This is a genomic window from Providencia sp. JUb39, from assembly GCF_012272845.1.
GTDB classification, from domain to species: domain Bacteria; phylum Pseudomonadota; class Gammaproteobacteria; order Enterobacterales; family Enterobacteriaceae; genus Providencia; species Providencia lanzhouensis.
Genome location: NZ_JAAWXD020000001.1, coordinates 1 through 115,343 on the forward strand (window position 1 = coordinate 1; position 115,343 = coordinate 115,343).

The 115,343-nt window shown below is 41.7% G+C and carries 98 protein-coding genes, 1 tRNA gene and 3 rRNA genes (1 of these 102 running past the window's edge); 57 read left to right on the forward strand and 45 right to left on the reverse strand.

The annotated features are described in order from the left end of the window. Positions 1-8: 8 nt before the first annotated feature. The 6 genes from rrf to btuB all read right to left on the reverse strand — a co-directional run bounded on the left by rrf (position 9) and on the right by btuB (position 8,333). Positions 9-124, reverse strand: a 5S ribosomal RNA gene (rrf, locus tag HFU86_RS00005). Positions 125-266: 142 nt separating this feature from the next. Continuing rightward, positions 267-3,172 (reverse strand): 23S ribosomal RNA (locus tag HFU86_RS00010). A 226-nt stretch (positions 3,173-3,398) separates the two neighbouring features. Further along, a tRNA-Glu gene (locus HFU86_RS00015) sits at positions 3,399-3,474 on the reverse strand. A gap of 85 nt (positions 3,475-3,559) precedes the next feature. Next, positions 3,560-5,099, reverse strand: a 16S ribosomal RNA gene (locus tag HFU86_RS00020). The 16S, 23S and 5S rRNA genes sit together here with 1 tRNA gene alongside, the layout of an rRNA operon. 566 nt (positions 5,100-5,665) lie before the next feature. Beyond that, a complete protein-coding gene (gene murI, locus HFU86_RS00025) occupies positions 5,666-6,529 on the reverse strand; it encodes a glutamate racemase (protein WP_187129796.1) in 864 nt (287 codons plus the stop codon). Further along, on the reverse strand, positions 6,474-8,333 hold the full coding sequence (gene btuB, locus HFU86_RS00030; protein ID WP_132497069.1) for a TonB-dependent vitamin B12 receptor BtuB: 1,860 nt from the start codon (positions 8,331-8,333) through the stop codon (positions 6,474-6,476). The genes murI and btuB overlap by 56 nt, the downstream gene beginning before the upstream one ends. Before the next feature lie 478 nt (positions 8,334-8,811). Here btuB and trmA point away from each other — a divergent pair, with 478 nt between their 5' ends. Beyond that, complete coding sequence (gene trmA / locus HFU86_RS00035) at positions 8,812-9,909, forward strand: tRNA (uridine(54)-C5)-methyltransferase TrmA (RefSeq protein WP_187129797.1); 1,098 nt, start codon at positions 8,812-8,814, stop codon at positions 9,907-9,909. A gap of 61 nt (positions 9,910-9,970) precedes the next feature. Here trmA and HFU86_RS00040 read toward each other — a convergent pair whose 3' ends face one another. Together HFU86_RS00040 and fabR are read right to left on the reverse strand one after the other, a co-directional pair. Continuing rightward, positions 9,971-10,360 carry a YijD family membrane protein gene (locus HFU86_RS00040; RefSeq protein ID WP_036950904.1) on the reverse strand — a complete coding sequence of 130 codons (390 nt, stop codon included), beginning with the start codon at positions 10,358-10,360 and terminating at the stop codon, positions 9,971-9,973. A 10-nt stretch (positions 10,361-10,370) separates the two neighbouring features. After that, positions 10,371-11,030 (reverse strand): HTH-type transcriptional repressor FabR, encoded by a 660-nt coding sequence (fabR, locus tag HFU86_RS00045; protein ID WP_036950902.1) that lies wholly within the window; start codon positions 11,028-11,030, stop codon positions 10,371-10,373. A 337-nt stretch (positions 11,031-11,367) separates the two neighbouring features. Between fabR and sthA the strand changes: the two genes are divergently transcribed. After that, complete coding sequence (sthA, locus tag HFU86_RS00050) at positions 11,368-12,768, forward strand: Si-specific NAD(P)(+) transhydrogenase (protein WP_036950900.1); 1,401 nt, start codon at positions 11,368-11,370, stop codon at positions 12,766-12,768. Positions 12,769-12,855: 87 nt separating this feature from the next. On the opposite strand, the gene oxyR is transcribed toward sthA, so the two are convergent. Next, complete coding sequence (gene oxyR, locus HFU86_RS00055; RefSeq protein ID WP_036950898.1) at positions 12,856-13,761, reverse strand: DNA-binding transcriptional regulator OxyR; 906 nt, start codon at positions 13,759-13,761, stop codon at positions 12,856-12,858. A gap of 1,395 nt (positions 13,762-15,156) precedes the next feature. Here oxyR and HFU86_RS00060 point away from each other — a divergent pair. Beyond that, the gene (locus tag HFU86_RS00060; protein ID WP_132497068.1) at positions 15,157-15,510 is read left to right on the forward strand and encodes a hypothetical protein; all 354 of its coding nucleotides are present in this window, start codon (positions 15,157-15,159) and stop codon (positions 15,508-15,510) included. A gap of 64 nt (positions 15,511-15,574) precedes the next feature. Here HFU86_RS00060 and argH read toward each other — a convergent pair whose 3' ends face one another. The 4 genes from argH to argC form a co-directional block, all read right to left on the reverse strand. Then, positions 15,575-16,951, reverse strand: a complete 1,377-nt coding sequence (gene argH / locus HFU86_RS00065; RefSeq protein ID WP_132497067.1) for an argininosuccinate lyase — start codon at positions 16,949-16,951, stop codon at positions 15,575-15,577. 76 nt (positions 16,952-17,027) lie between these two features. After that, complete coding sequence (locus HFU86_RS00070) at positions 17,028-18,248, reverse strand: argininosuccinate synthase (RefSeq protein WP_132497066.1); 1,221 nt, start codon at positions 18,246-18,248, stop codon at positions 17,028-17,030. Positions 18,249-18,315: 67 nt separating this feature from the next. Next, a complete protein-coding gene (gene argB, locus HFU86_RS00075; protein ID WP_036950890.1) occupies positions 18,316-19,092 on the reverse strand; it encodes an acetylglutamate kinase in 777 nt (258 codons plus the stop codon). Between the two features lie 34 nt (positions 19,093-19,126). Further along, positions 19,127-20,131, reverse strand: a complete 1,005-nt coding sequence (gene argC, locus HFU86_RS00080; RefSeq protein ID WP_187128466.1) for an N-acetyl-gamma-glutamyl-phosphate reductase — start codon at positions 20,129-20,131, stop codon at positions 19,127-19,129. Between the two features lie 102 nt (positions 20,132-20,233). On the opposite strand from argC, the gene argE reads away from it, so the two are divergent. The 4 genes from argE to gadC all read left to right on the forward strand — a co-directional run bounded on the left by argE (position 20,234) and on the right by gadC (position 26,204). Beyond that, positions 20,234-21,388 (forward strand): acetylornithine deacetylase, encoded by a 1,155-nt coding sequence (gene argE / locus HFU86_RS00085; protein ID WP_187128467.1) that lies wholly within the window; start codon positions 20,234-20,236, stop codon positions 21,386-21,388. A gap of 246 nt (positions 21,389-21,634) precedes the next feature. Continuing rightward, positions 21,635-22,522: a methylenetetrahydrofolate reductase gene (gene metF / locus HFU86_RS00090; protein WP_036950884.1), complete on the forward strand. Its 888-nt coding sequence runs from the start codon at positions 21,635-21,637 to the stop codon at positions 22,520-22,522. A gap of 665 nt (positions 22,523-23,187) precedes the next feature. Continuing rightward, positions 23,188-24,588: a glutamate decarboxylase gene (locus tag HFU86_RS00095; RefSeq protein WP_132497062.1), complete on the forward strand. Its 1,401-nt coding sequence runs from the start codon at positions 23,188-23,190 to the stop codon at positions 24,586-24,588. A gap of 77 nt (positions 24,589-24,665) precedes the next feature. Beyond that, a complete protein-coding gene (gadC, locus tag HFU86_RS00100) occupies positions 24,666-26,204 on the forward strand; it encodes a glutamate:gamma-aminobutyrate antiporter (RefSeq protein WP_132497061.1) in 1,539 nt (512 codons plus the stop codon). Positions 26,205-26,282: 78 nt separating this feature from the next. Here the strand turns inward: gadC and ppc are convergent, their stop codons facing one another. The 3 genes from ppc to metB all read right to left on the reverse strand — a co-directional run bounded on the left by ppc (position 26,283) and on the right by metB (position 32,899). Beyond that, positions 26,283-28,922, reverse strand: a complete 2,640-nt coding sequence (gene ppc, locus HFU86_RS00105) for a phosphoenolpyruvate carboxylase (protein ID WP_187128468.1) — start codon at positions 28,920-28,922, stop codon at positions 26,283-26,285. Between the two features lie 363 nt (positions 28,923-29,285). Beyond that, complete coding sequence (locus HFU86_RS00110; protein WP_132497059.1) at positions 29,286-31,727, reverse strand: bifunctional aspartate kinase/homoserine dehydrogenase II; 2,442 nt, start codon at positions 31,725-31,727, stop codon at positions 29,286-29,288. Between the two features lie 17 nt (positions 31,728-31,744). Continuing rightward, positions 31,745-32,899, reverse strand: a complete 1,155-nt coding sequence (metB, locus tag HFU86_RS00115; protein WP_132497058.1) for a cystathionine gamma-synthase — start codon at positions 32,897-32,899, stop codon at positions 31,745-31,747. A 326-nt stretch (positions 32,900-33,225) separates the two neighbouring features. On the opposite strand from metB, the gene metJ reads away from it, so the two are divergent. The 4 genes from metJ to HFU86_RS00135 all read left to right on the forward strand — a co-directional run bounded on the left by metJ (position 33,226) and on the right by HFU86_RS00135 (position 36,559). After that, a complete protein-coding gene (gene metJ, locus HFU86_RS00120; RefSeq protein ID WP_036950870.1) occupies positions 33,226-33,543 on the forward strand; it encodes a met regulon transcriptional regulator MetJ in 318 nt (105 codons plus the stop codon). A 389-nt stretch (positions 33,544-33,932) separates the two neighbouring features. Further along, complete coding sequence (locus HFU86_RS00125) at positions 33,933-34,658, forward strand: outer membrane protein (protein WP_132497057.1); 726 nt, start codon at positions 33,933-33,935, stop codon at positions 34,656-34,658. A gap of 259 nt (positions 34,659-34,917) precedes the next feature. Continuing rightward, positions 34,918-35,658, forward strand: coding sequence for an outer membrane protein (locus tag HFU86_RS00130; RefSeq protein WP_132497056.1), 741 nt, complete (start codon positions 34,918-34,920; stop codon positions 35,656-35,658). Between the two features lie 160 nt (positions 35,659-35,818). Beyond that, entirely contained in the window at positions 35,819-36,559 is a 741-nt protein-coding gene (locus HFU86_RS00135) for an outer membrane protein (protein ID WP_187128469.1), read from the forward strand. Positions 36,560-36,658: 99 nt separating this feature from the next. Here the strand turns inward: HFU86_RS00135 and rpmE are convergent, their stop codons facing one another. After that, positions 36,659-36,874 (reverse strand): 50S ribosomal protein L31, encoded by a 216-nt coding sequence (rpmE, locus tag HFU86_RS00140; RefSeq protein WP_036950864.1) that lies wholly within the window; start codon positions 36,872-36,874, stop codon positions 36,659-36,661. Between the two features lie 225 nt (positions 36,875-37,099). On the opposite strand from rpmE, the gene priA reads away from it, so the two are divergent. The 7 genes from priA to rraA all read left to right on the forward strand — a co-directional run bounded on the left by priA (position 37,100) and on the right by rraA (position 45,314). Further along, positions 37,100-39,298: a primosomal protein N' gene (gene priA / locus HFU86_RS00145; protein ID WP_187128470.1), complete on the forward strand. Its 2,199-nt coding sequence runs from the start codon at positions 37,100-37,102 to the stop codon at positions 39,296-39,298. Between the two features lie 290 nt (positions 39,299-39,588). Then, positions 39,589-40,617, forward strand: a complete 1,029-nt coding sequence (gene cytR / locus HFU86_RS00150) for a DNA-binding transcriptional regulator CytR (RefSeq protein ID WP_036950860.1) — start codon at positions 39,589-39,591, stop codon at positions 40,615-40,617. A gap of 72 nt (positions 40,618-40,689) precedes the next feature. After that, positions 40,690-41,529 (forward strand): cell division protein FtsN, encoded by an 840-nt coding sequence (gene ftsN, locus HFU86_RS00155; RefSeq protein ID WP_187128471.1) that lies wholly within the window; start codon positions 40,690-40,692, stop codon positions 41,527-41,529. A 167-nt stretch (positions 41,530-41,696) separates the two neighbouring features. After that, a complete protein-coding gene (gene hslV / locus HFU86_RS00160) occupies positions 41,697-42,227 on the forward strand; it encodes an ATP-dependent protease subunit HslV (RefSeq protein WP_006660514.1) in 531 nt (176 codons plus the stop codon). An 11-nt stretch (positions 42,228-42,238) separates the two neighbouring features. Beyond that, positions 42,239-43,573: an HslU--HslV peptidase ATPase subunit gene (gene hslU, locus HFU86_RS00165; protein ID WP_108479178.1), complete on the forward strand. Its 1,335-nt coding sequence runs from the start codon at positions 42,239-42,241 to the stop codon at positions 43,571-43,573. Positions 43,574-43,758: 185 nt separating this feature from the next. After that, positions 43,759-44,676, forward strand: a complete 918-nt coding sequence (locus tag HFU86_RS00170; protein WP_036950853.1) for a 1,4-dihydroxy-2-naphthoate polyprenyltransferase — start codon at positions 43,759-43,761, stop codon at positions 44,674-44,676. A gap of 119 nt (positions 44,677-44,795) precedes the next feature. Continuing rightward, on the forward strand, positions 44,796-45,314 hold the full coding sequence (gene rraA, locus HFU86_RS00175; protein WP_154599550.1) for a ribonuclease E activity regulator RraA: 519 nt from the start codon (positions 44,796-44,798) through the stop codon (positions 45,312-45,314). A gap of 234 nt (positions 45,315-45,548) precedes the next feature. Here the strand turns inward: rraA and zapB are convergent, their stop codons facing one another. Beyond that, on the reverse strand, positions 45,549-45,788 hold the full coding sequence (gene zapB, locus HFU86_RS00180; RefSeq protein WP_132497052.1) for a cell division protein ZapB: 240 nt from the start codon (positions 45,786-45,788) through the stop codon (positions 45,549-45,551). Between the two features lie 305 nt (positions 45,789-46,093). Between zapB and HFU86_RS00185 the strand changes: the two genes are divergently transcribed. The 3 genes from HFU86_RS00185 to HFU86_RS00195 all read left to right on the forward strand — a co-directional run bounded on the left by HFU86_RS00185 (position 46,094) and on the right by HFU86_RS00195 (position 52,819). Then, on the forward strand, positions 46,094-46,924 hold the full coding sequence (locus HFU86_RS00185; RefSeq protein ID WP_036950846.1) for an MIP/aquaporin family protein: 831 nt from the start codon (positions 46,094-46,096) through the stop codon (positions 46,922-46,924). Between the two features lie 70 nt (positions 46,925-46,994). After that, positions 46,995-48,521, forward strand: a complete 1,527-nt coding sequence (glpK, locus tag HFU86_RS00190; RefSeq protein ID WP_132497051.1) for a glycerol kinase GlpK — start codon at positions 46,995-46,997, stop codon at positions 48,519-48,521. A gap of 248 nt (positions 48,522-48,769) precedes the next feature. After that, complete coding sequence (locus tag HFU86_RS00195) at positions 48,770-52,819, forward strand: hypothetical protein (protein WP_187128472.1); 4,050 nt, start codon at positions 48,770-48,772, stop codon at positions 52,817-52,819. Positions 52,820-52,873: 54 nt separating this feature from the next. On the opposite strand, the gene emrD is transcribed toward HFU86_RS00195, so the two are convergent. Beyond that, the gene (gene emrD / locus HFU86_RS00200) at positions 52,874-54,058 is read right to left on the reverse strand and encodes a multidrug efflux MFS transporter EmrD (RefSeq protein WP_036950922.1); all 1,185 of its coding nucleotides are present in this window, start codon (positions 54,056-54,058) and stop codon (positions 52,874-52,876) included. A gap of 442 nt (positions 54,059-54,500) precedes the next feature. Between emrD and fpr the strand changes: the two genes are divergently transcribed. Beyond that, positions 54,501-55,247: a ferredoxin--NADP(+) reductase gene (gene fpr, locus HFU86_RS00205; protein WP_154609494.1), complete on the forward strand. Its 747-nt coding sequence runs from the start codon at positions 54,501-54,503 to the stop codon at positions 55,245-55,247. Between the two features lie 11 nt (positions 55,248-55,258). On the opposite strand, the gene HFU86_RS00210 is transcribed toward fpr, so the two are convergent. Next, positions 55,259-55,681: a DUF805 domain-containing protein gene (locus tag HFU86_RS00210; protein WP_187128473.1), complete on the reverse strand. Its 423-nt coding sequence runs from the start codon at positions 55,679-55,681 to the stop codon at positions 55,259-55,261. Between the two features lie 52 nt (positions 55,682-55,733). On the opposite strand from HFU86_RS00210, the gene HFU86_RS00215 reads away from it, so the two are divergent. From HFU86_RS00215 to HFU86_RS00225, 3 genes are all read left to right on the forward strand, one after another. Further along, a complete protein-coding gene (locus HFU86_RS00215; RefSeq protein ID WP_132497047.1) occupies positions 55,734-56,360 on the forward strand; it encodes a DUF1454 family protein in 627 nt (208 codons plus the stop codon). A gap of 196 nt (positions 56,361-56,556) precedes the next feature. Then, positions 56,557-57,327, forward strand: coding sequence for a triose-phosphate isomerase (gene tpiA, locus HFU86_RS00220; protein WP_036950832.1), 771 nt, complete (start codon positions 56,557-56,559; stop codon positions 57,325-57,327). Positions 57,328-57,862: 535 nt separating this feature from the next. After that, a complete protein-coding gene (locus tag HFU86_RS00225; protein WP_187128474.1) occupies positions 57,863-58,843 on the forward strand; it encodes an OmpG family monomeric porin in 981 nt (326 codons plus the stop codon). A gap of 90 nt (positions 58,844-58,933) precedes the next feature. On the opposite strand, the gene HFU86_RS00230 is transcribed toward HFU86_RS00225, so the two are convergent. The 7 genes from HFU86_RS00230 to HFU86_RS00260 all read right to left on the reverse strand — a co-directional run bounded on the left by HFU86_RS00230 (position 58,934) and on the right by HFU86_RS00260 (position 65,787). Next, on the reverse strand, positions 58,934-59,947 hold the full coding sequence (locus tag HFU86_RS00230; RefSeq protein WP_187129798.1) for a sulfate ABC transporter substrate-binding protein: 1,014 nt from the start codon (positions 59,945-59,947) through the stop codon (positions 58,934-58,936). 183 nt (positions 59,948-60,130) lie between these two features. Continuing rightward, positions 60,131-61,108 (reverse strand): 6-phosphofructokinase, encoded by a 978-nt coding sequence (gene pfkA / locus HFU86_RS00235; protein WP_132497045.1) that lies wholly within the window; start codon positions 61,106-61,108, stop codon positions 60,131-60,133. A gap of 411 nt (positions 61,109-61,519) precedes the next feature. Further along, positions 61,520-62,464, reverse strand: a complete 945-nt coding sequence (locus HFU86_RS00240; RefSeq protein ID WP_036950825.1) for a phosphatidate cytidylyltransferase — start codon at positions 62,462-62,464, stop codon at positions 61,520-61,522. Beyond that, positions 62,461-63,102, reverse strand: coding sequence for a lysophospholipid acyltransferase family protein (locus tag HFU86_RS00245; RefSeq protein ID WP_187128475.1), 642 nt, complete (start codon positions 63,100-63,102; stop codon positions 62,461-62,463). Before HFU86_RS00245 ends, HFU86_RS00240 begins: the two co-directional genes overlap by 4 nt. Before the next feature lie 237 nt (positions 63,103-63,339). Then, positions 63,340-64,095 (reverse strand): M48 family metallopeptidase, encoded by a 756-nt coding sequence (locus HFU86_RS00250; protein WP_036950820.1) that lies wholly within the window; start codon positions 64,093-64,095, stop codon positions 63,340-63,342. A gap of 254 nt (positions 64,096-64,349) precedes the next feature. Continuing rightward, the gene (locus tag HFU86_RS00255) at positions 64,350-64,931 is read right to left on the reverse strand and encodes a HutD/Ves family protein (RefSeq protein ID WP_187128476.1); all 582 of its coding nucleotides are present in this window, start codon (positions 64,929-64,931) and stop codon (positions 64,350-64,352) included. Positions 64,932-65,226: 295 nt separating this feature from the next. Beyond that, entirely contained in the window at positions 65,227-65,787 is a 561-nt protein-coding gene (locus HFU86_RS00260) for a Spy/CpxP family protein refolding chaperone (protein ID WP_036950811.1), read from the reverse strand. 151 nt (positions 65,788-65,938) lie between these two features. Here HFU86_RS00260 and cpxR point away from each other — a divergent pair, with 151 nt between their 5' ends. From cpxR to HFU86_RS00350, 18 genes are all read left to right on the forward strand, one after another. Further along, positions 65,939-66,637, forward strand: a complete 699-nt coding sequence (gene cpxR, locus HFU86_RS00265; protein ID WP_006660535.1) for an envelope stress response regulator transcription factor CpxR — start codon at positions 65,939-65,941, stop codon at positions 66,635-66,637. Next, complete coding sequence (gene cpxA / locus HFU86_RS00270; RefSeq protein ID WP_036950809.1) at positions 66,634-68,004, forward strand: envelope stress sensor histidine kinase CpxA; 1,371 nt, start codon at positions 66,634-66,636, stop codon at positions 68,002-68,004. The genes cpxR and cpxA overlap by 4 nt, the downstream gene beginning before the upstream one ends. 980 nt (positions 68,005-68,984) lie before the next feature. Next, entirely contained in the window at positions 68,985-69,872 is an 888-nt protein-coding gene (gene rfbD, locus HFU86_RS00275; protein WP_187128477.1) for a dTDP-4-dehydrorhamnose reductase, read from the forward strand. 23 nt (positions 69,873-69,895) lie between these two features. Further along, entirely contained in the window at positions 69,896-70,777 is an 882-nt protein-coding gene (gene rfbA / locus HFU86_RS00280) for a glucose-1-phosphate thymidylyltransferase RfbA (RefSeq protein ID WP_187128478.1), read from the forward strand. Next, positions 70,774-71,322 (forward strand): dTDP-4-dehydrorhamnose 3,5-epimerase, encoded by a 549-nt coding sequence (rfbC, locus tag HFU86_RS00285; RefSeq protein ID WP_187128479.1) that lies wholly within the window; start codon positions 70,774-70,776, stop codon positions 71,320-71,322. The genes rfbA and rfbC overlap by 4 nt, the downstream gene beginning before the upstream one ends. Then, complete coding sequence (locus HFU86_RS00290; protein ID WP_187128480.1) at positions 71,319-72,383, forward strand: polysaccharide pyruvyl transferase family protein; 1,065 nt, start codon at positions 71,319-71,321, stop codon at positions 72,381-72,383. The genes rfbC and HFU86_RS00290 overlap by 4 nt, the downstream gene beginning before the upstream one ends. Beyond that, positions 72,383-73,468, forward strand: coding sequence for a UDP-N-acetylmuramate dehydrogenase (locus HFU86_RS00295; protein ID WP_187128481.1), 1,086 nt, complete (start codon positions 72,383-72,385; stop codon positions 73,466-73,468). Before HFU86_RS00290 ends, HFU86_RS00295 begins: the two co-directional genes overlap by 1 nt. 16 nt (positions 73,469-73,484) lie before the next feature. Beyond that, complete coding sequence (locus tag HFU86_RS00300) at positions 73,485-74,549, forward strand: hypothetical protein (protein ID WP_187128482.1); 1,065 nt, start codon at positions 73,485-73,487, stop codon at positions 74,547-74,549. After that, entirely contained in the window at positions 74,533-75,723 is a 1,191-nt protein-coding gene (locus HFU86_RS00305) for a hypothetical protein (RefSeq protein WP_187128483.1), read from the forward strand. Before HFU86_RS00300 ends, HFU86_RS00305 begins: the two co-directional genes overlap by 17 nt. After that, a complete protein-coding gene (locus HFU86_RS00310) occupies positions 75,720-76,823 on the forward strand; it encodes a glycosyltransferase family 4 protein (protein ID WP_187128484.1) in 1,104 nt (367 codons plus the stop codon). The genes HFU86_RS00305 and HFU86_RS00310 overlap by 4 nt, the downstream gene beginning before the upstream one ends. A 16-nt stretch (positions 76,824-76,839) precedes the next feature. Next, the gene (locus tag HFU86_RS00315) at positions 76,840-77,925 is read left to right on the forward strand and encodes a DUF1972 domain-containing protein (RefSeq protein WP_187128485.1); all 1,086 of its coding nucleotides are present in this window, start codon (positions 76,840-76,842) and stop codon (positions 77,923-77,925) included. Between the two features lie 154 nt (positions 77,926-78,079). After that, positions 78,080-79,105: a UDP-glucose 4-epimerase GalE gene (galE, locus tag HFU86_RS00320; RefSeq protein WP_187129799.1), complete on the forward strand. Its 1,026-nt coding sequence runs from the start codon at positions 78,080-78,082 to the stop codon at positions 79,103-79,105. Between the two features lie 353 nt (positions 79,106-79,458). Then, the gene (locus tag HFU86_RS00325) at positions 79,459-80,577 is read left to right on the forward strand and encodes a polysaccharide export protein (RefSeq protein WP_442959151.1); all 1,119 of its coding nucleotides are present in this window, start codon (positions 79,459-79,461) and stop codon (positions 80,575-80,577) included. Between the two features lie 22 nt (positions 80,578-80,599). Then, a complete protein-coding gene (locus tag HFU86_RS00330) occupies positions 80,600-81,028 on the forward strand; it encodes a low molecular weight protein-tyrosine-phosphatase (protein WP_187129801.1) in 429 nt (142 codons plus the stop codon). Between the two features lie 49 nt (positions 81,029-81,077). Beyond that, entirely contained in the window at positions 81,078-83,159 is a 2,082-nt protein-coding gene (locus HFU86_RS00335; RefSeq protein WP_187128486.1) for a polysaccharide biosynthesis tyrosine autokinase, read from the forward strand. Between the two features lie 121 nt (positions 83,160-83,280). Then, entirely contained in the window at positions 83,281-83,784 is a 504-nt protein-coding gene (gene trmL / locus HFU86_RS00340; RefSeq protein WP_187128487.1) for a tRNA (uridine(34)/cytosine(34)/5-carboxymethylaminomethyluridine(34)-2'-O)-methyltransferase TrmL, read from the forward strand. 103 nt (positions 83,785-83,887) lie between these two features. Continuing rightward, the gene (locus HFU86_RS00345) at positions 83,888-84,142 is read left to right on the forward strand and encodes a type II toxin-antitoxin system Phd/YefM family antitoxin (protein WP_187128488.1); all 255 of its coding nucleotides are present in this window, start codon (positions 83,888-83,890) and stop codon (positions 84,140-84,142) included. Continuing rightward, positions 84,135-84,395 (forward strand): Txe/YoeB family addiction module toxin, encoded by a 261-nt coding sequence (locus tag HFU86_RS00350; protein WP_187128489.1) that lies wholly within the window; start codon positions 84,135-84,137, stop codon positions 84,393-84,395. Before HFU86_RS00345 ends, HFU86_RS00350 begins: the two co-directional genes overlap by 8 nt. A gap of 6 nt (positions 84,396-84,401) precedes the next feature. Here the strand turns inward: HFU86_RS00350 and cysE are convergent, their stop codons facing one another. The 4 genes from cysE to HFU86_RS00370 form a co-directional block, all read right to left on the reverse strand. Further along, positions 84,402-85,223 carry a serine O-acetyltransferase gene (gene cysE, locus HFU86_RS00355; RefSeq protein WP_036950776.1) on the reverse strand — a complete coding sequence of 274 codons (822 nt, stop codon included), beginning with the start codon at positions 85,221-85,223 and terminating at the stop codon, positions 84,402-84,404. Between the two features lie 23 nt (positions 85,224-85,246). Further along, positions 85,247-86,275, reverse strand: a complete 1,029-nt coding sequence (gene gpsA / locus HFU86_RS00360; protein WP_187128490.1) for an NAD(P)H-dependent glycerol-3-phosphate dehydrogenase — start codon at positions 86,273-86,275, stop codon at positions 85,247-85,249. Positions 86,276-86,284: 9 nt separating this feature from the next. Beyond that, the gene (gene secB / locus HFU86_RS00365) at positions 86,285-86,752 is read right to left on the reverse strand and encodes a protein-export chaperone SecB (protein ID WP_006660561.1); all 468 of its coding nucleotides are present in this window, start codon (positions 86,750-86,752) and stop codon (positions 86,285-86,287) included. A gap of 73 nt (positions 86,753-86,825) precedes the next feature. Then, a complete protein-coding gene (locus HFU86_RS00370; protein WP_230085095.1) occupies positions 86,826-87,260 on the reverse strand; it encodes a rhodanese-like domain-containing protein in 435 nt (144 codons plus the stop codon). Positions 87,261-87,678: 418 nt separating this feature from the next. On the opposite strand from HFU86_RS00370, the gene envC reads away from it, so the two are divergent. Further along, entirely contained in the window at positions 87,679-88,971 is a 1,293-nt protein-coding gene (envC, locus tag HFU86_RS00375) for a murein hydrolase activator EnvC (protein ID WP_036950769.1), read from the forward strand. Positions 88,972-89,031: 60 nt separating this feature from the next. Next, a complete protein-coding gene (locus HFU86_RS00380; protein WP_187128491.1) occupies positions 89,032-90,114 on the forward strand; it encodes a divergent polysaccharide deacetylase family protein in 1,083 nt (360 codons plus the stop codon). Between the two features lie 76 nt (positions 90,115-90,190). Here HFU86_RS00380 and tdh read toward each other — a convergent pair whose 3' ends face one another. Continuing rightward, a complete protein-coding gene (gene tdh / locus HFU86_RS00385; RefSeq protein WP_154599578.1) occupies positions 90,191-91,216 on the reverse strand; it encodes an L-threonine 3-dehydrogenase in 1,026 nt (341 codons plus the stop codon). A gap of 88 nt (positions 91,217-91,304) precedes the next feature. Further along, the gene (locus HFU86_RS00390; RefSeq protein WP_036950763.1) at positions 91,305-92,498 is read right to left on the reverse strand and encodes a glycine C-acetyltransferase; all 1,194 of its coding nucleotides are present in this window, start codon (positions 92,496-92,498) and stop codon (positions 91,305-91,307) included. Between the two features lie 232 nt (positions 92,499-92,730). On the opposite strand from HFU86_RS00390, the gene rfaD reads away from it, so the two are divergent. Genes rfaD through rfaC form a run of 3 tightly spaced genes read left to right on the forward strand, consistent with a single transcriptional unit; the run spans position 92,731 to position 95,732 of the window. Beyond that, positions 92,731-93,669 (forward strand): ADP-glyceromanno-heptose 6-epimerase, encoded by a 939-nt coding sequence (rfaD, locus tag HFU86_RS00395; RefSeq protein ID WP_036950761.1) that lies wholly within the window; start codon positions 92,731-92,733, stop codon positions 93,667-93,669. 54 nt (positions 93,670-93,723) lie between these two features. Then, complete coding sequence (rfaF, locus tag HFU86_RS00400) at positions 93,724-94,770, forward strand: ADP-heptose--LPS heptosyltransferase RfaF (RefSeq protein ID WP_187129802.1); 1,047 nt, start codon at positions 93,724-93,726, stop codon at positions 94,768-94,770. After that, on the forward strand, positions 94,770-95,732 hold the full coding sequence (gene rfaC, locus HFU86_RS00405) for a lipopolysaccharide heptosyltransferase RfaC (RefSeq protein ID WP_187128492.1): 963 nt from the start codon (positions 94,770-94,772) through the stop codon (positions 95,730-95,732). The genes rfaF and rfaC overlap by 1 nt, the downstream gene beginning before the upstream one ends. A gap of 89 nt (positions 95,733-95,821) precedes the next feature. Here rfaC and HFU86_RS00410 read toward each other — a convergent pair whose 3' ends face one another. Then, positions 95,822-97,285, reverse strand: coding sequence for an ArnT family glycosyltransferase (locus HFU86_RS00410; RefSeq protein ID WP_187128493.1), 1,464 nt, complete (start codon positions 97,283-97,285; stop codon positions 95,822-95,824). 206 nt (positions 97,286-97,491) lie between these two features. Beyond that, positions 97,492-98,769: a lipid IV(A) 3-deoxy-D-manno-octulosonic acid transferase gene (gene waaA / locus HFU86_RS00415; RefSeq protein ID WP_132497017.1), complete on the reverse strand. Its 1,278-nt coding sequence runs from the start codon at positions 98,767-98,769 to the stop codon at positions 97,492-97,494. A 214-nt stretch (positions 98,770-98,983) separates the two neighbouring features. Here waaA and coaD point away from each other — a divergent pair, with 214 nt between their 5' ends. After that, on the forward strand, positions 98,984-99,469 hold the full coding sequence (coaD, locus tag HFU86_RS00420) for a pantetheine-phosphate adenylyltransferase (RefSeq protein ID WP_187128494.1): 486 nt from the start codon (positions 98,984-98,986) through the stop codon (positions 99,467-99,469). Positions 99,470-99,472: 3 nt separating this feature from the next. On the opposite strand, the gene mutM is transcribed toward coaD, so the two are convergent. After that, complete coding sequence (gene mutM / locus HFU86_RS00425) at positions 99,473-100,282, reverse strand: bifunctional DNA-formamidopyrimidine glycosylase/DNA-(apurinic or apyrimidinic site) lyase (protein WP_187128495.1); 810 nt, start codon at positions 100,280-100,282, stop codon at positions 99,473-99,475. Positions 100,283-100,505: 223 nt separating this feature from the next. Here mutM and HFU86_RS00430 point away from each other — a divergent pair, with 223 nt between their 5' ends. Next, complete coding sequence (locus HFU86_RS00430; protein ID WP_187128496.1) at positions 100,506-101,465, forward strand: glycosyltransferase family 2 protein; 960 nt, start codon at positions 100,506-100,508, stop codon at positions 101,463-101,465. Beyond that, entirely contained in the window at positions 101,444-102,757 is a 1,314-nt protein-coding gene (locus HFU86_RS00435) for an O-antigen ligase family protein (RefSeq protein WP_187128497.1), read from the forward strand. The genes HFU86_RS00430 and HFU86_RS00435 overlap by 22 nt, the downstream gene beginning before the upstream one ends. Before the next feature lie 43 nt (positions 102,758-102,800). Here HFU86_RS00435 and HFU86_RS00440 read toward each other — a convergent pair whose 3' ends face one another. The 7 genes from HFU86_RS00440 to radC all read right to left on the reverse strand — a co-directional run bounded on the left by HFU86_RS00440 (position 102,801) and on the right by radC (position 108,371). Continuing rightward, positions 102,801-103,775 carry a glycosyltransferase gene (locus tag HFU86_RS00440; RefSeq protein ID WP_187128498.1) on the reverse strand — a complete coding sequence of 325 codons (975 nt, stop codon included), beginning with the start codon at positions 103,773-103,775 and terminating at the stop codon, positions 102,801-102,803. 69 nt (positions 103,776-103,844) lie between these two features. Then, on the reverse strand, positions 103,845-104,642 hold the full coding sequence (gene rfaP, locus HFU86_RS00445) for a lipopolysaccharide core heptose(I) kinase RfaP (protein WP_187128499.1): 798 nt from the start codon (positions 104,640-104,642) through the stop codon (positions 103,845-103,847). Next, positions 104,635-105,759, reverse strand: a complete 1,125-nt coding sequence (locus HFU86_RS00450) for a glycosyltransferase family 4 protein (protein WP_187128500.1) — start codon at positions 105,757-105,759, stop codon at positions 104,635-104,637. The genes rfaP and HFU86_RS00450 overlap by 8 nt, the downstream gene beginning before the upstream one ends. 1 nt (position 105,760) lies before the next feature. Beyond that, a complete protein-coding gene (gene rfaQ, locus HFU86_RS00455; protein ID WP_132497010.1) occupies positions 105,761-106,825 on the reverse strand; it encodes a lipopolysaccharide core heptosyltransferase RfaQ in 1,065 nt (354 codons plus the stop codon). A 211-nt stretch (positions 106,826-107,036) separates the two neighbouring features. Beyond that, positions 107,037-107,204 (reverse strand): 50S ribosomal protein L33, encoded by a 168-nt coding sequence (gene rpmG, locus HFU86_RS00460; RefSeq protein ID WP_004265124.1) that lies wholly within the window; start codon positions 107,202-107,204, stop codon positions 107,037-107,039. Positions 107,205-107,215: 11 nt separating this feature from the next. Then, positions 107,216-107,452 carry a 50S ribosomal protein L28 gene (gene rpmB / locus HFU86_RS00465; RefSeq protein ID WP_004265123.1) on the reverse strand — a complete coding sequence of 79 codons (237 nt, stop codon included), beginning with the start codon at positions 107,450-107,452 and terminating at the stop codon, positions 107,216-107,218. 253 nt (positions 107,453-107,705) lie between these two features. Further along, entirely contained in the window at positions 107,706-108,371 is a 666-nt protein-coding gene (gene radC, locus HFU86_RS00470; protein WP_187129803.1) for a RadC family protein, read from the reverse strand. A 182-nt stretch (positions 108,372-108,553) separates the two neighbouring features. Between radC and coaBC the strand changes: the two genes are divergently transcribed. The 3 genes from coaBC (at position 108,554) to slmA (ending at position 111,067) form a co-directional block, all read left to right on the forward strand. Beyond that, entirely contained in the window at positions 108,554-109,810 is a 1,257-nt protein-coding gene (coaBC, locus tag HFU86_RS00475; RefSeq protein ID WP_132497009.1) for a bifunctional phosphopantothenoylcysteine decarboxylase/phosphopantothenate--cysteine ligase CoaBC, read from the forward strand. Continuing rightward, complete coding sequence (dut, locus tag HFU86_RS00480; RefSeq protein ID WP_132497008.1) at positions 109,782-110,237, forward strand: dUTP diphosphatase; 456 nt, start codon at positions 109,782-109,784, stop codon at positions 110,235-110,237. The genes coaBC and dut overlap by 29 nt, the downstream gene beginning before the upstream one ends. A 233-nt stretch (positions 110,238-110,470) precedes the next feature. Beyond that, positions 110,471-111,067, forward strand: coding sequence for a nucleoid occlusion factor SlmA (slmA, locus tag HFU86_RS00485; RefSeq protein ID WP_036950718.1), 597 nt, complete (start codon positions 110,471-110,473; stop codon positions 111,065-111,067). Positions 111,068-111,121: 54 nt separating this feature from the next. On the opposite strand, the gene pyrE is transcribed toward slmA, so the two are convergent. Both pyrE and rph read right to left on the reverse strand, forming a co-directional pair. After that, on the reverse strand, positions 111,122-111,763 hold the full coding sequence (gene pyrE, locus HFU86_RS00490; RefSeq protein ID WP_187128501.1) for an orotate phosphoribosyltransferase: 642 nt from the start codon (positions 111,761-111,763) through the stop codon (positions 111,122-111,124). A 130-nt stretch (positions 111,764-111,893) separates the two neighbouring features. Further along, entirely contained in the window at positions 111,894-112,607 is a 714-nt protein-coding gene (gene rph, locus HFU86_RS00495; protein ID WP_036950714.1) for a ribonuclease PH, read from the reverse strand. A gap of 123 nt (positions 112,608-112,730) precedes the next feature. Between rph and HFU86_RS00500 the strand changes: the two genes are divergently transcribed. The 3 genes from HFU86_RS00500 to HFU86_RS00510 form a co-directional block, all read left to right on the forward strand. After that, positions 112,731-113,594: a YicC/YloC family endoribonuclease gene (locus HFU86_RS00500; RefSeq protein WP_132497006.1), complete on the forward strand. Its 864-nt coding sequence runs from the start codon at positions 112,731-112,733 to the stop codon at positions 113,592-113,594. 196 nt (positions 113,595-113,790) lie between these two features. After that, the gene (locus HFU86_RS00505; RefSeq protein ID WP_187128502.1) at positions 113,791-115,050 is read left to right on the forward strand and encodes a tyrosine-type recombinase/integrase; all 1,260 of its coding nucleotides are present in this window, start codon (positions 113,791-113,793) and stop codon (positions 115,048-115,050) included. Between the two features lie 47 nt (positions 115,051-115,097). Then, on the forward strand, positions 115,098-115,343 hold the 5' end (the start) of the coding sequence (locus HFU86_RS00510) for a hypothetical protein (RefSeq protein ID WP_187128503.1). It continues 282 nt past the right edge of the window; only the first 246 of its 528 coding nucleotides appear in the window; its start codon is at positions 115,098-115,100; its stop codon lies off the right edge, out of view.

Sequence of the window (115,343 nt, forward strand, 5' to 3'; positions counted from 1 at the left end):
AATTTAATGTCTGGCAGTTCCCTACTCTCACATGGGGAGACCCCACACTACCATCGGCGCTACGGCGTTTCACTTCTGAGTTCGGCATGGGGTCAGGTGGGACCACCGCGCTATTGCCGCCAAACAAATTCTGTTCGTTCCCGTCTAAGTTTTCTCTTAAACCAGAACTTCAATCCTGAACAAGCTGTGTGTCCTTCACCTTTCGGCTTCTCACTTGCTTTGAAAATCAACTCAATCTCTCTTCTCGAAAACACCTTCGGTGTTGTCAGGTTAAGCCTCACGGTTCATTAGTATTGGTTAGCTCAACGTATCGCTACGCTTACACACCCAACCTATCAACGTCTTAGTCTTAAACGTTCCTTTAGGACCCTTAAAGAGTCAGGGAAGACTCATCTCAAGGCAAGTTTCCCGCTTAGATGCTTTCAGCGGTTATCTCTTCCGCACTTAGCTACCGGGCAATGCCATTGGCATGACAACCCGAACACCAGTGGTGCGTCCACTCCGGTCCTCTCGTACTAGGAGCAGCCCCTTTCAATCTTCCAACGCCCACGGCAGATAGGGACCGAACTGTCTCACGACGTTCTAAACCCAGCTCGCGTACCACTTTAAACGGCGAACAGCCGTACCCTTGGGACCTACTTCAGCCCCAGGATGTGATGAGCCGACATCGAGGTGCCAAACACCGCCGTCGATATGAACTCTTGGGCGGTATCAGCCTGTTATCCCCGGAGTACCTTTTATCCGTTGAGCGATGGCCCTTCCATACAGAACCACCGGATCACTAAGACCTACTTTCGTACCTGCTCGAGCCGTCACTCTCGCAGTCAAGCTGGCTTATGCCTTTGCACTAACCGCATGATGTCCGACCATGCTTAGCCAACCTTCGTGCTCCTCCGTTACTCTTTGGGAGGAGACCGCCCCAGTCAAACTACCCACCAGACACTGTCCGCACCCCGGATTACGGGGCTACGTTAGAACATCAAACATTAAAGGGTGGTATTTCAAGGTTGGCTCCACGCAGACTGGCGTCCACGCTTCAAAGCCTCCCACCTATCCTACACATCAAGGCTCAATGTTCAGTGTCAAGCTATAGTAAAGGTTCACGGGGTCTTTCCGTCTTGCCGCGGGTACACTGCATCTTCACAGCGAGTTCAATTTCACTGAGTCTCGGGTGGAGACAGCCTGGCCATCATTACGCCATTCGTGCAGGTCGGAACTTACCCGACAAGGAATTTCGCTACCTTAGGACCGTTATAGTTACGGCCGCCGTTTACTGGGGCTTCGATCAAGAGCTTCTCCTTACGGATAACCCCATCAATTAACCTTCCAGCACCGGGCAGGCGTCACACCGTATACGTCCACTTTCGTGTTTGCACAGTGCTGTGTTTTTAATAAACAGTTGCAGCCAGCTGGTATCTGCGACTGGCTTCAGCTCCATGGGTAAACCACTTCACCTAATGCCAGCGTGCCTTCTCCCGAAGTTACGGCACCATTTTGCCTAGTTCCTTCACCCGAGTTCTCTCAAGCGCCTGAGTATTCTCTACCTGACCACCTGTGTCGGTTTGGGGTACGATTAATGATAATCTAGAGCTTAGAGGCTTTTCCTGGAAGCGGGGTATAAGCTACTTCGCCACCGTAGTGACTCGTCATCAGACCTCAGCATATAGTGAACCGGATTTGCCTAATTCACCTGCCTACATCCTTAAACCGGGACAACCGTCGCCCGGCCAGCCTAACCTTCTCCGTCCCCCCATCGCAATTATCACCAGTACGGGAATATTAACCCGTTTCCCATCGACTACGCATTTCTGCCTCGCCTTAGGGGTCGACTCACCCTGCCCCGATTAACGTTGGACAGGAACCCTTGGTCTTCCGGCGTGCGGGTTTTTCACCCGCATTATCGTTACTTATGTCAGCATTCGCACTTCTGATACCTCCAGCATGCCTCACAGCACACCTTCACAGGCTTACAGAACGCTCCCCTACCCAACAATATTTACATATCGCTGCCGCAGCTTCGGTGCATAGTTTAGCCCCGTTACATCTTCCGCGCAGGCCGACTCGACCAGTGAGCTATTACGCTTTCTTTAAATGATGGCTGCTTCTAAGCCAACATCCTGGCTGTCTGAGCCTTCCCACTTCGTTTCCCACTTAACTATGACTTTGGGACCTTAGCTGGCGGTCTGGGTTGTTTCCCTCTTCACGACGAACGTTAGCACCCGCCGTGTGTCTCCCGTGATAACATTCTTCGGTATTCGTAGTTTGCATCGAGTTGGTAAGTCGGGATGACCCCCTAGTCGAAACAGTGCTCTACCCCCGAAGATGAGTTCACGAGGCGCTACCTAAATAGCTTTCGGGGAGAACCAGCTATCTCCCGGTTTGATTGGCCTTTCACCCCCAGCCACAAGTCATCCGCTAATTTTTCAACATTAGTCGGTTCGGTCCTCCAGTTAGTGTTACCCAACCTTCAACCTGCCCATGGCTAGATCACCGGGTTTCGGGTCTATACCCTGCAACTCATTCGCCCAGTTAAGACTCGGTTTCCCTACGGCTCCCCTATACGGTTAACCTTGCTACAGAATATAAGTCGCTGACCCATTATACAAAAGGTACGCAGTCACACCATAAAGGTGCTCCCACTGCTTGTACGTACACGGTTTCAGGTTCTATTTCACTCCCCTCGCCGGGGTTCTTTTCGCCTTTCCCTCACGGTACTGGTTCACTATCGGTCAATCAGGAGTATTTAGCCTTGGAGGATGGTCCCCCCATATTCAGACAGGATAACACGTGTCCCGCCCTACTCGTCGAGTTCACAACACTAACACCTTCGGATACGGGGCTATCACCCTTTACTGCCGGCCTTTCCAGACCGTTCTCCTGATGCTAATGCTGATTAAGACTCTGGGCTGCTCCCCGTTCGCTCGCCGCTACTAGGGGAATCTCGGTTGATTTCTTTTCCTCGAGGTACTGAGATGTTTCAGTTCCCTCGGTTCGCTTCGTTTGACTATGTATTCATCAAACAATAGTGCAACGAATTGCACTGGGTTTCCCCATTCGGAAATCGTCGGTTGTAACGGTTCATATCACCTTACCGACGCTTATCGCAGATTAGCACGTCCTTCATCGCCTCTGATTGCCTAGGCATCCACCGTGTACGCTTAGTCGCTTAACCTCACAACCCGAAGGTGTCTTTACCAACTGACCCGACGGTCAATTGAACACATTCACGTTGAGATTTTTGAGAGACTCTCACATTGTTTAAGCGATAAACAATGTGCGTTGTTTTCAATTTTCAGCTTGTTCCAGATTGTTAAAGAGCATAATTGTTAAACCAACTACAACGTAATTGGCTTAATCATTATTTGTGGGGAACGTCTTTCACTCATTCTCCGCGCAATTGGCGTCCCCTAGGGGATTCGAACCCCTGTTACCGCCGTGAAAGGGCGGTGTCCTAGGCCTCTAGACGAAGGGGACACTACAGTCAGCTTCGCAGACGCGCTTTTTGCTCTACTTTCTATCAGACAATCTGTGTGAGCACTTCACAAGTACACTTCAATGGTAAGGAGGTGATCCAACCGCAGGTTCCCCTACGGTTACCTTGTTACGACTTCACCCCAGTCATGAATCACAAAGTGGTAAGCGCCCTCCCGAAGGTTAAGCTACCTACTTCTTTTGCAACCCACTCCCATGGTGTGACGGGCGGTGTGTACAAGGCCCGGGAACGTATTCACCGTAGCATTCTGATCTACGATTACTAGCGATTCCGACTTCATGGAGTCGAGTTGCAGACTCCAATCCGGACTACGACGTACTTTATGAGTTCCGCTTGCTCTCGCGAGGTCGCTTCTCTTTGTATACGCCATTGTAGCACGTGTGTAGCCCTACTCGTAAGGGCCATGATGACTTGACGTCATCCCCACCTTCCTCCGGTTTATCACCGGCAGTCTCCTTTGAGTTCCCGACCGAATCGCTGGCAACAAAGGATAAGGGTTGCGCTCGTTGCGGGACTTAACCCAACATTTCACAACACGAGCTGACGACAGCCATGCAGCACCTGTCTCAGAGTTCCCGAAGGCACCAAAGCATCTCTGCTAAGTTCTCTGGATGTCAAGAGTAGGTAAGGTTCTTCGCGTTGCATCGAATTAAACCACATGCTCCACCGCTTGTGCGGGCCCCCGTCAATTCATTTGAGTTTTAACCTTGCGGCCGTACTCCCCAGGCGGTCGATTTAACGCGTTAGCTCCGGAAGCCACTCCTCAAGGGAACAACCTCCAAATCGACATCGTTTACAGCGTGGACTACCAGGGTATCTAATCCTGTTTGCTCCCCACGCTTTCGCACCTGAGCGTCAGTCTTTGTCCAGGGGGCCGCCTTCGCCACCGGTATTCCTCCACATCTCTACGCATTTCACCGCTACACATGGAATTCTACCCCCCTCTACAAGACTCTAGCTGACCAGTCTTAGATGCCATTCCCAGGTTAAGCCCGGGGATTTCACATCTAACTTAATCAACCGCCTGCGTGCGCTTTACGCCCAGTAATTCCGATTAACGCTTGCACCCTCCGTATTACCGCGGCTGCTGGCACGGAGTTAGCCGGTGCTTCTTCTGTTGGTAACGTCAATCGTTGATGATATTAGCATCAACGCCTTCCTCCCAACTGAAAGTACTTTACAACCCTAAGGCCTTCTTCATACACGCGGCATGGCTGCATCAGGCTTGCGCCCATTGTGCAATATTCCCCACTGCTGCCTCCCGTAGGAGTCTGGGCCGTGTCTCAGTCCCAGTGTGGCTGATCATCCTCTCAGACCAGCTAGGGATCGTCGCCTTGGTGAGCCATTACCTCACCAACTAGCTAATCCCATATGGGTTCATCCGATAGCGCAAGGACCGAAGTTCCCCTGCTTTGCTCCTAAGAGATTATGCGGTATTAGCTACCGTTTCCAGTAGTTATCCCCCTCTATCGGGCAGATCCCCATACATTACTCACCCGTCCGCCGCTCGTCAGCGAGAAGCAAGCTTCCCCTGTTACCGCTCGACTTGCATGTGTTAGGCCTGCCGCCAGCGTTCAATCTGAGCCATGATCAAACTCTTCAATTAAAAAGCTTGATGCTCAAAGAATGTTACTGTCGTTTGATTTCCGAAGAAACCAAATTACCTATTAATTCATATATATGAATTAACGTGTTAGTCACTCTTCAAGACTTAAAATCAAATATTTTTTTGATAGTGTCCTGTGAGTGCCCACACAGATTGTCTGATAAATTGTTAAAGAGCGGTGCGACTTAATCTTTTGATTATCGACTTTAGGTCGTTGTCGCGAGGTGTCGTATACTACGTTTTTTATTTAGAAAGTCAAGCGATTATTTTCAACTATTTTCTTTCTTCACCTCTGTTATCACGGGGCTTCGAGGTTTTCTTCGAGCCGGTTTGTCGTGATAACGGATGCGCATTATAGGGAGGGCGTATATTACGCTTTCCTCATTGAGAGTCAAGTATTTTTTTACTTAATCTTTTCAGATTCTCTCGCTGCCGGTTCAGTGTCCATCGCGCTTTGCGTTGGCTTGTTCCCGGTCAGTGGTGGCGCATTATAGGGAGTCAGAAAAATCTGGCAACCCTTTTTTTGATATTTTTTTTCGTTCGCTCAGCTTTTCAGCGAATTTGGCTTAAATTGCCAGTTTTTGCACCGATTTGAAGCCTTCTGCCTCAAGAACAGGGCGTAATTCTTGTAAACTGTCATTCATTAATAAGCAGTAAGCGAAGTCTTCTTCATTTGAATCCGTAACTTCAGCCTGATTATTGATGAGCCAAACGGTTCTTCTGGCAATCGCGGCGCCAGAATCAATGAATCGAGTTCCGCTTGGAAGCACTTTTTCTAACTCTTCTACTATAAGAGGGAAATGAGTGCAGCCAAGAATCACCGTATCTGGGGCTTCTTTCATTTTGATCCACGGTTTGACGGCTTGAGCCACTTCATCTAGCGGCAGTATTTCACCATGCAATTTTCTCTCTGCCAGTTGTACGAGTTCCGCTGAACCTAAAGAGATGACTTTGCAGTCTGTCGCAAAACGTTCAATCAGCTCTTTTGTGTATTCACGATTCACCGTACCTCGAGTTGCCAACAAACCAACTACACCATTACGCGTCAGTTTGGTTGCGGGCTTAATCGCCGGAACGACACCGACAATTGGGAAAGCAAAATTTGCTCTTAAGTTAGGTAAGCTCACCGTGCTTGCAGTATTACACGCAATGACGGCAATGGTGAGAGGATGCTTTTTCGCGATGGCATTAACGATTTGGTAAACCCTATCAATAATGAACTCTTCACTTTTCTCCCCGTAAGGGAAGGCTTCATTATCGAATGCATATATATAGTGCGCATTCGGGATCAGTTTTTTGACTTCACGATAGACAGATAACCCGCCCACTCCGGAGTCAAATACCAGAATGGTCGGGCGAACAGATAGGTTGTTATCAGAAGTTGTAGCTTCCTGTGAGGAAATATTCTCTTCCAGCGGTGCGATAACCATACGCGGTCTCATAGTCTTTATCGAACATATTAGCTATTTTACCACGAATTGTGAGATGTGAAGTGATTGGATATGCAGCTGTGATATCCCAAAGGCTAACGCCGCCAACTTTTGTACGTTGATAACTTTCATTGATATCGTAACGCTGCCCTATATATTGATAAGTTAGCCCCATTTCTACAGCCGCCATATTCCAATCTAATTGATACTTAACTTGCTGTTTGGCACGGCGATTCAGGATCTGATTGGTTTCTTTATTCCTAGGATCAATATACTGCAAGGTAAGCTGATGATGGAAAATCCATGTATCCATGTCTCCCACCCACTCAACACCTTTGATTCTTGCTTTCTTTATATTGCTATATTGCCCTTTAGGGCTAAAGTCGATCATATTATCGATATCATTTCTATAGGCTGTCAAACTCCAATCAAGTGGTCCACTAAGGCCTTCAATACCCCCTTCCCACTGTGCACTTTCTTCTGGGTTTAAATTTTCATTTGGCCCCCAACGACCGTACAGCTGATCTAATGTTGGTGCTTTATATGCAGTTGCATATGAACCAATCAGTCTATAACCTTCAATGAACTCCCATCCAGCACCTGTTTGCCATGTAGAATGCCAGCCATATTTAGAGTGATAATCACTGCGAACAGCGCCTTCGACAGTGACTTGGTTAAATTGGTTTTGTCCTGTTATATACAATCCTGTGTCATCAACACTACGTTTTTTAGCGATAAAATTATGATTTGGTTGAATCGATTGTCGATTCCAATCAATACCTGTACTAATCCCACCGTTATCTAACTTAAAGGTATTTCCCCATTGTAAGTTATATTGTTCAGAGTCCTTTAGTAATGAGGATTTATCATAGCGCCCTTTTCTTGGGTCAAAATCATAATCTTTTAAATGGCTATAACTGGAAATTAGTTGGGAAGAATAAATACCTTTCGTAAATTTAACGCCTACATCATAATTTCTGCTTGATAATTCGCGTGTATCTGTAATGACACCAGCATAATCCCAACTTGGTTCTGCATCATATTTTGTTCTGTTATCATAGCCATAAGCTCTGGCAAACCCACTGAACTCATCGCTAAATTGATGTTCAAGCCCCAACCATAATGTTTTATTCATAAATCCATCACGATCTGGTTGAGATATACCGCCTGTATTTCCACGAGCCTCAACATCGAATCCCCATGTATAGTTATATGAGGCTGATGCGGTTACTTTTGTTTTTTTCCCAATCTGCTGTTGAGTGGAGCCTGTGTAATTTTGATATCCATAACTACCAAGCGTTGCTTCTAATGTCGTTCCGGACTTAGATCTACCCGTGATAATATTGATGACGCCACCAATAGCATCAGAACCATAAACAGCGGAACGTGCACCTCGAATGTACTCAATACGTTGAACCATAGATAATGGAATTTGGCTCATATCCGATGAGCCACTGACACCTGCTTGATTCAGTCTAATTCCGTCAACAAGTACAAGAACATGTCCTGAATTTGTGCCTCTGACAAAAAGTGAACTTAGTTGACCTCGTCCACCACTCTGAGCAACATCCACACCCGGCAGGCGTCTCAATACATCAATCACGGTATTTGACTGCCAATGATCAATATCTTCACGGGTCACCACAGTCACTGGCGCTAATATAGAAGAGATAGGTTGCTCGAAACGGTTAGCAGACACCACCATTTCATCTGACGAATTAGAGCTTGCACTTGCCAAAGATGAAATACCGCACAACACTGCCATAGCTGCCACCGAAAGCGATAGCGACTTGTTATTATTCATTATGTTTACACTCGGAAAATCAATTAAATTAACATTCCGCGACGCCGAAAATCAGATCCGCGCTGAGATTCAACAAAGCGATAAGAAGTGTGGTAGGTATCGGACTTATAAAGTGACAAGTTGGGTTTCTATATATGAAGCGATATATAAAATAAAAATTCGACCTGTTATATCCCCTAAATAATTCAAGCTGCATGTAGGCGGCAAGCGAAGATATTCCTAGGAGCATACTGAAGTATGTGACTAGGATAGCTGAGCGATGCCAACACCCATGTAGTTTGAAGAATGACGGGGATACCTTAATTACCGTTGCGCGTCAGCTTTGGACTCTCACCAAATTCCCTAAAACCACGAACTATTATCCTAAGTTGAATAGTTGTCAGTGTCCATGAATCGATAATGAAAACTGGACATCTTCGCTGCTTGCCCTACAATTTCGCCCCTGATGTGAATTTTGACTGTTTTATGGGGCCATATGATGCAAAACACCTTGCACACCGAAGATTACGAACTGCAACTTGCAGAGAAAGTTGACCGTCTGAAGAGTTTGATGGCCCCTTATGCTGCGCCTGAACCTGAAATTTATTCATCTCCAACCTCCCATTATCGGATGCGTGCAGAATTTAGAATTTGGCACGAAGGCGATGACCTATTTCATATTATGTTTGATAAAGAGACCAAAGAACGCATTCGAATTGAGTCATTTCCAGTTGCTAGCCAGCTAATCAACGACATGATGACTGAACTTCTGCCTTTATTAAAACGTACTGAATTACTGCGCCATAAATTATTCCAAATAGATTACTTATCGACGCTGAGCAATAAGCTGATTGTTTCTCTGCTTTATCATAAAAAATTAGGGGAAGAATGGACGGAACAAGCCAAACAATTGAAAGCCGATTTAACGTCGAAAGGCTTTGATGTTCAAATTATTGGCCGCGCCTCTAAAACTAAAATTATGCTCGACCACGATTATGTTGATGAAGTTTTACCTGTAAAAGGGAAAAACATGATTTATCGCCAGGTGGAAAATAGCTTCACACAGCCAAACGCACAGGTGAATATTAAAATGTTAGAGTGGGCGATTGATGCGACTCAACATTCAACTGGCGATTTATTAGAGCTATATTGTGGTAATGGCAACTTTTCACTGGCGCTGGCTCAAAACTTCAATCGTGTTTTAGCAACTGAAATTGCCAAGCCTTCCGTGCATGCGGCGCAATACAATATAGAAGCTAACAAAATAGATAATGTGCAGATTATCCGAATGTCTGCGGAGGATTTTACTCAAGCCATGAATGGCGTTCGTGAGTTTAATCGTTTAGAAGGGATTAATTTAGCGGATTACCAGTGCAATACTATTTTTGTCGACCCACCACGCAGCGGCCTTGATGACAAAACTGTTCAGCTGGTTCAAGAATATGACCATATTCTGTATATCTCCTGTAACCCTGAAACGCTGTGCGATAATTTAGCGGAACTCACCAAAACCCATAAAGTCGAAAAACTGGCTTTATTTGACCAATTCCCATATACCCATCATATGGAAAGTGGTGTGTTACTCACTCGACGCTAATTATTCATAAAAAAACGCCGCACTATCATGTTGCGGCGTTTCTTTTTATTCAAAACTGATATTAATGTTCAGTTTCGCTTTCGAGAGCTTGTTCGTGTAGCTCTTTTTTACGTGCTTTCCAACTGGTATACATCCACAATGCAATAATGACAATCACCGTGGCCGGGATAAAGTTAGAACCGACATCAGGATGTTGGACGCGTAAAATCGCTGCGTAGCCAAACATGCCTAAGAAAAAGCTGCCGGCGACAAATTTTGGTAATCCCATTGGCATGGCTTGATTTAAATAACGCTGGTGTAAGCAGTAAACAGCCAAAATTAATGTGACGATTGGGAAGATAGAAAATTCCACAAGGGAATTAAACAGGGTAGAGAACGTTCCGTGAGTCGATAAGCCAATTACTAAAGATAACAGTAATGTGCTCCTCTCATAATTCTTGTGTTCCGTCATTGTCTCTCCTTTACTCTTTGGTTAAGTCAGGGTCTGTATCATTTTGTTTTTCTTGCTCGCGGCGGTACCAGTAATAAGCGCCTTTGGCTATCATACGTAGCTGCAACACTAACCGCTCTTCGAGGCGTCGACGTTTTTCTTCATCAATATCAAGCGCTTCAGCACCCGCACTAAATACGATAGTGACCATGGCTTCGGCTTGCATTTCCGTGAAATAACGCGGCGTGCGATTTTCTAATTCAAGATAATCCGCTAATTCTGCAATAAAATGTTGGATTTCTCGTGCGACCGCAGCACGAAATTCAGCAGAAGTTCCTGAGCGCTCACGCAATAGTAACCTAAACGCGTTAGGGTTATTACCAATAAACTCCATAAAAGTGGAGACTGATGTGCGGATCACACTCCCGCCTTTTGCGATACGTTGACGCGCTTGTCTCATGAGTTGGCGTAGCATCAAACCGCTTTCATCAACCATGGTTAACCCAAGCTCATCAACATCTTTGAAGTGACGGTAAAACGAAGTTGGTGCGATGCCCGCTTCACGAGCTACTTCCCGTAAGCTGAGGCTAGTAAAACTACGTTCTGCACTTAATTGGCTAAATGCCGCTTCCACGAGCGAACGACGTGTCTTTTCTTTTTGTTTTGCTCTAACGCCAATAGTGTTGCTCACGATTTTCCTAGTTTTCTACAATTAAAACGCCGCGAATAGATCAAAATATCACTTTTGAATACGCCCATCCGTTAAGCATACCTGAAAATTATTAATCTAGTTTAATGAAAAGATGACTCTCCCATCAATTTCGCCATTTTCAGAATTTCACCCAGCTTCATTTTTTTCTAGGCTGTGTCTTTTATCGACTTTTTTCCTATAAACTTTTTATATACTTTGCACCTCTTTATTTTTATCTACTTCCTATACTTATTTGTCTTTAGGATTTCGAATTGAGACAAGATGGCAAACGAATGTTACTATCACAACGTCCCTAGAATTAAAACAGGCTTACCTCATGCAACAACATACCCATTTTGATGCAATTGTCATTGGTTCCGGTCCTGGTGGTGAAGGTGCCGCTATGGGGCTGGTTAAACAAGGAAAAAACGTTGCTGTTATAGAACGTTATAATAGTGTCGGCGGCGGCTGTACCCACTGGGGTACGATTCCCTCTAAAGCCCTTCGTCATGCTGTTAGTCGCATTATCGAATTTAATCAAAACCCTCTATATAGTGATAATTCCCGCAGTTTACGCTCCTCTTTTTCTGAAATTCTTACTCATGCCGAAACCGTGATAAGTCAACAAACTCGCATGCGTGAAGGGTTTTATGAACGCAATGGTTGCCAAATGTTTTCTGGTGAAGCAACTTTTGTTGATGATCAGCATGTTAGCGTGCGCTATGCAGATGGAAGTTGTGATGTCCTAAGTGCAGATAAAATTATCATTGCGACTGGATCACGACCTTATTGCCCGCCTGATGTTGATTTTACCCACTCCCGAATTTATAACAGCGATACCATTCTCAGCCTTTCCCACGAACCTCGCCATGTGATTATTTATGGTGCGGGTGTGATTGGTTGTGAGTACGCATCCATATTTCGTGGGTTAGGGGTCAAAGTCGATTTGATCAACACTCGCGACCACTTATTGGCATTCCTTGATCAAGAGATGTCTGATGCGTTGTCTTATCATTTCTGGAACAGTGGCGTGGTTATTCGTCACAACGAAGAATATGAAAAGATTGAAGGTTTAGATGATGGCGTTATTGTTCATCTTAAATCGGGCAAAAAAGTGAAAGCGGATTGCTTACTTTTCGCGAACGGCCGTACTGGTAATACTGATAATATCGGTCTGGCGAATGTGGGAATCGAAGCGGATGGTCGCGGCTTAGTTAAAGTTGACCATGCTTATCGCACAAGTAATGAGCACATCTATGCTGTTGGTGATGTGATTGGCTATCCAAGCCTAGCTTCTGCGGCTTATGATCAAGGACGAATTGCGGCTCGCGCAATTACCTCTGGTTTAGGTAATGCCCATTTAGTTGAAGATATTCCGACGGGTATTTATACCATTCCAGAAATTAGTTCTGTGGGTAAAACAGAACAAGAATTGACGGCAATGAAAGTCCCTTATGAAGTCGGTCGTGCCCAGTTTAAACATTTAGCACGAGCACAGATTGCGGGTATGAATGTAGGTAGTTTGAAAATTCTCTTCCATAGAGAAACACTTCAAATTTTAGGTATTCACTGTTTCGGTGAGAGAGCGGCAGAGATTATTCATATCGGCCAAGCGATTATGGAACAAAAAGGTGAAGGGAATACCATCGAATACTTCATTAATACCACATTTAACTATCCAACCATGGCAGAAGCGTTCCGAGTTGCGGCATTGAATGGTCTAAATCGACTGTTTTAGCAAATCTCTACGCTTTACACTGAATGATTGGTTTTAGAATAAGTGATTGCAGGTTTATTCCCGCAATCACTTTTTTGTTTTTATCGCTTACTTTTTATTTCTGTAATACTTATCCATCGAGCTATAAATGGTTTCAGCAAGCTGCTCATAGCGTCCACGCAACGGAGAGCCCGGACGGTAAACTAATACAATTCGGCGTTTTGGCTCAGGTTCGATACAGTTCAAGTAACAAACTCCATCACGACAAGCCTCATGAGGTACCGCCAAATCTGGCAGTAATGTAATTCCGCTACCCGCTGCGACCATGTTTCTCAGCGTTTCTAAGCTCGTTGCTCTAAAATGAGTGTCTTCTTTTGCCCCGGCTTGGAAACAGAATCCCATCGCTTGATCACGTAAACAGTGACCATCTTCCAACATCAATAATTTCTCACCCGCTAATTCGCCCATTTCAACCGTGTCACGGTCATGCCATGGGTGATTTTCATAAATCGCGAGTTTCATTGGCTCTTCAAATAATGGCACCACAATAAATGGTTCCGTTTCTTTGACTTCTGCCAAGATGGCGCAATCCAACTTACCACTATCTAACTGAGCTAATAATTGCTGAGTCTGTGCTTCGTGTAAGTAAATTTCTAATTTAGGGTGCACACGATGTAATTCAGGAATAATGTGCGGAAGTAAGTAAGGTGCAACTGTTGGGATCAGCCCTATATGTAGAGGCCCTGACATGCTTTCACCTTGCAAAGCTGCCATTTCTTGTAGAACTTTTATCTCTCTTAAGATCGTTCTTGCCTGCTCAACGAGCAATAAACCTTGTTGAGTAAAAAGCACTTTTCGGCTGGTTCTTTCTAATAGCATCACGCCGAGCTCTTCTTCAAGCTTACGAATTTGACCGCTCAGCGTAGGCTGACTTACATGGCAAGAATCCGCAGCACGTCTAAAGTGCTTGTGCTCAGCAAGTGCAACTAGGTACTCCAGATCACGAATATTCATCCGCCTTTTTCCTCTCGTTATGCCTGACTATATAGATAATACCAATCATTATAAAGAATAGATAATATTTCATCTATCAATAAAATTAAAAAACACCCTTGCATTTTTAAGATTTATCTCATGTGAAAATGAAACAAATTGTAAGAATAAGAAAGTAAATATATTTCTATAATTTAATTGAGAAAAATAGTACCGAACAGAAGTATCAAACAACATTACTCTTATTTCGAGTAATATTATCCAAGTTAAATCACTAAATATTACTATTTTAAAATAAATAATTACCTAACCTAAATTTAACAATGACATAAAACTAGTACAATAATGCAAATTGATACAGAAAATAGCACTTCGTTCCAATAAATTGAACGGCCATTAATATTCATAAAGGTAAATTACACTATTGCTCTTAGATATGATAACAATTGTTATTAAGCTATTGTTTTTTCAGTAATATTTACTAATATTTCGAACATTGAATTTCGAATCATTTAGACAAATAATTACTGTAATCAAACGCAAAACAAATAACGCCAACGTAAAAATTGGCAGCTTAACTCGTAGTCAGACACCTTTTAGACGTTTAGATAAGTTAATTAAGGTAAGAAGAAAAAACGTGATAAGCATTGTGAGCATTGGATTCCGCTACAAAAGACATTAAGTCACTTTAAAACTAAGGAATGTTCAATACAGATGATATCAAATGTAAAACGCATATTGTTTATCATGAAAGTACGGAATATTGATACTTAGCCATCTAGATAATTTCTCTTATATTTCTATATAGAATGATTATCAAAAACCTTCTAAAAAATGACAATAACGAATGGCTCAAAACACACTAATGGAACTTAATACCCGAAAATAAGGTAATAACAATTATAAAGAACATAGCTTTATTAAGTATTACCCCATAGTAATGAAACATTTTGTTATATTCTCTTTCATATTTAATTAAAGTTTGTAAATACATATAAAAAAATATATTAAAGTGATCTGCATAGATTTTGATATACATTATCAATCACTCAATGAATGAGTGCATACAAATCTCATGAATTGAATTTTTCATTCGAAAATATCGAATAAAAAGGTTTTTTACACCATAATTATAAACTAAATGGTGATTAGATAGTTTTTTATGGGTGGGTGCTTTTACTTATACTATATTTAACTTATCCCATATTGTTTAATTTAATTTTAAAATTTCCATACATTTGATTTTCAATATTTACACCTTAATCGAGTTATTTGAATTATTATATGCTCCATCAAATAGCACGAGGTAATTGAAAAAATAAAAGTAGCCAATATATACCTTACGCAATGCCGAATTTATTAAATTAAGCCACTTAAACAAATTGATTAAACACAAATCAGTTAGGGGATACTATTATGAAAAATTTAACATCAATCGCTAAAAAAACCTTCTCTCGCGCAGTCATGGCATTATTACTCATTCCTGCTTTTAGTGCCGTTAATGCCTATGCAGAAAACAGCGAGCATAACGGTACCATCCAATTTACCGGCTCAATTGTCTATGCATCTTGCTTGAATGAAGTAAATAATAATAGTGTCACTGTAAATTGTTTAAACGACAATGACGATATGGTTGCCAATAGCATTGACCTGAAAAAATTAGTAAAAACTCAAGGTTGGAAAGTCCTGAATGGCGGTCGAAGTGTTTATTCTTATGATTGGGTGAATGAAGACAAACAGATGGGTATGTTAACAATTAAATATAGTTAAGATTAAACGTTATGGAAATTGGGGTAGCCATGCTACCCCCCATTTTTTGCTACATTTTCTTTATTTACATCTTCAAGCGAGTTCTCGCATCTACAATGGCTTTTGCCACCTGCTTTTGAGATACCCCACCTTTTGCTAATCGCTTATCAAGACAAGACTGTAGAGATAAAATCTCATACACATCCAGTTGGATAGTTGCACTGAATTTTTGTAAATCACTTAATGCCATCTCTTCTAATGCTTTGCCCTGCGCTATCGCAGCCACAACAGCTTCACCCACAATATGGTGAGCTTCACGGAATGGAACGCCTTTTGCGACTAAATAATCAGCCAGCTCGGTCGCATTTGCATATCCTTGTTTTGCTGCATCTTCACAACGAGGACGACGAATTTGGATGCCATCCAGAACAAGTACCGCCATATGCATACAATCTAACCACGTATCAAGGGCATCGAATAACCCTTCTTTGTCTTCTTGCATATCTTTGTTGTAGGCAAGCGGCAATCCTTTCAGTGTCATCATCATGCCGGTTAATGCCCCTTGAACACGGCCACATTTACCACGAATTAGCTCCAATGCATCAGGATTTTTCTTTTGCGGCATCAGCGACGAACCTGAAGTCACTTTATCAGATAGCTCCACAAACCCGGCTTCGCCACTGTTGAAGAAAATCAGATCTTCAGCAAAGCGTGATAAATGTACCATACCGATGCTTGCGTCGGATAACAGCTCTAACACATGGTCTCTATCAGACACCGTATCTAAACTGTTACGCGTTGCGGAGGAAAAACCTAACCATGATGCCAATTGCTCACGGTCAATATCATAGGCAGTACCCGCCAATGCCCCACACCCTAATGGGCTGACATCTAAACGTTTTAAAGTATCTTGCAAACGACTTTCATCACGAGACAACATTTCGCAATACGCTAAACACCAATGAGCGAATGTCACTGGCTGGGCACGTTGTAAGTGGGTATAGCCTGGCATCACGGCATCTTGGTTATGTTCAGCAGTGATGACCAACGCTTTTTGTAACTCAGTCACAGCTTCTAATAACAGCGCCACTTGGTCTTTACACCACAGTTTTAAATCTGTCGCGACTTGGTCATTACGGCTACGACCTGTGTGCAGTTTTTTCCCTAAATCACCGACTTTATCAATCAGTTTACCTTCGACCCAGCTATGGATATCTTCGGCGTCGCTTTGCAAGATAATCTCAGGATCGGCTTGCACTTCCGCCAATAGCGCATTGAGTGCTTGCTCAAGAGATTTTTGCTCGCTATCAGACAGCACGCCAACTGTGACCAACGCTTTTGACCATGCCACAGAACCAATAATATCCTGCTCAGCTAAGCGATAATCAAAACGCAGTGAATCATTGAATTGTTTAAACCGTTGATCTGCCTGCTGACTAAAACGTCCACCCCAAAGTGCCATAACGAGTCCCTACCTGATTGATAAAATAAGTGTCTGCCCGACAGCCCTATCTGGCTGTCGGGTCATACTGATAAAACTATTTTGCTTTGTTCTGTTCTTTCAGCGCACGAATACGTGAAGAGAGTGAATAGAGACGGATAAACCCACCAGCATGGCTGTGATCGTAAACTTCATCTTCACCAAATGTTGCAAACTCTTCAGAGTACAGGCTCTTATCCGCTTTTTTCTGGATAGCAGTCACTTGCCCTTTATACAGTTTCAGAACCACTTCACCCGTCACATCCTGAGCCAGAGATTCTGCCGCCGCTTGCAGAGAATGACGAAGTGGCGCAAACCAGCGACCATCATACACTACGTAAGACATTTCTAGACCTAACTGCTCACGCCATTTGTAGCTATCGCGGTCTAATACTAATTGCTCAACACCACGTAGCGCGGCCATCATGATGGTGCCCCCTGGGGTTTCATAGCAACCACGGGATTTCATACCCACTAAACGGTTTTCTACGATATCGATACGACCCACGCCATGTTTTGCACCCAGCGTATTTAATGTTTCTAAACAACCCAATGGAGACAGTGTCTTACCATTCACAGAAACCACTTCACCGTGTTTCACACCCACTGTCACCAGCTCGGCTTCATCCGGTGCGTCTTTCGGATCAACCGTCCATACCCAGCAATCTTGGTTGGCTGCATTCCATGTGCTTTCTAATACGCCGCCTTCGGTAGAAATGTGCCATGCGTTTTCATCACGGCTGTAGATTTTCTCTAAGCTAGCGGTAGTTGGAATATTACGTTCTTTCAGGTAATCCAGCAGGGCTTCGCGGGAACGTAAGTCCCACTCACGCCATGGCGCAACCACTTTCAGTTGTGGTGCTAAAGCGGTGTAAGTGCTTTCGAAACGCACTTGGTCATTACCTTTACCGGTTGCGCCGTGCGCGACTGCGTCTGCGCCAACTTTCAATGCGATTTCAACTTGCGCTTTAGCGATAATTGGACGCGCCATTGACGTACCCAGTAAATAGCTACCTTCATACAATGCACCCGTTTTCAGTACTGGGTAGATATATTCCTTGATAAACTCTTCACGCAGATCAACCACATAGCATTCAGAAGCACCTGATTGCAGGGCTTTTTTCTCAACACCGACTAAGTCTTCTCTGTCTTGACCCACATCAGCAACGAATGCCACGACCTCACAGTCATCGTAGTTCTCTTTTAACCATGGAATGATAGCCGACGTGTCTAATCCACCGGAGTAGGCTAATACAATCTTCTTAATACCCTTTTTCATAAATTACCTGTCCCAATTCTTTTAAAATAAATGTTTGATTTGTCTGTTTGCTTGCTCAGCTCTTCATTCAAGAAGCAAGAATTCGTGTGCCAATCGCGGTGCCATTAAATAATGATGGCAATTGCTCCGCATGGCGCCAGCTTGCAATATCCACTGGACGTTGCAATGTGGACGCAGCTTCTAACGCCGCATTCACTTTGACTATCATTCCATCAGTGATGATGCCTTGATCGATAAGTTTCTGGGCTTTGGCGGTAGTCATTTCATCAATCTTTTGACCTTTACCATCTAAAATACCGCTCACATCAGAAAGCAGGACTAAATCTGCATTCAGTGCTTGGGCAATCGCTGTCGCGGCTTGGTCTGCATTGACGTTCATCAGTTGCCCCTCTTCGGTGATCCCGATAGAGCTAATGATGGGTAAATATCCCGCAGACAGTAATAATTTCAGTAACTTCGCATCACCCGCTTTCGCGCTACCCACATGGCCTAACTCATCATTAATTTGCGTAACCACTGCGCTGTGTCCATCCCCAAGGGATAAACCCACCGCTTGCAATTGATGTTTAATCGCCCATGCCAACAAGGTTTTATTCGCCGTTCCGGCTAACGCACCAGTAATAATGTCGATTTGGTCTGCTGGCGTAACGCGCAATCCTTGCTTTTTCACGACGGGTAATTGCAGTTTTTGCATTAATTCATCAACTAAACACCCACCACCGTGAACAATTACTAGCTCACGTTGATGAGCCTGACGGTAGGTTTGGATCGCCGTAAATAATCTTTCTAGGGCTTCTTCGCTATCGAGTAACACACCACCCAATTTAATGACTAAAGGTTGCATGGGGATTTATCCTTAATAAATTGCCATAAGAGCATTAAAGTAATGACTGCGTTTCGTTGAAACCAAACCGAATATTCATGCACTGAACAGCTTGCGCTGCGGCACCTTTTAATAGGTTATCTTCTGTACCCACTAAAATCAGGTGCTCACCTTTCAATACAAAGCCGATATCACAAAATGGCGTGCCAACCACCGATTTCAGTGCAGGAACCCCTTTGTCATATAAACGAACTAACGGTTTGTTGTGATACGCATCTTTAAATGTTTGGCTAATTTGCTCCGCTGTAACGCCGGCTTTCACTTTACAAGTGATGGTCGCCAGTATGCCCCGTGCAAAATTGCCTAAATGTGGCGTGAAAATCACGTCTCTACCTAGATGCGTTGCGATTTCAGGTTGATGACGGTGAGTGAAAATACCGTAAGGCTGTAAGCTCACTTCGCAAAAGCTGTTCGTCATGGAAGCTTTACGCCCTGCCCCTGAAACTCCACTGGTCGCATTAATCACTGGCCACATGTTTTCATCGAGTAAATCTGCTTCAATCAGCGGCTTTAATGAAAGTTGAGAAACCGTTGGATAACACCCTGGTACCGCAATCAGCTGAGCTTTACGGATTTTATCTGCCTGCCATTCCGCTAAACCGTAAACTGCTTGCATTAACCACTGGGTATTTGTATGTTCGAAACCGTAGTATTGCGGATAAAACGCCGCATCTTGAACACGATAAGCACCCGAAAGGTCAAACACCACGCAACCCGCTTCAAGAAACTGGGGCGCGATGTCATGGCTCACTTCATGGGCGGTCGCGAGGAAAACAACATCGACCCCTTTTGCTGCCTCAGCCACATCGGTAAGTGGCTGAACCGGAAGGTCGATAATGCCTTTATACTGGGGATGTAAATCAGAAAAGCATTTACCTGCATCCGCACTTTGTGCGGAAACCATCAGCCCAGAAAGATGAATATCGGAGTGACGTTGTAAGTAAGCGGCTAATTCTGCTCCAGTATAACCACTGGCCCCGACAATGAGTGTGTTCAACATGTGTTTTCTACCTTGTACTCGTGACCCAAACAGTTTAATGTGTATTTTTATTCAAATAAAGTGCATGAATATTGATACTATTATGGATAAAGGCTGTCAACAGTGAATATTAAATTACCTGCATTTATTGAGATTTATCGTCAATTAATCGCCACTCCGTCGATTAGTGCGACCGATTCGCAACTCGATCAGAGTAACCGAGCGCTGGTGGAGCTATTAGGTGGATGGTTAGAAACCTTAGGCTTTACTGTGAATATTCAACCGGTCCCTGATACCCGAGATAAATATAACCTGTTAGCCTCGATTGGTGAGGGTAACGGAGGGTTGATGCTATGCGGTCATACGGACACCGTCCCATTTGATGACGGTCGCTGGAGTAAAGATCCGTTCAAGCTCACCGAACATAATGGCAAACTGTATGGGCTAGGCACCGCAGATATGAAAGGCTTTTTTGCCTTTATTATTGATGCATTACGTGATGTTGACCTCAGCACCTTAAAGCGCCCTTTACATATTCTCGCCACGGCAGATGAAGAAACTTCGATGGCGGGTGCTCGCTTTTTTGCAGCAAGCACCGAGTTACGCCCTGATTTCGCCATCATCGGTGAACCAACTTCATTGCAGCCTATTCGCGCGCATAAAGGGCATCTTTCCAATGCCATTCGTATTACAGGTCAATCTGGGCATTCCAGTGATCCAGATAGAGGCGTTAATGCCATTGAATTAATGCATGAATCTATCTCTCACTTAATGACCTTAAGAAATACATTGAAAGAGCGCTATAACAACCCTGCGTTTGTGATCCCCTATCCAACCATGAATTTCGGTCATATTCATGGTGGTGATGCAGCGAACCGAATTTGTGGTTGCTGTGAATTACATATGGATATTCGCCCACTACCAGGTTTAACGTTGCAAGATCTGGACGAGCTACTCAATGAAACTCTCGAACCCGTTCGTGCAAAATGGCCGGGTCGCTTAGCCATTGAAGAGATGCACCCACCGATCCCCGGCTATGAATGCCCGACAGATCATAAAATGGTGGCAGTCATTGAACAGCTATTAGGTAAAAAAGCGGAAACCGTGAACTACTGTACAGAGGCGCCATTTATCCAAGAGCTTTGTCCAACACTGGTGCTGGGTCCCGGCTCTATTGAACAAGCCCACCAGCCTGATGAGTTCATCGATATGAGCTTTATTGAACCAACCCGCCAACTCATCAGCCAAATGGTCGAGCACTTCTGTTTCACTGAATAGTATTTTACTAAATAATGTTGTACTGCATGCGGAGTCACTCAGCTCCGCATCTTCCCATCATGAATTTTTCTCTTATTGCGCCTGAAAAAACATCAATTCCAAATTTGATTTAGGAGTTGACTCTCACTCAATATCGCGTAATCTCTATTTAGACGTCTAAACGTATAGAAGTACAAATGAATGCATATAATCGAATAACGAAAATAATCATTAAATAATGAATTTCTTGAGGCGAGGTCACAGGGTATGAGTTTCTTTCACGCAAATCAGCGCGAGGCGTTGAACCAAAATTTAGCTGAATTAGATGGGCAGATTAATGTCTCATTTGAATTTTTCCCACCTCGCTCAGCAGAAATGGAGCAAACATTGTGGAAGTCTATCGATAGGCTCAAGGTCTTAAAACCGAATTTTGTCTCTGTCACCTACGGCGCTAACTCCGGTGAGCGAGATAGAACCCATAGCATCATTAAAGATATCAAAGACAAAACAGGATTAGTAGCCGCGCCGCACTTAACCTGCATCGATGCCAGCCCTGATGAACTAAAAACCATCGCACGCGATTACTGGAACAACGGTATTCGCCATATTGTGGCACTACGAGGAGACCTTCCTGATAACAGCCGCAAGCCCGACATGTATGCTGAGCACTTGGTTGAATTACTGAAAACTGAAGCCGACTTTGACATTTCCGTCGCCGCTTACCCCGAAGTGCACCCTGAAGCTAAAAGTGCTCAGGCAGACTTAATCAATTTGAAGAAAAAGATTGAAGCCGGAGCCAACCGTGCCATTACCCAATTTTTCTTCGATGTTGAAAGCTACCTACGTTTTCGTGACCGCTGCGTAGCAACAGGTATTGATGTGGAAATCGTACCGGGAATTTTGCCAGTCTCTAACTTTCGCCAGCTAGAACGTTTTGCCAAAATCACCAATGTGCGCATCCCAAGTTGGATGAATAGAATGTACGAAGGCTTAGATGATGACCCTGAAAGTCGTAATCTTGTTGGTGCGTCAATTGCCATGGACATGGTGAAAATTTTAAGTCGTGAAGGCGTAAAAGATTTCCATTTTTACACCTTAAACCGCTCTGAATTGACTTACGCTATTTGCCACACATTAGGCGTTAGACCAAAATAATTGGGTGTTAGGTTGAAGTAACCACTTCATTCCTATCACTTATCGGGTTAATTCATTTATCGTGAATTAGCCCAGTTATATTCCCCTCCCTCTATTCTATTTATCGCCATTCTCTATAATTCCATTTTCCATAGTTAATGAAGGCTAAAACCAATCATTATTGGACTAGATATTAAAGTTATGGAATAAATAATCCCTTAAATATGCCCAAATAGAATTAAAATGCAGAAAATATTTAATTAAAAACCTGGAATTAGATCAATCCAAAACAAATAGTCGTTTAGTGATGTGCTGATTAATATCATTAAAAACCACATAAAACGCTATTTTATCCTTATTCACGATTATTTACCTGATAATGAAAATATTATTTTTCAATAGCTTACAAAACCAAAGAAACCACATATCCCATTGATGCAACTCATTTTTTCACATTGAATGACGTAGTGAAAACCCAGATTAACAATGTTGATAAATTGTTATACCTGATTAACTTCGAATTTAAATCATATTTACCATAAAAACAAATAATCAAAACAACCGCTATTAAAATAAGACTTTCGTTTAAAGAACTTTATTCTAATTTATTTTTATGCTTATATGAAAATATAAGATTATTGATCATTCCTAGTAATAACATCTCAATTATTGAGGAGATTCGTTGTATGAATAATAAATCAGTATCTTCAAAATATAGTGAATTAGATGATATTTATGCTTCATTTGATTTATCCCAATCCTTACCGAAAACGAAATTCCCAATCAAAGAAAGCGACCCGAGAAATGTATTTAGCGCAGTTCGTGATGAGCTAATGCTAGATGGTAATTCCCGACAAAACTTAGCGACATTTTGCCAAACATGGGTCGATGACGAAATTCGCAGTTTGATGGATCTCTCTATCGACAAAAACATGATTGATAAAGACGAATATCCGCAAACCGCTGAAATTGAAAACCGCTGCGTGCATATGCTCGCTGACTTATGGAACTCTCCTGACGCACTCAATACATTAGGCTGCTCAACGATTGGCTCTTCAGAAGCCGCAATGTTAGGGGGACTGGCGTTAAAATGGCAATGGCGTAAAAAACAAGCTGCCAAAGGAAAACCCACCGATAAACCGAACTTAATCTGTGGTCCTGTCCAAATTTGTTGGCATAAATTTGCCCGTTATTTTGATGTCGAACTGCGTGAAATTCCACTTGAAGGCGACCGCCTGATCATGAGCCCTGAAGAAGTGATCAAACGCGTTGATGAAAATACTATCGGTGTCGTTCCAACTCTAGGCGTAACGTTCACTTGCCAATATGAGCCAGTGAAAGCTGTTCATGATGCATTGGATAAACTGCAAAAAGAAACGGGCTTAGATATTCCTATTCACGTAGATGGCGCAAGTGGTGGTTTCCTCGCACCTTTCTGCGCGCCTACCCTGGAATGGGATTTCCGTTTACCTCGTGTTAAATCCATCAACGCATCTGGACACAAATTTGGTTTAGCGCCATTAGGTGCCGGTTGGGTAATTTGGCGTGAAGCGAAAGACCTCCCAGAAGAGCTAATTTTCAATGTGAACTACCTTGGCGGTAACATGCCAACCTTCGCATTAAACTTCTCTCGTCCAGGTGGACAAATCATTGCACAGTATTACAACTTCCTGCGTCTTGGTCGCGAAGGCTACGCTAAAATTCATAATGCTTGCTATGCCACCGCGCAATACCTTGCCCGTGAAATTGAAAAACTAGGTCCATTTGAGATGATCTTTGATGGCGATAGTGCCAAAGGTATCCCAGCGCTGGCATGGAAATTAAAAGACGGAGCGAAAACCAGTAACTACTCTTTATATGATATTGCAGACAAACTACGTAGTCGCGGCTGGCAAGTTCCCGCTTACTCAATGCCTGCAAACCGCGAAGATCTGGTGATCCAACGTATTTTAGTCCGTCATGGTGTCAGCCTAGACCTCGCCTCACTGCTCATCGAAGATTTCAAACGCACCCTCGAATATTTCGAGAAACACCCTGTCAGTAAACCACTTTCTGAAGAAGAAAGCGGCGGTTTCAATCACAGCTAATCCTTAGTCGTTTATCCAGTCGGCGTATTCATTTATGCGCCGACTGACTTCGTAAAACATATGACAGGAGAATAGGCATGGCGACGTCAACAACAGCTCCAGCCGCAAAACAACTCACCTTGTTAGGTTTTTTTGCGATCACCGCGTCTATGGTGATGGCGGTCTATGAATATCCGACATTCGCCACATCGGGTTTCAGTTTAGTCTTCTTTTTACTCTTAGGGGGATTGCTATGGTTCATCCCCGTAGCCTTATGTGCTGCCGAAATGGCCACCGTTGAAGGTTGGGAAGAAGGAGGGATTTTCGCGTGGGTTTCCAACACATTGGGAGAGCGTTGGGGATTTGCGGCGATTTCATTTGGTTATCTACAAATTGCGATAGGTTTTATTCCGATGCTGTACTTTGTACTCGGCGCCCTATCCTACATATTAAATTGGCCAGAACTCAATACTGATCCCATCACCAAAACCATCGGCGCTCTGGTGATTTTATGGGTTCTCGCCTTTACCCAATTTGGTGGAACAAAATATACAGCAAGTATCGCAAAAGTCGGTTTCTTTGCTGGGATTTTATTACCGGCTCTCATTCTCGTTGGGCTAGCGATTAGCTACTTGGCAAGCGGTGCGCCTTTAGCTATCGAGATGAGCACAAAAACCTTTATTCCTGACTTCACTCAAATCGGCACATTAGTGGTCTTTGTCGCCTTTATTCTCAGCTACATGGGTGTTGAAGCCTCAGCAACCCACGTCAACGAAATGAAAAACCCCGGTCGAGATTATCCTGCGGCAATGTTTTTACTAATGATTGCGGCGATTTGCTTAAGCTCTATTGGCGGTTTATCGGTTGCTGCCGTTATCCCTAACAGCGAAATCAACCTATCTGCAGGTGTGGTACAAACCTTTGAGGTTCTCGTTACCCACTTTAATTCCACTTTAGAGTGGGCAGTACGGATTATTGCCGCGTTGCTATTACTCGGCGTATTAGCGGAAATTGCCTCTTGGATTGTGGGACCTTCCCGTGGGATGTATGTCGCTGCACAAAAAGGAATTCTGCCGAAAAGCTTTGCCAAAGTGAATAAAAATGGCGTGCCAGTCACGTTAGTGATTTCCCAATTACTGATCACCACGGTGGCGATTATTGTCCTCACTAACACGGGTGGTGGCGGGAATATGTCCTTCCTGATAGCGCTGGCATTAACCGTTGTTATTTATCTGTGTAGCTACTTTATGCTGTTCCTCGGTTATATGCATTTAGTCTGCAAACAATCTGATAAAAAACGGGCATTCAACGTTCCGGGTGGTAAAAGCTTTAAATTGTTAATCGCGTTTGTTGGGTTAGTGATCTCAATTCTGGCATTTGTGGTGTCATTTTTCCCGCCAAGTTCATTGCCGGGCGGGGCAGATGATACGACTTACGTGACGCTGCTCGCGGTCAGTTTTGTGATTATCTTCCTGCTGCCTTTTGTGATTTATGCATTCCACAATAAAGCCGGAAAATCCACCAACGTCTCCATGGTGCATATCAAAACTCACAATGCTCCAACGAACCATTTCTTTATCCATCCACGGGCGCGTTCGCCTTATCATCTGATTCATAATGATCAGAATAAAAAATAACGTTCGACCATAAACAAAAAAGGCTGCCAATTGGCAGCCTTTTACTTATCACTAATATATAAATAACGTAATCAAGTACTAGCCGGTATTACGCATTCCCGCCGCAACACCTGCAATGGTCACCATCAACGCTTGCTCCACACGTGGGTCTGGATGCTCTTGCTGACGAGAGCGATGCAATAGCTCAGCCTGCAATACGTTCAGTGGGTCGGTATAGACATTACGTAGCGCGATGGACTCGGCTATCCACGGTAAATCCGCCATCAAGGCTTCATCTTTAGAGACCGCTAAAACACTCTTAATATCTTCAGATAACTGGTCACGCAGCTTTTGTCCCAGTGGCCATAAACGTTTCTCAACGAGGCAATGGTCATAATATTCTGCCAGCCATAAATCGGCTTTCGCGTACACCATTTCCAGCATCGCAATACGGGTTTTGAAGAATGTCCACTCTTGCCACATTTCATCCAGTACCGCTTGCTTGCCCTCTTTTTCGATAACATGTTTCAGCGCCGCACCTGCCCCTAACCACGCTGGTAACATCAAGCGGTTTTGTGTCCACGCAAAAATCCAAGGGATAGCGCGAAGGGTTTCAACGCCCCCAGTAGGACGACGTTTTGCAGGGCGAGAACCTAATGGTAATTTACCCAACTCTAACTCTGGGGTCGCCGCACGGAAATACGGGACAAAGTCAGGCTGTTCACGCACATAATCGCGATACATCGCGCAAGATACGTCAGACAACGAATTCATTACTGCCTTCCACTCTTCTTTTGGCTCTGGCGGTGGCAGTAAGTTAGCTTCGAGGATAGCGCTCGCGTACATGGCTAAGCTGCTAATGGTCACTTGCGGGAGACCAAACTTAAAGCGGATCATTTCGCCTTGTTCCGTCACACGCAACCCGCCTTTTAAACTTCCCGGTGGTTGGGAAAGTAATGCAGAGTGCGCTGGCGCACCGCCACGACCAATGGTGCCGCCACGACCGTGGAACAGAGTCAGTTTCACGCCTTCTTTATCGCACAACTTAATCAGGGCATCTTGTGCACGATACTGCGCCCATGACGCTGCCATCACACCCGCATCTTTTGCAGAGTCGGAGTAACCAATCATCACCATTTGGCGATCATCAATCAGCTCACGATACCACTCAATGCTAAGCAACTTAGTCATCACGCTTTCGGCGTTATTTAAGTCTTCCAGAGTTTCGAATAGTGGCGCAACCGGCAATTTAATGGAGGCACCCGCTTCTTTTAGCAGGAGTTTGACCGCTAAAACGTCGGATGGCACTTTCGCCATCGAAATCACGTAAGCGGCGATAGAGTCATTCTTCGCTTTAGCGATAACGCGGCAAGTTTCGAATACTTCTTGCGTTTCTGCTGTCGGTTGCCAATCTTGTGGGATCAGCGGACGGCGCGATTGCAGCTCAGTCAGTAAGAAATCTTGCTTCTCTTGTTCTGACCAATTGCCATAGTTACCCAGCCCCAAATATTCTGTCAGCTCAGACAGTGCTTCGGTATGACGAGTGCTCTCTTGGCGCACATCGATACGCACCAATTGCAGACCAAAGCTACGAATACGGCGCAGCGTATCTAACAGTGAGCCATTAGCAATAATGCTCATATTGCAAGCAACGAGCGATTGATAGCAGGTATACAGCGGATCCCAAAGTTGCGCGTTATCCGTCAATAAATCCGCTGGTGGCAGAACTTGCTCACCTTTCACTCGGCGCTCTAAATAATCCAATGTAGAAAACAGTTGGCTACGCAGATTTTTGGCAATTTGGCGATAAGGCTCATCCACATCATCGCCGCCTGCGAGTGCACGCAGTTCTGGCGTCGCTTCCGTCATAGAAAGCTCTGACACCAAGACTTGAATATCTTTCAAAAATAAATCGGCAGCTTTCCAACGGCTTAATAGCAGAACATGGCGAGTCACTTCCGCGGTCACATTCGGATTACCATCACGGTCGCCCCCCATCCATGACGTAAAGCGGATTGGGTTTGCTTCGACAGGTAATTCAGCCCCAATGGACTCTTCAAGCTGTTCATTGAATTCCCGTAAAAATGCCGGAACGCCTTCCCATAACGAGTTTTCAACAACCGCAAAGCCCCATTTGGCTTCATCGATTGGCGTTGGGCGAATTTTACGAATTTCATCGGTATGCCAAGATTGCGCCACCAATTGACGTAAGCGACGCATAATATTGTTGCGTTCGTAATCCGCTAAATCATCATGGTCGAGCTGGGATAAACAGGTGTTCACCTCAACCAGTTTGTGAATTAAGGTGCGGCGGGCGATTTCGGTTGGATGGGCAGTCAGTACCAGCTCAATAGAGAGCTCTTCAACGGCTTTTTGAATATCACCGTGGCTAAAATCATGCTCTTTTAAACGCCCAAATAATTTCTGTAGGGCAACAGGGTTACTCGCCGCTTCACCGTGGGGAGAAATACTGTGGTATTGCTCTGCCACGTTGGTTAAGTTTAAGAATTGGTTGAATGCCCTCGCAACGGGTAATAGCTCATCGTTGGTGAGCGTTTGCAAGGTCATTAATAATTTTTGGCGCTGAACTTCATTACCTGCGCGGGAGGATTTGGATAGCTTACGAATAGATTCGACTTTATCGAGGATATCTTCACCAAGAGCGTCTTTGATGGTATCACCGAGTAGCTTACCCAACATACTGACATTACTGCGCATTGCGGAATATTGCTGATTCATGGGACTCCTGATCTTGTGCTGTTGGCAGGATGCCACCCCGCTTCTCGTGAACGGTTAACAAACTGCGCTGGATTTCCTGTAATAAAATTTCAGTCGGCTAGAATTATGTTTTGTGATGCAGACCGCGAATTTCACCCTGTACCCTATATTCATAACAGAAAAAAAGCGCTTTGGGTGATTTTTCTGAAATTTAATTACAGCACCATTTTTATTAATTTTTCTTATTTAAGTATTGCGTCAGCGCAATCTATCGTCGATTCAGCACTTTTAAGTCATGAATCTTATTTAAGAATAAAATAGGAATGGGAAAATTTGAGAAATGAAGAGAACGCACGAGTTTATCTAACCCGTGCGTTACTGATTTTATAAAAGCTGAGAGAGTCGATTCAGGTCAGATTGGATAGCGCCGGCGGTCACATCGCGACCCGCACCGGGTCCACGGATCACCAATGGGTTATCACGGTACCAACGGCTTTCAATGGCAAAAACGTTATCCCCCGGCAATAAAGAGGCTAACGGGTGCTCAGGTTTAACCGCCTCGACACCCACTTTTGCTTTACCTTTCACCGCATCAAACCGCGCCACGTAACGTAGCACTAACCCCAGCTCCTTCGCGGCTTCTAAGCGCTGCTGCATCTGCTCGTTAATCACGGCGCTATTTTCAAAGAATTCATCCAGTGAGCCTGTTTCCGCTTGCGCTGGTACTAACGATTCCACGCGCACATCATCCGGTTCGATATCATAACCTGCTTCTCGCGCCAGAATAATGAGCTTGCGCATCACATCTTGCCCAGATAAATCGATGCGCGGATCCGGTTCCGTTAATCCTTGCTGCCAAGCTTGCTCGACAAGCTCACTGAAAGGCACTGAGCCATCAAACTGCAAGAATAGCCACGATAATGTGCCAGAGAAGATCCCGCTGATCGCCAGAATCGCGTCACCGCTTTCTTTGAGATCGCGCACTGCGTAGTTGATCGGCAACCCTGCACCAACGGTCGCATTATAGAGCCAATGACGCCCCGTTTTGGCGAATGCATCACGAATGTCACGATACTGCTGAGTCGGCGCAGCCCCTGCGAGTTTGTTTGCACTGATAACGTGGAAACCATAGCTGGCAAAGTCCACATAACTATTGGCAAGCTCGCCGCTGGCGGTAACATCCAACACAATCAGGTCATCATAAGGGTGCGCTCTCATCCATAAAAACAGATTGTCGTCCTGATGCTCGACCGCTTCATCATCAAAGAAAGCTAATGCACGGCTTGGGTCAATACCTTGGTAATTCAATAAACTGCGGCGACTATCCACGACACCCGCCAAAACAAAGTCAAAGTCACTGCGAGCAGAAATATTTTGCTGTTCGACCGAAAACAGCTCTAACCAACGGGCGCCAATATTGCCTTTGCCAAATAATACTAAGCCGATGCGCTTCTCGGCGCGGAATAAGCTTTGGTGCATTCCTTGAATGATATGCTCAGTTTGATTAGTACGCAGTACCGCGACTAAGCTAATGCCATCTTCTGAGTGCCAGATAAACTCAACAGGCTGCCCTTTGAGTTCTTCATAAAAACGGTGGCTATGCAGCGGTTTTTTACACACACCAGCGCCAACCAGAGCCACCAGTGAAAAACCTTCACGTAATGAAAGAGACCCAGGCAATGCCGCTTCTTCCAACACATTCAACGCGCTTTCCACCACTTCCGAGGTGTAGCACAGCTGTAAGATAGCGCGATCATGATGAATACCCCGCGCCAATGGGCGAAGTTGTACGCGTTTTAATAATAAATCCACATCCTTGCAGATTTGGTTAAAGTCGCGCCCTGCGGAAATTCGCAGCTCAATTAAGCACACATCGTTGTGGCTGGTGACAATTTTTGCCCCCGTCCCCGAGGCTAATACACGCTCAATTTTGGTGGAGCCTTGCTCCGGCTGGTAGCTACAGCGCAGTTGCAAATCAATATTGCTGACGGAAACAGGCTGCAAAGTACGCGTATGTAAGACAGGTGCGGCAAGGCGAGCCAATTCACTCGCTTCATCTAAACGCAATAACGGCAATAGACATGCATCTTTCACCTTGCGAGGATCCGCACTATATACCCCTGCCACATCACTCCAAATGGTGACTTTGCCGACATCCGCTAATGCCCCTACTTGGGTAGCCGAATAGTCACTGCCATTACGTCCTAACAGGACGGTTTCACCTTTTTGATTACGGGAGATAAAGCCCGTAACTACAAGGCGGCGCTGGGGATGCTGTACCAATAATTGCTGTAAGAGATGGCGGGATTGAACCTCATCCACCTGTGGCTGCGCTGCTCTTTCTGCGCGTAAAAATGTACGTGCATCTAGCCAAGCGCTTGCCATATCAAACTGTTCAAGCACGGCGGACATTAAACGTGCAGACCAAATTTCACCATGCCCCACGACTTCTGCGTAGGTAGCATCATTGATAGGTTTATCCAGTAGCCCACTGAGTCGTTCTAAATCCGCAACAAATAGCTGATTGAGTTCATTAGCCTGCTCTTCAGGCAGTAAACCACTAATCAAATCTTGCTGGTAGCGGCGTAGCGCTTGCTGCACTTGATGGGCAGAAATACGGTCACTTTGGCTTAATTTAAGCCAACTTATCAGCTGGTTTGTGGTACTCCCTGCCGCAGAAACAACCATTAAATCGCCGGGTTGGCTGTAGTTCGCCATAATGGTGGCGACACGCTGATAACATTTCACATCAGCTAAGCTACTTCCCCCAAACTTGTGTAACTGTCGGTGACAAGGGATCACCTCAAATGCTGTTATTGCACTCATCAAAAACTCCGCTAACGTTATGACGCAACCTTAAATGCGTGGCTTAAATCTGCGATAAGATCCTGACTATCTTCAAGACCGACTGAAATGCGCAATAAACTATCAGTAATACCTGCTGCGGCTCGCGCTTCAGGAGACATGCCAGCATGGGTCATGGTCGCCGTATGGGAAATCAAGGTTTCTACACCACCGAGAGATTCCGCTAATGTAAACAAGCTCAGCGCCTGTAAAAACTGACGAAGTTGCGCTTCATCGCCTGCAAATTCAAAACTTAACATTGCGCCAAAGCCAGATTGTTGCGCGGCGGCAATGTGATGTCCCGGATGATCACTCAAGGCAGGATAATATATTTTCTTCACCAGCGGCTGAGTTTTAAGATATTTTACGATTTCACCCGCATTATGCTGCTGCTGTTTTATGCGAGGCAACAATGTTCTCATACCTCTGAGTAGCAGATAACTGTCAAATGCACCGCCAGTGACACCGATATTATTCGCCCACCATGCTAATTCTAGAGCCCATTTCTCTTCTTTTGCAATCACCGCACCCGCAATAATATCTGAATGACCATTGAGATATTTTGTACAAGAATGTACAACAAAATCAGCACCTAACGCTAATGGTTGCTGTAATGCAGGGCTTAAAAATGTGTTATCCACCACCACCAAAGCCCCTGCTTGATGTGCAAGCGTCGAAATATGTTGGATATCGTAAATTCTCAGTAACGGATTACTTGGGGTTTCAATGAGTACCAGTTTGGGTTTTCTCGCTAATGCCGCTTGCAACGCAGATTCGTCACTTTGATCAACAAATTCAACCTGATAAGCCCCTTTTTGGCTCAAGCTATTAAATAAACGGTAGCTGCCGCCATAACAATCGTGAGGGGCAACGAGTAAGTCACCCGGCTGTAATAATACCGTGCATAATAGATGGAGAGCCGACATCCCGCTGTTAGTCATCACGGCACCACTTCCCCCTTCTAGCTGTGCCAGTGTTCGCTGCACAATATCTCGCCCAGGATTACCACGACGGGAGTAGTCATGGGTTCTTGGCTCATTGAAATCTGTAAAATTGTAAGTGCTAGATAAATAGATGGGAGGAACAACGCAACCAAATTGCGAGTCTTCATTGAGTCCATTATGTATCGCGATAGTGGATGCTTTGTATGTCATGAGTGTCTCTCCAAGTATGGGATAGCTCAAATCATACTCAAAGCAAATTTAGCCGTCAACATGTCTGGACGTCTAAACCTCTTTACGTTTATAACAACTAATGGAATAATCAGCCATAATAATTATGTGCCAATGGATAGTTAGACCACCTTACCGGCATATAAAAAGACTTAATTTATTGATTTTAATACGCATTAAATAATAACTTAAGCCCTTTATTCTTAACCCGTATGCTGAGTGTATCTTGAAAAAAATTCATATTCAGGATCTGAAAACTAACACTCGTATATTACTTTTATTATCAATGAATATATCCAAGGTATCTCATGGCTGAATGGAACGGTGAATATGTCAGTCCGTATGCTGAACATGGCAAAAAAAGCGAGCAAGTCAAAAAAATTACAGTATCGATTCCTTTAAAAGTACTGAAAATTTTAACTGATGAACGTACTCGTCGTCAGATCAATAACTTGCGCCACGCGACTAACAGTGAATTACTGTGCGAAGCCTTTTTGCATGCGTTTACTGGTCAACCGCTGCCGGATGATGATGATTTGCGTAAAGAACGCAATGATGAGATCCCTGAAGCAGCAAAAGAGATCATGCGCGAACTGGGTATTGACCCAGAAACTTGGGAATATTAATCCCTCCGCGTCTTTCTTTAACACTCGACTTACTGATGTGGGTCGAGTGTGACTTATCTTAGCAGCCTATTTCACCTAAATAACACTCTTACCCGCTGATCCCCCATCATTTATTTTCATTATCTTCATGCTGTTAAGCAATTTCATTTGTTGCCGATAACCAATGTACGCGTTTTGCCATGGATTAATCTCAAGAACAAGCCATCCGTCAAATAAAGCGCGATTTTTCTTTCCTCTAAAGACTATTTTTACAGCTAAATGCTTAATTATATTAAAAAACAATAAAGCCTGCTGTATATCAAGTTTTATAGGGATCCTGCATAGATAAATTTAATAGTTATCTATACTCATATTGCGTGATTCGAATACATAGCTAAATGGAATTTATAATGAAAAAAATTATTGCCGTATCTCTACTCAGTTTGGTGTCTAGTGCTGCCTTTGCAGGGGCAGAAAGCCTGTATGTCTCAGGTAAAATCGGGGCTTCAATTGTCCAAGTTTCAAATCAAAAATGGCTCACTAGCGATAACGAATTTGAAAAAACCAATCTCGGAAATACCAATGATTCTGTTTTCGGTGGCAACATTGCCGTCGGTTACGATTTTTCTAAAACCACCACGTTACCTCTGCGTACCGAACTTGAATTTGGGATGAGAGAAAAAGCGTCCACAAGCCATAACTTGGCGTCCTACAACGACCACGTCGATTTAAGTAGCTCGGATGATGTCAAAACCGATATCACCTTAAATACGGTAATGCTCAATACCTATTATGATTTCAAAAATGACACCAAATTTACCCCTTACGTGAGCGTCGGGTTAGGTATGGCAAGCATTAACCACAAAATGCGCTACGACTACAATGAACATATTGTTAGCATGAACCAATTCACTCATGAAAAATTCACCAAATCTAAAACCACCACGAACTTTGCGTGGAGCGTCGGTTTAGGTTCGCAATACCGAGTGAATAATCACGTTTCATTGGATATGGGATACCGCTTCTTAGATGCTGGAAAATCTGAAGCGAGTTACTACGCTGATAGCCAAGAAAACACCTCAAAAGTGAAAGTCAGAAGCCATGACATTATGTTTGGTGTAACTTACCGTTTCTAAGGATTTTCAGTTGGCACCTTAATACATATCCTTGAGGTGCTAACCTACTTATTTCAGCTATTGAATCCAAATATTACAATTATGATAAGTATTTATTTCTTATGAATTATGTCTTTCAGAATTTAATTCTGAGAAATATTCATTTTATTCTCTCTTTTTAGCGCAATCCCTCGAAGTTTCTTACACTGACTATAACCTCGCCTGCATCACTTATACTCCAGTAAGGTTTCCATCCGAAATCATTCACTGGTGCTTAATTATGAAAAATTTACTTTTGGCTTCAAGTTGCTTGTTGTTTGCTAATTTAGCAATAGCATCCAGTAATAACGGGGTATATATATCCAGTAAAATTGGTGTATCAGTCCTGAATATATATGATTCTAAATTCGAATACAGTAATGAAAAAAAATCTGATTTCAGAACCCTAAAATTTAATGATAAAAGTCACCCTGCTTTTGGTAATTTTATCGGTATTGGCTATGATTTTTATGACCAATTTGCAGTGCCTGTACGCACTGAGGTAGAAGTGGGTATGCGAGGAAAAGTTAGCGATACTCATAACCTTAATGCACTTTCTGGTTCAGCCAGTAATTCAGGCTCTTCAGATATGAAAAACGAAGCAACGCTAACGACCGTCATGTTAAATAGCTACTATGATATGAAAAATCAAACCGCATTCACGCCCTATATTTCTTTTGGGCTCGGATTAGCAAGTACACGGTATGAAAATACACAACGGTCAGAATTCGAAATTTTTGGTTTTAAACAAAGTTCGAATCAATCAAAGTCGGATAGAATCAATAAGCTAGCATGGAGTTTAGGGCTGGGTAGCCGATATGCTTTCAGTGATAACCTCTCATTTGACTTGGGCTATCGATTTACCGAAGCGGGTAAATACAAAATATCCATGGCAAATGCCCTCGATAAAAACGCGACGGAAACATCCACCATCAATCTCGCCAGTCATGACTTTATGTTCGGGGTCGCCTACCGTTTCTGATGCTCTTATATTCATCAGGCACTTTAATTATTGTTAAGGTGCCACCCACAAACCAAATAGATATTAAGAGTGGCCATGCAATTTATGCTGATTATATACGTTATCAACCATAAAAATAAAAGCTAGGTCTCTACTTGAAACAATTAACTGGTGCTTAGTCATGAGTAATTTATTTTTAACCTTGAGTTGCTTGTTGTTTGCTAATTTAGCAATAGCATCCGGTAATAACAGTGTTTACCTATCAGGTAAAATTGGCATCTCAGTTATTAATACTTTTGATGCTAGTCTACAAACAAAAGGCCCCACTGAGAGCTCATTCACTACGCAAAAATTTGATGATCAAAGTCAGTCCGTTTTTAGCAATCAGATTGCTGTCGGCTATAATTTTTATCCGCAATTTTTAGTGCCAATTCGTAGTGAATTAGAGTTGAGTATGAGGGGAAAATCCAAAGCTAGTTATAACGTAGAAAAGGTCTCATCACCAACAGAAGGGTCCGCTTCAGTCAATATGGAAAACAATGCCACCCTCGCAACACTCATGTTTAATACCTATTACGATATGAAAAATGATACTCCGTTTACACCCTACATCGCTCTAGGGCTTGGTTTAGCAAGTACCAAATACCAAAAAATGATCCACGTTACTGTAAACCACCCGCAAGGATTTTGGGAAGCTTCCGACTCTCGGTCAAAAAGATTAAATAACTTTGCGTGGAGTTTAGGTATTGGTAGCCAATATGCTCTAAATGATAATTTATCCTTTGATCTTGGCTATCGTTTTTTAGATGCGGGAAAATATCAGATATCAACATCGAATACGTTTAATCACGGTTCTGCGGATAGTTCATCCATAAAACTCAGAAGCCACGATCTTATGTTCGGGGTCGCCTACCGTTTTTAATACACCTAATTCAGTGAATTTTAGGCAATAAAAAACCTGTTCAATTGAACAGGTTTTCTTACTGAATACGTTAAATCAACTTCAACGTGACAGGTTTTATTACTTTTTAGCACCTGGGATGCTGAAACGCTGGTTGAAGCGATCAACACGACCACCGGTAGCAACATCACGTTGTTTACCAGTATAGAACGGATGGCAGTTACCACAAACGTCCAGGTTCAGAGAGTGACCAGCTGTTGAGTTAATTTTCATTACGTTGCCGCAAGAACAAGTTGCAGTAACTTCTTCGTATTTAGGGTGAATACCTTTTTTCATGGGAGAACCTCTAATAAGGCCGTGTCGCCATTCCAGCCCTAACGCCGGACACCACACGTCGTGTTGATTAAATTTAGTTTATTGGCAAAACAAAATTAATTGATACCAAAGGCGGCGGATCATACAGAAAATCTGTTTATCACGCAATGAAAATAGCATGATTTTTGTGGTACTCTAACAGGATACCCTCATCTTTTTGTACAAAAAACAGACGGAAATCCAGCTATGATCGTCGTTCAGGTGGCGTTACCTGTTCCTTTAAATCGCACATTTGATTATCTCTTGGGTGCAAATATGCCAGTCCCCGTCATCGGTGGGCGGGTCATGGTACCTTTTGGCAAACGCCAAGCCCTTGGTGTGGTTGTCAATCTGAGCGATAAAAGCGAGTTTCCCGAAGACCAACTCAAAGCCGTGGAGCTGGTATTAGATTCAAAAACCCTGTTCCCCGACGATCTCTGGCAGCTGCTGCTATGGTCATCTCAATATTATCATTACCCAATTGGCGAAGTATTATTTCACGCGATGCCGACCCTACTACGCCAAGGGAAACCTGCTGAATTTACGCCGATCTGGCAATGGCAAGTGACTGAAGAAGGCCAAGCGGCGGATCTGAATGAGCTAAAACGATCCCCAAAACAGCAGCAAGCATTAGCGCTCTTACGCCGCCGTCCGGTTTATCGCCATCAAGTTAGTGAGCTTGAAATCAGTGAAAGCGCCCTGCAAGCATTAAAGAAAAAACAGTATGCCGAGTTGCACCCTGTTCAACCGGTTGCGGAAAAATGGCAATCACAGTTTGCCGTGAGTGGAGAACGTTTACGGCTCAATAGCGAACAAGCCACTGCTGTAGGCGCAATTCGCGCAGAAGATGATAATTTTTCGCCGTGGTTACTGGCGGGGATCACCGGATCGGGAAAAACCGAAGTCTACCTGAGTGTGTTAGAAAATATTCTGGCGCAAGGAAAACAGGCTTTGGTATTGGTCCCCGAAATTGGCTTAACGCCACAAACCATTAATCGCTTCCGTGAACGCTTTAATGTGCCTGTCGATGTATTGCACTCTGCGCTCAATGACAGTGAACGCTTAGCGGTTTGGTTACGGGCAAAGCAAGGCTCTAACGGCATTATCATCGGGACTCGCTCTGCCTTGTTCACGCCATTTGCTCGTCTTGGCATTATTATTATCGATGAAGAGCATGACAGTTCGTATAAACAGCAAGATGGCTGGCGCTACCATGCCCGTGATTTGGCGGTTTTCCGTGCAAAAAAAGAAAATATCCCAATTATCATGGGAACTGCGACGCCATCACTCGAAACACTGAGCAATGTTCAACAGAATAAATATCGTCAATTAAATCTCACTATCCGTGCAGGAAACGCCCGTCCCGCTGAGCAGCATTTGATTGATTTAAAAGGGCAGCCACTTAAATTTGGACTATCCCATTTACTGATCCAACATATTAAAAATCACCTCGCACAAAATAATCAGGTGATTTTATTTTTAAACCGACGAGGTTATTCACCTGCACTGATCTGCCATGAATGTGGTTGGATAGCGGAATGCCAGCGTTGCGATCATTACTATACTTTGCACCAAAATTTTCATCAGTTACGCTGCCACCACTGTGATAGCCAACGCCCTGTTCCGCGCCAATGCCCGCAATGTGGGTCGACGCACTTAGTGCCTGTCGGGATGGGAACCGAGCAGCTAGAAGAAGGGATTTCCGAGCTATTTCCTGATGTGCCCGTCACCCGCATTGACCGCGACACCACTAGCCGCAAAGGGGAACTGGAGCAACATTTGAACGCAGTCCATGAAGGTGGTGCGCGAATTTTGATTGGCACACAAATGTTGGCGAAAGGACACCACTTCCCTGATGTGACGCTCGTGGCATTGCTGGATGTAGACGGCGCCTTATTTTCTAGCGATTTCAGAGCCGCCGAACGTTTCGCACAATTATATGTGCAGGTCTCAGGACGAGCAGGGCGAGCAGGCAAGCAAGGAGAAGTATTCTTACAAACTCACCACCCAGAACACCCTCTTCTGCTCACCTTACTAGAAAGTGGCTATAACGCCTTTTCCGCAGAAGCCCTTGAAGAGCGCCGAGTGGCAATGCTCCCTCCGTTCACTAGCCATATTTTGATCCGCTCTGAAGATCATAATAATCAGGATTCACGGCAATTTTTACAGAATGTTCGCCAATATATTAGCCAACACCCACAAAGTGACTCACGCTTATGGATTTTAGGTCCTGCACCGTCTATTCAAGCCAAACGAGGCGGACGTTTTCGCTGGCAGCTTTTATTGCAACATCCATCACGCGCCTATCTGCAACAGTTTATGGCGCAATTATTACCTGAGTTACTAAAACAACCGGAAAGCCGCAAGGTAAAATGGAATGTTGATGTGGACCCTACGGATGGTTAACAGCACTAATTTACCTGAAAAATAGGTACTGTAACTAACTGACAACAATAACTAAACCGTCATTTTTTGCCATAAATACATGGATTAAGAATTTGGATTAAGTGGATATCACTATAACTATTTTCAAAATTTGCGAGGCAGCTCTAAAAAATGATGCAAGTCACACTTTTTATGCAAACTAGGTAACAGATATTATTGTGAAACTCTTTAGAATGTCTTTTAATTAACAAAATGACGTGTTCGCGCCATTCAAAAAAAAGCAATCGATTAACTAGACAAAGGAAGGCGTTGTGGAAAGTAAAAAGCACAATAATACGGCGACCATGAAAGATGTCGCGAACGCAGCTGGCGTATCAACAGCCACCGTTTCTCGGACATTGATGAACCCTGAAAAAGTCTCCCTGCAAACACGCCAAAAAGTTGAGCAAGCTGTCTTAGATGTTGGCTATTATCCTCATAACCTTGCCCGCAGCTATAAACGCAATGAATCCAAAACTATTCTCGCGATCGTCCCAGACATTAGCGATCCATTCTTCAGCGATGTGATCTGCGGTATTGAAGAAGTGGCTGCTCACGAAGGTTACTTTGTGCTGATTGGTGACTGTAAACATCAACAGAAACAAGAAAATGCCTTTATCAACCTGATCATTACCAAACAGATTGATGGCATGGTTCTGTTGGGCTCTAACTTACCGTTTGATGTCTCAACCGAAGAACAAAAAAATCTACCGCCAATTGTGATGGCTAACGAATTCGCGCCAGAGTTAAAACTCCCAACGGTGCATATTGATAACCTCACCGCGGCCTTCAATGCTACCCATTACCTGCTAAAACAAGGTCATAAACGTATTGCTTGTATCGCAGGACCTGAAGAGATGCCACATAGCCAATACCGCTTAGAAGGGTATAAAAAAGCCATGTTACGCACCGGAGAAGGGCTAAGAGAGAGCTATATTGTACGTGGGGATTTCTCTCATGAAAGCGGCGCTGAAGCATTAAAAACATTACTTTCTTTACCAGAGCCACCGACTGCCGTTTTCTGCCATACTGATATCATGGCATTCGGTGCCATGTGGCAAGCGAAGAAAATGGGTCTGAACATTCCCGACGATATCTCTTTTGTCGGCTTTGATAACCTTGAGCAAGCCAAATATACATTACCCGCACTGACGACCATCAATCACCCCCGCAGGGAAATTGGTCGCCATGCGATGCTATTATTGCTAGAACAGCTACACGGAAATAGTGTCACCGCAGGTTCTCGTCTCCTAGATTCTGATTTAATCGTTAGAGAGAGTACAAAAGCGCCTAAATGCTAGGCAAAATCGTTAAGGTTAAGTAACATATGACCTAAATAACGATTAACAACTGACAACTAGTGAATTAATAGCGTGGCACAAAAAGATTATGTAGCTCGAGGACGGTCGTCCGCTCGTAAAAAAGGCAAAGGCAAATCGAAGAAGGCCCAAGGGCTACCGCTAACCACATTAATTGTGGCGGTCGCTATTGTGGTGTTATTCGTTGGTGGGCTATTTTTTATTACTCATAATAAAAAAGAAGCGCCTCAAACTGCACTCCCCACTCAAGCTGCAAAACCGGGTAGCACGCTGCCACCTAAACCTGAAGAACCTTGGCGCTATAAAAGGGAACTGGAAGAACCTTGGCAAGATTACACTTCGCCATCGCAACCTAGCACAAATAGCGGCAATATTCGTCAGTCTGATCTCACTACCGAACAGCGCCAATTGTTAGAACAAATGGATTCTGATCGTCGTCAACCTGTGACCAACCTGCAAGAAGTGCCATTTAATGGTAAGCCGGTACCGCGCTCACAAGTGGTGATCAATGAACCAGCTAAGCCCGTTGAAACTCCGACTCAACGCAAACCGTCGATTATCGAGCAAAAACCGGAAACACGTCCAGTTGCGCCAGTTCAGCAAGCTCAGCCTGTCACAAAACCGGAAGTGAAATCTGAACCTAAACCTGAGACAGCGCCTGTGAATAAAATGCAGAATATGCTCGTGCAATGCGGTTCATTTAAAACAGCAGAACAGGCTGAGTCAGTACGTGCCACTCTCGCATTTGCAGGTATCGAAAGTCGCGTCACCGCAGGTGGTGGCTGGCATCGCATCGTATTAGGCCCATATTCTAAGTCCACCGCTGAAAACATGCGTGACCGTGCAGCAGGCGTTGGTGTGAGTGGTTGTATTCTTCGTGCTTCTGGGGGTTGAAAAATCCCCGCCGCCCCCCCATCTACTGTTTTAACGTACTCGTAAGCAGTTATTTTTGAGATCAATCTCTTTCAAGTGATAGTGAATAGACCACTATCACTTGAAATTTATCTATCAAAAAATGAAATCAACTGCATTCTTTTTGTAATACAACCAGGGGCTAACTCATGACAACAATCGTAAGTGTTCGCCGTAATGGCCAAGTTGTAATCGGTGGTGATGGACAGGCGACGATGGGTAATACCGTCATGAAAGGCAATGTCCGCAAAGTACGCCGTTTATATAACGACAAAGTCATTGCAGGATTTGCCGGTGGCACCGCAGACGCATTCACACTCTTTGAACTGTTCGAGCGCAAACTTGAACTCCATCAAGGACATCTCACTAAAGCGGCGGTGGAATTAGCCAAAGATTGGCGTACCGACCGCATGCTGCGCAAATTAGAAGCACTGCTTGCCGTCGCTGATGAACACACTTCGTTAATTATTACGGGTAATGGCGACGTCGTTCAGCCTGAAAATGACCTGATTGCGATTGGCTCTGGTGGCCCATATGCACAATCAGCAGCACGCGCCCTTCTCGAAAATACAGACTTAAGCGCTCGCGAAATCGCGGAAAAAGCCCTCGCGATAGCGGGAGATATCTGTATTTACACCAACCATAATGTCAACTTTGAAGAAATTTCTTCAAAATCATAAGGATTGCTAGCATGTCCGAAATGACTCCACGCGAAATTGTCAGCGAACTCGACAACCATATTATTGGTCAACATAAAGCTAAACGTTCTGTTGCTATCGCCCTGCGTAACCGCTGGCGCCGTATGCAGTTAAATGAGCATTTACGCCATGAAGTGACTCCCAAAAACATTCTGATGATTGGTCCTACCGGGGTAGGTAAAACCGAAATCGCACGCCGTTTAGCCAAACTGGCAAATGCGCCATTCATCAAGGTTGAAGCCACTAAGTTCACGGAAGTGGGCTATGTAGGTAAAGAAGTTGACTCTATCATCCGCGATCTTACCGATTCTGCGGTAAAAATGGTGCGTTTACAGTCTATCGAGAAAAACCGTTATCGTGCCGAAGAAATGGCAGAAGAACGTATTCTTGATGTATTGATCCCGCCAGCAAAAAATAACTGGGGACAAGCAGAACCTGTTGATGAGCAATCACCAGCACGCCAAGCATTCCGTAAGAAATTACGTGAAGGTCAGTTAGACGATAAAGAAATTGAAATTGAAGTTTCCGCAGCACCAATGGGCGTTGAAATCATGGCTCCTCCAGGCATGGAAGAAATGACCAACCAGTTACAATCTATGTTCCAAAACTTAGCAGGTCAAAAACAGAAGCCTCGTAAGATGAAAATCAAAGAAGCTTTTAAACTGCTGGTGGAAGAAGAAGCGGCAAAACTGGTTAATCCTGAAGAGCTGAAAGAACAAGCCATTGAAGCGGTTGAACAAAACGGTATCGTGTTTATTGATGAGTTCGATAAAATTTGTAAACGCGGTGGTCAAAGTTCAGGTCCAGATGTGTCCCGTGAAGGGGTTCAGCGTGACCTATTACCATTAATCGAAGGCTGCACCATCTCAACCAAACACGGTATGGTGAAAACTGACCACATCCTGTTTATCGCATCTGGGGCATTCCAAGTCTCTAGCCCATCTGATTTGATTCCGGAACTGCAAGGTCGTCTGCCAATTCGTGTTGAACTTCAGGCGCTGACCACTGAAGATTTCGAGCGCATCTTAACTGAGCCTAATGCTTCTTTGACTGAACAGTACAAAGCGTTGATGGCAACAGAAGGTGTTAGCGTTGAATTCACCGCAGATGGTATTCGTAAAATTGCAGAATCTGCATGGCAAGTGAATGAATCAACCGAGAATATCGGTGCGCGTCGTTTACATACAGTGCTAGAACGTCTGATGGAAGATATATCTTTCGACGCCAGCGAGCGCGACGGACAAAGTATCACAATCGATGCTGAGTATGTCCGCCAGCACTTAGACGAACTGGTAGCAGACGAAGACCTGAGTAGATTTATTTTATAATCTTATTAATTATCAGGTTTTCATGTATCCTTAATGGATGTTAGCTAAAGTGCAGCAATCTTGCTGCACTTTTGACATATAAAATCCAACTTAATAAGAACATTTACTCCCAATAATTCAAACGGTCACTCAGCAGCAAAGCCACGTTACCCATTGAAATATCACGAGTACGGTGAATAAATTACATGAACTCATCTTCAATCAGCCGCAAACAAGCTTGGCTAGAAAGTTTACGACCAAAAACCCTACCATTAGGGGTGATTGCCATCGTCACTGGATCCGCATTGACCTATTTCACGGGTAACTTTAAGTGGCCCGTCGCTCTGCTTTCTATTATCACAGCGGGCTTATTACAAATTTTATCTAACCTCGCCAATGACTATGGCGATGCGATTAAAGGCTCAGACACCGCTGAACGCATAGGACCTCTACGTGGAATGCAAAAAGGCGTCATCACCAAAGAAGATATGAAAAAAGCGCTGAAGCTGAATATCTTCGCGGCTTGCCTTTCCGGTCTATTGTTGATTATTGTCGCGTGCGAAAAACCAGAAGATGCCATCGGATTCCTTGGTTTAGGGTTAGTGGCTATCGTGGCTGCCATTACGTATACCGTCGGTAAAAAACCTTATGGCTACCTTGGTCTTGGGGATATTTCCGTTCTCATTTTCTTTGGTTGGTTAAGTGTGATTGGTACTTTTTACCTACAAGCGAATAGCTTTAATATCATCACTATCCTACCAGCAACAGCTTGCGGTTTACTGTCTGTAGCTGTTTTAAATATCAATAATATGCGTGATATTGAAAACGACATTAAAGCGGGTAAAAACACGTTAGCAGTGCGTTTAGGTCCACAAGGCGCGCGCATGTACCACGCCATTATCATCATCGTTTCCATCTTATGTTTGGTATTTTTCAATTTACTCTATTTAACAGGTTGGGCGGGCTGGTTATTCTTATTGGCGGTGCCAATGCTGATGAATCATGTACGCAAAGTGCTTTCTGATCCTACCCCAGAAGGGATGCGCCCAATGTTAGAAAATATGGTGAAAATCGCTTTAGTCACCAACGTTTTATTCTCCCTTGGGGTTATCCTGAGTAAATAGTCTCAATTATTTGCTGTTTTTTTGACTTTTCCCGCTTATTTTCTGGCGGGAATTTTGCCAATCAGTGACTAAAAGGGATATACTGACCTTCCTCTTGCAGCAAAAAAGACCTAAATCCTATGAAATATGATACTTCCGAACTCTGCGACATCTACCAAGAAAGCGTTAATGTAGTAGAACCTTTATTCTCCAACTTTGGTGGACGTACTTCATTTGGCGGTCAAATCATTACAGTAAAATGCTTTGAAGATAATGGCATTCTGTATGATTTGCTGGAAGAAGACGGCCATGGGCGCATCTTGCTGGTGGATGGCGGTGGTTCAGTGCGTAAAGCACTGATTGACGCTGAACTCGCGCGATTAGCGGTAGACAATGGCTGGGAAGGTATTGTGGTTTACGGTGCCGTCCGTCAAGTGGATGCATTAATGGAGTTAGATCTCGGCATCCAAGCGGTTGCAGCTATTCCTGCGGGTTGCCCTGACGAAGGTATCGGCGAAAGCGATATCCGCGTTAATTTTGGCGGCGTGACGTTCTTCTCCGGCGATTATCTGTATGCCGATAACACGGGTATTATTTTATCCGAAGAACCGCTTAGCCAAGCAGCCAACGACGATTTCGACGAAACCATCGACGAATAATCCCCACCAAATTCCACAAAAAAGGCAGATATCACTATCTGCCTTTTTCTTTTCTACTCTGTTTTCTATTTTCTGTTTTTCACTTCTTGCAGAAAACAGATTCCTACATTCCTCTAAATAATTCGTATTGTAGGTAGGCGGCAAACGAAGGTATTCCTAGGAGCATACAAAAGTATGTGACTAGGATAACTGAGTGCAGCCAACATCCCTACAATGCGAAGTATGACGAGGAGATTAGACTTCTTCCATCTTGCCGAGAAGGGTCCGTAAACGTTCCTGCCAAGTCGCCTGCTCTTGCTTCAGCTGTTCATTTTCACGAATCAGTGATTCAGTACCTGATTTGTTGGCTTGTAACTCTTGGCTTAATGCACTGTTTTGTTCTTTCAGTTCATCAATTTCCATTTGCATTAATGCGATGGTGTCGATGGCTTGTTGAACTTTGGATTCTAGTTTCTCAAATACTTCAAATGACATGTTCGGATCTCCCTTTATAAGCGCTTTCCCTCGATTGTAAGTAGCATGATCCTCTGTGTCCAGTGACTTACACTTGATTACAAACATTATTCTTTTAATTGTCTCGCCCGTGACTATTCAAATGTTTGAATTCGACCTTAAAAATGATTGTTTGCTTTCGTTTTTTGGTGATTTGACACACAGTTTTCACAAATCGCAATATTCGATTATCTTTTTTCTCGCTAAATTAACAGAATAAATTTTCGCAGAGAAAATTATACTCGTGCAAAACACCTCTCTTAACAACTATTGCAGGATGAACATTTATGAGCAAAATGACACCTTCAACACTGACTGGTCAGTGTATATCGGAGTTTCTTGGAACTGCTCTGTTGGTTTTTTTTGGTTTAGGATGTGTCGCGGCTGTACGTATTGCGGGTGCTCAGTTAGGTCTTTGGGAAATTAGTGTGATTTGGGGCTTCGGCGTCGCACTGGCTGTTTACCTGACTGCGGGCATCTCTGGCGCTCACTTAAACCCTGCCGTCACATTAGCATTATGGTTATTCGCGTGTTTCGATAAGCGAAAAGTCGTTCCTTACATTATCGCTCAAATGCTCGGGGGCTTTTGTGCTGCCGCCCTAGTTTACTCAATGTATTCCCCTGTTTTTTTCGATTACGAACAAGTTCACCATATTGTTCGTGGCACACAAGAAAGTTTGTTTACAGCGGGTGTCTTCTCAACTTACCCTGCGCCACAAATCAGCGTGTTCCATGCGTTCTTTATTGAAGTGGTGATTGCCGCCATTTTAGTCTGCTTAATTTTAGGTTTAACTGATGATGGCAATGGCGTTCCTAAAGGTCCATTAGCACCATTATTAATTGGTATCTTAATTGCGGTTATCGGTGGCTCTTTTGGTCCATTGACTGGATTCGCCTTAAACCCAGCGCGTGACTTTGGTCCGAAAGTCGTGGCTTATTTAGCAGGATGGGGTGATATTGCCCTGACTGGCGGACGTGATATTCCTTATTTCCTTGTCCCATTGACTGCACCGATTGTTGGTGGTCTGCTAGGGGCATTCGGTTATCGTAAACTCATTGGTCGCCATCTGCCTTGCATGACTTGCGAGTCTGATGAAGAAGAGAAAAAATCCTCTTAATACCGTTTCTTATTTCCAAAACTGGGTTTACCTAAAACCAGATTAACCCATTGCTGAACAGGTTTAAATTATGACAACAGAAACCAATATCGTTAAAAAATATATTGTCGCTCTTGATCAAGGCACAACCAGTTCACGAGCTGTCGTTCTCGACCATGATGCAAATATCGTCAGTATTTCCCAGCGCGAATTCACACAAATTTACCCAAAACCAGGCTGGGTAGAACATGACCCAATGGAAATTTGGGCAACGCAAAGTTCGACGTTAATTGAAGTTCTCGCTAAAGCCGACATTCGTACCGATGAAGTAGCAGGTATCGGTATCACCAACCAGCGTGAAACCACGATTGTTTGGGAGAAAGCGACAGGTAAACCCGTCTATAATGCGATTGTTTGGCAATGCCGCCGTACCGCTGACTTTTGTACCCATTTAAAAACGAACGATAAAGAACTTGAAGAGTATATTCGCCAAAACACGGGTTTAGTGGTCGACCCTTACTTCTCAGGAACCAAAGTAAAATGGATCCTCGATAACGTCGAGGGTGCTCGTGAACGCGCAGAAAAAGGTGAATTACTGTTCGGTACTGTCGATACTTGGTTAGTTTGGAAAATGACTCAAGGTCGCGTCCACGTCACTGACTATACCAACGCTTCTCGTACCATGTTATTCAACATTCGTAATTTAGAATGGGATGACAAAATCCTTAAAGCATTAAATATTCCTCGTAACATGCTGCCAGAAGTCCGCCCTTCCTCTGAAGTTTACGGACAAACCAACATTGGGGGTAAAGGCGGTACGCGTATCCCAATTTCGGGTATTGCGGGTGACCAACAAGCGGCACTGTATGGTCAATTGTGCGTAAAATCCGGTATGGCAAAAAACACCTACGGAACTGGCTGCTTCCTATTGATGAATACCGGTGATACCGCGGTTCGCTCCAATCATGGCCTATTAACTACGATTGCTTGCGGTCCTAAAGGCGAAGTGAACTATGCCCTTGAAGGTGCTGTGTTTGTGGGCGGTGCTTCTATCCAGTGGCTACGTGACGAATTGAAACTGATTGATGAATCTACGGACTCCGAATATTTCGCTACCAAAGTTAAAGACAGCAACGGTGTGTATGTAGTACCTGCATTCACTGGTTTAGGTGCTCCATATTGGGATCCGTATGCGCGCGGCGCGATCTTTGGTTTAACGCGTGGGGCAAACCGCAACCACATTATCCGTGCCACATTGGAGTCTATCGCGTATCAAACCCGCGATGTTCTCGATGCGATGCAAGCCGATTCCGGTGAACGCCTAAAAGCATTGCGTGTGGACGGTGGTGCTGTTGCGAACAACTTCCTGATGCAGTTCCAATCTGACATTCTCGGCACCTCTGTAGAGCGTCCTGAAGTCCGTGAAAGCACCGCGTTAGGTGCCGCTTACTTAGCAGGTATCGCCGTTGGATTCTGGGAAAGTTTGGATGAACTGCAAAGTAAAGCCAACATTGAGCGTGTCTTTAAACCGGGTATTGAAACCACTGAGCGCAATTATAAATACGAAGGCTGGAAAAAAGCGGTCGCTCGTGCTCAAGAGTGGGAAGACCGCGCTTAACTTTTCGATATCACGACATATATTGCTAAACAAACCGTCAAAGCAGTGCTCCGACACTGCTTTTTTATTACTGGTGACTACGAATCGCAACATCTCAAGTAATTCGCTAATAAATAAAAACATCACTCATAGATGAATAATAAATTAGAAAGCTCCCACCTGCTTATCTAGAATTCGTCCCTGCAATAACTATGTTTATGAATTATTTTATAAATAATTATTTTTAGATTATTTCAGGAGTGAAGGTTATGGATAACCGGAAAAAATATGCATTGATACACACCAATCAATCCAGTGCACAACTCACATCCCAAGCACAACAGCATGGATATTTAGAGCTTGGTCTATACAAAAATCGAGGACGAGTTGCAAAAATCCACACAGACAGTTTTTACTTAGAAGGGCTACAAGACGATCCTCAGAAAATACATTCAGGACAAGCCGCTTTTGATATCACAAACTGGTTACTGGATAAGCCTCGTTTACCGGGAGAGCAGCGGAAAAACTATCTATTAAGTACTCTATATGAAGATGATTTTTCAGGGTTTAAATTCCATCCATTGCATAATTTATGGGTTGATAGCTTTAACTCCCCTCATCAATGGCGCGATGGAGAGCCTCGTTCTCAATCGCAATTTGTTGAGTTACTACTTCCAAGCGGCCAATCAGAGCGTCATTATGGCATGCTCATTCTTGCGGGTGATGCTAACGATCTGCAAGTAGAGCTGGCACGACATTGGCTTGAATTGACTGGCGGCGGCTTACTGATTATTGAAAATGATACAACGCTTATCTCGAAGCCAGTTCAATTGCTTCTTGACGAGCTAGAATACATACAAGACTCCCCAGCATCTGAGCAAGATACAACGATTTTCGCTCAATATTCTCAACCAGGGATATCCGTCACTGCCACCCCTGCATTCCATGAAGATAGCTCCGAGCAAAAATATTATGTTCTAGATAATTTAACTTACTATTTCAGCGGATTACCTCAACAAATAGAGCCAACCACTTGGGTTTATGAAGGCGTTCTCACCGTGCCTAAATCTGAACGCCTTATCCTCTATGTGGATACACAATATCATCCCTATAACCTCACACTGGATATTGATCAGTACACTCATCAAATTAATGCTCAAGATGAATGTGGCGAAATCGTGATTAAACATACCCAAAAGGGGCAGCAAGTTCACTTTAAAATCACCACCACGACACAAGATAATGCCCCCAATATCCGCTTAGGGTGGGGGTTTTCAGGGCAAGAATCAGTTCAATTTATTCCTGATGATTTCATTCATCACACTCCCTTGATTACCACAGAAAATACCTCGGTTGAGCAACCTGCCCCACATTCTTTATTCAACCCTGATGGCTACCAACAGACACTGTCATTACCTTCTACGTCGATAAACTCATTCGCACTCACAGAAGAGACTCGAAATAATAGCTATTATTTTTCAATTCAAATAAATAGCTCACGGTTGAATACCGTTTTAAGACTGGATGATATCAGCCTATCACCACACGATTCCTGGGAAGGACTTGCAGCCGAAATCGAAGACTATGTTAATCAGCAACTCGCTGATCTTGAACTCCCACTTATCTCCGCTCATTATAAAAATAACCAGATTGTCATTACCTGTGGCGGCATGATTGTTTCCCAATTTCAGCTAAAAAATCAGCAGTTACACCCTATCCTTATTGCAGAAAATCCCCATGGTATCGCCAATCAATTTCACGTAGGTGTGCTGTCTGGAAGTTTGCCATTTCATGAGGAAATTGAGTATTTTCAGCTTATTGAAGCACCATTATTTGGAGAGGTTGTATTAAACGAAATAACCGGAGAATGGCAATATATACCTGATGGTAAACAATCTTTCCGTGGGAATGACCAGTTTGATTTTATTGCCATTATGAAAAATGGCTCTGTTTCCACCCCTATGTCTATCCAGCTACAATCTGAAGAAGCACCTTATCTATCCCTTCCAAGTCAGCGTATTTTTACGTTACCAGATCCAATTTATCATCATCCTCAAATGCGTCATCACCCCGTGCCAAGCGACCTGCAAATACACAGTATTCAGTTAGCTCAAACACACTTACTTGAGCCCCATACTAAATACTTCAGTTTAACGGCTGACCGACCCGCTTTATTAAAAATTGATATTACCAGTGCATCTGAGGCTACAGCACCCGATATTGTTGCCATTATTCGAGATAAAGAGGGAATTGAATTAGAGAAAGTGGTTTTAACAGGTCCATCAAATCTTCCAACCGCTCTCACCCCACCGCCTAATACGCCTAGCTTCGAAGCTAAAGATTGGCACCGTTACAGCTATACCGCGCCGATAAAGGGAAAATGGATTCAACCTGATATGGAGATGCAAATTCTAGCGGGGGGTATACCAATAACTCAATATGGCATCCAAAATGTTGAAGCTGAATACGCAATGCCTGGCGAGGGTACACCATTTCCCTTCTATACCACTGAAGGAAGTTTCTTTGCTAGAGTCAAAAAGATAAAGCCCATCACTGCACATGTCGCGCATAAAACGCTTTACCAAGATGGACACGGTACTTACTCTTATTCCCCTCTCAGTTGGGGATTAGAAGCGCTAGCTAAATTACCCGTTCACCAGCTAACCTTATATAGCTATCCCCCTATCCCTCAAAAACCGGCTTTATATCCTTATATCGTTAAAGATGATACAGGTTATACTGATAAAACTAAGCTGGTTCACCCTTTATATGATGCTCCCAGTAAAATTGCAGAGCCTAAAGTATCTCAAATTGAATGGAGTTATTTAGATAGTCAAAATGCAGCGCGAAGAACAAAGCTGTCTAGCGAATTTTTTTACATGGCTACCGAGCCGCTAAATATGAAAGGTGGCACATCACCAACTATTGGATTCGCAAGCCAGAATTTTGGTGGTGGAATATCAAAACCCAGTATTTTGTGGCACGAACTCTTTGGACATGGCTTTAATCTCCGGCACACTACAATAGCTGGTTACCCATATTCAGCCAAAAGCCACGGTCAGAATATGGCATATGATTCGTATCGCCAACAATATACAACCTATCGTGAATCTAATCCGGATAATGAAATTATACCGGCGATGTACCCAATAGATTATCCCCATTACAGCGATCAATACGACGCATTCTTAGCGCATTCAGATTACTATATTTACTTGGCTCAACATTTTTTATCTAAAATTAACGAAAGTGAAGTCCCAGGCGAATATGTCTCCGTCTACCAACTTAATGGCATATTTCTTCCTTTACCTGATGGCTCGCAGCACCCCTATAGCTACCTCACCGTGACTCAAACTATCGGGCAATTGATCCAACAGGAGCATTCAGGTTCCCCTTATAGTTTGACGATCACCTATGTCACGCCATCCGGTCTACTCACCGAATCCCTAAAAATTTCCTTGAGGGATAACGAACTTAACCTCAACATTGCCAATAAGGGGGAGATAGTTAGCCTCAAGATTATTAAGACGGAAAATGGAGCTGACACTGAGATCTTTCACTATAAAAATCCAGAATCGCTGACAAATCGCGTATATATTCATGGTGATGGTAAAAACGTTCCGGAACAATTACAGATAGATAATTACTGGCGAGGCAATAAATTATTTTGGTCAGTCAGTGAAGATAGCCGAGCGTTATGTGCAAAATGGGTCGAAAAAGGGCGGCTCCATCAGCAATACTTTCCATTAACCAATCAGAATAAAATCAATGCAGGAGCCAAATTTTTACCAACTAACCATTTGAATTTATTGGATTACAATGCACCAGCGTCCTCTACCAAAGTCACCGACCTATCCGAAGTACGGCTACTTTCTGACGTCCAATTTAATCAACAAGTCAATCTTCGAGAATTGGGACTACCCTACAATAATAATACTTATTGGGTAACACTCTGTATTTATGATGAAAACGATAAAATTCAAGAATCTGCACCTTTGGAACCTTGGTACCTTTTTGAGCAAGATGGAATTTTGACTATCAAAGGAACCATAGACAGCACCCCAGATTTAAAGATCGCAGGTATTAAAATATATTCCGATATCCACTTACAAGATGACGTAGCTGCTAATTCTATATTTATTGGACAGAATGACCAAAATACACTCGCAGAAAATAAGGAATTTCTAAACTATGATCGCCCCGTAGAATTTAACGCGCTGATTTCACAAATGGCAGGAATGAAAGAGGACACAATTAGCGCACAACAACAGGCCACTCAATGGGTTGAGTCAGCACATTTCATACCGTTGGTTGCATAATAAATCAGGGGGCTTATTTGCTCCCTGAACATAAAACTTAATCAGTATTCTAAATTAAACCATACGCTCGGTATGGCTCATTCGGCGTGCTAGCGGTAACCAACACAGCACCACCAGCATCGACATCAAGAACATCAGCAAACCAAGGCTAAACTGGCCATTTTGTGGCATTAACGCTGAAACCCATGTTGCGACACCAGAACCTACGTTCTGTAAACCACCCACTAATGCCCCTGCTGCACCGGCTAAATATGGGAATGGCTCCATCGCACCAGTAGTCGCCAACGGGAATAACATTCCAGCACCAAAGAAGAAAATGGCGGCAGGTACCAACAGTGTCCATGTATTCATGATACCAAACCAACCTGGTACCCACATCATGATGCCCGCAGCTAAACAAATCAGTACAGACTGCCACATCAAGGTGGAGAAATTCTTACCTTCACGCCCCGCATACCAAGCACCAAAAAATGCCGCAGGAATAGGCAGAATAAACAGAATACTGACAGTAATACTGCTTAGCCCTAGCACGCCGCCCATCAATACACCGCTACAAGCTTCAAAAACGGCAATTCCCGCCAGCGCACCAATCAACATCGTCAAATACGAAAGAAACGAACCGTTAGATAATAATTCACGGTATGACGCCACTAAATTATGTTTTTCAGGAGAAATAGGACGAGTTTCCGGCATCCAGCGATACATACTGAATAACACCCCGCCACCCAACAAGAATAAGAAAATATAACAGGCGTGCCAGCCAAAAAAGTGCGCCAGTATCCCACCAAACATAGGCGCTAACAGTGGGCTCACTAACACCCCCATATTGAGCAAACTATTGGCGTAACGTAGCGCAGTGCCTTTATACAGGTCACGCGGCATGGTTCTCACCATTACGCCAGCAACCCCTGTACCTAAACCTTGTAAACCACTCGCGACTGTCAATACCGTCAATGTTGGGGCAAAAATAGCGACAATCGTTGAAATTAAGAAGATAGATAACCCAGCTAAAATCACCGGACGGCGACCAATTTGGTCAGATAACGGACCATACAGTAGCTGGGAAAAACCGTAAGAAAACAGATACGCCGCCATAACGCGCTGTACGGCACCCGAAGGTTCACCGAAATACACCGCAATTTCAGCAATAACGGGAACATAAACAGTTTGAGTCATTTGCCCAACCGCAGCGAGGGCAATCAACATTAGCAACAGATTAAAATTTTCAAGCTTTCTCATTTTGCTCTCAGACATTCACAATTCCTGAGCACACAATAGCGCCGTATTATTAAAGTTTAATAACACGAACAGTTGCACTCAGGATTAAATAATAGATTTTTATTCGTTGTTTTGCCCATTACATTGGAATTATATAACTAGCAAACAATTGATGTTGTTCTTGTGTGATAAAGATAACAAAATTTATGAATTTTTCGAGGTAGGACACCATTTTAATTTACTTCACGTTGGCAGTAATATTCGCCACCTCTGTCAACTTAACTGTACATTAAAATTACCAAATTCCTCATTCGCAGAACAATCCACTAAAACACTTTATCGATAAGCATAAACAATGAACTGATCTAGTATGAAATCCTATTAAGTTCAGCAATGTATATCTTAAATAATTCACACTGTTGAATACTTTCTCTGAGGCTTTTTCGATAAGAGGGACAAATTTATGGCGAATTGGGTAACAGGTCGGGTGGTTGAAGCCAAATATTGGACAGAAACCTTGTTTAGTTTAGTGGTGGATGCGCCTATTCAACCGTTTATTGCAGGACAATTTGCTAAACTCGCCCTTGAAGTTAATGGGGAACGCGTTGCCCGTGCCTACTCGTACGTGAATGCCCCCAGCGACAACCGCCTTGAATTCTATTTCGTCATTGTTCCCAATGGAAAACTGAGCCCGAAGCTCGCTGAGCTACAAATCGGCGATACACTGCAAATCACCGATGAGGCCTCTGGCTTCTTTGTGCTAGATGAAATCCCAGAATGTAAACATCTTTGGATGCTTTCGACAGGTACGGCTATTGGTCCATTTCTCTCTATTTTACAAGAAAATAAAGGGCTAGAACGTTTCGAAAAAATCGTCTTACTGCATGCCGTGCGTTACCAAAAAGATCTGAGTTACCTGCCGCTCATGCAGCAATTAGAGCAGCAATTCCAAGGAAAACTACGCATTGTCACTGTTGTGAGCCGTGAACACGCCCCCGGCTCACTATATGGACGGGTTCCCGCATTAATTGAAGATCATCAATTGGAAGAGTTTGTTGGGTTGCCGATTGATGCAGATAAATGCCACATCATGCTGTGTGGCAACCCAGAAATGGTGCGAGATACACGGGATAAACTCAAAGAAACCCACGGGTTAGTTAAACATTTACGCCGTAAACCGGGGCATATTACCAGCGAACAGTACTGGTAATAGCCTAACTGCTAAGACAGATAATCGACTTTATCTGTCTTTTCTCCATACGGATTTTCACCTTCCATTCCTACAAAAACGCCACAATCAATCAGCATCATCATCGTAATCAGCAATGGAAGAAAGCGTCCAATTCCCCATTGCCAAATGTCCGCCAATTGACTGACATCAAAGGAAAAAAGGGCAAAAGCTAACACGACTAAAGCAAACCATCCTCCCGGTTTACCTCTATCATGCAGACGTTTAGTGAAAATCGCAGCAAGGGGATACAGCAACAAAATAAACAATACCACCACAACGACATCCGGTAATGAAAACGCGTTTTGAAAGAGAGAAATCAGGGTCATCAAAATAAAACAGCCTGCAACACCCGCCCAAAATGGTCGTCGTCCAATTCTGCCTTTAAAGGAAAAAGCCCATTGTAGTAATGTCATTGTGTGTAATCCTGATACAATATTAATCTCTGAAGAATAAGTGGCAGAAAAAATGGCTCAACCAATATTCCGTTCCATGTCCATCATCATAACCGCTTTTGTGTGCTATTTTCCACAAATGGCACTTTCCCAAAAGGTACCGACGTTACCTGATACCAACTTAAGCGTCGCGTATTTAGCGCCTGATGCGCCAACCTTTAATCTCACGATCCCAGAGCTACGTAGTCAATTTAATCAAACCTATAAAGATTTGTATCTTCACGAATACAAAGTGATTGCTAGCCAAGATATATCCGTGCCCTACATTCGTGCCGCATCACGGATTAATCAACAAATATACTCATCTGCCGTCCTCGAACGGGGTAGTGAGAAAATTAAAAGCTTACAAATCACATTATTGCCTACTGATAACGAAGCTGACGCCCAAGAAAGTCGCCAATTAATTGAGCGCTATATCATCGCTATTATTCATCAATTTGATCCTAATGTTTCTTTGGATAAAGCCCCTGAGCTGACCGCAGCGCTGAACAAATTTATGACCAATAAAGCCCCAACCCGCGCAGAAGAAGCGAGATTAGGCGCATTGCGATATATTTTGGTAAAAAGTGACAATAATGTGCTTACTTTTGCTGTTGAACCGATTAAGCTAGAGCAACAAGCGAGCGAAAGCAGTAAATAATTGAGAGCAACAAACACGCGAAATGGATGATGATCACGCTCTAGCAATAAGCATGATGAAAAGCAAAGCTATTATTATCCATTGTTCCTATAATGCAGGAACAGCGACAGAAACGTCTCGTTGCGCGTAATACCTTGATCGCGTGATGAAAAACTAATCGATAAATCATTCAAACTTTTTGGTTGGAGGAAATAACATGCGACATCCATTGGTAATGGGTAACTGGAAACTGAACGGCAGTACCCAGATGGTCAATGAACTGATTGCTGGCCTGCGTAACGAACTGAGCAGCGTTGATGGCTGTGACGTAGCAATTGCGCCACCAGCAATGTACTTAACTCAAGCTAAACACGCTATCGCTGGCAGCCGCATTGCATTAGGCGCACAAAACGTTGACGTCAACCTGTCTGGCGCATTCACTGGCGAAATTTCTGCTGAAATGCTGAAAGATGTCGGTGCAAAATACATCATCATCGGTCACTCAGAGCGCCGTACTTATCACAAAGAAAGCGATGAGTTCGTTGCAAAACAATTTGCAGTACTGAAAGAACAAGGTTTAATCCCAGTTCTGTGTATCGGTGAAAGCGAAGCTGAAAACGAAGCTGGTAAAACAGAAGAAGTTTGTGCTCGTCAAATCGATGCAGTCCTGAACACATTAGGTGCAGAAGCATTCCAAGGTGCTGTTATCGCTTATGAGCCAATCTGGGCAATCGGAACCGGTAAATCAGCAACTCCAGCGCAGGCACAAGCCGTACATAAATTTATTCGTAGCCACATTGCGAAAAAAGATGCAGCTGTCGCTGAGCAAGTGATCATTCAATACGGCGGTTCTGTTAACGCAGGCAACGCTGCTGAGTTATTCACTCAACCAGATATCGATGGTGCTTTAGTTGGCGGCGCGTCCTTAAAAGCGGACGCTTTTGCGGTGATTGTTAAAGCTGCAGCTGAAGCCAAAAAAGCTAAGTAATTAAATTCTGTATTTAATCACTCCATTTAACCGTCTATTTTAATTTAACGTTAAATAGACGGTTTTATTTTTCCTTCTATTAAATAAAAAATAATAAAAAAAGAATTTAAAAAATCATTAATTAAAAATATAAACCATTACTTTACATTTAAAAAACCACTGCAAAATAAAAGAAAATATAAGTATCAGACAAACTTCAATTTCATTGTAAATATAAATAAAAATCGAACAAACACAACCCACTAGGTAATAAAAAGTTAGCTAACCCACTAATTTAAATGCCTATACCATCAAAAATTAACCATAGACAGCCTCAAGATAATTCATTTAGATTGCTTGCATCGGCTCGCCGATTTTTCATTATTGATATTTTTGTTCTGTTCTCTTTAAATTAGTAACGTAATAAAAATCAATGGCTTCTTATTAATTATAGTGGAGTCCCTCTTCAAAGAGTTCAACAGGTTCTTGCTTATTATAATTAATCTGTAAGCCCATTGATTTTCAATCATTGAATAATTAAAGCATTCTATAAAGGATGAATATGAAGTCTATAACGGGTTTAATTCTTAATACTGTAATTCTTAGCACAGCAATCATTTTCCCTACCGCCAGTTATTCTCAATACAGTCAATCTGAATCCAGTGATGATCATTGGCGCGTTAAAACCAATGTGTATGTCGAGCTCGAAGAGTATCAAGGGCAGCGGGATTCACAGAATAACAAAGTGTATGACAAAGCCAGTATGATAGGTAAGTTATCGCTGAGTAATCCGGCATCCACTTGGTCGTTTGATCTCGAACACCGAGAAACCTTAAGAAATCACGGAAAAAACTTCTCCAATTCCAGAGATTCCTACATTCGTAATCGAACCCAAATCGGTGTAACCAAACAGTTCATTAAAGATAAAATTTCCAACCTCGATATCAATTTCACCTACCGCAAAGAATCCAATGATGTAACTCCAGGCTCTAAAGCCCGCTCATCCAACAGCCTCTATTGGGTTATGCCTTCCGGTTCAATCAACCTTGATGAACGATGGACATTTAATTATTGGGGCGCGCTTTACTACTACAGTAATTTCTATGAGGCCAATAACTACGAATTTGAATCTGAAGTGGGCGTGAGTTATAAACTCACCAATAGCATTAAAGCCAAAGTCAGCTATTACAGTGATAAAGCGTGGGATAATGAGTTCACCACCCAATCCTTACAACGCCAAATTCGCCTTGGCTTACCCGTGACTATTAATCAAGACTGGAGCATTTCCCCTTATTTCCGCTATCTCATTAATGATAATGAATACAACAATAGAGGCTCAATCACTCAGCAACTACGTAATGGCTACCGTATCGGAACTCAAGTGGAATACAAAATAACACCGAAGTTAGCATTATGGGGCGGCGTTGCCTATGAACCCACTAAATGGAAATACCCAAAAGGCAGTGAAAAAACATCAGGAAACAGTAATAAACAAACGATGTATCTCGGTCAGCTAGGCGTGAAATATAGCTGGTAGCGATAAACATTCGGCAGTTATAAATTCCTAGCCGCTCCGCCATGATAGCGGACGGTTAGGAGCTTAATTTGGTCTTCAAATCGTTAGCGATTAGCGGCGAATGATTTTATCAAAGATCCCACCATTAGCAAAATGCGTTTTCTGCGCTTGTTGCCAACCACCAAAATTCTCATCCACGGTGAGCAATTTCAATTGTGGAAACTGGTTTTGATATTCTTTGGCTACTTGAGCATCTCGCGGACGATAATAGTTTTTTGCGGCAATTTCTTGCCCTTTAGGTGAATACAAAAACTCTAAATAAGCTTGTGCCACTTCACGGTGATCTCGCTTATCCACTGTTTTATCGACAACAGCAACGGTTGGTTCTGCCAAAATGGAAATACTCGGGGTAACAATTTCAAAATCCCCCTTCGCGCCTAACTCATTAATGGCTAACAACGCTTCATTTTCCCACGCAATCAGTACATCGCCGATTCCACGCTCTACAAAGCTGTTGGTTGCCCCTCTCGCGCCAGAGTCTAGCACTTCAACATTTTGATAAAGCTGCTTCACAAACTGTTTTGCCTTCTCTGGATCATTATGATTTTTTTCTAATCCATATCCCCATGCAGCCAAATAATTCCAGCGTGCGCCGCCCGATGTTTTCGGATTAGGCGTCACAACCGAAACGTCTTTTCGGATCAAATCATCCCAATCATGGATATTTTTCGGGTTATCTTTACGCACTAAAAAGACAATGGTTGAAGTATAGGGTGCAGAGTTATCGGGTAGTTTTTTCAGCCAGCCTGGATTAATTTTGCCACTTTGTGCAATCGCATCCACATCGTATGCCAAAGCTAGCGTCACTACATCTGCCTCTAACCCATTAATCACCGAAGTGGCTTGTTTACCGGAACCGCCATGAGACTGGCGCACCGTCACAGTATCCCCCGTTTTTGCTTTCCAATAATCACCAAACTCTTGATTATATTGGCGATAAAATTCGCGAGTCGGGTCATAAGAGACATTTAAAATTTGGATATCTTTCGCCCATGCTCCCGCAGTTAATAACAATAAAGAAAATGCCGCTATTGGATAGCGTGAACTTTGCCAGAAACGTACCATCATTCTTTTCTCCATTAATTGAATACGGAATCAGGCTGACAGATACCCACGGCAACGGGAAATACCGAAAAGGTAAATCTTATAAATAAGAGGAATATCGAGGGGAACAAGGGCAATCTTCGCCGATATGGTCAGCATAATGCCAACCATATCGGTGAGATTTGCAATAATAGAGGTGAGAAATTAGTACAGTTTTTTCGCTGTTTCCAGCCAATCTTTCTTGAAGACGCGTTTCATGTTCATGACCGCATCAACAATATCATGGTGAACTAATTTTTCATTTTGGATCCCCACACAACGCCCGCCGTAGCCTTCCAGCAGCAGTTGGATAGAGTATGCACCCATACGAGAAGCCAAAATACGGTCATAAGCAACCGGAGAACCACCGCGCTGAATGTGACCTAATACAGTTGCACGAGTTTCATGATGAGTTTCTGCTTCAATGTATTTTGCTAACTCATCCACATCGCAAACGTGCTCGGTGATCGCAACGATTGCATGGCGCTTACCTTTTTCAATCCCACGTTTGATTTCTGACAGTAACTCTTCACGGTTAAATGGCATTTCTTGTTCTGGCAGAACTAAAAACTCACAGCCGCCTGCAATTGCCGCAGAGAGAGTGAGATCGCCACAATAACGCCCCATCACTTCAACGATAGAGATGCGTTTGTGAGAAGTCGATGTATCACGTAAGCGGTCAATCGCTTCAACCACGGTTTCTAACGCAGTGAAATAACCGATGGTGTAGTCTGTTCCAGCAACGTCGTTATCAATCGTGCCTGGTAAGCCAATGCATGGGAAACCTAATTCAGTCAGGCATTTAGCACCAAGGTAAGAACCATCACCACCAATAACAACCAGTGCATCAATGTGGTTTTTCTTCAGGTTTTCAACCGCTACCGCGCGGACTTTTTCATCACGGAATTGAGGGAAGCGAGCAGAGCCTAAGAATGTACCGCCACGGTTGATCATATCCGAAACGCTATAACGGTCTAATTGCTTCATACGGTTTTCATAAAGGCCGAGGTATCCATCAAAAATACCCATTACTTCTAAACCTTCCGCAAGAGCTGCACGTACTACGCCGCGGATCGCTGCGTTCATACCCGGTGCATCTCCACCGCTCGTTAACACTCCAATTCTTTTAATCTGCTTGACCATGATGACCTCTGATTAATGAACATAAATTGCAAATCTATGAAAAAACCACCGCACTGCACTGATATTCACTGCGACTCACTGACGGATTAACCGCAAAACTCAGCCAATAATTTTTGCTGAATTGATTCAACAAGCGAAATAATACGACAAAGCCAGGATTATGCATGGGTTTTCTCGCCAACTTTTATGTTTTCTTGTGATCTCGATTACATAATTTTAGCTCAAATGACGAAAACCAACCCACTCAACGTAATCATCTTACTTCGAAGTACAAATTAAGTCTCGATGATAGCATGTTAATCTCAGCACGACCCCATCATTGCAAGATGCGGGGCATTTTCCTATAAAAAAAGCACCCTAAGGTGCTTCTGTGGTTGATGAAAAATAGAAAAATCTATTTATAACAGTCTATTAGGTATAAAAATAACGCGTTAGGTGGAAGAAAATTGGTGCAGCAAAACAGAGAGAATCAATTCTATCTAACATTCCGCCATGTCCTTCAATGATGGCCCCAAAGTCTTTGATCCCGCTGTCGCGCTTAATTGCAGACATACACAACCCACCGACAAAGCCCATTAACGTAATCGCCAGTGACATTAACCCTGCCGCCCACCAACTAAATGGCGTCACCCAGTACAAACAGATACCAATCAGCACTGAAGTTAATATGCCGCCGATAAATCCTTCGACGGTTTTATTTGGGCTAAGCTTAGGCACAATAGGGTGTTTGCCAAGTAACTTACCAAAAACATATTGCAGCACATCAGAGATTTGCGTGACCACAATTAAGAACAGCAGCAGCTTAACGTTTTCCCCTTGGTAACCTTCAATATTCAGCATCAATAATGCCGGTACGTGGCTCAAGCAGAATACCGTGACCAACATACCCCACTGTATTTTCGCCGTACGTTCGAGGAAGTGGTAAGTATCCCCCGCCAACGCGATTCGCGTCGGTAAAAACAAGAAGACAAACACGGGCACAAAAATCGAGAACATCCCATACCACTCAATCCCAACCAGCACATATTGCAGAGGAAGGAAGACGAAAAAACACCAAAATAATGCTTCATGGTCGCTACGGCGAGTCGGTGCTAGCGTAATAAATTCCCTTAATGCAAAGAAAGAGATCAACGCAAACAGGATCACGACCCCAATATTCCCAAGCACTACCGCCAAAACGCAGACGATGCACATAACCCACCAAGCACGAATGCGCGCATTTAAGTTATCAATGGTTGGGTTACTTTTTTCCCCTGAATAACGGTATGCCAGAATACCGCCTATTACGCTGGCGACCATCAAAATACCGAAGACACCAGATAACAGCAGTGCTAATTCACGATCCCAAAGACTCATGGCATCATCTCCTCAAGTGCAACTTTCGCTCTTTGCAAAAAATCCGCCTTATTTTCATCTTCTGTCAGTGGGGGTAGTGGCTTCCCAACCGTTGCTGAACAGATAACTGGAACCACGAGCTTTGTTCCTTTCGGTAGCACGCGATTTAAATTTTCCAAATACACCGGGATGACTTCAACATTAGGATATTTTTTCGCTAAATGATAAATCCCACTTTTGAAGCTACCCAGTTCCTCGCCATCTCCCCGAGTTCCCTCTGGAAATAAAATTAATGAATGGTTTGCAGCAAGCACCGCTTCTAGTGGCCCAAGTACAGACTCTTTGGCAGGTTTGTCCCCTTTTCTATCAACCAAGACGGCTCTAAACACTTTATTGACGAGGTATCGGCGAAACGGCGTGCCATCCCAATAATCTTTGGCGGCAACAGGGTGAACAAAATGGCGCATTAAAGGAGGTAGCCCTGACCAGATAACCAACCCGTCAAGATGGCTTGAGTGGTTAGCATAGTAGATGCGGGGGGTAATAGCCGGTTGGCATCCGACCCAACGTGTACGGACACCTGTTAATAAACGACAAGTACCGGACAACAGCATTCCCATTCCTTTCGCCAGTAGAGAAACTCGCTGTGTTTTTTCCATCTTTTTTCCTTGCTCTCTTATCGAGCACAAATAAAACAATGATAAAAAAAATTCTTAATCGTATTTGCTTAATAAGATATGCAGCGTCGAACAAGAGCACAACTGGATAAGTTCTGATTTGTGACTTTATTTTCACCACCAGAATTAAGATAAAGTGCAGGTTATATATAAAACTCAGATGTTAGATAAAAAATAGGGAAGCCTTAGCTTCCCCATTAATATCATTCAAGATAAAAATTATTTTTTATCTGCAGCGATACGGTCACGGATATGTTGTGCACGCTCATCTGACGGTGGGTGAGAATCAAACATGCTAGTTTCTTTGCTGCCCAGTTTTGCTAATTTGTCAAAACCAGTCACTAAGCCTTTAGTATCCACACCACGTTTTTTCAGCAGATCATAAGAGAAATCATCTGCTTGGCTTTCTTGGTGTTGAGAGAACTGAGAATTAACCAGTTTTTGACCCAGCTCACCTAATTGTGAAGAACTTAATTGAGTCGCAACATCGTTACCTGTTGCCGCTGCCGCAGTACGTGCTGCAACTGCTGCATAAGCAACTTGCATTGCTTTACGGGTATGACCTAAAGCAACGTGACCCATCTCGTGACCCAGAACGCCTTCAACTTCGTTGTCGTTCATGATGTCCATCAGACCACTGTAAACACGTACACAGCCATTTGCCATTGCCCATGCGTTCACATCTTTGGTCATATAAACTTTATAGTTAACCGGAGTACCGTCAACTTCGTTACCCAGAGCTTTAGCAATTTTGTTTAAGCGTTGAGTATATTTGCTTGAAGCTGGAGCAATTTTGTTTTCTGCATCCATCTCTTTACAAGCGTCATCACTGAATTTTTTAACATCTGCATCAGATAATGTTGCAGCTTGGAATAATTGCATTCCAGAGTTGGTCATCAGCCCAGTGTCCATACTCTTACAGCCAGTCATAATGACCGCAGAAACTGCGACCGCAACAAGCGCCTTCATTTTCATCTTCTTTTTTTTCCTTGCTACAAAAATTATATTACTGTTTTTAATAAACCATTCTCGTTCTAATAACGATTCGGAGATATAGCCTAAAGATTCTGTTTAAAATCACAATAAGAATAAAGCCATTAAATAAGCAATCTATGAATTTGATAACAATTTTGTCCAAAGAGTGAAATTATCAGAATTATCCGCTAACTAAATAGTCGCGATTTGACTGAGTTAAATCACTCTAAAATGACTTAAATGGCTTTGTAGCGTTATCTTTCGAATAACTCAATCACACAAAAGTCCCCATGACGCTCAGGAGAAGCAATATATTGCGTAGGAGCACCTGTTTTTTCGACCAATAGGGTTTCAAAATCATTTAAGACTGAGTGCTGCCCATCTACCTGCAATTCTAACTTGCCCTGTAAGTTAAAAATCAGCACACAGTTTCCATTACTGATCCACGAGTTTGCTGACTCACAAGATACCCACTGCAGCCGAGCTGAATACTTTTCAGGGTTGTAAATCAAATTAAAATCGCGGATGGCTTCATTGATTAATTCGGCATACACATCACTTTCACCATTAAAGGCGTGAAATTGCTTTTGTAATAAAGAAACTGGCGGGTTTTTATCTATCTGCAGTACAATCCCGGAGCCTTCCAATACGCCAATAATGCGCTGTTTATTTGGGAAGAAAGAAAATGAGCCAGCGGATTTTACGTCTGCAATCGACACTCGCCAGTCAAAATTTTCTAGCCCTTCGCCGTGGCTTCTTGCGAGTTCTAACGTAAATCCTTGCCCATTTTTCCAAGGCATTTTTTTATAATCGTGAGCAGTAAGTTTCTGGATCATGGCGCAATATGACCTCTTTGGATGTGTGAAAATCTATTTTGCAAGTGTTCGGAATAATCGCTGGAAATAGAGATAGTACGTGGAAAGTGAATGTATAGACAATCTAAAGTTGTCGTTAAATTGATAAATAAAAAAAAGCCCCTTAAAAAGGGGCTATAAAGACAGGGATGGTGTCTATGGCAAGGAAAAACTTCAGTTATTGCTACTTCACTACTTACTTCGAAACTCAACGATACAGCTTAGAAACTCAACTACAGGCTTTAAAAAACTCAACTACACTCACTACTAGGAATCTCTACTGCATAACTTGATATTCAGCGAACTTATGCTGATTAATTTGCTCAAGCTGCGCCTTTTGCTCTGGCGTCAGTAACTGGTAAAGCTCGTGATGGATACGAGCCATCTCAACGCGTTCATCCAGTTCTTTTTGCAATTGTTTCTCAAGTTGCGCTCGGACAGCTTTATCATCAAAGCGATCCGCTATAATAAGTTTGTGTAATGACTCACGTTCTTGTATTGAGGCAACATTTTCACCATGACGGTGGCGCTGGGTAGCCATCAAGTCACGAAGCTGTTGGCGCTGTTTCTCACTCAACGTGATACCATTAAACATAAATTCACTGGCACGTTCGTCGCTATTTAATGATTCAGGGATCTGAAACTGAATAGCAATATGTGTGGTTTGTAGTGGCTGGTCCGGTTGCATTTGAAGCACTAATGATGGTTCATCATTAACACTACTTTCAGATGCTTCACCAAACGCAGCGACTGGCCCGAAAACAAATGCAGAAGCTAAAACGTATGCGGCTGTTTTATGTACTGAACTGTGTTTTGTTCTGTGTACTATTCTTTGCATTTAGATACCTTGTCTCCGAACGATGCTCGTGATTCAATGGAGTTAAATATACGCGGTCGGCTGCAAACTAGCGTCAGAGCATGTAAAAGAACGTAAAGTCATGGAAACGTGAAGATTGTTATCGTATTTTGGCAGTTGGAGGACTTAATTAATGCATAAAATCCTATTAGTTGATGACGACCGTGAACTCACGTCGCTTTTAAAAGAACTGCTGGAAATGGAAGGTTTCAATGTTGTCATCGCTTATGACGGTGAGCAAGCATTACAGCAAATCGATTCATCCATTGACCTATTATTACTCGACGTCATGATGCCGAAGAAAAACGGTATTGAGACATTAAAAGAGTTACGCCAAATTCACCAAACACCCGTCATTATGTTAACGGCGCGTGGCAGTGAATTAGATAAAGTACTGGGCTTAGAGCTCGGTGCCGATGACTATTTACCAAAACCATTTAACGATAGGGAGTTAGTAGCGCGGATTCGTGCGTTACTGCGCCGCTCAAACTGGAGCGAGCAAACTCAAGGGGACAACAGCAACACCCCAACCTTACAAGTGGACAAATTACAGCTCAACCCAGGTCGTCAAGAAGCCAGCTTCGACAACGAAATCCTTGATTTAACCGGCACCGAGTTTACTTTGCTCTATCTATTAGCCCAGCATTTAGGGCAAGTGGTTTCAAGAGAGCATTTAAGCCAAGAAGTTTTGGGTAAGCGCCTCACGCCATTTGACCGTGCGATTGATATGCATATTTCAAACTTGCGCCGCAAACTTCCAGAACGCACCGATGGTCAACCTTGGTTTAAAACCTTGCGTGGACGCGGTTACTTGATGGTTTCTGCCACATGATCAACAGCTTAACAGCTCGAATATTTGCGATTTTCTGGTTTACCCTCGCACTAGTATTAATGCTAGTGCTGATGGTGCCTAAGCTCGACTCTCGGCAGCTCACCGTCCTGATGGAAAGTGAGCAACGCCAAGGGGAGATGCTTGAGCAACACATCGAAGCCGAACTCGCGCAAGCTCCAATGAACGACCTACTTTGGTGGCGACGGATTTCCAACGCCATCAAAAAATGGGCGCCCCCAGGGCAACGGCTGATTATCGTGACCAGTGAAGGCCGCGTGATTGGTGCGATGCCGAGTGAAATGCAGGTGATCCGCAACTTTATTGGTCAATCCGATAATGCCGACCATCCGAAAAAGAAAAAGTACGGACGCGCAGAAATTCTAGGTCCATTTTCTATTCGTGACGGTGAAGATCACTACCAACTCTATTTAGTTCGCCCGGCAAGCAGCCCACAGTCAGACTTTATTAACCTCTTGTTTGACCGACCGTTTTTACTCTTGATTGCCACCATGTTAATCAGCGCACCACTGTTGTTATGGCTATCATGGAGCTTGGCTCGCCCTGCCCGTAAATTAAAAATGGCGGCGGACGATGTGGCAAAAGGTAACTTGCGCCCACACCCAGAGCTAGAATCGGGTCCCCAAGAATTCTTATCGACGGGTAACAGTTTTAACCAGATGATCAGTGCATTAGATGGCATGGTCACCGCCCAGCAGCGATTGATTTCTGACATATCTCACGAGTTGCGCACCCCACTCACACGATTACAGCTAGCGACGGCATTATTACGTCGCCGCCATGGTGAGAGTAAAGAACTGGAGCGCATCGAGACAGAAACTCACCGTTTAGATAGCATGATCAATGATTTGCTGGTGCTTTCTCGCAGTCAGCATAAGAATGAGATTCTTCGCGAACACATCAAAGCCGATGAGTTATGGGGAGATATTCTGGATGATGCAAGCTTCGAAGCGGAGCAAATGAACAAAACGCTGGATGTCACGTCGCACCCTGGTTCATGGCCGTTATATTGCAATCCATCCGCCATTGGTAGTGCATTTGAAAACATAGTGCGTAACGCACTGCGCTACTCAAACACCCATATTGCGGTTGATTTCAAAGAAGAAAATAACGGTATTTTGATTACTGTCGACGATGATGGCCCGGGTGTTAGCCCTGCTGACCGCGAGCATATCTTCCGACCTTTCTATCGCACCGATGAAGCTCGCGACAGAGAAACCGGAGGTACCGGGCTTGGCTTAGCAATTGTGGAAACAGCGATTTCCCAACATAAAGGCTGGGTAAAAGCTGACGACAGCCCGCTAGGTGGATTACGCCTACAGATTTGGCTGCCAGAACACGGTCGCTAATCTTACATTATGAAGGTCTTTGGTGCTTATATGCCAAAGACCTTTTTATATATCAGCCATATATTCCTATCTTATTTCGCCGAATATTCCCTACCAAACTCAACCTGCCTGATAATTAACTTATTCATATTCACAAACAGTGATGAAATTAGTATCTCAAACATTTAATGATATTTGCCTATACGCGTTTACCACATATACTTGTAAGTAAGAAATAGCTCAGACAATTCTTATAAATATTATATTTCATTGATTATATCGTTATTCGAGTAATTACCTTTTTCTACGCCGCATGGGCGTGATCTATTTATATATTAATAACATACATCAAGTTACAGCTGTGATTATCATTATTTTTTATACTATCTAGCCGTATACATGCTTTTTCTTGACTATTAGGTTAGCCCCTAAGTATAGATGCCATTCAAACCAATATACCACCCAATGTGAAATTAACAATTTTTGATAGAACTATATACTAATAACTCACTTAATGGTTTCAAAAAGGTGATCAGAAGATTACTGGTAAAGTAGCGATTTTTAGGCGCCTCACACCGATAGTCACTCTGATACTTTAGTGCTATTATTAAGGGCTTTTGATTGATTGTGCTTACGGCACGAGTCAACCTATATGGGAAGGCTATCATAAGCAGTGTTTATTAATTGAGCAATCATGCAAAAAATGCAGTATTTTCAATTAATAAACACTAAATTCTGAAATTCAATGGCGCTCTGGGACCCGATAACCCAGTGCGGTAGCTATGGGTTTTTTGAAATATTATATATCTTACGTTCTATTGAAAATATTTATTCAAGTCTTACTGACATAATTTTTATATTACTCATACAGATTACTAGAAGAGTAGATCAAGTTTTCATTATTAAATAATTAACTCCGTTAGACTCATGGATATATTAATGAATATTAAAAAATTCCCAAATAGGGATTTATTTTTTCGAAAATATTGGAATAGAAATAAATGAAGATTCTTCTACTTGGTAAGAATGGTCAAGTTGGGTGGGAATTACAGCGAGCATTATCCCCATTAGGTGAATTGATTGCTTTAGACCGCCATTCGAAAAATTATTGTGGCGACTTATCCAATCTTGATGGGCTTGCTAAAACAGTAGAACTGTTAAAGCCTGATGTTATTGTTAATGCTGCTGCATATACCGCCGTAGATAAAGCAGAAAATGAGCCTGAATTATCAAGATTAATTAATAGTGAAGCAGTAAAGACTTTAGCTAAATCAGCTGAAAAAATTAATGCTATTTTAATTCATTACTCAACTGACTATGTTTTTTCTGGAGAAGGTGAACATTTTCGGCAAGAGGACGATAAAACTGCGGCACTAAATACCTATGGACAAACTAAGTTAGACGGAGAACAACACATTCAACAATATTGTTCTAATCATCTAATCTTTAGAACTAGTTGGGTTTACTCTACCTTCGGTAATAATTTCGCAAAAACAATTCTTAATTTAGCCAAAACGAAAGAAAAGCTATCAGTTATTAATGATCAATATGGAGCTCCAACTAATGCTGAGTTAATCGCAGATTGTACAGCTATTGCATTAACCCAAACTTTAAAAGATAAAAGTAAATGTGGCATCTACCATTTAGTCTCCTCTGGATCAACTAATTGGTATCAATACGCTAACTTAGTTACTAAAGAAGCAAGAAAAAATGGAATCGAATTAGCACTGAAGGAATTAAACGCTATTCCCGCAATCGACTACCCCCTCCCCGCCAAACGCCCATATAATTCAAAAATGAATAACACCAAATTTAAAATAACATTCAATGCTGAATTACCAAATTGGGAGTTAGGTGTTAAACGCTTAATCAAAGAATTATCAATTTAAATAAAAATTTGTAGAACATAAAAATGGAAAAGACATATAAAGGTATTATTTTAGCAGGTGGCTCAGGAACTCGTTTATATCCAGTAACGATGGCAGTAAGTAAACAATTGTTACCGGTTTATGATAAACCAATGATTTATTATCCATTAAGCACACTAATGTTAGCTGGCATTCGAGATATATTAATTATTAGTACGCCGCTAGATACACCTCGCTTTCAACAGTTATTAGGTGATGGCAGTCAATGGGGATTGAATTTAAAGTATAAAGTACAAGAAAGTCCTGATGGACTTGCACAAGCTTTTATTATTGGTGAAGAGTTTATTGGTGATGATAATTGTGCCCTCATTCTTGGTGACAATATTTTCTACGGGCATGATTTACAAAATCAACTAGAAAAAGCAACTAAGAAAGAATCGGGCGCCACTGTTTTTGCTTACCATGTAAATGACCCAGAACGTTATGGTGTTGTTGAATTTGATCATACTGGTACCGCTATCTCATTAGAAGAAAAACCTAAAAAACCTAAAAGTAATTATGCGGTTACTGGCCTATATTTTTACGATAACAGCGTCATTCAGCTTGCAAAAAACCTTAAGCCATCAGAACGTGGTGAGTTAGAAATCACTGATATTAACCGTCTTTATCTTGAACAAGGCAACTTATCAGTCGCAATAATGGGTCGCGGTTATGCATGGTTAGATACAGGCACACACCAAAGCTTAATTGATGCAGGCAATTTTATCCAAACATTAGAAGAACGCCAGGGTTTAAAAGTTGCTTGCCCTGAGGAAATTGCTTACAGAAAAAATTTTATTACAACTGATGATGTTAAAAAGCTGGCAAAGCCCTTATCCAAAAATTCATACGGTCAATATTTACTTAAGATGGTAAAAAACAAATGAAAATTATTACAACAGAGATTCCAGATGTTTTAATTATTGAGCCTAGAGTTTTTGAGGATGAACGAGGTTTTTTCTTTGAAAGTTTTAATCAAAAACAATTCGATGAAGCTGTAGGCTATCCTGTAAACTTTGTACAAGATAATCACTCAAAATCAGTAAAAGGTGTGCTCAGAGGATTACATTATCAAGAAGAACCTTATTCCCAAGGAAAATTAGTAAGATGTATTGTTGGCGAAGTATTTGATGTCGCCGTTGATATTCGAAAGAATTCAACGACATTTGGTAAATGGGTAGGAGTTAATCTATCATCAGAAAATAAGCGTCAGCTATGGATTCCCGAAGGATTTGCTCATGGTTTTTTAGTATTAAGCGAAAAGGCTGAATTTGCTTATAAAACAACGAATTATTATAATATAGAGTCTGAGAAAGGCATAATTTGGAACGACAGCTTTCTAAATATTTTGTGGCCTACAACAACTAAAATTAGCTTATCTAAAAAAGACTTGAATTCTCCCAACTTAACTCACGACAATAAAAATCAATGAAAAATAAAAACATATTATTATCAACAATTTACAAAGCTGATAACTATGGTGCATTATTCCAAGCATATTCCTTAAATTACTTTTTGCAGCAAAAACATCAGAATAGTGTATTCATTTTAAATAGCAGTCCAAAAAAAATCTCACGACAATTTACAGCATTAAGAACATACTCCTTTAAAGCATTTCTCAAGGATTTATGTAGATATCATCCTAGAAAACAAATGATAAATAAGTTTAAGGATTTTATAACCGAAAATTTTAATGAAGTCACACTAAAAGAAACCTCAGATTTAAAAATTGACCTTTGCGTCACAGGTAGTGATCAAGTTTGGAACCCAAATATTATTTCATTCAATAATCAACTACTTGGCGATTATTTCTTTGAAAACATTAATGCAAAAAAAATAGCATTCTCTGCTAGCCTTGGATCATATAGATATAATGATGAACAACTATCTAGATTTAATAAATTAATAGACAGTTATTCATGTATAACAGTGCGAGAACAAGATACTGCAACATATTTGAGTGAGGTTACATCTCATGATGTATTTAATACATTAGATCCAACACTCATACAACCAGAAGGCTTTTGGAATAAGCTTACTACGGATAGTTTTATTAAGAAAGATTATATACTTGTATATTATAACAATAAAACAAAAGATTTAACAGAAACAGTAAACCAAATAAAAAACAAGTTAAATTTACCCGTAATCGTTATAAATAATTGGTACAATAGTGAAATAAATTCAGATAAATATATACGAAATGCAGGTCCGATCGATTTCTTAAATGCATTCAAAAATGCCAAATACATTATTACAAATACATTTCATGGCGTGTGTTTTTCTATTAATTTTAAGAAAGAGTTTCTTTATATAGATAATGGAATTCATTCAAATAGAATGACTAGCCTATTATCCAAAGTAGATGGCTTGCATAAAATCATTACAAAAAATAATGAAGCATGTATAAATAACCTAACGAAATCTATTTCCTATGAAAAATTAGAAAATGAAAAGAACTTATCTACAAGAATCCTAATGGAACATTTATAATGGAAGAAAATAAAAATTTAGCGAAAATGCTTGAGCGAGAAAGAATTCCATATAGGAAAAATTTAAACTTAAAAAATATTACATACTCAAGCACTGGAAATAATGTAGATTATTATATTCAACCAATATCTAAACAGCAATTAGTTTTATTGATACAGGAATTAAATAAACTAAAAATCAAGTTTTTAATTTGTGGAGGAACTACAAATTTACTATTTTTAGATTTTATTGACTACGGATGTATTGTTAATACCTCTCTATTAAGTGATTTCAGTATCGATGAAAGCGGTATTACCGTATCTTCAGGTGTAGAATTATCTAAATTTGTTAGGCTCTGCCTTATACATGGTTGTATTGGATTTGAAGGATTAGAGGGTATTCCAGGAAGTATTGGAGGAGCTGTATTTCAAAATGCAGGAGCATATGGTTATTTAATATCTGATCTTATAGTAAGAGTTCGCTGTTGTGATTATAACGGAAATCTTTTTACTCTCACAAAAGAGAATTGTGATTTCAAAAAGAGGAGCTCAATCTTTCAAAGTAAAGACTATATTATCTTAGATATTGAATTTAAAATAAAAAAAGGAGATATTCATCAAGCAGAAAAAAAAATAGAAATGTTTCATATTGCTCGCCATAGCTATCAAGAATGGGTATACCCTAATCTCGGAAGCGTGTTTGTAACTGATACTAATGTTTATGACTCATTTAGTAAAAAAAATATCTTATATAAAATAATTTTATTTATGATAAAACTTATATCTAATAACCCAATATATAAAAGATGGTTTAGAAAATCACCATCAAACAAGTTAAAAAACTTAGCAACTCAAAAGTTAATAACAGACAAAATCTCACCACACATTTATTCGCATAAATCGATAAATACCTTTACTAATAGAAACAATAAGTCTATAGACATTGTAAAATATTATTTCGAAATGTTTTTACATCTTGGAGATGATGCTAAGTTAGAGAACGAGATAGTTTTTAGTTCTATATCTCGCATCATCAACAAACCAGACTACGATGAATTTAATTCAATTATATCTAAGAATGAAAAAATAAAAAATAAAATAAAATAAAATAAAATAAAATAAAATGGCTACATTACAAAAATACATATATATTCTATTATTAACATTGAGCTCAGCTGCATCAGTAGTAGGTATGATATCTTATATCTCATTAACTACTTTAATAATTTTACATTTTTTCCATTTTAAATCAAACAAACTTCGCCTCGGAAAATTTTTAATTTTAATATCTTATTTTTTAATTTTATTAACAATAGCCGTTATTAATAAAGAGGATAGGTATTTAGATTTAGACTTATCCGTCATTAATATATTTTTACAATTAATGTTTTTAATTACCCTACCTAAAAGCCATATAGTTTTTGATTCAGTAAAACTATCTTTGCTTATTCAATTACTACTTAGTTTTTTATTATGCTTATATGGGCTATTTTTTCATGATTATTCTATGTTTGTAGACAGCAAATATACCAAAGGTTATGATGGTCTACTTATTCCAACCGGAATATATAGTACACCACAAGCTCTTGCATCCGTAGGATTAATTGTATTTTTCTTTAATAAAGAAAAAATAAAAAAATACATAGGGGTTTTAGCGATTTTATCGTCACTGAATCGAACATCTTATTCTACTTTTCTGATCACAATTTTCTTGAAATCCAATAAGAAACTCATTCTTTTATCTTTTTTATCATTTCTACTTGTTTTTCTATATATATATAATTTAAGTGACTACATAAACCTAAGGACTATTATTAGTCGTTTAAACCTACTTTTTGGAGCATACTCTCAAATAAATACAGATAGTTTAATAACTATTCTTTTTGGTTCTTGGAACAAGATTGAGTTTTATCTTCCTATGTATAATATATATAAAAATTATATAGAAAATGGATATCTATTTATATTCTATCATTTTGGTGTTATAGGCTTACTAGTATATATTTTTTATGGTATCCCATTACTATTAAGTTTAATGAAAGCAAAAAAAAATGAAATCACTTTTTTATTTTTTTCTTACTATTTCATTAACCCTATAATGACACATGAGTATTTGATAACATCATTTTACCAGATACTCTTTGTTTTCTATTTTTATAGTCACAATCGCAATGAAGAAAATAAATAATCTTTTATCTCTAGCTTACTCAGTATTAGGAACTATATCTGTTTACTCCCTGTCTTTTATCCTCGCAAATCAATCCAAATATTTATTCGGTGAGTTTTCTAGTTTCATTTTTTTATTAAATATTTTTATTTCAAGTGCAGGAGTTGGTATTGACATTCAAACAGCTAGGCTGTTTGTGAAGGGGGAAATGTCAAAAATAGGTGTTTTCCTATTCGCTGGAACTATATTCAATGCTTTTCTAACAATATTATATATTATAATATCCATTGCATTAAATAAACTTTCTTATATTTATGCATTTCCTATCGTAGTCTTTCAGTTCTTTATTATTTACATTGTTGGTAGATTGCAAGTAGAAAAAAGATTTCTAGAAATGTCTCTCATTTTTAATAGTGTAAATATATTTAGACTAGTATTCTTATCAATAGCTCTTTATTACTATAGAACTGTGACTTTAAATGAGATCATTATCTCATTTTTAATCATACATCTTTTTTTTATGCTTTTTATATTTTTTAAATATAAAAACTATTTTGTATTTGGAAAAACACGCTCGATAAAAAACTTCTTACTTATGGTGGATAAGAACGCCTTCACATCTCTTAGTGTGGTAGCAATTGCTCCGTTTTTACATATGCTTATATACCAATCTGATATAATTATATTAAGCGCTAATTTCGATCCTACAACTATAGCAAGTTACTCTATTGTTATAACAATATTAACTGCCATTTATTACTTTCCATCACTAATCGCCAACCGTTATATTTTATCTCGCCTTTTAGCTATAGGATACAATGAAAAAAAGAAAGAGAACAAATCAATTTATATATATAACTCACTATGTGTTCTACTTATTATTTTTTTATTTTCAATCTCTGACTTCATATTTAAAACATTATTTTCAGGTAAATATAATGACTCAATATATATTTTTCAACTATTACTAATAGCATGTATTTTTAGATTATTCTCAATTCCTATAGCAACAACTTTAAATACAGAAAAGCTAGCTCCCAAAAAAATAGTCATTATGGCATGCGTTGCTTTTTTAAATATTACATTCAATATTATATATGTACCTAGATATGGAATTGACTTTTTAATAATATCAACTATCTCTACTGAAATTTTATTATTCTCATCTTACCTATATTTATTTAATAGAAAATGAAACATTATATTTTTATTCATCTTTACAATGACTATAGTGGTAGTCCTAGAGTATTAAAAGAACTTGTATCTACACTGCAAGAAGAGTCTAAAAACTCTAATTTCCATCTGATAACTAGCAATAGCAATGGAATTTTAAACAAGATTAATTGGAGTAGCGAGTGTCGATTTAAATATAAGCCTAAAGCTAACAAAGCACTTAAGCTTTTTGATTACTTGGTTTCTCAAATTAAAATTTTTTCTTATACTTTTCTGCTAATCACTAAGTTAAGAAAAAGAAACGATGGTGATATTACAGTTATTATAAATACAATGTTACCATTTGGTGCCAGTATCGCTGTTTACATATTAAAACATAAAAAAGTATTCCACTACATACATGAAACATATATTAAGCCTAATATTTTGAAACTATTCTTGAAGAAAATAATCAGTTTAACATCTGGAGAGATTATCTTTGTTTCAAAATATTTAATGTTTGAAAGTGAGTTTAAAAACAAGAAGCAACATGTAGTTTATAATCCAATATCACCTGAATTAGTTTCTATTGATATAGCTAATAAAAGTAAAAATTCAATTATAATGCTATCCTCCCTTGTAGATTATAAGCGTATAGATAGATTTATAATGCTTGCTAAATATTTCAATGAAAATAATTACTCATTCTATTTTACTCTTGTATTAAACTCTAATGAAAATGATTATAAAAAATTCATTGAAATGAAGAAAATATCCCTACCTGATAATATCAATACCTTTTTTAAGCCTGATAATATAATCAAGTTATATCAAAATAGTGGTTTTGTTATTAATCTTACAGACCATAAAAAATGTATTGAGACTTTCGGTCTAACTCTTGTTGAAGGTATGGCTAATGGCTGTATACCGATCGCTCCAAACTATGGTGGCCCCAAGGAGATAATTAGCCATGATTTTGGTTATCTTTTTAATGAATTCAGCTGCGAAGATATATTCAAATTTATTAAAAACATATTTGATAATGACAAATTTTCATTCTATTCTAAACAAGCTTCATTGCAAAGTAAAAAATTTAGTCTAGATATATATAGAAAGGAAATCCTTAAATCCTTAAATCCTTAAATCCTTAGGTTATTTCATGAGTACGAATAAAAAAGTAAGTATTATCGGAACCGTAGGGTTACCAGCTTGTTATGGTGGTTTTGAATCGCTAGTTCAAAATTTAGTAGATTATCAATCTAAGAATATTTCATATTCTATATATTGCTCATCTATGCATTACCCTGAAAAAAACAAGAAATATAAAAATGCAAGTTTAAATTATATACCTTTAAATGCCAATGGTATATCGAGTATTTTTTATGATGGTTTATCACTACTACATTCTTGGAAAAAAAAGAATGATGTGACTCTTATATTGGGAGTTTCTGGATGTATATTTCTTCCATTATTTAAACTTATTTCAAAGTCAAAAATAATAACCAATATTGATGGTCTGGAATGGAAAAGAAATAAATGGGGGAAATTTACTAAGTACTTTTTAAAGTTATCAGAAAGATTGGCAGTCAAATACTCTGACATTATTATATCTGATAATCAAGCTATTGCAGATTACGTAAAAAATGAATATAGCATACAATCTAAAGTAATTGCATATGGGGGTGACCACGTTCTCACCTCTACTATTAATAATAATCACTCTACTAATGATAATACTTTAAATAATGAAGACTACTATCTTTCTATCTGCCGTATAGAACCTGAAAATAATATATCTTTAATATTGGATGCTTTCTCTAAAAATAATAAAAAAATAAAATTCATAGGAAACTGGCAGAATTCCGAGTATGGCCGCAATCTTTATAATAAATATTCCCAACATGAAAATATAGAGTTAATTAGCCCAATATATGACTTGACCACTTTATTTAAATATAGAATAAATTGTAACGGTTATATACATGGCCATTCTGCAGGTGGTACAAACCCTTCACTAGTTGAGGCCATGCATATTGGCAAACCTATTTTAGCATTTGATTGTAATTTTAATAGATACTCAACAGATAATAAGGCATTATATTTTTCCGATTCAGAATCATTAAACAATATAATTAAGTTTACGTCCACTGAAGACTTCATTGTTAATTCAAAAGAAATGAAAAAAATTGCTTCCACTCAATATACATGGACAAAAATAGTCTCCCTATATGAGAATTTGTATTAATATCTATTTAATGAAATATAAATTATATGAACCTATTAAATTCATCCGTCCACTAAAAATGGATGAACTGTCTACTTCTAATGCCATCCATGATTTAAATCCATTCAAAACTGAGAGTAACATCATTCCGGCTAATCATATGATTCCAGAAACCATGAGCAGTTCTTGTGTATTAGTCACCGGCGGTCTTGGCTATATCGGCAGCCATACCTGCGTGCAAATGATCCAACAAGGTATTCAGCCGATTATTTTAGATAATCTTCATAATGCCAACCTTGAAGTGCTTAATCGCATTGAAACCATCACGGGAACTAAACCGACGTTTTATCAAGGTGATGTGCGCGACAAAAGCATTTTGGACACCATTTTTGCTCAGCATTCCATTAGTTCAGTAATCCACTTCGCGGGGTTAAAAGCGGTAGGTGAATCTGTTGAAAAACCGATTGAATACTATGATGTGAATGTAAATGGTACCTTAGTTTTAGTGCAAAGCATGCGTCAGGCTGGTGTTAAAAGCTTAATTTTTAGCTCCTCTGCGACTGTGTATGGCGAACCTGAACATACCCCGTTAACTGAAGAATCCTCTGTCGGAAATACCAATAGCCCATATGGTACGAGTAAATATATGGTTGAGCGTATTTTAACTGACCTCAGTATCTCAGATAACGAATGGTCAATTTCCTTACTACGCTACTTCAACCCAGTTGGTGCGCATAATTCTGGCTTGATGGGTGAAGACCCTAATGGGATCCCAAATAACCTGACCCCATTTATTGCGCAAGTAGCTGTCGGTCGCCGTAAAGAACTTGCTGTATTCGGCGGGGATTATGCCACCAAAGACGGCACTGGCGTTCGCGATTATATCCATGTGATGGATTTAGCTGATGGACATATTGCTGCGTTAAATCATATGAATAAAGACTCAGGGCTTTATATCTATAATCTGGGTACAGGTACCGGAACCAGCGTGCTGGAAGTGATCGTTGCTTTTGAAAAAGCCGTTGGCAAGCCAATCCCTTATAAGATTGCTGAACGTCGTGCAGGAGATATTGCTGAATATTGGTCAACTCCAGCAAAAGCAGAGCGCGAGCTTGGTTGGAAAGCCAAATATAACATTCAGGATATGGCTGATGATGTATGGCGCTGGCAATCTATGAACCCCAACGGCTATCAAAGCTAAATCATCCTTGATATAGCATCAATTAGGCGAGCTACCGGCTCGCCTTTTTATTTTTTACCTCCTCAAACTCTATTCTCACCACACTATTAACCTACCCACTCCCTAGTTCGTTTCTGGTCTATTTCTCAAACCACCCCTCATTCACAAAACATCCACCTCATCAATATCATTTTTTGTTTTATTATATTTTTATATAACATCGATTTTTGGATGAATTATTTGGTTTTTTATTTAAAACTGAACTATTATCCCGAGTTAACTTTGTGTCGTGTAACTTCGATTGCTAAAAATTACCATTATCCATCCTGATTAGGGCTATTATCATGTTCAGTAAATTTCTCATGGCTATCACAATGAGCATCCTAATTTCTGGGTGTCATCTCGTCCCGGGAACCTATATTTCCACATCAGGAAAAAGGACTATTGATACTGGTAAGCAAGATATCAACCAACTTGTGGATATTTACCCTATCTCCCCTAAGCTCCTAAGCGAAATGCAAATTACCCCTGTGATTGCCAAATCTAATCCTCAGCTTGAAGAGCAGCTAGCAAGTTATGACTATCGTGTTGGCGTGGGGGATGTGCTGGCAATTACCGTATGGAATCACCCTGAGCTCACTATCCCCGCAGGCTCCTATCGCAGCGCTGCGGATTCAGGAAACTGGGTTCACGCGGATGGCACCATTTATTATCCCTATATTGGAAAAGTCTCCGTTCTTGGTAAAACAATCAGTGAAATCAGGAAATTAGTCAGCACCCGACTAGCAGCTTACCTTGAAGCACCACAAATCGATATCAACATTGCAGCCTTTCGTTCGCAAAAAATTTATGTGTCTGGCGAAGTGACTAAGCCGGGTTCCTTGCCCATCACCAATGTCCCTCTTACTATTTTGGAAGCCTTTAATACCGCAGGTGGGTTAACCGAAAAAGCGGACTGGGACAATGTGATCCTCACCCGTGGGGGAAAAGAGATAAAAATCTCGCTGCAATCGTTAGTCCAATACGGTGATTTAACCCAAAACTACTTAATGCTATCCGGCGATGTTCTCTATGTTCCCCGTAATGATGCGCAAAAGGTCTTTGTGATGGGAGAAGTGGGGAAACCGTCAACACTGACCATCGACCGAGCAGGCATGAGCATCACTGAAGCACTAAGTAAAGCCAATGGGCTCAACCAAACAACCGCGAGTGCAACAGGGATTTTTGTCATCCGGTCGATGCATAAACCCGCACCAATAGCAGGTTCTGAAGACGAAAACCCTCTTTCTAAAATGGCAGAAATTTATCAACTCGACCTCTCTGATGCGACGTCACTCGTAATGGGAACTGAATTTAAATTACAACCTTATGACCTAGTTTATGTAACAGCGGCGCCCGTTGTTCGGTGGAACCGTTTAATCACCCAATTACTGCCAACCATCGCCTCATACAACCAGCTTGCCGAAGGAACTAAGCGTATTTATGCATGGTAATTTTATTTTTAATCAAATGCTTATGTTAAATAACATTCTTATCGTGTGCATGGGGAACATTTGCCGGTCACCCACTGCGGAGCGTTTAATGCAGGGGCTTTTCCCCCAAAAAAAGATCCACTCCGCAGGCCTGATTGCGCGGGAAAATCAACCTGCTGATGCTCAAGCTCGCCATATAGCAAAAAACCATCACATTTCTTTGGAGGAGAATCGTTCTCGTCGTTTGACCGGGCATTTATGCCAGATGGCGGATTTGATCCTCGTAATGGAAAACACTCATACCCAAAAACTTTATCGGCAATTTCCGCAAACCCGAGGCAAAGTCATGTTATTCGGTGAATGGCTGGATAAAACCGAAATCCCAGATCCTTATAAACATAGCGAGGAGATGTTTGTGCATGTTTATCAGCTTATGGAAAAAGCAGCCGAGTCGTGGCAAGGAAAGATTTAGACTCTATTTAAACTTATTTGAAAACTAATCCTATGAACCCATTATCCATATGAACAATACAGAAAAAAAACATTCGCCGAACACCGATGAAATCGACTTACTCGCTATATTAAAAACACTGAAATCTAACACGCTAACGATAGCGACGTTTACTATTGCCGCCATTTTAAGTGCCGGAGTATATTGCTGGCTCGCTTCTCCTATTTACCAAGCGAATGCTACATTACAGTACGATAAAGTAAACCAAGCATCACTATTAGAAAAAATGAACGATGGAATGCTTTTTGGCGGCAATAACGGGCAAATCGATTCAGAAATTGAAGTCATTAAATCCAGAATGGTGTTAGGCAAAACGGTGTCAGATTTGAATCTAGATATTCAGATTTTGCCTTCAAAGTTATTCTCCAGATTTCTAAGTAGTACTCCCGTTGTTCATATTGCAGAGTATCAACTACCCCTAGATTTAATCGGTCAACCAGCTACTTTAACCTTTTTAGATAATTGCCAATATACGTTGGACCTTACGGACCAAACTTATCATGGGCAAATTGGCATCCCTTTAAAGCAAGGTGAAATTCACTTATTGATTGATTCATGTACCGCTCAAGGTGGGGAAAAACTGACCTTAATAAAAAATGATCGTTATTCTGCTATCGAAAATTTACGACGCCGTCTCAGTATGAATGAAGCCAGTAAAGGCTCTGGTATCATTAACTTAACAATTAAAGGGACAAATCAGCGAGAAAATATCGAGATTTTAGATAATGTGATTCAAAATTATATTAATCAAAATAGAGAACATAGGAAGCTAGCTACAAACAACACGTTGATTTTTCTAGATAACTACATACCAAAAATAAAAAATAAGCTCGACCATTATGAGAATCAGTTAAATACGTTTCGTAAACAAAATGAGTCCATTGACCTAACGCTAGAGGCCAAATCCGCGCTTGAGAGTGCATTGCATGTAGAAGAAAGGCTAAATGAGCTTACTTTTAAAGAAGTGGAGCTTCAACAACGATATACCCGCAGCCACCCGGCTTATCAAGCCTTACTTGATACACGCCAAAAGTTGCTACTCGAGAAAGAAAAAGCCAGCAAAAACATTCAACAGCTACCAAACACCCAGCAGCAAATTATTCGTTTAACTCGTGATGTTGAATCCGAGCAAGCTATTTATAATCAGTTGGTGACCAAGCAACGCGAACTCAGTGTGCTGAATTCAGGGATCACTGCCGATGTGCGAATTATTGACTCTGCGGAGTCTTACCCCATGGCCATCGCTCCCAAGAAAAGCTTAATCATGGTTTTGGCCTCTTTATTGGGTCTCGTGATGGGCTGCGCCTTTGTGATCGGAAAAGAGATTCTCAATAATAAAATTAAGAACACGGAAGAACTCGAGGCGCTAGGCCTTCGTGTTTATGCCACCGTTCCATTCTCGTTGGATGAAAAAAAATCACGGTATCGCGAAAGTAAAAAGCCCCTATCCATTGAAAATCCAGCAGATATGGCAATAGAATCCATTCGTTCATTAAGAACAAGTGTCTATTTCTCTGTGATGAATCAAGACAATAATATTGTAATGGTGACAAGTGCATCCCCAAATGTAGGAAAAAGTTTTATTACTGCGAATATGGCTGTCGTCCTCGCCAATGCAGGTAAAAAAATTCTGCTTATTGATACTGATTTACGCAAAGGACATATTCATAAAACATTTGGGTTAGAAAATAAATCTGGGCTTTCAGAATTCTTATCTCAACACGGCGAGGATTCCATCTCAAAACATCAACAAGTTATTGAGAATTTGGACATTATCAGTCGAGGAAAAAGCACCACGCACTCTTCAGAACTGCTTATGAGCGAGCAATTTAAGCATTTATTGGACTCAGTTAAACATCAATATGATATGGTTTTGTTGGACACTGCGCCCATTTTTGCGATTACAGATCCCGCTATCATCGGAAAATATGCCGGCACATCACTCTTAGTGGCCTATTATGGCGTGAATACCGTTAAAGAAATTGAACGCGCACTTAAACATTTCAAGCAAAATAATATTGAAATTACTGGCACCATTCTTAATGGCATTGATGAAAAATCTGACGATTATCATTATGTCTACCAGTATTAATCGAATGGCGAGCCACCCGCTCGCCTTTCACTCTCATACCTACACAACTAATGCATCTTTCCAAATTTGCGCGTAAACTCTGCATCATCTTTTTTCATCCCGACCAATAGCCGTTAACGTTATGCCACATATTGTTTTATTCGAACCTGAAATCCCACCAAATACTGGGAATATCATCCGCTTATGCGCCAATACAGGCTTTAGTCTGCACCTGATCCATCCCCTCGGTTTTACTTGGGATGACAAACGCTTACGCCGTGCAGGGCTAGATTACAGCGAATTTGCGGATATCAAACATCATCATGACTATTACGCATTCTTAGAAAGTGAAGGGTTAAATCCTGATAATAATCAGTCGCCAACAGGTGCTCGTGTATTTGCGTTGACCACCAAAGGCAAGCCGAGCCACAGCAATGTGAGCTATCGGGAAGATGATTATTTGATGTTTGGACCAGAAACTCGCGGTCTACCGCCTTATGTTCTCGACAATATGCCAATCGAGCAGAAAATTCGTATCCCGATGCTGGCAGAAAGCCGCAGTATGAATCTTTCTAACTCGGTCGCCGTTGTAGTTTTCGAAACTTGGCGCCAGCTTGGGTATCTGGGTGCACTGCTGAAAGATTAGTTTAGTTTGCTTATGCCGCTGGCTTGATTTAGAACAAATCTTGAACATCATTTAAGTTGCTGCTAGACTTGTACAATAAATAGTACAATACAGGTATCGTACAATGAAAACCATTTCCTTTAGTGATGCTAGAAGCAATTTGAAAGCAGTGCTTGATAGAGTTGTTGATGATATGGATACGACGATTATAACCCGCCGTGATTCTGAAGCGGCTGTAGTTATGTCCTTGGAATACTACAATAGTTTAATGGAAACTATTTATTTATTGCGCTCTCCTGCAAATGCAGAGCATCTCAACAAATCCATCGAGCAATTTAAATCAGGTAAGATTTCAGAGAGAAAGCTAATCAATGAGTAGACTTCTAACATGGACGGATCAAGCTTGGGAAGATTATCTATACTGGCAAAGCCAAGATAAAAAGACATTAAAGCGGATCAATAAACTCATTGAAGACATAAAAAGAACGCCATTCAGCGGTATAGGTAAACCAGAGCCACTAAAAGAAAACTTAGCTGGCTTCTGGTCTCGTAGAATAGATGAAACGAATAGGCTAGTTTATGCAATCGAAAATACCGCACTAGTCATCATTGCCTGTCGCTATCATTACTAACTTTATTTAAATCCCATCCCCGCCTTCAAAACCATCAACGTTACCATTAAAGTTTTGATCCATCTCCAACGATGGCTTATCGCTTGTTGGCTTACCGACAATACGCGCAGGAACTCCCGCCACGGTGGTATGAGGAGGAACAGGGTGCAGCACTACAGAGCCAGCACCGATTTTTGCGCCGCGACCAATTTCAATATTGCCCAGAATTTTAGCGCCAGCGCCAATCATCACCCCTTCACGTACTTTAGGATGACGGTCGCCACAGGTTTTACCGGTACCGCCTAGCGTAACAGACTGAAGAATAGACACATCATTTTCGACAATCGCCGTCTCACCAATCACGATCCCCGTCGCGTGGTCGAGCATGATCCCACAGCCAATACGGGCAGCTGGATGGATATCGACCCCAAAAGAGACCGAAATTTGGTTTTGCAGATAAACGGCCAACGCTTTACGCCCTTCACCCCATAACCAATGCCCAATACGATAGGCTTGTAGGGCGTGAAAACCTTTCAAATACAGCAGTGGCGTGGAATATTTATCAACCGCAGGGTCACGTAAACGGACAGCAGAAAGATCCATCGCCGCAGAAAAAATCATCTGCTCGTCATTACGATATGCCTCTTCCACAATTTCGCGGACTTCCATTGCGGGCATAATCGGTGAACTCAGCTTGTTCGCCAACATATAGCTAAGCGCACTACCGAGGTTGTCATGCTTCAGTAATGTCGCGTTAAAAAAACTGGCAAGTAAAGGCTCACAGTCAGCAAGCGCCTTGGCTTCTTCCTTAATGTAACCCCAAATTCTATCCAGTTCTTCACGCGACATAATGGCTCTCTTCTATATTATTATTAGCTTGGTAATTTAGGCATGTCTGCAATTTCATCTTTAGTTGCACGCCCAAGCAATGCTTGAGAGGCTTCTAACACATTTTTATTGCAGTAGAGAATTTGATAAATCTGTTCCGTGATTGGCATTTCAACACCAGCACGCTCCGCAAGGGCTTTCACCTCTTTGGTATTACGATAGCCTTCAACCACTTGCCCAATCTCTTTTTCTGCCTCTTCCACACTGACACCATTACCTAGCATCATGCCGAAACGGCGGTTACGAGATTGGTTGTCAGTGCAGGTTAACACTAGGTCGCCAAGTCCTGCCATACCCATAAATGTGGATGGGTCAGCGCCCAGTGATACACCTAAGCGGCTCATTTCAGCTAAGCCTCGCGTGATCAATGCCGTACGTGCGTTTGCACCAAAGCCCATACCATCGGAGATCCCTGCACCAATCGCAATGACGTTTTTCACTGCGCCACCAAGTTGCACACCAATCATGTCAGGGTTTTTATAGACGCGGAAACTTTTACCGCAATGGAATAATTTTTGTAAATCATCACCAAATTGGCTATCGGATGCGGCGACTGAAATAGCCGTAGGGAGACCAGCTGCAAGCTCTTTGGCGAAGGTAGGTCCAGAAAGCACCGCCAGAGGAATTTCGTTTCCTAATACCTCACGCGCTACATCTTGCAACAAACGCCCGGTATCTCTCTCTAACCCTTTGGTTGCCCAAATAATGTGGGAGCCCGCTTTTAGATACGGTTTGATTTGCTTGAGCACATCACCAAATACATGGCTAGGTACCACAATCAAGATATTCAGGCTCGCTTCAACGGCGCTTTTTAAGTCCGTTTCGAGAGATAAACTATCAGGGAAAGAAACACCAGGTAAAAACGCTTGGTTGCTACGTTCTTGGTTTAATTTACGGATGTGTGCTGGGTCATGCCCCCACAACACCACCTGATGACCATTACGTGCAAGAGTAATGGCTAAAGCGGTGCCGTACGAGCCGGCACCGATCACTGTCATTGAAGCAGTATTCATTAAGCGACCTTATTGAACTTCAGGGTTCTGCGCTTGTTCACCTTGTTGCTGCTGTAAGTAATTCATGAACAGTGCATCAAAGTTAACTGGCGCTAAGTTCAATTGTGGGAAAGTACCACGACCCACCATGTTCGTGATAGTTTCACGCGCATATGGGAACAGGATATTTGGGCAGTATGCACCTAAGCAATGTGCCATTTGAGTGCCTTCGATGCCATCAATGGAGAACACACCCGCTTGTTGAACTTCACACAGAAATGCAGTTTCTTCGCCCAGAGTTGCGGTAGTTGTCACACGCAGAACAACCTCATACACGCCTTCAGCTAGCTGAGTTGAAGAAGTATCTAAATCTAATTTGATCTCTGGCTGCCACTCTTTTTGAAAGATTTGAGGTGCATTAGGTGCTTCAAATGAAACGTCTTTTGCGTAGATACGTTGAATTTGAAATACCATTTCTGAGTTGTTTTGTTCTGACATAATAATTACCTTACTTCCATATTAGAGTTTCGAGATATATTCAGTTGCCGGCACATTTTACAGTGCCGGATAATTACTTCTTACCACGAGCCAGTGGTAGGTTTTCACCCGCCCAACCAGCGATCCCTTCTTTCAGGACAAAGACTTTTTCAAAGCCATGATGAGCAAGCTGTTCAGCAGGTTTAGTTGCTTCCATTCCACTAGCAGAAACCATAATCACAGATTTCTGTTTATGTTTTTCCAGCTCACCCAAATTATTATCTTTAATTTCAGATGGTGTTAAGTTAATAGAATCAATAATATGCCCTTTGCGGAACTCTTCTCGAGTACGTAAGTCCACAACAACTGCTTCTTCTTTATTGATCATTGTAATCGCTTGAGTGCGCGCAATGACTTTAGTTTTAGAGAATAGGCTTCTGAAGGTCATCACGACCACGGCAACAAATAACACTATCCAAGTCAGACTAACAAACGTGTTACGACCGACAAATTGCATGATTTCTTGGATCATGGGGGGCAATTACTCCCGTTAGTTAAAAACGAATATCAAAGGGTTCAGAGTATACCTTTGTGCTGAGCTAATTACAGCCAGTTAGCGCAAACTAGAATGTCTTTTTTGCGAAAACACTCGCAGAGTTAACACCTTTTTACTGAAAAAAGAATTTTTTTCTCAAAGCTGTACGCAGGCATTTTAACATAAACATGCTCAGACTAGACTTTGACGCTAAATTAATTCCCATCTAAATAGAGTATAAACAGTAAAATTCAGTGATAATACGCCTATAATTTGACTTAGCATCAAATGGCATAATAGCAATATTCTTAATTTTTAAGCGTTTTTGTGACTATTTTTAAGAGAACACTGGAAAGCACGACTTGCAGATGAAATAATCAGATATTGCATTTAATTGAGGTGATCTATCACAATGGCCCATACATCCCATCGAATAAAGACGTTTTTTGTTCGTCAGGCAATGATCCCCGCCCTGCTTGGTTTGGGGTTATTCACTTTGGCGCCTTCTCACGTCGCGCTCGCGAATCAGATCACCGAAAATAAAGGTCAATTAAATGACCTGCTAAAAAGCATTGCTGAAAAAGAAAAAAGCGTTAAAGAACAGCAAACTAAAAAAAGTAATCTCCTTCAGCAACTTAAAGAGCAAGAACAAAGTATTTCAGCAGCAAGCCGTGATTTACACCTAACACAAAACCAATTAAAACAGCTAGATAAAGAAATATCCGCCTTATCTAGCAATATCAGTCGGCTGCAAAAGAAAAAAAATGAGCAAGAAAAACTACTTGCTGAGCAGTTAGATGCTGCATTCCGACTTGGTAAACACCAAGGTTTATCACTACTCTTAAAGGGTGAAGAAGGTCAACGGGAAGAGCGAATTCTTGCGTATTATGGTTACCTCAACCAAGCTCGTGAAAAAAATATTCTTGATCTAGAAGAAACCACCAAAGAGCTGCACGAACAGAAACAATTAGAGCAAAAAAAGCAAGCTGAGCAGAAAACAACGCTCACACGCCAGCAGCAAGAAAAACAAAAGCTCGATAATGCGCAAGCTTCACGGCAAAAAACCTTAACCGTATTAGAAAGCTCATTAAAAGAAGATCAAAAAAATCTCGCGGTCTTAAAGCAGAACGAAGCCAGACTACGCGACAAAATTGCTAAAGCAGAACGCGAAGCCAAAGCACGCGCTGAGCGTGAAGCTCGTGAAGCCGCGCGAATTCGTGCTCAAGTGGCTGAAAAGGAAAGAAAAGCCAAACAGAAAGGCGCCACGTATAAGCCATCTGAAAGTGAGCAATCACTTATGTCTCGAACAGGCGGTTTAGGTCGTCCTGCTGGTCAAGCTATCTGGCCGGTACGCGGTTCCACCCTACATAATTATGGGGATGTGATCTCCAGCGAATTACGTTGGAAAGGTATGGTGATCGCCGCAAATGAAGGCACCCAAGTTAAGGCTATTGCGGATGGTCGTGTACTACTCGCTGACTGGCTTCAAGGTTATGGTTTGGTTGTTGTCGTTGAGCATGGTAAAGGGGATATGAGCCTATATGGCTATAACCAAAGTGCGCTGGTAAATGTGGGACAAGAAGTCCGCGCAGGTCAGCCAATTGCGTTAGTGGGAAGTAGTGGCGGTCAAGAACGCCCTGCACTTTACTTTGAAATTCGCCGACAAGGTAAAACCGTCAACCCTCGCCCATGGCTAGGAAGGTAGCACAACCACCTTTCACATTACCTATAAAATGCTAGGCTATAAAAAGTTAGGAAAATAATTATGTTAAGACACTCGCCGATGAAATTACTGATTAGCCTGCTCCTTATCATGATCAGCTCTCAGGCGAGTGCCGCCAAACTCGCTATTGTCATCGATGATTTCGGTTACCGAGCCAAAGAAGATAATCAAATCCTAGCGTTACCGGCCGCCATCAGTATTGCTATTTTACCTAACTCACCTCATGGTGCTGAAGTCGCGGCAACCGCCTATCAGCAAGGGCGGGATATTTTAATCCATATGCCCATGAAACCATTGAGTAAACAATCTCTCGAAAAAGACACTTTGGCACCCTCGATGAGTGCTGAAGAGGTTGACCGCATCATCAAAAATGCCATTAGCCGAGTTCCTCACGCTAAAGGAATGAATAACCATATGGGCAGCGAGATGACCTCCAGCCTTTCTGGGATGCGCAATGTGATGCGCTCGCTGTCGCAATCGAACCTCTTTTTCTTGGATAGCGTCACGATTGGTAATACGCAAGCATTGAATGCTGCTAAAGAATTTGGCGTTCCCTCTACGAAGCGCAATATTTTTATTGATAATCACCAATCTGAAGAAGAAACCCGTACACAGTTGAATAAAGCCATTGCTTACGCGCGTAAACATGGCAGCGCGGTGGCTATTGGGCACCCGCATCCATCAACCGTGCGCGCCTTACAAAAATTTATTCCACTGGTTCCCTCTGATATTGAGCTTGTGCCTGTCAGTTCACTGGTCGGCTATCAGCCAGCAACTGGCGAACCACGTAAAACGCTCAGAATGCAACCTGAAGGCGTTAATCCAACTCTGCCAGTGACAAAGCCAGAGACAAAAATGCCATTCAAACCAGAGGCAAAACCTCATGAAGCGGCTAAAACAACGGTAGATTCTGATGATGCTACACCAACTCTTGCGGAGCCAGAACTGACCAACGATGCTGCGGAGCAACCTGAAAAATCAGTCAGTCCCGCAGAGTTAGGTGTATGCGATATCGAACTCCCATCAACCCGCCTGCAAGGTATTGAGCTACTCATGTTTGTGGTCGAAGCCATTTATCAAGATAAAACCCTACAGCCTCTGATTGCAGAAAAGAAAATGCCATAACGGATAAGACTAAAAATAAAAAAGGGTTTAAAGGCGCTTGCCAATAAACCCTTTAAATCTAATAATTAATTCTGCATTAATCCCAATTCAAAATCACTTTTCCTGATTGCCCTGAGCACATCACATCAAAGCCTTTTTGGAAGTCATCAATAGAAAACTCATGAGTAATGATTGGTGATAAATCGAGACCTGATTGCACTAGTGTCGCCATCTTATACCAAGTCTCAAACATTTCACGCCCATAAATTCCCTTGATAAACAGACCTTTAAATATAACTTGGCTCCAGTCCGTTGCCATCGATGCAGGAGGAATACCTAATAGCGCAATTCTGCCACCATGATTCATGGTATCTAGCATAGTTTGGAAAGCAGCGGGCGCCCCTGAAACTTCTAGCGCCACATCAAAGCCTTCTTTCATCCCCAGTTCATTCATGACGTCTTTAAGATTTTCACGGCTCACATTCACCGCGCGGGAGACACCCATTTTTTTCGCTAATTCAAGGCGATAATCATTCACATCAGTGATCACCACATGGCGAGCACCAACATGTCGGCAAACTGCTGCCGCCATAATACCAATAGGACCTGCGCCCGAAACCAGCACATCTTCCCCCACTAAATCAAACGATAGTGCCGTATGTACCGCATTACCAAATGGGTCAAAAATTGCTGCAATTTCATCGGGAATATTGTCTGGAATTTTAAAGGCGTTAAACGCTGGGATCACCAAATACTCAGCAAAACATCCTGGGCGATTTACACCGACGCCAATGGTATTACGGCATAAGTGGGTACGCCCACCTCGGCAATTACGGCAATGACCGCAGGTAATATGCCCTTCGCCAGAAACACGGTCACCAATTTTAAACCCTTTAACTTCCTGCCCAATCTCAACAATTTCCCCTATATATTCATGACCCACCACCATCGGAACTGGAATCGTTTTTTGCGACCATTCATCCCAGTTGTAGATATGAACATCCGTACCGCAAATGGCGGTTTTACGGATTTTAATCATCACATCATTGTGCCCCAGTTCCGGTTTCGGAACGTCTGTCATCCATATACCTGGTTCTGCTTTTAATTTGGACAGTGCTTTCATAGGCGACCTTTTATTTATGATTACATTAATTTCATGACCACTTTAATTTCACGACTGCATTAATTTCATAAGAAAATCAAATTTATAACTAAATTAGTTGAAGCTTTTTCCCAATACGGGTGAATGCATCAACAGCGTGTAAAATATCCTCCTCGCTGTGTGCAGCGGACATTTGCGTGCGAATTCGCGCTTGTCCTTGCGGAACTACCGGATAGAAAAATCCAGTGACATAAATACCCTCTTTTAATAGTTCTGAAGCAAATTGCTGAGCAATTTTGGCATCACCCAACATCACAGGAATGATGGCATGATCGGCGCCTGCTAATGTAAATCCTGCAGCCGTCATTTTTTCTCTAAATAACACCGCATTACGCCACAATTTCTCACGGCGCTCTTGCCCTTCGGTCATCATATCGATCACCTTAATGGACGCAGCAACAATAGCGGGTGCCAAAGAGTTAGAGAATAAATACGGACGAGAGCGTTGACGTAACCACTCGACAACCTCTTTTTTGGCGGCAGTATAACCACCCGATGCACCACCTAATGCTTTTCCGAGTGTGCCAGTAATGATGTCAACTCGCCCCATCACTTTACAATACTCGTGGCTACCACGACCGTTTTCACCAACAAAACCAACAGCATGAGAGTCATCTACCATGACCAATGCGTTATATTCATCCGCAAGGTCACAGACAGTTTTCAGGTCAGCAATCACACCATCCATCGAGAAAACACCGTCAGTCGCAATCAGAATATGACGCGCACCCGCAGCTTTCGCTTCTTCAAGGCGCTGTTTTAATTCCGTCATATTGTTATTGCTGTAGCGATATCGCTGGGCTTTACACAGGCGAACACCGTCAATAATGGAAGCATGGTTTAACGCATCAGAAATAATGGCGTCTTCTGGTCCCAGTAGCGTTTCGAAAAGCCCGCCATTGGCATCAAAACAAGAGGAATAAAGGATCGCATCTTCCATTCCAAGGAAATCCGCGATTTTCTTTTCAAGAACTTTATGGCTGTCTTGAGTACCGCAAATAAAGCGAACCGATGCCATACCAAAGCCATGGCTATCCATACCCTGTTTTGCCGCTTCAATCAGCGCGGGATGATTGGCTAAGCCTAAATAGTTATTTGCACAGAAGTTAATAACGCGCTGTCCACCCTGGATTTCAATATCCGCGTCTTGAGAGGTCGTAATAATGCGCTCATGTTTAAACAAGCCTTCAGCTTCTATTTGCACCAATTGTTGTTTAATCTGCTGGTAAAATTGTTCTGACATGATTTGTTCCTGTAAAGAAGTTGTTTACAGAGTTTAATAATAGTCACTAGAACTAGCGATATCTGGTGAGCAAATAAGTTAAGTTTGTAGGCAAGATCACGATAATGCCCTTTAAAGAGGTATGACAACTAGGACAATTATCTGGTCGATATACTGTTGTCTGCACAAAGAGGTGTTATTATAGACCCCAATTTTGTATCTATTTATTCTTAACCCACTTGAGGTATTCACGATGATCGTAGTCACTGGCGGAGCTGGTTTTATTGGCAGCAATATTATTAAAGCCCTGAATGAAATGGGTCGCACCGATATTCTGGTGGTGGATAACCTGAAAGATGGTACTAAGTTTGCCAACCTTGTTGACCTCGATATCGCCGATTACATGGATAAAGAAGACTTTATCGTCAGCGTTATTGCGGGTGATGATTTTGGTGATATTGACGCTGTTTTCCATGAAGGTGCTTGCTCATCCACCACTGAGTGGGATGGTAAGTATATGATGGATAATAACTATCAATTTTCTAAAGAACTGCTGCATTACTGTTTAGAACGTGAAATTCCTTTCCTGTATGCCTCTTCCGCAGCGACATACGGCGGACGTAGCGATAATTTTATCGAAGAACGTGAATTTGAAAAACCACTGAACGTATACGGCTACTCTAAATTCCAGTTCGACCAATATGTCCGCAGTATCATGCCTGAAGCTCAGTCTCAAGTGTGTGGCTTCCGCTATTTCAACGTTTATGGGCCAAATGAAAACCATAAAGGCAGCATGGCGAGCGTAGCTTACCACTTAAACAAACAGATTAATGAAGGGCAAACCCCGAAACTGTTTGAAGGAAGCGATACTTTCCGTCGTGACTTCATTTACGTTGGCGATGTGGCAGCAGTAAATTTATGGTTCTGGGAAAATAACGTTTCTGGCATTTTCAACTGTGGTACAGGTCGCGCGGAATCATTCCAAGCTGTTGCCGATGCCGTCACTGAATTCCATAAAGATAAAAATGTATCTATCGAATACATTGAATTCCCTGAGAAATTAAAAGGTCGCTACCAAAGCTTCACTCAGGCGGATCTGACTAAATTACGTGCCGCAGGTTACACTGCACCGTTTAAAACCGTTGCTGAAGGCGTGACCGAATATATGCAATGGCTGAATAAAGACGCGTAATTGTCTTTTATGAAAACAGTGCCTATGAAAACCGTACCTATGAAAACTGAGCCTATGAAAATACTCGTGATTGGCCCCTCATGGGTAGGGGATATGATGATGTCACAGAGCCTTTATCGTACGATCAAGGCGCTGCATCCTCATGCTCAGATAGATGTGATGGCACCGGATTGGTGCCGTCCGTTATTGGCGAAAATGCCCGAAGTGTCTGAAGCGATTTCCATGCCATTAGGCCATGGAAAGCTCGAAATTGGCGAACGTCGTCAATTAGGCATCAATTTGCGGAAAAATGGGTACGATCAGGCGATTGTTTTACCTAATTCATTGAAATCTGCTCTGGTGCCGTTCTTTGCTAAAATCGCCAAAAGAACGGGATGGCGTGGTGAAATGCGTTATGGGCTGCTCAATGATTTACGCCCATTAGATAAACAAGCATTTCCGCTGATGGTGCAACGCTATGTAGCATTAGCGTATGACAAGCAGCTCATCAAATCTGCCAATGATATTCCCGCCCCAATTCTATGGCCTAAATTAGTCACTGATAAACAGCAAGTTAGCGATACTGTTAGTCAATTTAATATTGATTTTTCTCGTCCAATTATTGGTTTTTGCCCGGGCGCTGAATTTGGTCCTGCAAAACGCTGGCCACACTATCACTATGCGGCGCTCGCCCAGAAATTAATTAGCGAGAAAGGCTACCAAGTTCTGTTATTTGGCTCTCAAAAAGACCATGAAGCAGGTGAAGAAATCCGCCAAAATTTAACGGATGACGCTCGTCATTACTGCCTCAATTTCGCAGGAAAAACGTCGTTAGAACAAGCCGTTAATCTTATTGATGCGTGCCAAGCCATTGTGAGTAATGATTCTGGCTTAATGCATGTGGCTGCAGCTCTCGATAAACCGTTAGTCGCACTATATGGCCCAAGCAGCCCTGACTTTACCCCACCACTGTCCGATAAAGCGGAAGTGATCCGGCTAATAACGGGTTACCACAAAGTACGTAAAGGTGACGGCGAAAGTGGCTATCACCAGAGCTTAATTGATATTCAACCGCAAATGGTACTGAATGCCCTCACGCGTTTAAATATAGGTATTAAATAATGAGAGTGTTATTAGTAAAAACATCATCTATGGGAGATGTTTTGCACTCTCTGCCGGCCTTAACCGACGCGCAGGCAGCAATACCGAATATTCAATTTGATTGGGTCGTCGAAGAGGGATTTGCTCAAATCCCCACATGGCATAGTGCGGTGAATAAAGTCATCCCTGTGGCAATCCGTCGCTGGCGAAAAAATTGGTTTTCTGCGCCAATTCGTGCCGAACGTGCAGCATTTCGTCGCCAACTACAGGAAACCCACTACGATGCAGTGATTGATGCGCAAGGGTTACTTAAGAGTGCGTTGCTAGTCACTCGCCTTGCTCTCGGTTCTAAACATGGTTATGACCGCCATAGTATCCGCGAGCCGATTGCTAGCTTCTTCTACGACCATCGTTATTCCATTAATAAACAGCAACATGCAGTGGAGCGTATTCGCCAATTATTTGCTAAAAGCCTCGGGTACACTTGCCCTAGGACCCAAGGAGATTACGCGATAGCTCGCCATTTCTTGCAATCAACCGACGAAGCCGAAGCGCCCTATGTGCTGTTTTTGCACTCCACAACCCGCGACGATAAGCATTGGCCTGAGTCTCATTGGCGTGAACTGATTCAGTTAATGAAGGAAACTGGGCTGAGAGTGAAACTCCCTTGGGGTGCAGAGCATGAGCATCAACGAGCGATGAGACTAGCTGAGGGTTTTGATTTTGTTGAAGTCTTACCAAAATTAACGCTGGCACAAGTCGCGCAACAGATTGCAGATGCCAAAGCGGTAGTTTCTGTCGATACCGGTTTAAGCCATTTAACCGCTGCGCTGGATAAACCGAATTTCACGCTGTTTGGTCCAACAAACCCTGGTTTAATTGGTGGTTATGGAAAAGGGCAAAATGAGATAAAAAGCGTAGATAATAGAATGGATAGCATTAAAGCTGATGCGGTCTTCCAACAATTGTGCACCGAGTTATAGCCCACTCAGAGTATTATCTAAAGCCTATCTCCCATAATAATTAAGCGGTCATTTGACCGCTTAATTATTTTTTTCACTGCATAAAAGATTTATTTTTTCTCTGGGGCAATAAACCCAAAACACATAGTTTTCGGCTCAGCATCCGGTTCAGAGCGATAAATCACATCTTCTTTTTCAATCGTAAATTGAGGCCAGAACTTGCGTACTTTGGCGAAATCTTCGTGGGCACAATCATCATATTTGCGCCCTAATAAAATAGCACCGTGCTCACGAATTTCTGCTTCGGTAATCTCACGGTTATACACATTCGGCGGCATATGATTTTCTAGCGTCCAAGGCTGGATAACATGCGGTCTATCTTGGGCATAGATAATAAACCATTGATGTAGGTTATCCTCACCGCCAACATATTTGACTGGCGTTCCGTAACGTTGATACCAGCGCTGTTCACCTTCAGCAATTAAGGTTTTCACGCCAATAAACTTCTGACCTGCTCCTCGAATATTCCCTGCTTGAACAATGAGATAGCCCGATACCATTAAGACACCAACAACGGCTAAGCCAATTAATGGTTTTTTCAGTGACTTTTTCGGCATTACAGTGATTGAGCCAACAAATAAAGGCGCACAGGCCATCATAAATGGCTGTAACCACTCAGTAATTCGCCCACCATCATGGAACGAGAACCAACCGTAAATCACGGCTAATGGAAATAAAATAATGAAGTTTGCCATGCGGTTCGATAAGGCTTTCGGCCAACCGATTTTTCCGCCACAGCAATATAAGATAATTGCAGCAATAATCAGCGGGTAAAACACACTTAACGCAGCTTCCGTGGTGTGTAAGTTAAAACCCGGGTCAATTTGCGAATCTACCCATTTAACAGCTGAAAAATCACTCGCCATCAACCAGAAGAAGTTTGGCAAGATCATCGAAAACCACAGTGCTATCGCTAGATAAAACACCGGATGACGATAGCTTTGACGTGCTTGTTTCACAAAAAGGGTGAGCAAGAAAACGGAGCCAACTAAAGCTAGCGTGGAGTATTTCCCCATTGTTGCCAGGCCGGCAACTAAAGCAAAAGGTAGCCACCACAGTGGGTTATCTTCGACGGCACGCAGGAAGAGATAAATCACCCAAGGCCAGAATGTCACTAAAATATAGTTATCATTATAAGGAATAATATCGAAATTAATGACACCTGATAAATTCATCATCAGCATCGCAAACCATGCAAGGTCGCGGCGCCCTGTTAATCGGTAGGCAAGTTTCCATACCCCAAGTAACCCAAATCCAATACCGATAAAATGGCTCAAATACCAATAGAAACTATAAGAAATTCCCAAATGGATGGCAGGCCACATCATCGTACCGACAAACCACGGGTTTTTTGGGGATCCCCACTCACCATTCATTCCCCAGTTAACGGCTTCGACCGTATCGTAAGGAACGGTCGGGTCAAAAAAGAAACTCGCAAGGATCCAGGCAATGGCATAGCCAATGATCCAAAGATACACATACTTATTTGAAGTTGGTTGATTGGTTGTCGGCATTCTTTTTTCAGCGAAATTTATCAATAAAGTTAAAGGGAAATACGCATTATTTTACGCCGAGCTTGTAGAGTGCTACCTCTCGCTCGGCTGAGTATGCAAAAACGTGACTGGGTAGTTTACTATAGTTTAAACAAAATAATCAGAAATGAGAGAAATTGTTATTACTCATTATAGTAATATTCAAGTTATCAATATTTTGCTAAATATTACTGTTCTCTAGGAGGTAAATAAGGCTGCAACAACTTAAGTAAACGCTGCAATGCGCCTTGGTTTTCATGTAATACTTCTGCGGCATGACGACCATAATACAGTCGATAATCTTCATCGGATAGTAGGCTCGTGACGGCTTGAGCCAGTGATTCGCTGTCCGTCACGGTGATCAACCCATCTGCTTGGGTTAATTTCGCGCAAATATCTTTAAAATTAAAAGTATGCGGTCCCATTAAAACAGGCAATGCATGCGCAGCTGCTTCAAGTGGATTATGACCGCCCGTTTCAACTAAGCTCCCGCCAACGAAAGCAATATCTGCAATTCCGTACAGCAACATCAATTCCCCCATCGTATCGCCAATAACCACTTGGGTTTCTAGAGATGGGATAACGCCACTACTACGACGAATGAAGCTTAGCCCTGCTTTTTGCGTCAGTTCTTCCGCTTTTGCGAAACGTTCTGGATGCCTTGGAACTAAAATGAGTAATAAATTGGGAAATTTTTTCAGCAACTGTTGGTGAGTTTGCAAAACAATGGCTTCTTCACCTTCATGGGTGCTTGTCGCAATCCATACTGGACGATGCGCGGCCCACTGCCTACGTAACGTAATCGCTTTAACAGCCAGTTCAGGGGTAACGGAAATATCAAATTTTAAGCTTCCCGTCACTTCTAACTGCTTACGTCTTAACCCTAATTGAATAAAACGTTCACCATCTTCTTGGTGCTGAGCTGCCACCATCGTGACATTTTGCAGCATACGCTTCACAAAGCTACCGAGTTTTTGATAACCCGCAGCGGAGCGTTCAGATAACCGAGCATTCGCGATAACTAATGGAATATTACGCTTATGCAGTTGATTGATCATATTTGGCCAGAGTTCCGTTTCCATAATAATCACCAGTTTAGGATCAACTTGATTAAGGAAACGGCTCATGGAGCCTGGCAAATCATAAGGGAGATAAACGTGACTAATATCGTCACCAAATGCCGACTGAACACGCTCTGACCCTGTTGGCGTCATTGTGGTCACGGTAATAGGGAGTGATGGGTAGTGATGGCGCAGTGCACGTACTAACGGTACTGCCGCAAGGGTTTCGCCCACAGAAACTGAGTGTAATAAAATACCTTTAGGAACAACTTTACCACCACAAAAACCATAGCGTTCCCCCCAGCGTTTGCGATACGCAGGGGCTTTACGGCTACGCAATAATAAGCGTATCCAAATCAATGGCTGGATGAGATAAAGAAGTACCTGATATACACGCAATAACATTCGATCTGATTCACTTACCAAAATTGGCGGTATCTTACCATAAACCATTACTGAAAGTGTGTAGAATCTGTGCCTAAAATGAGACTTAAAATAAATGGATGCTTACCAGTGATTGTTGCAAGAGAACGCAATTGCCGTTAATGTGGATTTCACCGTCACTTATTCCTATCGATATATTAGGATAAGCAATAATAAACAAAGAGATAGCAATATCATGACCCATAAAGCTATTTATCCGGGAACGTTTGACCCGATTACCTCTGGACACGTCGATATCGTCACCCGTGCCGCCGCGATGTTTGACCATGTTTTGCTCGCTATCGCAAATAGTCAACGCAAAAGCCCTATGTTTAATCTGGAAGAGCGTGTTGAGCTAGCAAAGCAAGTTACAGCTCACTTAGGGAATGTCGAAGTGGTTGGCTTTTCTGAGTTAATGGCGAATTTTGCACAGAAAAATAATGCGAATATTTTAATTCGTGGCGTACGTTCAGTGGCAGATTTTGAATATGAATGGCAACTGGCTAATATGAACCGCCATTTTGTTCCTGAGCTAGAAACAGTATTTTTACTTCCATCACAAAGCTTATCTTTCGTTTCATCCTCATTAATTAAGGATGTCGCGCTTCATGATGGAGATATTTCGTCGTTTTTACCGCCTATAGTTGCTGATGCTATGTTGAAAAAACTCAACAAAATCTAGCAATTACTTCTGACATTGAGGGCAATAAAAGGTTGTCCTCTGTCCTTGTTTGATGCTCTCAATCTGGGTTCCGCATAAAGAGCAAGGCTCGCCTTTTTTTCCATACACAAATAACTCTTGAGCAAAGTAACCCGGTTTTCCGTCTGACTGTAAAAAGTCTTTGAGAGTGGTTCCACCTTGCTCTATTGAACGTTGCAGCACTTTTTTAATCTGCGTAACCAGTTCGGTAATCTCATTGAGTGTCAGTGTGTTAGTCAGCTTTTCTGGTGAGATCCTTGATGCAAAAAGCGCTTCATTAGCGTAGATATTCCCTACCCCAACAACGATTTTGTTGTCCATCAACCAGGGTTTGACCGCAACCTTACGTTTAGCAGCTAAATCAAAGAGATATTTAGGATTGAATTCCTCGGAAAGAGGTTCAGGCCCTAAATGAGCGAGAACAGAGCTGGACGCTAAATCATCGCACCAAAGCCATGCACCAAAACGTCGAGGGTCGGTATAGCGCAGTACTTTACCGTCACGCAAAATAAGGTCTACATGGTCATGTTTCCCTTCGGGTATCTCTTCCGTTAGAATCCGCACACTACCAGACATTCCTAAATGGACAATAATCCACCCTTTGCACAGTTCAATCAGTAGGTATTTTGCCCGTCGTTGAACACTTATCACAGTTTCATCAGATAAACGCATGATTTGTTCACTTACCGGCCAACGTAACCGTTCATTACGTACAACGGCATAACTAATTGTATTGCCGACTAAATGTGGTTCGATACCTCTGCGACTGGTTTCAACTTCGGGAAGTTCTGGCATTATTTTTTCTCAATTTGGCAAAAAACTTGGTTAATAATCACATATTACCCCTATAACATGCATAACCATTGTTATACCATAAGCCCTATTAATCAAAGAGCACAGATTGATAAACTTACTAACAAGGGTGACCGAATAAATATTCTATTTGGCTATCTTGACGCCACTATATGAATGACGTTCATCCTCGTAACAGTTAATAATTACATATTGGCATTTTTCGATGAAAAACATTAAGTTATCTGTTATTGTTCCATGTTATAATAGCGAAAAATATATTGATGAATGTTTATCTTCAGTTATTTCATTTATGGATAATGAAGTCGAATTGGTCATCATCAATGATGGTTCAACAGATAGTAGCGAGCAGGTTATTTTTAATAAAATCAACCAATATACTCATCTAAATATACTGTATGTAAAAAGAGACAATGGGGGACTATCAAAAGCAAGAAATCATGGGATATCCCTAAGTTCAGGAGAGTATATTGCCTTCTTAGATGCTGATGATTTTCTAAACAGTCAATTTTATCATGAAATAAGGCCAATAATATCTTCATCAGATTATGACCTCATTGAATTTGACACACTAAAATTTGAGAATTCACATCCAGATATAAAAAATAAGATAAAAACCAGTAGCTTTTCTGGCGCCGTGAAAATAACGACCTATCATGATTTGAAGCCTGTTTTTAATAATAAAAAGTGGTTTGCATGGTCAAGGGTATATCGAAGTACTCTATTTAAAGAGGTAGGTATCCATTATCCTGTCGGTATTTTGTATGAAGACATGGCAACTACTCCCTTTCTTTATTTAGAAAGTAAAAATATCTATAGCATCAATAAAACGTTAATTCATTATCGAGTAAATGAAACTAGTATCACGCAAACCTTTAGACGAAGTGATATTAACAGTCTTATTTATGTTATGGCTACCTTGTCATTTATTGCTCTTATTAAAGGCCCTCTAGTGACAAAAATGTTGGCAAAATCACAATCTGAAGCATTTCACTTACTGAAAAAATCAATATCCAAGAATACTGGAGAAAAGCTATCGAAATCTGAAGCCTTTCAAATAAAGCAATCTATAGCGTTATTTAAAAAATATTTATCCTATAAAGAACGGCTTCAAATTTATTTTCTAGAGATTTATTTTTCCTTATGGAAAAAGAACAAATCTTAACTTTCAATAAAACACAATCACTAGAAATAAACAACTTTAAAACAACAGGTAACTTTGTGAAAATAGCCCAAAAACTTAGCGAACAAGCTCCCTTTTTCTTACTTTTTGTAATGATAATTGGGATGTTTACTAACGATACACAAGGTATTCTAAATATTTCCGCTGCGCTGCTTTTTTTATTTGTTGTCTATACCGCCGCAACAAAAAAAAACAACATACTTAGTGGGCTGTTTCGACTCATTAGCGGTCGAAAATTTTTATTCCTTTTTTTAGCTTGGTGCTTATTTTGCGCAACCTTCTTTACATATTCCGGCTTTACTACTGATGCTCTCAAAGCGATATTTGATGATTGGCGTTATGTTATTGTTATAACTTTATTTTTGATTGTATTTCAAAGTGAACAGAGTAAATCCCAGAAAGTTATCACATATGCCTTAATTTCCACCCTAGCATTTATTCTTTTTATTACGCCTATTTTAAAAATTATAAAAGGTAGTGACATGCCAATGTATCTTCAACTGAGATATGGGTTTGCTCACTATATGACACTACTTTTTCCTTTTACCTTTAGCTCCATATTCCTTTTTAAGAAGAAAATATTAAAAATTTCAATGCTATTCCTCTCTATTATGGCATTTTTATTTTTACTCTATACTGGCAGCCGAGGCGGAATTCTATCTATTTCAATTGAGGCATTATTATTATTAATCTTGTTATCAGATAGTTATAAGAAAGCATTTATTCGCATATTTTTACTAGGGATAGTTACCTTACTACTTACTGTAATCTCATATTTAAATATTCATCAAGTAAAATATAAGGTAGATCAATCATTATATTCAAAAAATATCACATCAGGTCGAGATGTACTTATTGAAGCTAGGCTACCTATATTTTCTAAAGAGCTATCAAATTTATTTGTAGGGGTAGGCTACGGTTCTGTTGCTTACAACCAATTTTTGCATGATAACAATGCTAAACATGTTATTGGTAGATTTTCAGAAAAGAAAAAATCTTTTGTTTTTCATAATGATGACCCATTTTTTCTTAATATACTTTATAATATTGGCTTAATTGGATTAATTCTATTTATCATTACATTTTTTATTAATATTAGAGATCTTATAAGAAGCATTAGAATAGAAAAAAATATTCTTAATATTGGTTTACTGGCATCATCCATCGGCTATTTTTTAGTCTACTGCCTATTTGAATTTATCTTTTTAGATATCTTTATTTTGTACAACATACTCACTGCGATCTTGATAAATAACGTTTTGGTGAAAAAATGACACAAAAAAGCCATCAATACTGATGGCTTTTTTAATGCAACATCTAATGGGACGCTTTTTTCATTAAGTATTGAATTGTCGTCATGATAAACTGAAGATATTTACCATTTTTTCTTAGATGAGATTTCTTACGAGACAACTGTTTATAGCCTTCTGGCTTTAATAACGGTATATCTTTCCAAGGTGAATTCTTGCGAGCACGCTCTAAATAATCGTATTCTTCATAGAAATTTGCCCACTCATGGAAAGGCTTGGTTAGCCCCACAAAATGAATAAAAACTACGCTATCAGGGATCTTAGTCAGATGCCCTTTACTCGTAATATACCAATCAAGAGAAAACATATAATTATAGTTTTCACTAATATTGACTAACTTATCGTTGAGCAACACATTTAATGCATCTTGGTCTGGGTGTGAAAAATCATTCTTTTCAACTAACTCAATAACCTTGTTTGGAATATCATTCTCAGCCAGATACTTGAGAGACATATATAAAAAACCCGAGTTAAAATACTTGCTCATATCGATAGATAAACGCTGTTTTTCACTACAGAATTTATCTTTCACTGCATAAACAAAGGTATTTTCATCAAATTGTAAAGTCTTTAACTCTGCCATATTGCCTTTACAAATGATGTCAGCATCAAGATATAACAAGTTATCAATGGTATCCGAGAGATATGAAATAATGAGCAATCTAAAATAGATTGCATGGCTCCACGCTTTAGATGGGAGTGGCAACTGCTTAAACTTTTCGTTATCAATAAAGTAAATAGTTAACTTATGTGGAGTATTTTCGATTAATCCACGGAATAGTTTTTCATCAGGCAAATTATCGACAAAAAGGTGAAAATGGAAATTTGTTTCTTGATTATTGAGAAGAACCGATGCAATTGACGTACCGACACCGTATAAAAACTTCTCATCAACACCATAGCCAATGTGAAAATAACTATCTTCACTGTTTTGATTATCGTTTATTTTTATCAATGATTTAATCATATCATTGTTTATCATGTCGTTACCTTTTACCTAATCAATCACAATGTTTGAATAACTGTCTATGATGCTAATATTGAGTATCTTTTATAAACGATATTTTAAACTTCTTTGGCGAATTTTTTCTGCTCTTTGCTCAGAGATTCGCACTAATCGTTGCTCTTTCTTCAAAATCTCACGCAACGGCATTTCAAAATAAATCTTCATAAACCGGAAAATATCTCGTTGAGTTAAGCCGATTTCTAGTGACGAAAAGTATAAACCAATTAAATCCTTATTTCGCCAGCGGGTAGGAACTGACGACCGTAGCTGTGCGCGATGCAAATCGATGACTGAAATTTTTAAATCTTGCAGATTTTCTGTGAACGGTAGATGCAGTAAGAAATGGCAAATATAACAGTCGCGATGGTTAATTCCGATGCGATGCATCTTACGTACCATCTCGGCAACTCGCTGGATCAACATTTGCTTAATTCTAAATTTAGGCGGTTGAGTTGCCCAATTAGCGCAGTAATCTTCTAAACTCACTGTTGGAGTGAGGTCTTCAGTAATAATAAATGAATGACGTCGAAGTGGGTTCCACCCTTTTTGCCCGAAAGCACGCCCGTTCATGGTATCAACGCCAGCTTCAGTCAATCGATGAATTGCATTCCATTCACGATCCGCACCTAAAACAGGTAAACGGAATGAAAATAAATTCTTCAAAACCTCTTTTAGCGTCGTGCCATAGTGAATCTTAATAAAATAGCTTTTATCATCAAGCTGAAAACGCAATGTTCTGCGCGTTTCCAATGCACGAAAGACTTCGCCATCCAGTTTATCTGTTTCAACAAATGGGTCTTTATCTTTCCATAATTCGTTAAAAGGTGCTTTTAACTCAACCATTAGAGCATCCTAAAATAATATCGGCCGCTTTTTCCGGTAAACTATACAGATCTTCTGTATCCGCATAGTATTTAGCATTGTTTACCCACTGAGTTCGTTTTTGTGTATCTTGCAGACTATCGCATAGAGCCTGATTTAAAACCGTCTGTTCAAACGGCTCATTGACCACCACGCCACATTGGGCTTTGTCAATAAAGGACGCATAACCACACACTTCAGTGACTATAATTGGCAATCCAGCAACAATCGCTTCAAGCAGGACAATCCCAGCCGCTTCTTGATAAGCTGGATGCATCAAAATATCCGCAGCAGCCATTAGCTCCGCAACGTCATTGCGTCCGCTAAAAAATGAAACTTGTTTAGCAATTCCCAACGTTTCCGCTAATCGTTGATATTTAGCGGGTTTATCTTGCCCTACCACCATCAAAAGTGTGTTATTTCTGATGTTTTCAGGCAGTGCTGCCATCGCCTTAAGAGTTCTATCAACTCCCTTGCGTTTAAAATCAGACCCAACTTGAAGCAGTAAAAATGCAGACTCTGGAATTTGATTCTTTTCCCGATAAATACGCTTAGCATCCACAATCTGTTGGTCATATTTTCGATCAACGGCTATACCCGGAGGCAGCATGTGAAAACGGTCACTTTCCGTTCCATAGTGCTTTTCAAAATGGGTAATTTGATGAGGAGTGAGCATCATGAGCTGCGTTGCCTTTCCTTTTTGGAAGACCGCTTTTTCAAAAGCAGCATAATGTTTATAGCGTGGAGTCAGCTTATAGAAAAAGCCTTTTTCTTCAGCCACTTTTTGCGCATAACAAACATCCGCAGCAAAATATACATCCAGCTCAGGCATTTTATTAAAGCCAACAATTCTATCTACAGGATGTTGCTTCAGATGTGCCATTACCCATTCACAATATTGGGCATTTCGTCCATGGTTAGTACCTGAACTAGTAGGAACAATAATAATTTCAAACTGTTCTGGGCGTTCACCTTCCCATGACTGGGTATAAACACGAATCTGATGTCCACGAGCTTGGCAAGCCATCGCGATACGTAAAAAGTCGCGTTGTAGCCCTCCAAATGGAAAATATTTATACAGACAAAATGCCAACACCATCTTAGTACCTTCCCATCATTGAGCGCATATTCATCGGCAGCATTTGCTCTGTTGCTTCAATCACATCACTCGCAGGGATCACGGAGAGATATTTTTTATTGCGGTCTAGCTCATCTCTAGGTGGCATATTTTCATAGTCCCCCGCCCAGAATTTCACCACATTATCGCTCCATGGACGCCAGAAAATATGGTTAGTGGCACCAAATAAGCAAACGATGGGGGTTTTAACCGCGGCAGCAATATGCATCGGTGCAGAATCGACACCAATAAAAAGAGCAGCATGCGCAATTAATGCGCCTAATTCAGGGAAAGATGTTTTTCCTGCAAGCTCAGTCGTTGGCTTGGTTTGGCAATTCTCCGCAATTTCATTCACACACGCTAAGTCTTCTTTGCTTGGGCCCGATGTTAATACCACTTGATAGCCACGAGACTGCAACGCATCAATGACGGCTGAGAATTTTTCATTATCCCAACATTTAAAAATTTGCCGGGCAGTAGGCTGGATCACGACATAGCTACTGTGAACGCCAAGGTCTAACAGTCTTTGATCAATTTTTTTCCAATCATCTTCCGCATAAGACATGGTTAGGTCTGTTTTGAGTTCTTGGATCCCTAACGGTTTTAATACAGAAAGATTATTTAAAACAACATGCTCCCCTTCAGGGGGAGTGAGATGCGTAAAGCTATTTCGCCAAAATTTCGAGTCACGATGACCGAAATCGTGTGAAATCTTAGTTTCTGCGGGGATCGCGCGAACGAGTAACGAAACCATCCATTGGTCGGCAAGGTTAACCACTAAATCATACTGATTACGACGTAATTTAAACAGTAGACTTAAAAAGTTGCAGGCTTTGCTCAAACCACCACTTTTCTTACCTTTCATGCCATATAGTGTATGGATCTCTTGGTTTTCCGACAAAATGGGAATGGTGTCCTGATAAAGCAAAACATCAATCTGGGCATCAGGATAATTTTGCTTCAATGAGCTGATAACAGGCGTCGTCAGTAGCATGTCACCATGAAACCGCATCTTGATTACAAGAATTTTTTTATACTGTTTTTTCACCAGGAGCTCTTAATCAGGTCTAGTAGATAAATTGATATGGATATTTGACAATAAAATGCGTTATTAATTCCATGAATACTGAATATGTTACTACGTTCAGATTAATGGTTATAGTTTTTAATCAATATCCCTATGGATAGCCACTTTATGGCTAATTTTTGACATAAAAAAACCCAGCCTAAGCTGGGTTCTTCGTACGCAGAAAGCAAAATTATTTGATTTTTGCTTCTTTGTAGATCACATGCTTACGAACAACTGGATCGAATTTTTTCAGTTCCAGTTTTTCTGGCATTGTGCGCTTGTTCTTCGTAGTGGTATAGAAGTGACCTGTACCTTCAGAAGAAACCAGCTTGATTTTCTCGCGAATACCTTTAGCCATTTTTTAGCTCCTTAGTACTTCTCACCGCGGGTACGCAGTTCAGCAAGAACAGCATCAATACCCTTTTTATCGATAACACGCATACCTTTAGCAGATACACGCAGTGTTACGAAACGTTTCTCAGACTCAACCCAGAAACGGTGAGAGTGCAGGTTTGGCAAAAAACGACGTTTGGTCGCGTTTAATGCGTGTGAACGGTTGTTACCGCTCATTGGACGCTTGCCGGTAACTTGGCAGACTCGTGACATGTCTATTCTCCAAAAATCTAATCAGCTCGAGCTTTTTTGTTCTGGGCTTGACTGCCTCGTCAGGCTTAGGAGCCCATCTCAGCAAACTTTTAAGTGATCAACAAAATATCTTTATCTTAGCAAAAAAATTTACTGAGATAGGCTCTTCTCGTCAAACCCGAGATCCTTAAAGGTGGCGTAGTATACGCTTTCAATCGTTTTCACTCAAGCCCAACACAGCAAAAGTTGTCATTTTTTAGTCAAAAAAATAATTTTACAGCCATCCGCGCTCGGCAAATGAGGTGCAAGATTTGTGTCCAACCACAAAATGATCAAGTAATTTAATCCCCATCATGTCACAAGCACTCTGAATTTTCTCAGTAACGTACTTATCTGCCATGCTTGGCTCAGGGTTTCCTGATGGGTGATTATGAGCAAGCACTATCGCCCTGGCATTCATTTTCATGGCAAACCGGATAATTTCTCTTGGATGCACTTCAACGCGATTGATAGTGCCTTTAAACATCTCTTCCTGGCAAATCACCTGATGCTGGTTATTCAAAAATAGCACCATGAAAACCTCTCGCTCCAGCCCTGAAAACAATTCAAGCAACCTCGATTTCAATGTATTGGGGTTATCCATGATGTCATCACAAAGCACTTGCGCAGAAAAACAACGCCTTGCGAGTTCGCTAGCGGCTTGCAACTGACTTAATTTACAAGCCCCCAAGCCTTTGCATTCAATCAGCTTTGCGTAGTCAGCTTGCACTAATAAATAGAGTGAACCAAACTCATGAAGTAAACGCTGAGCAAGTTGTAAAACGGGTTCACCTCGTGTTCCTGTACGTAAGAAAATAGCTAATAACTCTGCATCAGATAATGATGCAGCTCCATATGCCAACATTTTTTCTCGTGGTAAAAGCTCCATGCATTCGTGCATCGACTCATCCTCTTTCGCGTCGTTGCCCTCTTTGTAGCCAGCCAACATACACAGAGCAATCATATAAACTAGCCTTTGCGTAGCGCTTCGCAAAAATAGCATCGGGATACAAAATCGGCTCTCTCACCAAGCTCATTGATATGGTAAGATGCCCCCCATGTTGACCAAATCGGACAGAGACCATGACTCAACAAACTTCAGTTAACTCATTATTAGGTAAGCGAATTGTTCTTGGTATCAGTGGTGGAATAGCCGCTTATAAAATCCCTGAACTCACTCGCCGACTGCGTGATGAAGGGGCATCTGTACGTGTTGTCATGACACCTGCGGCAAAAGCGTTCATTACACCTCTTACTTTGCAAGCCGTTTCCGGTTATCCGGTCGCTGATGATTTGCTAGACCCTGCCGCTGAGGCCGCAATGGGTCACATTGAATTGGCAAAATGGGCTGATATAATTATTTTAGCGCCAGCCACTGCCGATTTAATCGCACGATTAAGCGCTGGCATGGCGAATGATTTACTTACGACCGTTTGTCTTGCATCTGCGGCGCCTATTGCCGTCGTGCCTGCGATGAATCAACAAATGTATCGCGCTGCGGCAACACAGGATAATTTAATCAGACTGCAACAACGCCAGTGTATGATTTGGGGTCCTGATGAAGGTAGCCAAGCATGTGGTGATGTGGGACCAGGGCGTATGATTGACCCATTAGCTATCGTGAAATTGGCGAATCAGCACTTTCAATCATGTTTGGGCCAGCAATCACGTTCAGACCTACAAGGGATTTCAATCATGGTTACGGCAGGTCCAACCCGTGAAGATTTGGATCCTGTACGCTTTATCAGTAATCATAGTTCTGGAAAAATGGGTTTTGCCATCGCGCAAGCTGCCAGTGAACGCGGAGCGAAGGTCACTCTAGTAGCAGGTCCTGTTAATCTGGCAACACCGAATGGTGTAAACCGCATTAACGTGACGAGCGCCCTTGAGATGTATGAACAAGTACACCAGTCTATTACTGAGCAAGATATTTTTATCGGCTGTGCTGCGGTTGCAGATTACCGAGCTAAAACCGTCGCTGAGAATAAAATTAAGAAACAAGGGAATGAAGTTTCCATTACCCTTGTACAAAACCCTGACATTGTGGCAAGTGTAGGAAAATTGACGCAAAATCGCCCTTATGTAGTCGGTTTCGCGGCAGAGACCCAAAATGTCGAAGAATATGCACGACAAAAGCGCCAACAAAAGCAACTTGATTTAATTTGTGCGAATGACGTTTCCTTAGCGGATAATGGCTTTAATAGTGATAACAATGCACTACATCTATTTGATGCCCACGGTGATGTTCGATTACCACACAGTAGTAAAATTGAATTAAGCCACCATTTACTTGACGAGATACTCCAACGTTATGAAAAAGATCGATCTGAAAATTCTTGATGCCCGTATTGGGAACGAGTTTCCACTGCCAACTTACGCAACCACTGGCTCTGCGGGTTTAGATTTACGTGCATGTATTGATGCACCTATCGATTTAGCACCGGGTCAAACTGAATTGATCCCAACGGGTCTCGCTATCCATATTGCAGACGAGCAACTTGCCGCAGTAATTCTGCCACGTTCAGGTTTAGGCCATAAGCATGGTGTAGTACTGGGTAACTTGGTTGGTTTAATCGATTCAGATTACCAAGGTCAACTGATGGTGTCAGTATGGAACCGTAGTGACAAAGTATTCACCGTTGAACCGGGTGAACGTATGGCACAAATGGTCTTTGTTCCTGTTGTTCAGGCGCAATTCAATATTGTGGATGACTTTGACGCGACTGAACGCGGTGAAGGTGGTTTCGGTCATTCAGGTCGCCAATAATGGGCCTCCAATAAATCGAACCTATTCACGTTGAAATACCGAATATAGGCGCCCTACAAGCGTCTATATTTATGAATAAAAACAATCAGTACGGTATTTTTGTACCTCGTGAATGGCTTAGATTTGATTATAATCTCTACATATTTTAAACCTGTTTTATTCTGAGAGTGACTTTACTCAGAGCGAAATTTTGGATAGTTTGTCTTGCTGTTTTAGCAGGGGTCTTATCAGACATGGCAGAGAATACAATACAAAAACGTAACAGACGTGATGAGATTTTGCAGGCTCTTGCGTTAATGTTAGAAAGTAGCGATGGCAGCCAGCGTATTACAACGGCAAAACTCGCTGCAACAGTTGGTGTTTCAGAAGCTGCGCTATATCGTCATTTTCCAAGCAAAATGAAGATGTTCGACAGCTTAATTGAATTTATTGAAGATTCACTTGTTTCCCGCATCAACCTGATTTTAACGGACGAAAAAGATACTCTTGTCCGAATTAAACTGGTTTTAGCGCTAATTTTAGGTTTCTCAGAGAAAAACCCTGGATTAACGCGTATAATGACGGGTCATGCGCTAATGTTCGAGCAAGATAGGCTGCAAGGGCGCATTAACCAATTATTCGAACGTATCGAATCACAGCTGCGACAAGTATTAAAAGAGAAAAAAATTCGTGATGGACAAGGCTTTATCCATGACGAATCACTATTAGCTTCTCAACTATTAGCCTTCTGTGAAGGTATGCTGTCCCGCTTCGTACGTTCTGAGTTTCGTTACCGTCCAACGGTAGAGTTCGAAGCTCGCTGGCCTTTAATTTTGGCTCAGTTACAATAACCGCTTATTTATACTACTCACCCCGCCCATTATTGGGCGAGGGCTTTTTTTCAATTAAATCCCATACTGCTCACGATACGCTTTCATCGCAGCAAGATGCTGTTGCATATCTTCTTTTTCTGCTAAATACGTAATTAAATCGCTCATTGTGATGATCGAATACACTTTGCATCCGTAATCACGTTCCACTTCCTGTACTGCAGAAATTTCACTTTTCCCTTTTTCTTGGCGGTCTAAACACAGCAACACGCCACTCAACGTTGCTTTTTGCTGTTTGATGATTTCCATCGACTCACGAATTGCCGTACCTGCCGTAATCACATCATCGACAACCACAACACGTCCTTGTAGCGGGCTACCCACTAATGTGCCGCCTTCCCCGTGATCTTTCGCTTCTTTACGATTAAAGCAGTATGGCATATCGATATCGTGATGTTCTGCCAATGCGACTGCAGTTGTGGTCGCAATCGGAATACCTTTATAGGCTGGACCAAAAATTACATCACACTCAATCGCACTTTCTTTTAACGCTTGTGCATAAAAACGACCGACAAGAGCCAAGTCACGCCCTGTATTAAACAGCCCCGCATTAAAGAAATAGGGACTCTTACGACCTGATTTCAGCGTAAACTCACCAAATTTCAGTACCTGTTTTTTCATGGCAAGTTCAATAAAATCGCGCTGATAGGCTTTCATTGGTCATTCTCCTCATTAATTAGTATTGGTCTTTTTTAATTGGAACTACTTTCGCGGTTTATTTGCTGCTGTATTCATAAACTGCGGGCATAAAAAAGGCGACTTTTCAGCCGCCTATTTAATAATAAATCTATTTCAGCGCTTCTCGCTGAGCTTCGAAAATGGTGTCTAGCCCCGTTTTCGCTAATGCTAGAAGAGCTAAAAGCTCTTCATGACTGAACGGTTCGCCTTCTGCGGTACCTTGTACCTCAATCATTCTGCCATCATCCATCATCACGACGTTCATATCCGTTTCTGCAGCAGAATCTTCAACATACTCAAGATCACACAGCGCTTCTTGGTTAACGATACCAACAGACACCGCAGCAACCATGGATTTCAGAGGGCTTTTCGCTAATTTACCTTGAGCAACCATGTTGTTCAGTGCATCAACCAAGGCAACACACGCGCCTGAGATAGCTGCAGTACGTGTACCGCCATCCGCTTGGATAACATCGCAGTCCAACGTAATGGTGTGCTCGCCAAGTTTTTTCAGGTCAACCGCCGCACGTAATGAACGTGCGATCAGTCGTTGAATTTCCATAGTACGACCGGTTTGTTTCCCTTTTGCCGCTTCACGTTGGTTACGAGAGTTCGTTGCTCGAGGTAACATACCATATTCTGCGGTTACCCAACCTTGACCCTGACCTTTTAAGAAACGAGGAACACCCTCTTCAACAGTCGCGTTACATAACACCTTAGTGTCGCCAAACTCAATAAGAACAGAGCCTTCCGCATGCTTTGTATAATTGCGCGTAATTTTTATTGGACGCATCTGGTCTGCTAATCTACCTGCTGGGCGCATGGTGTTATCTCCGTTATCAACTCAAATTGGCACGTATTATACGTTGTTAATCGGATAATGCCTATCCTGTCATCCGTCATAGCGCTATAATCCTGTTATCTTAATGAATGATAGGAACGAATTATGATCCGTAGTATGACTGCTTTTGCCCGCCGTGATATCAAGGGTGAATGGGGGAATGCGGCTTGGGAGCTGCGTTCCGTAAACCAGCGTTATTTAGAAACCTATATCCGTTTACCCGAGCAATTTCGCAGCTTAGAGCCAGTTATCCGTGAACGCCTTCGTTCCCGTCTAACCCGTGGTAAAGTCGAATGTAACCTACGTTTTGACTTAGATGGTGCTCACCGTGGTGAGTTACTGCTCAATGAAGATTTAGCTCGCCAGCTGATTAGCGCGGCGAACTGGGTAAAAAATTACAGCCATGAAGGTGAGATTAATCCGTTAGAAATTTTACGCTGGCCAGGTGTGATGTCCGCGGGTGAACAAGATTTAGACGCGATTAGTGAACAGTTAATGGCTGGCTTAGATGAAACCATCGATGCCTTTATCCAAAGCCGTGAAGCGGAAGGTGCAGCGCTGCATAGCCTTATCGAGCAACGTCTGGATGGTGTTTTGGTTGAAGTTGCCAAAGTTCGCCAACATATGCCTGAAATCCTGCAATGGCAGCGTGACCGCCTGCAAAGCAAGTTAGACGACGCACAAATCCAAGTAGATAGTAATCGTTTAGAGCAAGAGCTTATTTTGCTGGCTCAGCGTGTTGATGTCGCCGAAGAGTTAGACAGACTGGAAGCTCACGTCAAAGAGACACGCAATATTCTGAAGAAAAAAGAAGCCAGCGGTCGTCGTCTTGATTTCATGATGCAAGAATTTAACCGTGAATCAAACACCCTCGCCTCTAAGTCTATTAATAGTGAAGTGACTAACTCTGCTGTTGAACTCAAAGTGCTGATTGAGCAAATGCGCGAACAGATTCAAAACATCGAGTAGATTTTCAAGTAAACTCACTAAGTCTCACAGTACACCACCAACACCTATAAGCCAGTGTAAATACTGGCTTTTTTAATTCCACAAAGTCTCATATAATATCACCAAAGCGCGCATTTACCGTGTACATAGTTGTGTACATAATGAGGTCTACATACATGAAGATTATGTACACACAAAGGTAATATTGGAGTAAAACATGCCTAAATTAACCGATATACAGATCAAGGCTTGGATAAAGTCAGGAGAGCGTTTTGAAGGCCGCTCTGATGGAAATGGGCTGTACCTATGTTTTCCTAAAAATTATGCTATTCCATTTTGGCGCTTTCGTTATCGGTTTGTGGGTAAGCAGCGAGCAATGGTGATCGGTACTTATGCTGAACTTTCACTCGCCAAAGCGCGTGAAACAGCTAAATCACTTTCAGCACAGGTGGCATTAGGTCACGATGTAGCTGGGGAAAAGCAAGAACGCAAAGCCCAAGCCATAAAGAAAATAGAAGAAGAAAAGAATGCATTAAAGGTATCCGAGCTAGCACAAGAATACTTTGAGCGCCAGATACTAGGTCGTTGGAAGCATCCTGATATCCTACGCCGCCGTATTGAGAAAGATATTGCCCCTAATATTGGGCATCTTAAAGCTGAAGACGTCCGTCCCCGAGACATTGATGCAATGATCCAGAAAATCAACGCTCGTGGTGCTCGTACAGTTGCCAATGATGTTCTTCGCTGGACACGGCGCATCTTTGACTACGGCATTAAACGACATATTCTAGAGACTAATCCAACAACTGCTTTTGATACTTCAGATGCTGGTGGTAAAGAAAAACCTCGTGAGCGCTGGCTAACCCAAGAAGAACTGGCTAAGTTCTTTGAGGCAATGCAGATTACCAAAGGATTTTCCCGTCAAAATGAACTAACAATGAAGCTATTACTTGCCCTCTGCTGTAGAAAGATGGAGTTGTGCGGTGCTCGGTGGGCTGAGTTTGATTTAGAGAATGCCATTTGGCATTTACCTGCTGAGCGGGTAAAAAATGGCGATGCTATTGATATCCCTTTACCAGCAGTAACCGTTGAATGGCTTTTAGAACTACGCCAAATGTCTCTCAACAGCCAGTGGGTCTTGCCTGCACGTAAAATGCAGCACAAAATGATCCCTCACATTCAGGAAAGCACCCTACCCGTAGCGCTGGCAAAAGTACGCAGTAACCTCCCTGATGTACCAAACTTCACTATCCATGATTTCCGTCGTACTGGCCGATCACATTTGGCTGCATTAGGTGTAGATCCTGTCGTTGCAGAACGTTGTTTGAATCACCGAATCAAGGGTGTTGAAGGTATCTATAATCGGTATGAATACTTCAAAGAACGTAAAGCAGCTCTGGAAAAATGGGCTGCATTGTTGGTATCGTTGGAACGAGGTGAGGATTATAATGTAGTGCCAATGAAGAGGCTAAAGTAACAATATATCATGTAAATAGAAAATTCAGGAACAATAGGAGAGTAAATATGCACAGTGGGGGTAATACTGAAAAATACCAAGATATAATAAAAAAATTATCTCTTATTGATAATCTTGAAGAATGGCATTGGTATATACCCACATCAGAACTACCAAAAGAAGATAAAAAGTATATCTATGATTCTGCTGAACGATTATGGATAAAACGTAAAATTACTGATGGCAGTCTGATTATTCATCCAGAAGTACGGGAGGAATTAATCGAAAGAGAGTACAATCCATTACCCATCCAT

What these genes read in the sequence shown, in the direction of transcription:
- murI (WP_187129796.1), bottom strand. Translation starts at nt 6,529, where the DNA reads ATGGTTATCGCACCGCTGGAAGAGAATATTTCCTCACAGGAAGCTACA.
- btuB (WP_132497069.1), bottom strand. Translation starts at nt 8,333, where the DNA reads ATGAATAATAACAAGTCGCTATCGCTTTCGGTGGCAGCTATGGCAGTG.
- trmA (WP_187129797.1), top strand. Translation starts at nt 8,812, where the DNA reads ATGCAAAACACCTTGCACACCGAAGATTACGAACTGCAACTTGCAGAG.
- HFU86_RS00040 (WP_036950904.1), bottom strand. Translation starts at nt 10,360, where the DNA reads ATGACGGAACACAAGAATTATGAGAGGAGCACATTACTGTTATCTTTA.
- sthA (WP_036950900.1), top strand. Translation starts at nt 11,368, where the DNA reads ATGCAACAACATACCCATTTTGATGCAATTGTCATTGGTTCCGGTCCT.
- oxyR (WP_036950898.1), bottom strand. Translation starts at nt 13,761, where the DNA reads ATGAATATTCGTGATCTGGAGTACCTAGTTGCACTTGCTGAGCACAAG.
- HFU86_RS00060 (WP_132497068.1), top strand. Translation starts at nt 15,157, where the DNA reads ATGAAAAATTTAACATCAATCGCTAAAAAAACCTTCTCTCGCGCAGTC.
- argH (WP_132497067.1), bottom strand. Translation starts at nt 16,951, where the DNA reads ATGGCACTTTGGGGTGGACGTTTTAGTCAGCAGGCAGATCAACGGTTT.
- HFU86_RS00070 (WP_132497066.1), bottom strand. Translation starts at nt 18,248, where the DNA reads ATGAAAAAGGGTATTAAGAAGATTGTATTAGCCTACTCCGGTGGATTA.
- argB (WP_036950890.1), bottom strand. Translation starts at nt 19,092, where the DNA reads ATGCAACCTTTAGTCATTAAATTGGGTGGTGTGTTACTCGATAGCGAA.
- argC (WP_187128466.1), bottom strand. Translation starts at nt 20,131, where the DNA reads ATGTTGAACACACTCATTGTCGGGGCCAGTGGTTATACTGGAGCAGAA.
- metF (WP_036950884.1), top strand. Translation starts at nt 21,635, where the DNA reads ATGAGTTTCTTTCACGCAAATCAGCGCGAGGCGTTGAACCAAAATTTA.
- HFU86_RS00095 (WP_132497062.1), top strand. Translation starts at nt 23,188, where the DNA reads ATGAATAATAAATCAGTATCTTCAAAATATAGTGAATTAGATGATATT.
- gadC (WP_132497061.1), top strand. Translation starts at nt 24,666, where the DNA reads ATGGCGACGTCAACAACAGCTCCAGCCGCAAAACAACTCACCTTGTTA.
- ppc (WP_187128468.1), bottom strand. Translation starts at nt 28,922, where the DNA reads ATGAATCAGCAATATTCCGCAATGCGCAGTAATGTCAGTATGTTGGGT.
- HFU86_RS00110 (WP_132497059.1), bottom strand. Translation starts at nt 31,727, where the DNA reads ATGAGTGCAATAACAGCATTTGAGGTGATCCCTTGTCACCGACAGTTA.
- metB (WP_132497058.1), bottom strand. Translation starts at nt 32,899, where the DNA reads ATGACATACAAAGCATCCACTATCGCGATACATAATGGACTCAATGAA.
- metJ (WP_036950870.1), top strand. Translation starts at nt 33,226, where the DNA reads ATGGCTGAATGGAACGGTGAATATGTCAGTCCGTATGCTGAACATGGC.
- HFU86_RS00125 (WP_132497057.1), top strand. Translation starts at nt 33,933, where the DNA reads ATGAAAAAAATTATTGCCGTATCTCTACTCAGTTTGGTGTCTAGTGCT.
- HFU86_RS00130 (WP_132497056.1), top strand. Translation starts at nt 34,918, where the DNA reads ATGAAAAATTTACTTTTGGCTTCAAGTTGCTTGTTGTTTGCTAATTTA.
- HFU86_RS00135 (WP_187128469.1), top strand. Translation starts at nt 35,819, where the DNA reads ATGAGTAATTTATTTTTAACCTTGAGTTGCTTGTTGTTTGCTAATTTA.
- rpmE (WP_036950864.1), bottom strand. Translation starts at nt 36,874, where the DNA reads ATGAAAAAAGGTATTCACCCTAAATACGAAGAAGTTACTGCAACTTGT.
- priA (WP_187128470.1), top strand. Translation starts at nt 37,100, where the DNA reads ATGATCGTCGTTCAGGTGGCGTTACCTGTTCCTTTAAATCGCACATTT.
- hslV (WP_006660514.1), top strand. Translation starts at nt 41,697, where the DNA reads ATGACAACAATCGTAAGTGTTCGCCGTAATGGCCAAGTTGTAATCGGT.
- hslU (WP_108479178.1), top strand. Translation starts at nt 42,239, where the DNA reads ATGTCCGAAATGACTCCACGCGAAATTGTCAGCGAACTCGACAACCAT.
- HFU86_RS00170 (WP_036950853.1), top strand. Translation starts at nt 43,759, where the DNA reads ATGAACTCATCTTCAATCAGCCGCAAACAAGCTTGGCTAGAAAGTTTA.
- rraA (WP_154599550.1), top strand. Translation starts at nt 44,796, where the DNA reads ATGAAATATGATACTTCCGAACTCTGCGACATCTACCAAGAAAGCGTT.
- zapB (WP_132497052.1), bottom strand. Translation starts at nt 45,788, where the DNA reads ATGTCATTTGAAGTATTTGAGAAACTAGAATCCAAAGTTCAACAAGCC.
- HFU86_RS00185 (WP_036950846.1), top strand. Translation starts at nt 46,094, where the DNA reads ATGAGCAAAATGACACCTTCAACACTGACTGGTCAGTGTATATCGGAG.
- glpK (WP_132497051.1), top strand. Translation starts at nt 46,995, where the DNA reads ATGACAACAGAAACCAATATCGTTAAAAAATATATTGTCGCTCTTGAT.
- HFU86_RS00195 (WP_187128472.1), top strand. Translation starts at nt 48,770, where the DNA reads ATGGATAACCGGAAAAAATATGCATTGATACACACCAATCAATCCAGT.
- emrD (WP_036950922.1), bottom strand. Translation starts at nt 54,058, where the DNA reads ATGAGAAAGCTTGAAAATTTTAATCTGTTGCTAATGTTGATTGCCCTC.
- fpr (WP_154609494.1), top strand. Translation starts at nt 54,501, where the DNA reads ATGGCGAATTGGGTAACAGGTCGGGTGGTTGAAGCCAAATATTGGACA.
- HFU86_RS00210 (WP_187128473.1), bottom strand. Translation starts at nt 55,681, where the DNA reads ATGACATTACTACAATGGGCTTTTTCCTTTAAAGGCAGAATTGGACGA.
- HFU86_RS00215 (WP_132497047.1), top strand. Translation starts at nt 55,734, where the DNA reads ATGGCTCAACCAATATTCCGTTCCATGTCCATCATCATAACCGCTTTT.
- tpiA (WP_036950832.1), top strand. Translation starts at nt 56,557, where the DNA reads ATGCGACATCCATTGGTAATGGGTAACTGGAAACTGAACGGCAGTACC.
- HFU86_RS00225 (WP_187128474.1), top strand. Translation starts at nt 57,863, where the DNA reads ATGAATATGAAGTCTATAACGGGTTTAATTCTTAATACTGTAATTCTT.
- HFU86_RS00230 (WP_187129798.1), bottom strand. Translation starts at nt 59,947, where the DNA reads ATGGTACGTTTCTGGCAAAGTTCACGCTATCCAATAGCGGCATTTTCT.
- pfkA (WP_132497045.1), bottom strand. Translation starts at nt 61,108, where the DNA reads ATGGTCAAGCAGATTAAAAGAATTGGAGTGTTAACGAGCGGTGGAGAT.
- HFU86_RS00240 (WP_036950825.1), bottom strand. Translation starts at nt 62,464, where the DNA reads ATGAGTCTTTGGGATCGTGAATTAGCACTGCTGTTATCTGGTGTCTTC.
- HFU86_RS00245 (WP_187128475.1), bottom strand. Translation starts at nt 63,102, where the DNA reads ATGGAAAAAACACAGCGAGTTTCTCTACTGGCGAAAGGAATGGGAATG.
- HFU86_RS00250 (WP_036950820.1), bottom strand. Translation starts at nt 64,095, where the DNA reads ATGAAAATGAAGGCGCTTGTTGCGGTCGCAGTTTCTGCGGTCATTATG.
- HFU86_RS00255 (WP_187128476.1), bottom strand. Translation starts at nt 64,931, where the DNA reads ATGATCCAGAAACTTACTGCTCACGATTATAAAAAAATGCCTTGGAAA.
- HFU86_RS00260 (WP_036950811.1), bottom strand. Translation starts at nt 65,787, where the DNA reads ATGCAAAGAATAGTACACAGAACAAAACACAGTTCAGTACATAAAACA.
- cpxR (WP_006660535.1), top strand. Translation starts at nt 65,939, where the DNA reads ATGCATAAAATCCTATTAGTTGATGACGACCGTGAACTCACGTCGCTT.
- cpxA (WP_036950809.1), top strand. Translation starts at nt 66,634, where the DNA reads ATGATCAACAGCTTAACAGCTCGAATATTTGCGATTTTCTGGTTTACC.
- rfbD (WP_187128477.1), top strand. Translation starts at nt 68,985, where the DNA reads ATGAAGATTCTTCTACTTGGTAAGAATGGTCAAGTTGGGTGGGAATTA.
- rfbA (WP_187128478.1), top strand. Translation starts at nt 69,896, where the DNA reads ATGGAAAAGACATATAAAGGTATTATTTTAGCAGGTGGCTCAGGAACT.
- rfbC (WP_187128479.1), top strand. Translation starts at nt 70,774, where the DNA reads ATGAAAATTATTACAACAGAGATTCCAGATGTTTTAATTATTGAGCCT.
- HFU86_RS00290 (WP_187128480.1), top strand. Translation starts at nt 71,319, where the DNA reads ATGAAAAATAAAAACATATTATTATCAACAATTTACAAAGCTGATAAC.
- HFU86_RS00295 (WP_187128481.1), top strand. Translation starts at nt 72,383, where the DNA reads ATGGAAGAAAATAAAAATTTAGCGAAAATGCTTGAGCGAGAAAGAATT.
- HFU86_RS00300 (WP_187128482.1), top strand. Translation starts at nt 73,485, where the DNA reads ATGGCTACATTACAAAAATACATATATATTCTATTATTAACATTGAGC.
- HFU86_RS00305 (WP_187128483.1), top strand. Translation starts at nt 74,533, where the DNA reads ATGAAGAAAATAAATAATCTTTTATCTCTAGCTTACTCAGTATTAGGA.
- HFU86_RS00310 (WP_187128484.1), top strand. Translation starts at nt 75,720, where the DNA reads ATGAAACATTATATTTTTATTCATCTTTACAATGACTATAGTGGTAGT.
- HFU86_RS00315 (WP_187128485.1), top strand. Translation starts at nt 76,840, where the DNA reads ATGAGTACGAATAAAAAAGTAAGTATTATCGGAACCGTAGGGTTACCA.
- galE (WP_187129799.1), top strand. Translation starts at nt 78,080, where the DNA reads ATGAGCAGTTCTTGTGTATTAGTCACCGGCGGTCTTGGCTATATCGGC.
- HFU86_RS00325 (WP_442959151.1), top strand. Translation starts at nt 79,459, where the DNA reads ATGAGCATCCTAATTTCTGGGTGTCATCTCGTCCCGGGAACCTATATT.
- HFU86_RS00330 (WP_187129801.1), top strand. Translation starts at nt 80,600, where the DNA reads ATGTTAAATAACATTCTTATCGTGTGCATGGGGAACATTTGCCGGTCA.
- HFU86_RS00335 (WP_187128486.1), top strand. Translation starts at nt 81,078, where the DNA reads ATGAACAATACAGAAAAAAAACATTCGCCGAACACCGATGAAATCGAC.
- trmL (WP_187128487.1), top strand. Translation starts at nt 83,281, where the DNA reads ATGCCACATATTGTTTTATTCGAACCTGAAATCCCACCAAATACTGGG.
- HFU86_RS00345 (WP_187128488.1), top strand. Translation starts at nt 83,888, where the DNA reads ATGAAAACCATTTCCTTTAGTGATGCTAGAAGCAATTTGAAAGCAGTG.
- HFU86_RS00350 (WP_187128489.1), top strand. Translation starts at nt 84,135, where the DNA reads ATGAGTAGACTTCTAACATGGACGGATCAAGCTTGGGAAGATTATCTA.
- cysE (WP_036950776.1), bottom strand. Translation starts at nt 85,223, where the DNA reads ATGTCGCGTGAAGAACTGGATAGAATTTGGGGTTACATTAAGGAAGAA.
- gpsA (WP_187128490.1), bottom strand. Translation starts at nt 86,275, where the DNA reads ATGAATACTGCTTCAATGACAGTGATCGGTGCCGGCTCGTACGGCACC.
- secB (WP_006660561.1), bottom strand. Translation starts at nt 86,752, where the DNA reads ATGTCAGAACAAAACAACTCAGAAATGGTATTTCAAATTCAACGTATC.
- envC (WP_036950769.1), top strand. Translation starts at nt 87,679, where the DNA reads ATGGCCCATACATCCCATCGAATAAAGACGTTTTTTGTTCGTCAGGCA.
- HFU86_RS00380 (WP_187128491.1), top strand. Translation starts at nt 89,032, where the DNA reads ATGTTAAGACACTCGCCGATGAAATTACTGATTAGCCTGCTCCTTATC.
- tdh (WP_154599578.1), bottom strand. Translation starts at nt 91,216, where the DNA reads ATGAAAGCACTGTCCAAATTAAAAGCAGAACCAGGTATATGGATGACA.
- HFU86_RS00390 (WP_036950763.1), bottom strand. Translation starts at nt 92,498, where the DNA reads ATGTCAGAACAATTTTACCAGCAGATTAAACAACAATTGGTGCAAATA.
- rfaD (WP_036950761.1), top strand. Translation starts at nt 92,731, where the DNA reads ATGATCGTAGTCACTGGCGGAGCTGGTTTTATTGGCAGCAATATTATT.
- rfaF (WP_187129802.1), top strand. Translation starts at nt 93,724, where the DNA reads ATGAAAATACTCGTGATTGGCCCCTCATGGGTAGGGGATATGATGATG.
- rfaC (WP_187128492.1), top strand. Translation starts at nt 94,770, where the DNA reads ATGAGAGTGTTATTAGTAAAAACATCATCTATGGGAGATGTTTTGCAC.
- HFU86_RS00410 (WP_187128493.1), bottom strand. Translation starts at nt 97,285, where the DNA reads ATGCCGACAACCAATCAACCAACTTCAAATAAGTATGTGTATCTTTGG.
- waaA (WP_132497017.1), bottom strand. Translation starts at nt 98,769, where the DNA reads ATGTTATTGCGTGTATATCAGGTACTTCTTTATCTCATCCAGCCATTG.
- coaD (WP_187128494.1), top strand. Translation starts at nt 98,984, where the DNA reads ATGACCCATAAAGCTATTTATCCGGGAACGTTTGACCCGATTACCTCT.
- mutM (WP_187128495.1), bottom strand. Translation starts at nt 100,282, where the DNA reads ATGCCAGAACTTCCCGAAGTTGAAACCAGTCGCAGAGGTATCGAACCA.
- HFU86_RS00430 (WP_187128496.1), top strand. Translation starts at nt 100,506, where the DNA reads ATGAAAAACATTAAGTTATCTGTTATTGTTCCATGTTATAATAGCGAA.
- HFU86_RS00435 (WP_187128497.1), top strand. Translation starts at nt 101,444, where the DNA reads ATGGAAAAAGAACAAATCTTAACTTTCAATAAAACACAATCACTAGAA.
- HFU86_RS00440 (WP_187128498.1), bottom strand. Translation starts at nt 103,775, where the DNA reads ATGATAAACAATGATATGATTAAATCATTGATAAAAATAAACGATAAT.
- rfaP (WP_187128499.1), bottom strand. Translation starts at nt 104,642, where the DNA reads ATGGTTGAGTTAAAAGCACCTTTTAACGAATTATGGAAAGATAAAGAC.
- HFU86_RS00450 (WP_187128500.1), bottom strand. Translation starts at nt 105,759, where the DNA reads ATGGTGTTGGCATTTTGTCTGTATAAATATTTTCCATTTGGAGGGCTA.
- rpmG (WP_004265124.1), bottom strand. Translation starts at nt 107,204, where the DNA reads ATGGCTAAAGGTATTCGCGAGAAAATCAAGCTGGTTTCTTCTGAAGGT.
- rpmB (WP_004265123.1), bottom strand. Translation starts at nt 107,452, where the DNA reads ATGTCACGAGTCTGCCAAGTTACCGGCAAGCGTCCAATGAGCGGTAAC.
- radC (WP_187129803.1), bottom strand. Translation starts at nt 108,371, where the DNA reads ATGCACGAATGCATGGAGCTTTTACCACGAGAAAAAATGTTGGCATAT.
- coaBC (WP_132497009.1), top strand. Translation starts at nt 108,554, where the DNA reads ATGACTCAACAAACTTCAGTTAACTCATTATTAGGTAAGCGAATTGTT.
- dut (WP_132497008.1), top strand. Translation starts at nt 109,782, where the DNA reads ATGAAAAAGATCGATCTGAAAATTCTTGATGCCCGTATTGGGAACGAG.
- slmA (WP_036950718.1), top strand. Translation starts at nt 110,471, where the DNA reads ATGGCAGAGAATACAATACAAAAACGTAACAGACGTGATGAGATTTTG.
- pyrE (WP_187128501.1), bottom strand. Translation starts at nt 111,763, where the DNA reads ATGAAAGCCTATCAGCGCGATTTTATTGAACTTGCCATGAAAAAACAG.
- rph (WP_036950714.1), bottom strand. Translation starts at nt 112,607, where the DNA reads ATGCGCCCAGCAGGTAGATTAGCAGACCAGATGCGTCCAATAAAAATT.
- HFU86_RS00500 (WP_132497006.1), top strand. Translation starts at nt 112,731, where the DNA reads ATGATCCGTAGTATGACTGCTTTTGCCCGCCGTGATATCAAGGGTGAA.
- HFU86_RS00505 (WP_187128502.1), top strand. Translation starts at nt 113,791, where the DNA reads ATGCCTAAATTAACCGATATACAGATCAAGGCTTGGATAAAGTCAGGA.